This window comes from Streptomyces sp. NPDC088910 (genome assembly GCF_044749865.1).
Taxonomy (GTDB): domain Bacteria; phylum Actinomycetota; class Actinomycetes; order Streptomycetales; family Streptomycetaceae; genus Actinacidiphila.
Genome location: NZ_JBIVIV010000007.1, coordinates 340,213 through 453,650 on the forward strand (window position 1 = coordinate 340,213; position 113,438 = coordinate 453,650).

Here is a 113,438-nt window from a genome sequence, read left to right on the forward strand (position 1 = left end):
GGTTCGCCGCTGCCGTCCCCGCCGGGACCGCGCCCGCGGCCAAGTCCTCAGGGCAGCGGCGGTTTGCCGGTGTCCGGGCGGAGTCGCGCCCCGTGCACGTCCCGTAGGCCGGGGCGGGGGTTGCGGTGTGCGGCCGGGGGGACGCGGGGCGGGACGCGCGGGGGTACGTCGGTGCGTGCGTCCGTTGCCGCGCGCGCCGGGTCGTCGGAGGGGGCGTGGCCCGGGGCGCCGGGGGTATCGGCGCGGTTCTGGCCCGCCTCGCGGGCGTGCCGGGGCGGCACCGGCTCGCTGTGGTCGGGCGCGACCGCCATGGTCACGACGGTGGCCGTCACGATCAGGGCGGTCAGGGCGAAGGCCGCGACCGTACGCCGCCGTACACCGCGCTCGCTCGCGTCCCGTACGGCGGCCGGTTTCCGGGTACGCGCGGGCGCGGCGTCGTCCTGCTCGTCGGCGAGCAGCGCGCCGAGTTCCACGGACAGGGGCTGGCCGTCCTCGGAGAGTTCCGGCAGCGCCGTGGTCAGGGCGGCCCGCGCGTGGGTGATGCGTGCCGCGGTGATGGGCGTACTGGACTCGGTCTCGGCGGCGGTGCCGGGCAGATCGAGGCCGAGGCCGTCGTAGAGGAGCAGGGCGCGGCGGTGCTCGGGCGGCAGCCGCAGCAGGGCCGCCGCCAAGGGGGCGGGGGCGGCCGGGGCGGCGGGTTCGCGGCGGTGGGCCGGGACCCAGCGCTGCCAGGGCGCGAGGGCGAACGCGTAGGCGTTCGCGCGCAGCCAGCCGACCGGATCGGCGTCCCGCGCCACCTCCGGCCACCGCTGCCACGCCTGGTCGAAGGCGCGGGCCACGGCGTCGTCGGCGAGCCGCGGACTGCCGGTCAGGACCAGGACCTGGCGTACGAGCGGGTCCGCGCAGTGCGCGTACAGCGCGTCGAAGGCGGCCTCGGGGCTCGGGCCGGGCAGCACCGGCGGGGCCTGTGCCACGACGGGCACGGCGACGACCGCCACGCGGCCCAGACCGACCGGCTCACGGGTGGGCGCGGGGGAGCGCGGGGGCCTTTTGCGCGCCGGAGCCGTGGGCGGAGGGGTCTTCGCCGCGGGGCTCTTGGACGGCGGGCTCTTCGCGGCCGGCCCCTCGGGCGCCGGGCTCTTGGGCGCGGGACCCGTGGGGTTCTGGGACGGAGCCGGGTCCGCGGCAGGTGCGGGCGCGCCGGACGACGGCGGTTTCTGCCGCTGCCGCGACGTCGGCTTCTGCTTGGCCGGTACGGGCTTGGGCGGTGACTGTGTCCCGCCGGTGCGCCTGCGGGCGCTCACCGCGGCGACCCCGAGCCGTCACGCCGTACCCGTGCTCGTACGGATACCCGTACATGTGACAGTGTGAAAAAAGGACACATAGCGCCCATCATGTGCGACACGACGACCTTTCGCCCGCTGCTGGGGCGAAACGGGTGTTGTTGGCACCATGGGTCGCCGTGACCCATACGACCGATCGCATCGCGGCACTGTCCGCCGAGGCCGCTGCCCGGCGGGTCGCGGCGGCACGCGCCACCGCGTTCGCCGGGGGAGCGGTCGCCGCCGGGCTCGGCCTCGGCGTCCTCGGCGCCGTCGTCCTCCTGCTCTGGATCGCCTCGCCCTTCCCCGACAGCGGCCTCGGCGGCGCCCTGCACGTCGGCGCCGCCCTGTGGCTGCTGGCCCAGGGCGCCGACCTGGTCCGTACGGAGACGCTCTCCGGCGCCGCCGCGCCCATCGGTGTGACCCCGCTGCTGCTCACCGCCCTGCCGGGCTGGCTGCTCTTCCGCGCCGCGGCCTCCGCGGTCCGCACGGCGGCCGGGGGCGAGGACGGCCCGCGGCCCGCGGCCGACGTCCGTACGGTGGCCGCCACCGCGGGCTGGCTGCTCGGCGGATACCTGGCCGCCGCGTCCGGCGCCGTCGCGTACGCCGCGGGCGGGTCCTTCCACATCGACGTCCTCGCCGCGCTGCTCTACGTGCCGCTCTTCGCGACCGCCGTGACCGCCGCCGGGGCGTGGTCGGGGTGCGGGCGGCCGTCACTCGCGCGGGTCGGGCCGTACGGCCGGGAGGCCGTCGTCGCGCTGCGGGGCGCCGGGACGGCGGTGGGCGTCGTCATCGGCGGCGGCGCGCTCATCGGCGCCGCCGCCCTTGCGTGGCACGCCGGGGCCGCCGGGCGGACCTTCGCGCAGCTCAGCGCGCCGCCGGCCGGACAGCTCGCCGTCCTGCTCGTCGCGGTCGCGCTCGTCCCCAACCTCGCCGTCTGGGGGGCCTCGTACGCGCTCGGGCCGGGGTTCGCCGTCGGCGTCGGCAGCGCGGTCGCTCCCGCCGGGGCCTCCGGCTATCCGACGCTGCCCGGATTTCCGCTGCTCGCCGCGTTGCCGGACGAGGGGAGCGGGGGGTTCGTCGGGTGGGCCACCCTCGTCGTGCCCGTTTGCGCGGGGGTTCTTGTCGCCCGGTCCGTGGGGCGCGCCGCCGACGCGTGGAGCCTGCGGCGTACGGCCTCGGTGGCCTCGGTGGCGGCCCTCGTCACCGGGGTCGCCTTCGCGCTGCTCGCCGCCGTGTCGGGCGGGCCCCTCGGCACCGTCACCCTCGCCGCCTTCGGCCCCTCCTGGTGGGCCGCCGGCCTCGCCGCGCTCGCCTGGACGCTGCTGCTCGGTGCGCCCGGGGCCGTGGCGCTGCGCTGGCACCGGGACGGGGCCGCGGTCTTCCGTCCCCGGACCTGGGCCGGTTGGGTCCGGGCCCTGCGGCCCCTCGGCTGGCCTGCCGCCACCGCGCGCGCCGCGCGCGGGCTCTGGGGGCGGTGCGGCCCCGCGGTGCGGCGCCGTGTCGCCGCCTTGCGGCCGACCCGCGCCGTTTCGGCGTCCGCCGAGGTCCCGGTACCTGCGGTTCCACCGCCTCTTCCTGCGGAGCCGCCTCCTCCGGCCGTTCCTCCCATGCCGACGCTGCCGCCTGCTCCGATCGCCGCCCCCGACCCCGTCGTCCCCCGGCCCGAGCCGGACCCCGGGCCCGAGTAGGCCCCCGCCGGGCTTTCAGCCCGAGAACCCACAGCGTCTGCCCCGCCGGGGCCGGTTCTCCCCCGCGCCCCCGGTGGGGGCTCGCCGCGCAGTTCCCCGCGCCCCTGAAAAGCAGGCCCTTCGTCTGCGCCCGGCAGAAGAGGTCGAGCCCCGTAGGGGCGCGGGGAACTGCGCGACCAGCCCCCACCGTGCGGACGCTCGGCGGATACGGGACCGGGGGTCACGCGCCGCCCCCCGGAGGGGGTCAGCGGAGGCCGGGGAAGTCGCGGAGGGGGCTGGGGAGGAGATTCTGGCAGGAGTGCGACGCGGGCGTGGTGAGGGCGTCGCTCTTGCAGGTGAAGTAATCGCGGTAGGCGTACTGCAAGGAGTACGTGGTGACGACCAGCGCGAGCGTCACGGCACTGGTGATGATGCCGCTCCAGGCCGCGGTGACGAAGGAGCGCTGGGCGTCGGGCCCGGGCGCGGGCGGGGCGGGCCGGGGCGTCTGGGTGGCGTCGGCCAGGGCGGAGGCCGCCTCGGCGCGGGCCTTGGCCCGGTCCTGCGGGCTCATGCGGAGCGCGGAGATCCCCCAGTAGAGGGCGAGCGCGCCGAGCAGGAGCCCGACCGGGGTCCAGCCCAGGAGGGCGAAGATCAGTCCCCAGCCGCCGCAGACCAGCGAATAGCGCGACCGCCGCTGTGCGGGGTCGGTGGGGTCGAAGCGCGGGCCGCTGCCCGCGGGCCCGGTGGGACCGCCGCCCTGCTCCGGCCTGCGTCCGAACGGGTCAGGGCGTCCGCCCTGGGGCTGCTGATTGCTCCACCCGTGGCCCCACGCGGTGGGCGCGCCGTGCGGTGGCGGGGGCGGACCCTCCGGCTTGTCCCCGGAGCCGCCTTCCGACGAACCCTCCGACGAGCCCTCCGACGAGCCCTCCGACGAGCCCTCCTTCGACGAACCGTCCGAGGGCTGCTGTCGCGGCTGCCATGGACGGTCGGGCGCGCCCTCCGGCGGCGGCGCGAAGGGATTGTCCTGCTGATCGCCCTCGGGCGCGCGCAGCGCGAGACGAATACGGCCGCTGCTCATGATGTGATGCGCCATCCCCTTGGGCTCGACTCCTTCTTCGGCTTGTACCGACGTGTACTGACGTCTTGCAACGACCGTACGACGATGTGCCATCCCTGTCAGATGCGTCACTTACGCCCGCGTGCGGGGCGCGCGAAGTGCCGCTCTCCCGGCAGACGCTACCGTCCGCGCGCTCCCCCGTCCCGTGGGGGCCGCCGGGAGTGCCGGTATCGTTGCTGACGGTCGGCGGCCTCGTAGGGTTCCCCGTCATCCGATCGGCCTCCGACTCGTACGATCCTCTAAACGAGAGAGCACCGCCAGTGGCCGCGCCCGCACACGCCTCCACCCCCGCCCGTCTCGTCGTCCTGGTCTCCGGTTCGGGGACCAATCTCCAGGCGCTGCTCGACGCCATCGAGGCCGATCCCTCGTACGGGGCCGGGGCCCGTGTGGTCGCCGTCGGCGCCGACCGCGACGGCATCGCGGGCCTGGACCGCGCCGTCCGCGCGGGCCTGCCCACCTTCGTCGTCCGCGTCAAGGACCACGAGGACCGCGCCGCCTGGGACCTCGCGCTCGCCGAGGCCACGGCGCGGTACGCGCCCGACCTCGTCGTCTCCGCGGGCTTCATGAAGATCGTCGGCAAGGAGTTCCTGGCCAGGTTCGGCGGCCGGATCATCAACACCCACCCCGCGCTGCTGCCGAGTTTCCCCGGCGCCCACGGCGTACGCGACGCGCTCGCGTACGGCGCCAAGGTGACCGGGTGCACCGTCCACTTCGTCGACGACGGCGTCGACACCGGCCCGGTCATCGCCCAGGGCGTGGTCGAGGTCCGGCCGGACGACACGGAGGACGCGCTCCACGAGCGCATCAAGGAAGTCGAGCGACGACTGCTCGTCGAGACCGTGGGGCGCCTGGCGCGCCACGGCTACCGCATTGAGGGACGAAAGGTTCATGTCGGTGAATAAGCCCATCCGTCGCGCGCTGATCAGTGTCTACGACAAGACGGGTCTCGAAGACCTGGCCCGCGGTCTGCACGAGGCGGGGGTGGAACTGGTGTCGACCGGGTCGACCGCCGCGAAGATCGCCGCCGCGGGCGTCCCCGTCACCAAGGTCGAGGAGCTGACCGGCTTCCCCGAGTGCCTGGACGGCCGGGTCAAGACGCTGCACCCGCGCGTCCACGCGGGCATCCTCGCCGATCTGCGCCTGCCCGACCACCAGCGGCAGCTCGCCGAACTCGGCGTCCAGCCGTTCGAGCTGGTCGTCGTCAACCTCTACCCGTTCAAGGAGACCGTCGCCTCGGGCGCGAGCCCCGACGAGTGCGTCGAGCAGATCGACATCGGCGGCCCCTCGATGGTCCGCGCCGCCGCCAAGAACCACCCGTCGGTCGCCGTCGTCGTCAGCCCGAACCGGTACGCCGACGTCCTGGCCGCCGTCCGCGACGGCGGCTTCGACCTCGCCGCCCGCAAGCGGCTCGCCGCCGAGGCGTTCCAGCACACCGCCGCGTACGACGTGGCCGTCGCCTCCTGGTTCCTGGACGGCTACGCGTCCAACGAGGAGTTCCCCGAGTTCAGCGGGCAGACGTACGACCTCCAGCAGACGCTGCGCTACGGCGAGAACCCGCACCAGGGCGCCGCGCTCTACAGCGACGGCAGCGGAAAGGGGCTGGCCGGGGCGGAGCAGTTGCACGGCAAGGAGATGTCGTACAACAACTACGTCGACACCGACGCCGCCCGCCGTGCCGCGTACGACCACGAGGGCGTCTGCGTCGCGATCATCAAGCACGCCAACCCGTGCGGGATCGCGGTCGGCACGGACGTCGCCGACGCCCACCGCAAGGCGCACGCCTGCGACCCGGTCTCCGCGTACGGCGGCGTCATCGCCGTCAACCGGCCCGTGTCGGTGGCCATGGCCGAGCAGGTCGCCGAGATCTTCACCGAGGTGATCGTCGCTCCCGGGTACGAGGACGGCGCCGTCGAGATCCTCGCGCGCAAGAAGAACATCCGCGTCCTGCGCTGCGCCGACGGGCCCGAGACCGTCACCGAGTACAAGCCCATCGAGGGCGGCCTCCTCGTCCAGGCCAAGGACCGCTTCCAGGCCGAGGGCGACGACCCCGAGACCTGGACCCTCGCCACCGGGGACGCGCTGACGGCGGCCCAGCTCGCCGAACTGGCCTTCGCCTGGCGCGCCTGCCGCGCCGTCAAGTCCAACGCCATTCTTCTCGCGAAGGGCGGCGCCACGGTCGGCGTCGGCATGGGGCAGGTCAACCGGGTCGACTCCGCCAGGCTCGCCGTCGAGCGCGCCGGGGCCGAGCGCGCCGCCGGCTCCTACGCCGCCTCCGACGCCTTCTTCCCGTTCCCCGACGGGCTCGAGGTCCTCACCGCCGCCGGGGTCGCCGCCGTCGTCCAGCCGGGAGGGTCCATCCGCGACGAAGCCGTCATCGAGGCGGCGGCCAAGGCGGGAGTCACGATGTACCTGACGGGGACGCGGCACTTCTTCCACTAGGACCCTGGCGGTAGGCCGATCCTTCACAGGGCGCGGGGACCGCGCGCCCGGTGGTGACGTGCTCGCACGTCACCACCGGCCCCGGCGGGGCGGACCGGTGGTCTTCGGACCACCGGCCGGTGGGGTCGGCCGCGCGGTTCCCCGCGCACGCGGCCCCGCGGGTCGGCCGATGACCCGTTCGTCATCTACACCGCTCGCGGCCCCGCGCACGCGGCCCCGCGGGGTCGGTCAGGACTGGTCCTTGATGACCACGGTGTGGACCATCTTGTCGGCGAAGGTCTGCTTCTTCGCGTCCCACAGCGGCCAGAGGAACCCGAGGTAGCACGGCAGGCCGTCCAGGACGTGGAGCAGGCGGCGGCCGAAGGCGAGGCCGAAGCCGAGGGTGGAGCCGTCGTGTTCGCGCAGGAGGCGGATGCCGACGATCTTCTTGCCGGGGGTCTGCCCGGTGCTGCCCTCGCGGTAGCAGAGGAAGAGCATGGCGACGAGGCTGAGCAGGCCGCCGATGAGGATCAGCGCGACGGAACCGCCTGAGACGTGCGGGTTGGGGCACGCGTCGCGGGGGATGCCCGCGTCGTCGCAGTCCTGCCAGCGGTCGGCGAGCTTGACGGACATCTGGGTGTAGCCCGCGATGACCAGGCCGCCCGGTACGAGGTTGAACATCAGCGCGTCGAGCAGCGTGGCACCGAGCCGGGCGCCCCAACCGGCCAGCGGGGGCATGCCGGGCGGCAGGTTCCCCTGCGGGTAGCCGTACGGCGCCTGGCCCGGGTAGCCGCCGCCGGGGTAGCCGTAGCCGCCGGGCTGCTGTTGCTGCGGGTATCCGGGGTAGCCGCCGGGCTGCTGCTGGTACGGGCCCGGCTGCTGCGGGACGCCCTGGCCGTACGGGTTCTGCGTGTAGGGCGGCTGCTGCGGGGGCTGGGACGGTCCGCCGTACGGGTTTCCGGGGCCGGGAGGGCCGGGGGGTTGGCTCACGTGCTGCTTCCTTACGCGCGCGGCTGGGACGACAGGGCCGGTCGGGACGGCGGCGGCCGGACCGCATCCGTCGTATATCCGTCGTACTGGCCCAATCGGGGGACGAGGCCACATCGTGGGGCCCCCGTGCCCCGGCGCGCAAGGGACCAGAGGTGTCGGACCGAGGTCGGGACGGTGCCTCCACGGTGCGGCGGTCCGGGGCGGCGGCCGGGGCACCGGTCGAGGCACCCGTCCGGGCGTCGGCGGGCGTCGGCGGGGGCCGGGCACGGCACAGGCGGCGCTCAGGTGGCACCCAGGCGGGGTTCGCGCCGGGGGCGGATTGGTCCGGCGCGGGTCCGATCCGCGAGAATGGCGGGCATGACCGCCCAGATTCTCGATGGCAAGGCCACCGCCGCCGCGATCAAGTCCGAACTCGCCGAACGCGTCAAGGCGCTGAAGGCCCGCGGGATCACCCCCGGCCTCGGCACGCTGCTGGTCGGCGACGACCCGGGCAGCAAGTGGTACGTCGCGGGCAAGCACCGCGACTGCGCGCAGGTGGGCATCGGCTCCATCCAGCGTGAACTCCCGGACACCGCCACGCAGGAGGAGATCGAGGCGGTCGTCCGCGAGCTGAACGCGGACCCGGCCTGCACCGGCTACATCGTGCAGCTCCCGCTCCCCAAGGGCATCGACACCAACCGGGTGCTGGAGCTGATGGACCCGGCCAAGGACGCGGACGGGCTGCACCCGATGAGCCTCGGCCGACTCGTGCTCAACGAGACCGGGCCGCTGCCCTGCACCCCCAACGGCATCGTGGAGCTGCTGCGCCGCCACGGCGTGGAGATCAACGGCGCCGACGTGGTCGTGGTCGGCCGCGGCATCACCGTGGGCCGCTCGATCGGCCTGCTGCTGACCCGTAAGTCGGAGAACGCGACGGTCACCTTGTGCCACACCGGCACTCGTGACCTCTCCGCGCATCTGCGACAGGCCGACATCGTCGTGGCCGCCGCCGGTGTGCCGCACATCATCAAGCCGGAGGACGTGAAGCCGGGCGCGGCCGTCCTGGACGTCGGCGTGAGCCGCGACGAGAACGGCAAGATCGTCGGCGACGTGCATCCGGGCGTGGCCGAGGTGGCCGCCTGGATCTCGCCGAACCCCGGTGGCGTCGGCCCGATGACGCGGGCGCTGCTCCTCCAGAACGTGGTGGAGGCGTCCGAGCGGGCCGCGGGCGATGTCGGCTGATCCGGGTCCCGCGGCAGGGGCCGCGGACTTCGGCGCCGGGGGGCCGGGGACCGGCCGGACGCCGGGGGAGGGCCGTGAGAACGGCTCGGGCCCGGCGTCGGTGCCCGCGCCCTCGTCCTCCGGGCACTCCTCTGGGCACTCCCTCGGACAGGCGGCCGGAATCACCGGGGAGCACGGCAGGCACGAGGCCGGGCCCGGCAGGACCACCGCGCGTCCCGAGGGCGGCGGCCGGGCGGCGGGCAAGGACGCCCCCGCGCCCGCCCGGCAGTGGCCGATCCTGCTGGTCATCTGCGGCGCGGCCATCGGGCTGATCGTCACGGCGGCCGGCGCCTTCCGCGCGGGCACGATCGTGATCGGGGCGTCGCTGCTGGTCGGCGCCGCGCTGCGCTGGGGCGTGACGGCGGTCGGCATGCTCGCGGTCCGCAGCCGGTTCACTGATGTGATCACGTACGGGCTGTTCGGTCTCGCGATCGTGCTGCTGGCGCTGATGGCGCAGCCGGATCCGCTGATCAGGATTCCGTTCCTGGAGGACATCATCCACTTCTCGGTGCGGTAGCCCGGAACGGTGGGCTGACGCGGGGCCAGGTTCTTTGGTGGCGCCGCCGCGTGGGCGCTTCGCGCAGGTCGCCACCGGTCCCGGCGGGGCAGCCCGGTTGTTTCCCGGCCACCGGCCGGTGGTGGGTTGCTCGCGCAGTTCCCCGCGCCCCTGGCGGGGCGGGGCCCTTTTGCCTGGGCGGCGGGCCGGTCTTTTGAGGGGCGCGGGGCTGTGTCTGATCTGCGGCTGCCGCCGCGTGGGCGCTCCGCTTAGGTCACCACCGGCCCCCGTCGGCGCACCCCGGTTGTTTCCCGGTCACCGGCCGGTGGTGGGTTGCTCGCGCAGTTCCCCGCGCCCCTGACGGGGCGCATCCCCCGGGGCGGGCGCTGGGCCGCGACAGCGGTGGCGCGGACGAAGAGCTGGCCTCGGAGGCGGCCGGGGCCCGGCACCCGGCAATAGCAGGTCCGGACGAGTTCGGGGACGCTGTCCGGAAAGTCCACCCGACAAGGGGACACCCGTTCTAGCGTTGCCCCCGGCGGGGGACTCGTTGAGATAGGGGGCACGATGGGGCAGTGGGAGCCGTTGGCGGAGCGGATTCCGGTGGATGTGCGGCGGCTGGCCGTGCAGTTACGCCGGATGAAGGACCGCGGCGGCCTGACGGTCCCGGCGCTGGCGGCGCGCACGGCGCAGTCCGCGGAGTCGTGGGAGAAGTACCTCAACGGCAGGCAACTGCCGCCGCTGGACGCGGTGGAGGTGCTGGCGCAGGCGAGCGGCGCGGACTACGACCGGGTCGGCGCGCTGTGGAAGCTGGCGGAGAAGGCCGCGACCGGCACCGGCGACAGGGGCCGGGGCAAACCCGTACCGCATCCCGATCCGCTGGACCCGCTGGGCGCGGAGGAGGGCCTGCCGGGCAACCGCCGCCGCAGGGCGCTGCTGTTCGGTACGGCGGGGGTGCTGGCGATCGGCGCGGCGGTGACGGTGCTGCTCGCGGCGGGCCCGAGCACCGGGCGTGCCCCGGCGCCCGAGGCGGCGCCGACGGCGACCGACCGGGCGGGCGCGCCGCTGACGCCGGGAGCGAAGGGCGCGGCGCCCCGTACGTCGCCCGGCACGGGCGGCGCGCCGGGAAGAACCGCCCCCACGGCCGAGCCCTCGGTGACGGTGATGACGGGCGACGGCTCCCCGTCCGCCGGTCCGCCGGGAACACCCGGTGCCACGGCCACCCACGGCGCGGGCCCCGGCAGCGCGCCGGGCGGCGGCGCTCCCGGCACCGTACCGACCGATTCCGGGTCCCCTTCGGCGCCCGCCTCCGGAGGAACCGTTTCTCCTACGGATACGCCCACCGGTCCCGCGTCCCCGAGCGCGACCGCCACCGGCCGCGGCGGCCTGTGCCTCGGCCTGCTCGTCGTCAACCTCTGCCTGGGCGGCCAGGGCTGAGACGCGCGGACCCGCGGCGCACCGCGCGGACCCGCGGCGCACCGCGCGGACCCGCGGACGCGGGCCTCGCGCGGCACGGGAACGTCACCTGGCGGCCTTCCCGGTGACCGGGGCCACACGCCCTCGCGTCACCGGCGGCGCCGCCGCGCGATAGCCTGACAGACGGCTCTCTTGACGACGAGAGAGTCACGTTCCGGGGCCGCTCGGGCCACTGCCGGGGCGGCAATGCCAGGTACCCGCAGGAAAAGGCCAGGAGAAGGCAATGACTCGCACCCCCGTCAACGTCACCGTCACCGGAGCGGCAGGCCAGATCGGCTACGCCCTCCTCTTCCGCATCGCCTCGGGCCACCTGCTCGGCGCGGACGTGCCGGTGAGGCTCCGTCTGCTGGAGATCCCCCAGGGCCTGAAGGCCGCGGAGGGGACCGCGATGGAGCTGGACGACGCCGCCTTCCCGCTCCTCCAGGGCATCGACATCACCGACGACCCGAACGTGGCCTTCGACGGCGCGAACGTCGCGCTGCTGGTCGGCGCCCGCCCCCGCACCAAGGGCATGGAGCGCGGCGACCTGCTGGAGGCCAACGGCGGCATCTTCAAGCCGCAGGGCAAGGCCATCAACGACCACGCGGCCGACGACATCAAGGTCCTGGTCGTCGGCAACCCGGCGAACACCAACGCGCTCATCGCGCAGTCCGCCGCCCCCGACGTACCGGCCGAGCGGTTCACCGCGATGACCCGCCTGGACCACAACCGCGCGGTCGCGCAGCTCGCGAAGAAGACCGGCGTGCCGGTCTCGGAGATCAAGCGGCTCACCATCTGGGGCAACCACTCGGCGACCCAGTACCCCGACATTTTCCACGCCGAGGTCGCGGGCAAGAACGCCGCCGAGGTCGTCAACGACGAGCAGTGGCTGGCCGACACCTTCATCCCGACCGTCGCCAAGCGCGGCGCCGCGATCATCGAGGCGCGCGGCGCGTCCTCCGCCGCCTCCGCCGCGTCGGCCGCCCTCGACCACGTCCACACCTGGGTCAACGGCACCGCGGAGGGCAACTGGACCTCCATGGGCATCGTCTCCGACGGCTCCTACGGCGTCCCGGCCGGTCTCATCTCGTCCTTCCCGGTCACCACGAAGAACGGCGCCTTCGAGATCGTCCAGGGCCTGGAGATCAACGAGTTCTCCCGCGCGCGCATCGACGCGTCCGTGAAGGAGCTGGAAGAGGAGCGCGCCGCCGTGCGCGAGCTGGGCCTCATCTGAGTCCCGCCTCTTTTCCGCCGGTAAGGGGTCCCGCCCTGGTGCGGGGCCCCTTACGTTTGCCCCATGGACGTCATCCTGCGCGAGGTACGCGACTCGGACCTGCCCGTCTTCTTCGTTCAGATGCAGGACCCCGAGGCGGTACGGATGGCCGCGTTCACCGCCGAGGACCCGTCGGACAGCGCCCGCTTCCACGCCCACTGGGCCCGCGTCCGCGCCACCCCCGGCGTCGTCAACCGCACGGTCGTCGCCGCCTCCGACGGTACGGTCGTCGGCCACGCCGCCGTCTACGGCCCGCCCGAGGAGCGCGAGGTCACGTACTGGATCGGCCGCGAGTTCTGGGGCCGCGGCGCCGCCACCGCCGCCCTCCGCCAACTCCTCGCCGTCGCCCCCGAACGCCCCCTGCACGCCCGCGCCGCCGCCGACAACCCCGGCTCGATCCGCGTCCTGCGCAAATGCGGCTTCCACCCCACCGGCACCGACCGCGGCTTCGCGAACGCCCGCGGTGAGGACATCGACGAGGTCCTCCTCACCCTCCCCGCCTGACCCCGACTCCCGTCTCCGCCGGCCCACTTACCCGGGCGCCAGGACCTCGCACAGGCGGGAGAGGGCGCCGGAGAAGGCGTGGTCGGGGGGCGTGGCGTAGCCGATGACGAGGGAAGTGGGCGCGTGGGCGGTGGGGGCGCCGTAGACGGGGAGGCCGCTGAGGGCCAGGCCGAGGGCGTGGGCGCGGTCCACGAGGGCTTGCAACGGGCCGGTCTCCGGGGGGAGTTCGAGTACGGCGTGCAGGCCCGCGGCGATGCCGGAGACCCGGACGTGGGGGGTGTGTTCGGCCAGGGCCGCCACCAGGCGGTCGCGGCGGGCGCGGTAGTGCAGGCGCATGCGGCGTACGTGGCGGTCGTACGCGCCCGATCCGATGAATTCGGCGAGGGCCAACTGGTCGAGCACCGGCGAGTGGTGGTCGGCCATCCGCTTCTCGCGCACGACCGCGTCCAGCAGGTGCGGCGGCAGCGCGAGCCACGCCAGCCGCAGGCCAGGCGCGAGGCTCTTGCTGGCCGTGCCCGCGTACACGACGTGTCCGGGCGCGAGGCCCTGGAGGGCGCCGACGGGCTGCCGGTCGTAGCGGAACTCCCCGTCGTAGTCGTCCTCCAGGATCACCGCGCCGGTGCTCCGCGCCCACCCCGTGACGGCCGTCCGGCGCCCGGGGGAGAGCGGCACACCGGTCGGGAACTGGTGCGCGGGGGTCAGCAGCACCGCCTGCGCCGAGCCGTCCAGGCGGTCCACCCGCGCCCCGTCGCCGTCCACGTCCAGCGGCGCCGTCTCAAGTCCCGCCGTGCGCAGCAGCGTTCGCGTGTCCGGGAAGCCCAGCGCCTCGACGGCGATCCGGCGGGCGCCCCGGCCGTACAGTGCGCGGGCCAGCAGACCGACGCCCTGCACGTACCCCGTGCAGATCATCAGGTGCTCCGGGTCGGTCCGCACCCCGCGCACCCGCGCGAGATACGTGCTCAGCGCCGCCCGCAACTCCGGCCGCCCGCGCGGGTCGGTGTACCCGAACGCCTCGTTCGGCGCCGCCGCCAGCGCCCGCCGCGCCGCCGCCGACCACGCGGCGCGCGGAAAGGACGACAGGTCGGGCGAGCCGGGCCACAGGCTGTACGGGAGGCCGGTCGCGTTGTCCGGCACCAGCTCGACCGGGGTGACGGGCGTACGGCGCACGGGGGCGCGCTCCGCCCGGCCGGGGACCGCGGCCGGGCGCGGTGCCACCGTCGTGCCCGAGCCCTGCCGCGCGGTCAGCCACCCCTCGGCGACGAGCTGCGCGTACGCGTCCGCGACCGTGTTGCGCGCGAGGCCCAGATCCCCGGCCAGCACCCGGCTGGACGGCAGGCGGGTACCGGGGGAGAGGCGGCCGTCGCGCACGGCCTCGCGCAGGGCCCGCTCAAGACCGGCCCGCGCGCCGCCGCCCGCCGCGGCCCGCGCGGCGGGGAGGTCGAGCAGCAGGTCGTAGTCGGCGGTGCGCTCACCGCGAGTGGCCCAGTCGTTCATGCTCCAAGTGGACCACGGCATGGAGCCACTTTCCTCCTACGGTGGAGGCATGACGACGACGACCGACGACACCGCTACCGTTCCCGCGCCCGCGCGCCGGATCGACCTCAACGACAAGGCCCCCGACTTCTACGCGGCCATGGCCGCCCTCGACAAGGCCGCCGCCCGCGGCCTCGACCCCGCCGTCCGCGAACTCGTCCGCGTCCGCGTCTCCCAGCTCAACGGCTGCGCCTACTGCGTCGACAAGCACAGCGCCGACGCCCGCGCCCTCGGCCTCACCGAGCAGAAGCTGTACGGCGTCACCGTCTGGCGCGAGACGCCCTTCTTCACCGCCCGTGAGCGCGCCGCCCTCGCCCTGGCCGAGGCCGTCACCCACCTCGGTGACCACGGCGTCCCCGACGCCGTCTTCGACGAGGCGGCCCGGCTCTTCGACGCCGACGAATTCCCCCGCCTCCTGGCCATGTGCGTCACCATGAACGCCTGGAACCGGATCGGCGTCTCCTGCCGGATGTCCCCGGCGGTCCGCGCGTAAGGCGCGGCACGGCCGCCGGTCAGGTCACGCGCCGGGGTGGCGCGCCGCGTCGAGCAGGGAATGGGCGCCCCGCGCGACGAGTTCCGCGGCCAATTCCCTTCCGAGCCTTTCCGGCCGCTGCGCCGGACCGCTGACGGTGGCGGAAATCTGCGTCCTGCCGTCGAGAGACGTGACCTGTCCGAACAGCCGCAGATTTCCGGCCGGGTCCAATTCGGCGTAACCCCCGACCGGAACGCTGCACCCGCCGTGCAATTCGGCGAGGAAGGCGCGTTCGGCGCGGACCCGCGCGTCGACGGAGGCGTCACCCGCGCAGGCGAGCAGGTCGCGTACGGCGGTGTCGTCCGCGCGGATCTGGATGCCGAGGGCGCCCTGGCCCGGACTCGGCGGGAAGAGGTCGAGCGGCAGCACCTCGCTCACAGCGCCGTCGAGACCGAGGCGGCGCAGGCCCGCCAGGGCCAGCACGACCGCGTCCAGCCCCTCGGTCGCCAGCTTCTCCAGGCGCGGCGGTACGTTGCCGCGAATCGGCACGATCCGCACGTCAGGCCGTACGGCGAGGAGCTGGCCGATCCGGCGGGCCGCCCCCGTACCGACCCTGGCCCCCTCCGGCAGCCCGGCGAGCGTCGCCCCGCACAGCGCGTCGGCCACGTCCTCCCGCCCCGGCGGCGGCAACAGGGTCAGGCCCGGCGGATTCGACGTCGGCAGGTCCTTGAGGGAGTGGACGACCACATCCACGTCACCGCGTGCCAGCGCGGCCTCCTGCTCGGTGCTGAACGCCGAACCGCCGCTCACCGCCGACACGTTGGCCAGCGGTGAGCGCCGGTCGCGGTCGCCGCCCTCCACGATCACCCGGTGCGTGAAGGTCACCTCGGGAAACCGCTCCCTCAACGGCGCCAGATATTCACGCACTTGCGCCCTGGCGAGGTCGCTCCCGCGCGATCCGACAATGCAACGGCCCTGCTTCACATTCGCCAATTGGCCATGCCTCCAAGCGTTTCCGCTTCACCCTAAACCCGGCCGCCACCTCCTTTTGCACACACGTTGTCGGCAATACCGCGCGCCAGTGGACCGACAGGGGACCGGCCGTCAACCGGCCGTGGAGCGGCCGTCAACGGGCGGTGCCTCAGAAGCCGATGGGCTCGCGGAGCAGCAGTACGGTGCCGCGCCCCGGCACGTACTCCGCGTTGAGGACCAGGAGCCGGTTCACGGTGCTCGGCCAGCCGTGCACCTCCATGGTCCTGGCGCTCTCCAGCGGCAGGCAGTGCTCCTCCACCCGGCGCAGTGCCGTCTCCAGGTCCGGCACGACCTTCTGCGCGCCCACCACCCAGATCGCGCGCCCCGCCCCGCCCGCGTACCCGGGCAACTGGCTCCCGCTGCCCGACGCGATCACCAGCGACCCCGTCTCGGTGACGGCGGCGACGCTCCCGACGCTGACGTCCGGACCGGCCAGCGCCCGCCGGATCGCGTCCGCCTCGCTCGCCCGGTCCATGGCCAGCACGCGCGGCTTGACCGCCTCGTACCGCCCGCTCCCGTTGATGTCCTCCTCGATCCCGGACAGCCGCAGCGTCTCGCTGGCCCCGGTGAACACGCTCGCGCCCGGCGGGATCAGCTCGCCCACCCGGACCCGCGCGGCGGCCACGTCGTCGAGGATCTCCGCGTCGAAGCCGTGCAGCACGAGAGCCTCCGCCGCCCGCTCCAGCCGCTCCGCCGCCACCGCTTCCGTGAACGCGACGGCCGATGTCCGCGTACCCATGATCACTCCCGGCTTTCTGCCCGACCTGACGAATCAGCGCACCGCCCGTGGGTGGGCGGTGCGCTGATGTGTCGCACGGAAGCGGCCGAATGTGACCGACGGGGCCCGGCTTACGGTCGAAGTACGGCCGAAGCACGGCCGAAGCGCGGCAGGAGTCGCGGCCGGGCCGCCCCCGCAGCGCCGTTACAGCCGCGTCGCGGCCTTGGCGGACTGCTGGTGCGGGACGGCCGAGAGGCCCTCACGGCCGAAGGGGTACTCGCGCATCTTGCGCCAGACGCCGTCCTCGCCCTGCTCGTAGAGGGCGAAGCTGATCGCGGTCCAGGCGGCGGAGAAGGTGGCGAGCTCGGACTGGGCCAGGTCCATGGCGGGGTCGGGGATGCCGTGGGCGACCGTGACGTGCGGGTGGTACGGGAACTGGAGCTCGCGGGAGACGGGTCCCGAGCGGACCTGCTCCTGGAGCTGGGCGCAGGCGTCGCCGCCGTCGGCGAGGCGGACGTAGACCACGGGGGAGAGCGGCCGGAAGGTGTCCGTGCCGTGCAGCCGCATCAGGAAGGGGCGGCCGTCGGCGGCGACCTGCGCGAGGTGGCGGCGCAGCGCCGGAAGCGCGCCGCAGTCGACCTCGGTGGGCGGCAGCAGCGTGACGTGGGTGGGGATCGCGTACGCCGCCGGATCGCCGAAACCGGCGCGCCGCTCCTGGAGCAGGCGCCCGTACGGCTCCGGGACCGCGATGGACACGCCGATCGTGGTGGTCGTGGAGGTCCCCACTGCGCTCACCCCTTTCCCCGTTCAGCCGGCCGCGTGGTCACCCCCGCGCGATGACCCCGCATGGTCATACAGCCATCATGCGGGACAATCATGCGAGAGCAGAAAAATCGTCCTCGGTACCGCCCCGTACCGTACTCAGTGCTTGGCGGGCAGGAACCCGACCCGGTCGTACGCCCCGGCCAGCGTCTCCGCCGCCACGGCGCGCGCCTTCTCGGCACCCTTCGCCAGCACTGCGTCCAACGTCTCCGGGTCCCCCAGATACTCCTGCGTACGCTCACGGAACGGTGTGACCCACTCCACGAAGATCTCCGCGAGGTCGGTCTTCAGCGCACCGTAGCCCTTGCCCTCGTACCGCTCCTCGAGTTCCGGAATTCCGGTACCGGTGAGCGCGGAGTGAATCGTGAGCAGATTGCTGATGCCCGGCTTGTCTTTTTCGTCATATTTGACGACCGTGCCGGTGTCCGTCACCGCGCTGCGGAACTTCTTCGCCGACGTCTTCGGCTCGTCCAGTAGATTGACCAGGCCCTTCGGCGACGCCGCCGACTTGCTCATCTTGGCCGTCGGGTCCTGGAGGTCGTAGATCTTCGCGACCTCCCGCACGATGTGCGGCGCCGGGATGGTGAAGGTCGGGCCGAAGCGCGTGTTGAACCGCTCCGCCAGGTCGCGGGTCAGCTCGATGTGCTGCCGCTGGTCCTCGCCGACCGGCACCGCGTCCGCCTGGTACAGCAGGATGTCCGCGACCTGGAGGATCGGATACGTGAACAGGCCGACCGTCGAGCGGTCCGCGCCCTGCTTGGCCGACTTGTCCTTGAACTGCGTCATCCGGGACGCCTCACCGAAGCCGGTCAGGCAGTTCATCACCCAGCCGAGCTGGGCGTGCTCGGGCACATGGCTCTGGATGAACAGCGTGCAGCGGTCCGGGTCGAGCCCGGCGGCCAGGAGCTGGGCGGCGGCCAGCCGCGTGTTCGCCCGCAGCTCGGCCGGGTCCTGCGGCACGGTGATCGCGTGCAGGTCGACCACCATGTAGAAGGCGTCGTGCGTCTCCTGGAGCGCCACGTACTGGCGGATCGCCCCCAGGTAGTTCCCCAGGTGGAACGAACCGGCGGTGGGCTGGATACCGGAAAGCGCGCGCGGGCGATCTGTTGCCATGTCCATCATTCTCTCAGGTGGTGACCCCGCTCCCATACCCCTGGTGGACACCACTGGCCGCCGTCGGTGAGGTTTCGCCGTGATCGCGGCGAGCGACGATAGAAAGGGGCGTCACCCCGCCCCTTCGCCCTGGCCTCCGACGTACAACGAACGGAGAACGCACGTGACCACCACCACCGCAGGTCCTTCCGGCACCGCAGGTACCACCGGCACCACCGGTGAGCGGATCGCCGCCGCCGAGGCGCACAGCGCGCACAATTACCACCCGCTTCCCGTCGTGGTCGCCACGGCCGAAGGCGCGTGGATGACCGACGTCGAGGGCCGCCGCTACCTCGACATGCTCGCGGGCTACTCGGCGCTGAACTTCGGCCACGCCAACCCCCGGCTGATCGCGGCGGCCAAGGCGCAGCTCGACCGGGTCACGCTGACCTCCCGCGCCTTCCACCACGACCGCTTCGCGGACTTCTGTACGCGGCTCGCCGAGCTGTGCGGCATGGAGATGGTGCTGCCGATGAACACCGGCGCCGAAGCGGTGGAGACCGCCGTGAAAACGGCGCGCAAGTGGGGCTACCGGGTCAAGGGCGTACCGGACGGCCGGGCCAGGATCGTCGTCGCGGCCGGGAACTTCCACGGGCGCACCACCACGATCGTCAGCTTCTCCACCGACCCCGAGGCGCGGGCGGACTTCGGCCCGTACACCCCCGGCTTCGTGACCGTCCCCTACGGCGACCTCGCCGCGCTCGAAGCGGCCGTGGACGACGAGACCGTCGCCGTGCTGCTGGAGCCGATCCAGGGCGAGGCGGGCGTCCTCGTGCCGCCGCCGGGCTATCTCGCCGGGGTGCGCCGGGTCACCGCCGAGCGCGGGGCGCTCTTCATCGCCGACGAGATCCAGTCCGGCCTCGGCAGGACCGGCCGCACCTTCGCCTGCGAGCACGAGGACGTCGTCCCCGACATGTACGTCCTCGGCAAGGCGCTCGGCGGCGGCGTCGTGCCCGTCTCGGCCGTGGTCTCCTCCCGCGACGTCCTCGGCGTCTACCGGCCCGGCGAACACGGGTCCACCTTCGGCGGGAACCCGCTGGCCTGCGCCGTCGGGCTCGAAGTCCTCGCCATGCTGCGCACCGGGGAGTACCAGGAGCGCGCCGCCGAACTCGGTGACCACCTGCACCGCGAGCTCGCCCTCCTCACCGGCTCCGGCAAGGTCACCGAGGTGCGCGGGCGCGGGCTGTGGGCCGGGGTCGACATCGATCCCGCCGTGGGGACCGGCCGCGAGATCTCCGAGCGGCTCATGGCGCTCGGGGTTCTCGCCAAGGACACCCACGGCAGCACCATTCGGCTGGCGCCGCCGCTCACCATCTCCAAGGACGACCTCGACTGGGGCCTCACCCAACTCCGCACGGTCCTCTCCGCCTGACCTTCCCCCTCCCGCCGGCGGGGGCGGTTCCCTCCTCTCCGCACCACCGGCCGGTGGGGGCTGGCCGCGCAGTTCCCCGCGCCCCTGACGGGGTGGGCCGGTTTTTTAGGGGCGCGGGGAACTGCGCGCTCAGCCACATTGCTGCCGCAGGTCACCACCGGCCCCAGAGGGGCAATTCGGTTGGCTTCGGACCACCCGCCCGGTGGGGGCTGGCCGCGCAGTTCCCCGCGCCCCTGACGGGGCGGGTCGTCTCTCGGTCGGGGGGTGGGCCGGTCTTTTGAGGGGCGCGGGGAACTGCGCGCTCAGCCACATTGCTGCCGCAGGTCACCACCGGGCCCGGAGGGGCGATTCGGTTGGCTTCGGACCACCGGCCCGGTGGGGGGCTGGCCGCGCAGTTCCTCGCGTCCCTGGCGGGGTGGGCCGGTTTTTGAGGGGCGCGGGGAACTGCGCGACGCGCCACGACGGGCGTGCGGGGCACCACCGGGCCCGGAGGGGCGATTCGGTGGGCTTGCGGCCACCGGCCGGTGGGAAGGGACGGCTCGCCGTCCGCGGCGGAGGAAGCGCTCGGGGCGGGGCCCGGGGTGCTGGACGCCCTAGAGTCAGTGGCGTGCTTCTGGGAATGGTGTGTGCGCTGGGCGCGGCCGTGTGTTTCGGGGTGGCGTCGGTGCTGCAAGCGGTGGCGGCGCGGGCGGCGGCGGAGCCGGGCGGAGGCTCGGGCTCGGCGGTCGACGCGCGGCTGCTGGGCAGGGCCCTGCGCGAGTGGCGCTACGTGGCGGGCCTGGGCCTCGACGGCGTGGGCTTCGCGCTCGAACTGGTCGCGCTGAGGTCGCTGCCGATCTACGCGGTGGGCGCGGCCCTGGCGGCGAGCCTGGCCGTCACGGCGGTCGCCGCGGCGCGGCTGCTGGACACGCGGCTGTCGCCGCGCGAGTGGGGCGCGGTCGCGGCGGTGTGCGGCGGCCTGGCGCTGCTGGGCATGGCCTCGGGCAGCGAGGGGGCCGGCGCGGACCACGGCGGCACGGCGCTGCGCTGGGGCACGCTGGCCACGGCCCTCGCCGTCCTCGCGGCGGGCACGGCGGCCGGCCGCCTCCCCGAACGCTCCCGCGCGGCGGCGCTGGGCCTCGGCGCGGGCCTCGGCTTCGGCGTGGTCGAGGTCGCCGTCCGCGTCATCGACGGCATGACCCCGGTGGCGCTGCTCACCAACCCGGCCGTGTACGGCCTCCTCGTCGGCGGCGGAGCCGCCTTCCTGCTGCTGACCTCCGCCCTCCAGCGCGGCTCGGTGACGGCCGCCACCGCGGGCATGGTCATCGGCGAGACCGTCGGCCCCGCGCTCGTCGGCGTCCTGGCCCTCGGCGACCGCACCCGCCACGGCTGGGCCCCGGTCGCGGTCGCGGGCTTCGCCCTCGCGGTCGTCGGCGCCCTGGCCCTGGCCCGCTTCGGCGAGGTCGCCCCACCGGGGGAGGACGCGGAGAACACGACGGACGAGGCGACCCCCAGCCGCCTGTGAGCGGGGGTACGGACGCTCAGCCCGCCGCGCGCGGCGTCAGCGGAGCCGTCAGCGTACGGAGATCGATCGCGTTCGCCATCGCGCGGTAACCGGCGTCGTTGGGATGCAGGTGGTCGCCGCTGTCGTAGGCGGGGGACAGGCGGTGCGGCCGGGCGGGGTCGCGCAGCGCGGCGGACAGGTCGAAGACGGCGTCGAAGGCGTGGCCGCCGAGCATCCAGCGGTTGACGGTCTCGCGGGTCCGCTCACCGGCGGGGGTGTAGGGGCGGGAGCCCTGGAAGGGCGGCAGGGTCGCGCCGTAGATCCGTACGCCCGCCGCGTGCGCCTGGCGGACGAGGGTGCGGTAGGCGTCGATGAGGTCGGCCGCGGCGAGGTGCCCGTGCGGGCCGCGGTCGACGCTGATGTCGTTGATGCCCTCCAGCAGGACCACGGCCGTGACGCCGGGCTGGCCGAGGGCGTCGTGGGCGAAGCGGTGCAGGGCGCTGGTGCCGAAGCGGGTGCCGGTGTCGGTGAGCACCCGGTTGCCGCTCAGGCCCGCGTCCACGACGCCGAGGAGCGGGCCGCCCGGCCGGTCGCGCAGCCGCCGGGCGAGGACGTCGGGCCAGCGGGCGTTGGCCGACGTGCTGGAACCCGCGCCGTCCGTGAGGGAGTCGCCGAAGGCGACCAGGGTGCCGCGGGCGGTGGCGGACTCGACGTCGAGGCCGCTGAGGTAGTACCAGACGCCGTTCGAGACGGGGTAGTGCGCGGTGGTGTCGGCGGCGGCGAAGTCGCCGGGCGCCGAGTAGTACGTGGTCTCGGCGGCCAGCCAGTGCCGCCCCGACGCGCCCGCGTCACCGGGGAAGTAGACGCTGACCAGCAGATTCTCGTCCGCGTTGACGGTCATCGCGAGCGGGTCGGTCGCCGCGTCCCGCCCCGCCGGGATCGTCGTGGCGCCCGCCCCGGAGAACGTCGCGGTGTGATGCGTGCCGGGTACGGCGTCGCCGCCGTGCGCCTGTACGGCCACGTCCACGGCCCCGACCGGCAGCGGCCCGGTCCCGTACCGGTTCGACAGCCGCACGCGTACGCCCGTCCCGCCGATCGTCGGGTGCACGACCATGCGGACCGTGCGGTGGCGGACCCGCCGGCCGCCGCCCGCCAGCGCCGCCGTCCACGCGCCGACCCGGGTGAGCACGGGCCGCGGCGGGGCCGCGCTCTGCACGGCCGACCTGGCACCGGTCCCGGACAGGCCCGCGACGGCGAAGACGGAGCTGACGACGACCGCGAAGGCCACGACCGGCGGGGTCAGCCACCGCAGCCGCCGACCCCGAAGTCCTCTCCCGTCAGCGGGAGTCGCCCCCATGGCCCCCTCCTCCGGAACGCGGTGTCACCGTCTGTGGAGCGTACGGCTCCGCCGCCCGCCGCCGACGGCGCGCGCGGCGGAGCCGGTGCCGGGTCAGACCGGCAGGCGGCGGAAGAGCGGCCTCGGGACGTGCCGCAGGGCCGACATGACCACGCGCAGGGTGCCGGGCACCCAGACCGTTTCGCTGCGGCGGCGCAGCCCGGTCTCGATGGCGACCGCGACGGCCTCGGGGGTGGTGGCCAGCGGGGCCTCCTCGCGCCCCGCGGTCATCTTGGTGCGGACGAAGCCGGGGCGGACGATCATGACGTGCACGCCGGCCCCGTGCAGGGCGTCGCCGAGGCCCTGGGCGAAGGCGTCGAGCCCGGCCTTGCTGCTGCCGTAGATGAAGTTGGCGCGGCGGGCGCGCTCGCCGGCCACGGAGGACAGCACGACCAGCGAGCCGTGGCCCTGGGACTGGAGGGCGCCCGCGCAGACCAGGGAGGCGGAGACGGCGCCGGTGTAGTTGACCTGGGCGACGTGGACGGCCGAGAGCGGTTCCTGCTCGTCGCGGGCCTGGTCGCCGAGGACGCCGAAGGCGAGCAGCACCATGTCGATGTCGCCCTCGGTGAAGAGCTTGCCGAGGACCTCCTCGTGCGAGGCGGGGTCGAGGGCGTCGAAGCCGACCGCGTGGACGTCGGCGCCGAGCGCGCGCAACTGCGTCGCGGCGGCGTCCAGCGCCTCGGAGGGGCGGCCCGCGAGATAGACGGTACGGGTGCGGCGGGCGATGAGGCGGCGGGCGGTGGCCAGCGCGATCTCGGAGGTGCCGCCGAGGATCAGCAGGGACTGGGGGGCGCCGAACGCGTCCTTCACGGGAAGCTCCTTCGAGGCTGTGGCGGCGGGCCCTAGAGGGCCAGGCGGCGGGCGAGGTCGGACGTGATCACGCCGCGCGGGTCGTACGTGGCGCGCAGGGTGCGGAAGTCGTCGAGGCGCGGGTACATCCGGGCCAGGAGTTCGGGCCGCAGCCGCGCGTCCTTGGCGAGGTAGACCCGGCCGCCCGCCTCCGCGACCTCCTCGTCCAGCTCGTCGAGGAACGCGCCGAGGCCGGGGAGCGCGGCGGGGATGTCGAGGGCGAGGGTCCAGCCCGCCATCGGGAAGGAGAGCCAGCCGGGGTCGCCCTCGCCGAAGCGCTTGAGCACGGCGAGGAAGGACGGGCAGCCGCGGGCGCCGATCCGTCCGACGATGCGCCGCAGCGACTCCTCCTGTCCGTGGCCGACGACGAACTGGTACTGGACGAAGCCGCTGCGGCCGTAGATCCGGTTCCAGTGCGGCAGCCCGTCCAGCGGGTGGAAGAAGGCGGACAGGCGCTGGAGTTCGCCGCGCCGCTCGCGCGGGGCCCTGCGGTACCAGAACTCGTTGAACAGGCCGACGCTGGTGCGGCCGAGCAGGCCCTCGGGGACGAAGCGCGGGGCGGCGGGCAGCCGTCCGGGGCGGAAGGCGAGCGGGTCGCGGCGGGCGCGGGACGTGGCGGGCAGCGCGTCGAGCGGGGCGTGGTCGCCGCGGGTGAGGACGGCGCGGCCGGTCTTCGCGCCACGCGCGAGCAGGTCGATCCAGGCCACCGAGTAGCGGTACGTGTCGTCGGTCGCGGTCAGCCGCGCCATCAGGTCGTCCAGGTCGGTGGCACGTTCGGTGTCCACGGTCATCAACGACGTCTGGACCGGCAGGAGCTGGAGGGTCGCGGCCAGGATGACGCCGGTCAGGCCCATGCCGCCGGCCGTCGCCCAGAACAGGCCCGGCTCGTCCTCGGGCGTGACCAGCCGGGTCTCGCCGTCACCGGTGAGCAGTTCGATGGCGCGCACATGGCGGGAGAAGGACCCGGAGCCGTGGTGGTTCTTGCCGTGGATGTCCGCGCCGATCGCGCCGCCGACCGTCACATAGCGGGTGCCGGGCGTGACGGGCACGAACCAGCCGAGCGGCAGCAGCACCTCCATCAGGCGGTGCAGCGAGACGCCCGCGTCGCACACGACCAGGCCGTTGACGGCGTCGATCTCGTGGACGCGGTCGAGTCCGGTCATGTCCAGGACGGCGCCGCCCGCGTTCTGCGCCGCGTCCCCGTAGGCCCGGCCCAGGCCCCGCGCGATGGCGCCGCGGCTGTCGCTGCCGGTGACCGCCGCGACGGCCGCCTCGTACGTCAGGGGGCGCAGGACGCGGGCGGTGGTGGGGGCGGTGCGGCCCCAGCCGGTGACCGGGCCGACGCGGCTGGGGAGGTCGGCGGGGCCGGAGCCGCGATCGAGGGGGGCGGCGGTGGGGTCGGTCGAGGCGTCGGTGGGGTCGGCCGAGGCGTCGGCGGCGGTGCGGCCCTCGCCGGTGACGGGGACGGTCGTCGCGGAGGGTACAGGCATGTCCGTGACCGTAGCGCTCTGAGTGGTGCGAAAGATCACGAATAGTGCGTTATGCGGCTTTTCTCACTGAAAAGGGTGAGTGGTGGTGCGTGAGGAGCCGTCGCGCACGGTAAGCACTCGGGGTCCAAGTGTGATGACCCGACAATTCGCCCAGGTGGGGCGGCCGGTCGCCCAGCCGTGGCGGCCCCGGGTCACGAGCCGTCGCTGCGAGGGAGTACCGACCAGTGCGCTACCCCGACTCCGCCGCGGAACGCGCGGACCACCACCTGCTGGCCGCGCTGCGCCGCCGCGGCACCGACCCCCGCGTCGCGGGCGCGGCCCGCGCGCTGTCCTGGGCGGGCGAGCACGGCGCGGTCTGGCTGGCCGCCGGTCTCGCCGGCGCCTGCGCCGACCCCGGCCGCCGCGGCGCCTGGCTGCGCGCCACCACACTGGTCGGCGCGGCCCACGCGGCGAGCATGGGCGTCAAACGGGTCGTCCGCCGCCCGCGCCCGGTGCTGCCGGACGCCGAACCGCTGGTCCGCACCGCCGGACGGCACAGCTTCCCCAGCTCGCACGCCACCTCGGCCGCCGCAGCCGTCGTCGCCTTCGGGGCACTGATGCCCCGTACGCCGTTCGCCGCGCCGCTCCCGCCGCTCGCCGCCGCCATGTGCGTGTCCCGGATGGTCGTCGGCGTCCACTACCCGAGCGACGTGGCCTGCGGCGCGCTGCTCGGCGCCGTCACCGCCCGGCTCGGCCGGAACTGGGCCCTGCGCGGAGGGCGGCCGTCATGACGGAACGCACCGCCGCGCTCATCGACGACGTACCGGCGACCGCCGTCCCCTCGGCCGGACGCTTCCCGCCCCCGGTCTCCGTACGGGGCCTGCCCGCCGGTCTGGTGCGGACCGCCCGGCCCCGGCAGTGGGTCAAGAACGTCCTCGTGCTGGCCGCGCCGCTGGCCGCCGGGCGCCTGCTGTCCGCGCACGCCGTACTCCAGCTCGCCGTCGTCTTCGTGCTCTTCACCGGCTGCTCCGCCGCCGTCTATCTGATCAACGACGCCCGCGACGCCGACGCCGACCGCGCCCACCCCGTCAAGTGCCGCCGCCCGGTGGCCTGCGGACAGGTCCCGGTGCCGGTCGCGTACGCCGCGGGCGGCGCCCTCGCGGTCCTCGCGCCCGCGGCGGCCGGGGTGCTCTGCAACCCGGACACGGCCGGGCTGCTCGCCGGATACGTGGTCATGCAGCTGGCCTACTGCGTGTGGCTCAAGCACATGCTGGTCGTCGACCTCGTCATCGTCACCACCGGCTTCCTGATGCGCGCCATGGCGGGCGGCCTCGCCCTCGGCATCGACCTGTCCCGCTGGTTCCTGATCACCTCGGGCTTCGGCGCGCTGTTCATGGTCGCCGCCAAGCGCTACTCCGAACTCGTCCTGATGTCGCGGCTCGCCGAACGGGCCCCGGCGGCGGCCCCCGCGGCCCCGACGGTCGGACCCCAGCCGGACGCCACCGCCGCGGCGGCCCCCGCGCCGCCCGAGGACTCGGAGGGCTCCGAGGTCGGCGCCTCCCGCGCCCTCCTCGGCGCGTACACCACCGGCTACCTCCGCTTCGTCTGGCAGCTCGCCGCGGGCGGCGCCGTACTCGCCTACTGCCTGTGGTCGATGGAGACCGGCGCCTCGCCCAACGGCTGGCTCCCCTGGCGGCAGCTCTCGATGATCCCCTTCATCCTCTCCGTCCTGCGCTACGCCGTCTTCGCCGACGCGGGCTCCGCGGGCGCCCCCGAGGACGTCGTCCTGCGCGACCGCGCCCTGGTCGTCATCGCCCTGGCCTGGGTCGTCCTCTACGTCCTGGCGGCGGTCAACCGGTGAGGGCGCGCTCCCCTCGGGGCCTCAGCTCGGAAGTGCTCGGCTTCGCCCTCGCGGGCGGCGCCGCGTACGCCGCCGACCTCGGGCTGTTCGTCTGGCTGCGCGGCCCCGGCGGGTTCGGGCCGATCGGGGCGAAGGCGCTGTCGTTCCTCGCCGGGTGCACGGTGGCGTATCTCGGCAACGCGCTGGGGACCTACCGGGGCCGGACCCCCGCGGTCGGCAGGGCGCGGCAGTACGGGGTCTTCTTCGCGGTGAACGTGGCGGGCGCGCTCGTGCAGTTGGGCTGTCTGGGCGTATCGCACTACGTGCTCGGGCTGGCCAGTGCGCGCGCCGATGTCGTGTCGGGCGCGGGGATCGGCATGGCTCTCGCGACCGCGCTGCGCTTCTGGGGAACCCGCACCTTCGTGTTCCGCGGGACTGCGCGGGCCGGGGGAGGGTAGGCCCCCCGTTATGGACTGGTTGACAAGGTTGCCCTGGATCGGCCCGCGCATCGCCGCGGCGATGCGGACACACGGCTGGCGCGCCTTCGCGCACCTCCAGACCGTCCACTGGACGCGGCTGGCCGCCGCGATGACCTTCACCAGCTTCCTCTCGCTCTTCCCGCTGCTCGCGGTCGTCGCGGCGATCGGCGCCGCGCTGCTGTCGCAGCATCAGCTCGACACCCTCCAGCACAAGATCTCCGACCAGATCCCCGGCATCGCCGACCAGCTCGACATCAACGGCCTGGTCGCCAACGCCGGGACCATCGGCGGGATCGCCGGTGCCGCGCTGCTCTTCACCGGTATCGGCTGGGTCGGCTCGCTGCGCGACTGCCTGCGCGCGGTCTGGGACAAGGACGACGAGGAGCGCAACCCCGTCGTCGCCAAACTGGTCGACGGCGGCATCCTGCTCGGCCTCGGCGCGGCGGCCCTGCTCTCGCTCGCCGCCTCCGGCTTCGCGACCGCGGCCGTCGACTGGACCGTCCACAAGGCCGGGCTCGCCGACCACGGCCCCGGCCGCGCGCTGCTGACCGTCCTCGGCTTCTGCATCGCCGTCCTGGCCGACTTCCTGATCCTGACCTACCTGCTGACGCTGCTGCCGGGCGTCGAACCGTCGCGCCGCGCCGTGGTCCAGGCGGCGTTCATCGGCGCGGTCGGCTTCGAGCTGCTGAAGGTGCTGCTCAGCGGCTACCTCCAGGGCGTCGCGGGCAAGAACGTGTACGGCGCCTTCGGTACGCCGGTCGCCCTGCTGCTCTGGATCAACTTCATGGCGAAGCTGCTGCTGTACTGCGCCGCGTGGACGGCGACGCCCAGGCACGCGCCGCCGCCCGAGAAGGACGGCGGGGACGGCGGGGACGGCGGGGACGGTGACGCCGCCGGGGAACCGGGGGAAGCCGTCGAGACCGTGGAGGTCGTCGAGGTGATCGAGGTCCACGGGGCCACGCGGGCCCCGGAGCCCGTCAGCCCTTCCGGCGCCGGGAGCGGCGGTCGGGCCCGGCCGCCGGACCGGACGCCCGATCGGGATCGGGATCAGGGCCAGGATCAGGGTCAGCACCGGGCCGCGGAGCGGGATCAGGACGCGGGGCAGGATGAGGACCACCGCCGGCCGGGGACGGCAGCGGGCGGAGCTTCCGTACCACGATGAACGCCACGGCCAGGACGAGCAGGGAACCGGCGGCGACGCCCAGCGCCGTCCACAGGCCGTCGTGGGAGGAACCGGCCGTCGCGGAGGCGGTGGCCGGTCCCTTGTCGCCCTCGGGCGCCTTCGTCGTGGCGGCCGGCGGCGGCAGTTGGCTCAGCGGCGGGACCAGCGTGCCGACCGGCTTGACCGTAGGGGCGGCCTTGAAGCCCCAGTCCAGCAGCGAGGCGGCCTCGCGGTAGACCAGGTCGTGCTCGGCCTTCGGCGTCATGACGGTGACCAGCAGCGTACGGCCGTCGCGCTGCGCGACCCCGGTGAAGGTGGCGCCCGCGTTGGTGGTGTTGCCGTTCTTGACGCCCGCGATGCCGGGGTAGGGGGACAGGCCGTAGTCGCCGCTGAGCAGCCGGTTGGTGTTCTGGATGCCGAACGACTCGCGCTTCTTGGCGGTCTTGCCGGTCTTCTTGTTCTTGTCGACCTTCCACTCGCCGGGGAACTGCGCGCTCACCGTCGAGCAGTACTCGCGGAAGTCGGCGTTCTGGAGCCCCGAGCGGGCGAAGAGCGTGAGGTCGTACGCGCTGCTGACCTGCCCGCGCTCGTCGTAGCCGTCGGGCGTGACCACATGCGTGTCGGCCGCCTGCAACTCCTTGGCCCGCGCGTTCATGTCCGCGACGGTCCTGGCGACGCCGCCGTTCATGGCGGACAGCACGTGCACCGCGTCGTTGCCCGAGCGCAGGAAGACACCGAGCCACAGGTCGTGGACGGTGTAGGTCAGATTCTCCTTGATGCCGACGAGGCTGCTGCCCTCGCCCATGCCCTGGAGGTCGGACGGCAGCACCTTGCGCACGGTGTTCTTCGGGAACTTCGGCAGCACCGTGTCGGCGAACAGCATCTTCAGGGTGCTGGCCGGGGGGAGCCGCCAGTGCGCGTTGTGCGCGGCGTAGATCTCGCCGGTCTTGGCGTCCGCCACGATCCAGGACTTCGCCGTCAGCTTCGCGGGCAGCGCGGGCGCGCCCTGTCCCGGGTCCACCTGCGTGCCCGGCACGCCCAGCCGGTCGCCGCCCACCGTGGACATGTGCTCGGGCGGTCTCGGCGCGGGCTTGGTGCCGGCGGCCGGAGCCGCGCTCGCGGCCCCCGTCAGGACGGTGCCGCCGAGCAGCGCGGCGACGGCGGACACGGCGAGAACGGCCAGGGCGGAACGGTGCGGCGCGGTGCGGCGCGCGGCGGTCGTAGGCATGGGCACCCGAGGAAACGTACATGCCCTTTCCTGGCCGCCGCGCCCCCGGGTGCGGGCCGTCCGCCGTGACGATCCGCACGTCCCGCGCGGGGAACCGGCCACCCCCGTCGGCCCTCCTACCGGGGGGCCCGCACATACTGGGACGCATGAAGCTCAGTCGGCGCGTGTCCTGGTTCCTGGTCGCTTTCGGTGTGTGGTCGTGGATCGTCTGGGTCACCTTTGTCAAGAATTTGTGGAAGGACACCAGCGGTCTGGCCTTCCACGACGGCGACCACGGATCGCCCACCGCCTACTTCTGGATCCACCTCACGCTCGCGATCGTCTCCTTCCTCCTCGGCACCGCCATCGCGGCCCTCGGCGCGCGGAGCCTGCGGGCGCTGCGCCGCGAGGCGGCGCAGGCCGGTCCGGCCGACCCGGCGGAAGCGACCGCCCCGACTAGCCCGGCTGCCCCGGCTGATCGGGAGTCGGCCGACTCGACGGTGTGACCGCGGTGCGGCCGATCGTCGGGAGGATGAAGTCCTGGATGAGGGACTTGGCGTCGCGGACGACGGGGCGGAAGACCCGGTAGCGGGACAGGCCGATGACGCGGGCCGCCACGGGGGTGGAGCGGTGCACGAACTCGCGGGTCCGCGCGGTGTCGGGGGTGCGGTCGAAGACCCAGTAGAGGACGACGACCATGAGGTGCAGCCAGAGCAGTTCGGGGAGCAGCTCGGCGAGTTCGGAGTCGAGCTTGGGGGCGAGGTCGGAGCCGGACAGCACGTCGCGGAAGAGTTCGACGGCGGTGGCGCGGGCCGGGTGCGACTCGTTCGAGAACGGGCTGAGCGAGCTGTCCGGGTCGGCGGCCGTGCGGAAGAACTGGGCGGCGAATTCGTGGTACTCGGCCGCGGTGTCCAGCCAGGACGCGAGCGTGATCTCCAGGCGCTCCGCGAAGTCGGTCACCCCGCGCATGCGCACCCGGGCGTCGGCCGCGTGGTCGTGCGTCATCCGGTCGTAGAACCCCTGGATCAGGAATTCCTTGGACTGGAAGTAGTAGTAGGCGTTCCCGACCGAGACGCCCGCCTCCTGGGCGATGGCGCGCATCGTGGTCTTGTCGTAGCCGCGCTCGCGGAACAGCCGCATCGCGGTCTCCAGGATCACCGCGCGGGTCTGCTCGCTCTTGCCGGTCTTGGGCCGGGCCCGGCCGCCGGGCAGTTCCTCGCCCAGGCCGGGGCCCGGCTCCGCCGCCGGACCCGTGGCCGCGGGCTCCGGCTGGTCTGTCACGTGCTCCACCCGGGTGAGCCTATCCGTCGCCCGCACAGCCGTCGGCGCAGTCCGCGCCCCGGCCGCGCCGCGGGTCGGCCGGCGGTGCCGACGGGGAGCCCGGGTCGCTCTGCGTCCAGCCGGTCGCCTTGTCGTAGATCCAGCCGGGTACGGACCTGACCGGCGCGGGGCCGGGCGCGCCCGCCGCGTTGCGCCCGGGGAACCAGGTCGGGGCCGCGGCCGAACGCTGCTTGCTCTCGCGGTACTTGGCCGCGGTCAGCACCGCCGCGCGGGCGAGCCTGCGGCCCGCGGGGGTGGCCAGGGTGTGCGAGAAGGCGCGGTGGTCGGCGAGCGCCCACAGGCACACCACCCAGGCGGAGTCGCCCCGGTAGAGCTGGCCCGCGTCGCCGACGACGGTGATCTCGCGCCCGGTCGCCGCGTGGTCGAGGCCGGGGAAGCGGTGCATGGCCTCGGGGGAGCCGACCGGCACCATGTCGAGTCTGACGAGCTGCCGCTGCCGGACGAGCCAGTCCCGTACGAAGGCGCACAGCCGGCAGGCGGGGTCGTACAGCACGGTGAGCCGCCGTACGGGCGGGCGGGGCGTCCGCGCCACGGGCCGCGCCGTCGGCCGGTCGGGCCGCGCGGTCACCGCGCTCTGCGTGAGGCGCGTCATGTCACACCCCGGCCGGGGTCGGGCCGTTCGGCTGCGTCCAGCCGTCGCTGTCCACCGGCGGGTACTGCTCGCGCTCCATCAGCCCGCGCCGCCGGATCTTGTTGAGCACGTAGACGTTGCCGAGGTGCATCACGCCGAGCACCAGCAGCACGACGCCGAGCTTGACCGACAGCGCCTCGAACAGGCCGCGCGCGTTGTCGACGGCGTCGGCCGACTTCAGGTAGAGGGCGACGAAGCCGAGGTTCACCAGATAGAAGCCGACCACCAGGAGGTGGTTGACGGCGTCGGCGAGCTTCTCGTCGCCGTGCAGCACGTCGGCGAGGAAGATCCGGCCGTTGCTGCTGAGGGTACGGGCCACCCAGACGGTCAGGCCGATGCTGACGGCCAGATAGATCACATACGCGAGGACGGTCAGGTCCATAGCGGGTCCACCCCTTGTTTGAACGTGTTCAAACCTACTGACGCGACGACTCTAGACCCAGTTTTGAACATGTTCAAGGCCGGTGCTCCGGGCATACGGAAGGGCCCGGCTCCGAAGGTTCGGAACCGGGCCCTGACGACAGGCGCCGCCGGGGGAGCGGCGGCGCCCGGCCGCGGTCAGTCCTGCGAATAACTCAGCTCCAGATCGACGTCACCGTCCCCCTCGCCGCCGTCGTCCGGGACCCGGACGGTGGCGGGGAACGGCGGATAGCCCATGGTCAGCAGCGTGTATCGGCCGGGGTAGAGATTGCCGAAGGCGTACGAGCCGTCCTTGCCGGTCCGCGTCTCCGCCACCTCGTGGCCGTCCGCGTCGTGCAGCACGACCCGCGCGTCCTCGACCGGCTGGCCGTCCGCGCGCCGCACCGTACCGGTCAGCGCACCCGTCCCCGTGAGGCGCAGATCACACTCCACCGGTCGGTCGGAGGCCAGCACGCTCGCCGTCTGCGGGTGGTGTCCCGGCGCGTTGGCGACCAGGACGTACGAGCCCGCGCGCGGTGTCGGCAGAGCGAAGGCGCCCTCGTCGTCCGCCGCCGCGCGGCCCACCTGGCGGCCGTCCGCCGCGATCAGCGTCAGCTCCGAGCGCGGCACCGGCAGCCCGGCGGCGCCCGTGACCCGGCCGCGTACGGCGGGCCCGGAGACGATGTCCGTACCGGCCCCGGCGGCCATCAGCGTGCCCGTCGGCGCGCCTGCCGCGGGGTCGTCGTCCTCGGCCGGCTCCACCGCCAGGTGCGGCAGCCGCTTGTCCAGCCACGCGGGCAGCCACCAGTTGGAGGTGCCGAACATGTGCATCAGCGACGGCACCAGCACCGTCCGCAGGATGAACGCGTCCAGCGCGACCGCGCCCGCCAGGCCGATGCCGAACATCGCCAGCACCCGCTCGCCGCTGAGCACGAAGGCGCCGAAGACGCAGATCATGATGACCGCCGCCGAGTTGATCACCCGGCTGGTCTCGGCGAGCCCGACCCGTACCGCCCGCGCGTTGTCCTTGGTGTGCACCCACTCCTCGTGCATCCGGCTGACCAGGAAGACCTGGTAGTCCATCGACAGGCCGAAGAGCAGCGAGAGCATGATGACCGGCAGGAAGGCGTCGATCGGCCCCTCGCGCCCGGCCAGCGAACCGCCCCAGCCCCACTGGAAGCAGGCCACCAGCACCCCGAAGGAGGCCGCCGCCGCGATCAGGTTCATCGCGGCGGCCGTCAGCGGCACCACCAGGCTGCGGAAGGCGACCAGCAGGAGCAGGAAGCCCAGCACGATGATCACGCCGATGAACAGCGGCAGCTTGTTGAACAGGACCGTCGCGAAGTCCTCGAAGATCGCCGTCTGGCCGCCGACGTACGCCCGCATCGTGCTGCCCCGCTCGGCGGCCGGGACGACGTCGTCGCGCAGGTGGTCGATCAGGTCGGAGGTCGCCTTGTCCTGCGGCGAGGTGGTCGGCACCGCCTGGATGAACGCCACCTTGTCGCCCGGCTTCATCGGCAGGGCGGCGGCGTACGCGATGCCGTCGGTGTCCTTCAACGTCGTGACCAGGCCGTTCAGCGCGGTCCTGTCCGCGCCGGTCGGCACCTCGGCGAGGATCGTCAACGGCCCGTTGAAACCGGGGCCGAAGCCGTCCGCGAGCATGTCGTACGCCTTGCGGGTGGTGGTCGTCGTCGGGTTGTTGCCCTGGTCGGAGGAGCCCAGGCGCAGGCCGAGCGCCGGGATCGCCAAGGTGGCCATCACGGCCACCGCCGCCACCGCGAGCACCCGCGGGTGCCGCTGGAGGAACGACGACCAGCGCGCCGCCGCGCCCGTCGCGACCTCCGGCTGCGGTCCCTCGGCCGCCAGCGCGCGGCGCTGCCTGCGGCTGAGCACCCGCATGCCCAGCAGGCCGAGCAGCGCGGGCAGCAGCGTCATCGCGGCGGCGACCGTGATGACGACGGTCAGCGCCGCCGCGACGGCCACACCGTCGAGGAAGGTCAGCCGCAGCGTGAACATGCCCAGCAGCGCGATGCAGACCGTGCCGCCCGCGAACAGCACGGCCCGGCCCGAGGTGTTGAGCGCGGTGACCGCCGCGTCCTCGGGGCTCTTCCCGCGCAGGATTCCCCTGCGGTGCCTGGTCACGATGAACAGCGCGTAGTCGATGCCGACGCCCAGACCCACCAGCGTCGCGAGCTGCGGCGAGAAGTCCGCCACGTCCATGCCGTGGCTGAGGATGATGATCGCCGACGACGAGATGCCGATGCCGAACAGCGCCGTCACGATCGGCAGCAGCATCCCGAACAGCGAGCCCAGCGCCAGGAACAGCACCACGGCCGCCGCCGCGATGCCGACGCCCTCGGCGAGGCCCGGCAGCGGCTGCTCCGCCTGCGCGGGCTTGTTGCCGCCGACCTCGACCCTCAGGCCCTTGGCCGCCGCGTGGTGCGCGGTGTCGATCAGCTTCTGCGCCTGGTCGTCGGAGAGGTCACCGCCGAGCTTGGTGTACGTCACCGTCGCGTACGCCGTACGGCCGTCCTTGCTGATCTGCGCCGCGCCCGCCGGGTCGTACGGGCTGACGACCTGCCCGACGTCCTTCTGCCGGGCGATGTCCGCCAGCGCCGGGTCGAGCCGCGCCCGTACCGAAGCGTCGCGCACCGTACCGGAGTCGACGTGCCACACCACCGTGTCGGCCTCGCCGGACCGCTCGGGCACCACCTGGTCCATCAGGTCCAGGACCTTGGTGGACTCGGTGCCCTTGAGCGAGAACGCGTTGGAGTAGCCGCTGCCGAGCGCGTTGCCCACCGCGCCGACGCACAGCAGCGCCGCCAGCCAGAACGACATCACCAGCCATTTGTGCCGAAAACACCATCGAGCCACAACGGCCACGACCACATCCCCCATCAACGAGCGTTCCACGACCGACGAGTTGACCAACGGGACCCGCGCACTGACCGACGGACCCGTGGACTGACCAACGAGCCTCTTCAGCCTCCGTGGCTGTCGCGCCGACCGCCAAGCCGATCCCGCTTCTCTCAAGGAACTCCAAAGTTCCGGCCGGGACGGGGCCCCGGGGGGAGTGCGGATACTGGTGGGCATGGACGCCACCGTGCTCATCGTGGAGGACGAACCGGGGATCGCGGACATCCTGCGCATCACCCTGAAATACAACGGCTTCACGGTGCACAGTGCCGCGACCGGGCGCGAGGCGCTGGCCGCCGCGCGCGAACACCGGCCCGACCTCGTACTGCTCGACGTGATGCTGCCGGACGGCAGCGGCTGGGAGGTCTGCCGCGCGCTGCGCCAGGAACGCGCCGCCGAGACCGACGCCGACGACCTCGCCGTCATCTTCGTCACCGCGCGGGACGCCCCGCGCGACGTGGTCGCCGGGCTCGCGCTCGGCGGCGACGACTACATCACCAAGCCGTTCGGCGTCGACGAGGTGGTGGCCCGCGTGCACGCGGTGCTGCGCCGCACCCGGCGCCGCGAGGGAGCCGACGGGCGCGTCCTGCGCCACGGCGACCTGGAGATGGACGAGGCCACGTACACCGTCCGCAGGTGCGGGCAGCCCGTCGAGCTGACGCCCACCGAGTACAACCTGCTGCGGCACCTGCTGCGCAACGCCGGGCGGATCGTCACCAAGGAGCAACTGCTCCAGCACGTCTGGCAGTACGACACGGCCGTCTCGTCCACGGTCGTCGAGACGTACATCTCGTATCTGCGGCGCAAGCTCGACCGGCTCGGGCCGCCGCTGATCGAGACCCGGCGGGGGATCGGATACGGGCTGCGCGCGGCGGGACCGGGCGCCGCCGCGGCCGGGGGAGCGGTGTGAAGGTGAACAAGTGCGGCCTGTGGCCCCGCCCGCACTCGCTGCGCGGGCGCTTCACGATCGCCAACGTGACCTTCCTCGCGGTCGGCCTGCTGCTCGCGGCCTGCGCGAGCATCGCCGCCACGTACATGGTGCTGGTCGGCGAGATCGACGACTCGCTGAAGGGCTCGCAGTCCTCGCTCGCCAAGACCTCGATCGACGCGGACATGGTGCGGCGGCTCTGCCAGCTCGCCGACCTCCTGCAGAGCGGGCAGGGCGGGCAGAACGGGGGCGGCGGGCCGGGGAGTTCGGCGATCGCGGTGGCGTTCCAGCAGGATCTGTTCGTCATGCTCGACCGGCGCGGCGAGCCCGCCGCCGTCTGCCAGGACGGCACCATTCCGGTCAGCTCCGAGCAGCGGCGGCTCGCCGAGGCGATCCCCGACCCGGCGGGGCTGGTCCGCAGCGGCGGCGCGAAGACCGTGAAGACCGGCTCGATGGAGTACCGGGTGGTCGCGATCCGGCTCTCCGACGGCACCATCGTGGTCAAGGGCATACGGCTCAGCGGCGTCAAGCACGCGATCGGCAATCTGCTGATCGTCGAATCGGTCGTCGGCGTGGTGCTGCTCGCGCTGCTCGCCACCGGCTCGCTGACCGCGGCCAGGCGGCGGCTGAGCCCGCTGGAGGACATGGTGGAGACCGCGTCCGCCATCGCCGGGGGCGACCTCGGGCGGCGGATCGGCACCGCGCGGCACGGCTCCAGCGAGGTCGAACAGCTCAGCGGCGCGCTCAACGCGATGCTCCAGCAGATCGAGACCGCCGTGACCGAAAGCGAGCGCGCCACCACACAGTTGCGTCGATTTCTGGCCGACGCCTCGCACGAGCTGCGCACCCCGCTGGCGTCGGTGCGCGGCTACCTCCAGCTCTACGAGAAGGGCATGCTCGACGCCGACGAGAAGGAGCGGGCGCTGAGCCGGGTCAGCTCCGAGGCGCTGCGGATGAGCCGCCTGGTCGACGAACTCCTCGCGCTGGCCAGGCTCGACGACCGGCCCGCGCTGCCGCACGGCGCCGTCGACCTGTCCCGGCTGGTCCGCGACGCCGCCGCCGACCTGGCCGCGCAGCAGCCGGAACGGCCGCTGACGCTGATGGTGCCCGACTGCCGGGCCGACGGCGGACCGCTGCCCGAAGTCCTCGGCGACGAGGCCGCGTTGCGGCAGGTCGTGGGCAATCTGCTGAGCAATGTGCGGGTGCACACCCCGGCCCGCTCCCCGGCCAGCGTCGAAGTCGCCGCGCGTGGCGAGAAACTGCTCTTGCGGATCACCGATTCGGGTCCCGGTATGAGCGAGCGGGACGCGGCCCGCGTCTTCGACCGGTTCTTCCGCGCCGACGCAGGACGCGCCCGCGACAGCGGCGGCGCGGGCCTCGGCATGGCCATCGTGCAGGCCGTCGTCCAGGCGCACCACGGCACGGTCGCGCTGGAGACGGCACCCGGCCGCGGCCTCACGGTCTGCGTGACGCTGCCGACGGTGGGCGCGGGGACGGCGGTCGGCGAGGACCCGGCGGCGGACGCGGCGAGGGGCCAGGAGACGGTGGTAACCGGTGCGAAGTCCACTGTCCCCGCCGCTACTTGACCAAATCTATAACAAACGGAAACCCGTACAACCCCTGTGCGACATCGGCCGTCCAACTCCCCACAACGAACCACCACTCGAAGTGACGGGGAGACACCATGCGAGGTCGCGCATTCACCGGACGGCTGCGCCCGGCGGCGCTGGCCCTTGGGGCGGCCGGGGTGTTGACGCTCGGCGGCGGAGCCGTGGCCTTCGCAGCCGACGGGCCGCCGGCGGACACCGCGCCGGCCGATTCGATCGACCTGGGCCTGCGCGCCTACGACGTGACCTTCGCGCCCACGGCGGCCGGGGCCGAACCGGTCACCCGCTCGATGGCGGTCACGATGTTCCACCACGACCCGAACGTGGCCGTGCCCGCCCAGCGACTGACCTTCTCCGCGGCGGGCATGAAGAACGTCGCCGAGGTCGTCTGGCCGCAGGGCTGTACGGTGACCGGCGCCGACGCCGTCTGCACCGTGCCCGGCGCGCCGGTCGGGCGGCTCGACCTGCCCGACGTCGCGGTGAAGATCCGGCCGCTGCCGGGCGTGGCCGCCGGGGCCAAGGGGTCGTTCAGCGTCAGCCACCGCAACACCAACGGCAAGACGCAGACCTTCAAGCCGACGGTGACGCTGGCCGACGGCCCGTCCCTCGTCGTCGGCCGGGCGGCGGCCACGACCCTCGCCCCCGGAGCGAACGGCGACGTGCCGGTCACCGTCACCAACGAGGGCAACGCCGACGTCGCCTCGGTCCAACTGGAGCTGCGGTGGTCGCACGGCCTCACCCCGGTCGAGCGCTTCTCCAACTGCGTGTACGACACCTCCCGCGACCCGCGGCAGGGCGTGGACCGTACGGTGGCGCGCTGCGCCATCGACCAGCCGCTCGCCGCCGGCGCCAGCTACGGCGTGCGCGACACCGTCTCGATGAAGGCGAACGCGGACGCCTACGCGGAGAGCGTGGACGTCACGGCGTTCACCCCGAAGGAGGCCACCGCGCACCCCGCGGGCGAGCCGGGCACCGGGCCCGCCCTGCACCTGGTGCCGGTTCCCGGCGGGACCCCGGGGGCGGACGGCCGTAACGACACCTCGTACGGCGGCGCGGACTTCACGGTCACCAACACCGCGGACTTCGGGATCTCCGCGCCCGAGGTCACCGGTGCGAACGGCGCACAGGTCAAGCTCACCGTGCACGTGGACAACCACGGACCCGCCTCGATCGACCCGCTCAAGTACTTCACGCCGGTCACCCGCTTCGACGTCCGCGTGCCCGACGGCACCGCACTCGTGGAGTGGCCCGTGACGTGCGCGCCGCGCGACACCGCGAAGCGGTACCTGCGCTGCGCGTCGGACACGGAGTCCGACGTCGAGCACCCGGTCACCCTCTACAGCGGGAAGTCGTACGACTTCCCGCTCACCCTGCGCGTCACGTCCACCGGCGTGCACCGGGGCGAGGCGGCGCTGCTGACGACCGGTCCGAACCGGATCGAGCTGCCCTTCGACCACAACGCGGCGAACAACACGGTCGCGCTCGTGGTCAAGACGTCGGCCTCGAACGCCTCGGCCACCGCCGGTTCTTCCGGTTCTTCCGGTTCCAACGGGACCACCGGATCGGCCGGGTCCTCCGGCGCGGTGTCCGGCGGCGCGGGCAACGCCTCGCTGCCCGCCACCGGCGCGGGCGCGACCCGGCTGATCGGCGCGATCGCGGTCGGCGCCGTCGCGTTCGGCGGCGCGGTGCTGTTCACCGCGCGCAACCGCCGCCGTACCGCGTAGTCCGCGGGTTCCCGACAGCTCCCCCCACGGGGTGATCAGACGGTGACCGGTGCCCGCTCCCTGGGGGCGTCGGTCACCGTCGTCGCGTGCCGCACACCGGGGACGGCCGCCGTCCCCAGGCACAGGGCGGCGACCAGCGCCGCCGCCACGTACAGCGGCACGGCGGGTCCGAAGGCGTCGCAGGCGAGCGGCGCGAGCGCGTATCCGACCGGCATCGCGCCGAGCGAGAGCAGCCAGTCGTACGAGGTCACGCGGGCCAGCACCCCGGCGGGCACCGAGCTGAACACGTAGGACTCCCAGACCGGGTTGAAGAAGCCGAGCGCGCCGAGCGCGAGGCCGTAGGAGACGATCAAGGGCACGGCGGGGGCGTCGGCGGCGAGCAGGACCAGCGGCAGCGCGTAGCTGGTCAGGGCCAGATTGCCGGTGAGCACGGGGCGGCGCAGCCGAGCGCGGGAGGCGAGCAGCGAGCCGGTCAGCAGGCCGACGGAGCCCGCTTCGAGCATCAGCACCCACATGCCGTCGCCGCCGCGCCGGTGGTGCGCGATCAGCGGGCCGAGGGTGGCCAGGACGGCGGCGGCCCCGTTCCACACCGCGTGGGCGATCAGGCTGGTCCAGTACCAGTCGCGGGCGCGGACCTCGGTCCAGCCCTGGACGAGGTCGGCGCGCATCGAGCGGCGCGGGATGGGGGTGCGGCGCACCCGGACGAGGGTGAGCAGCGCCGCACTCGCCGCGAAGGACGCGGCGTCCAGCAGGAACGCCCAGCCGGGCCCCGCGGTGAAGATCAGCAGTCCGGCGAGCGCGGGGCCGCCGAGCCGGGTCGCGCTCGCGGCGGACGCCATCAGGGAGTTGGCGCCGAGCAGGCCGTCCTCCTCGACGGTGCCCGCGACCAGCGGCGCGGAGGTCGGGATGGCGAAGGCGGAGGCGGCGCCGCCGACGGTCTCGGCGACCGCGAGGACCAGGATGCTCGGGTCGCCGCCGACGAGTTCGAGGCCGACGAAGATCTGCGCGGCGCAGCGGACGAGGTCGGTGGTGAGCGCGACCTTGCGCGCGTCGAACCGGTCGGCGATCACGCCGCCGACCGGCAGCAGCAGGAGGCGCGGCACCATCGCGCAGCCCAGCACGACCGCGAGCGCGGACGCCGAGCCGGTCGCGCGGCTGATGGCGATGGCGAGCGCGGCCGGGACGACGGCGTCGCCGAGGGCGGAGAGCGTCCGGCCGAAGAAGAGCAGGCGGAACGAGCGGTGCCGGAGCGGGTGCCGGGGCTTGGGGGGCGGGGCGACGGGGTCCTGGCGGGAGCCGTCGCGGGGGGCGTCGTGCCGGTCGTCGCGGAGGTCGTCGTGCCGTTCGTCGCGCGGGTCGTCACGCGGGTCGTCGTGCCGGTCTTCGTGCGGGGGCGGGGTGGTCACGGCGAACAAGGTATTTCGGCGCCGAACATTTCGTCAACGAATATTTCGGCACCGACGTATCTCCGGTGGGTAGGCATAGGATCGGCCCATGCCCACCCCGCACGACTGGACCGACGGCCACGTCGCCCGCTGGCAGCCCGTGCTGCCCGACCTCGACCCCGACGTCGAGGGCGCCGCCACCCGCGCCATGCTGTTCACCGACCACATCCGCAGGGTCAAACAGCGCTCGCTCGTCGACCACGGCCTGCACAAGCACGAGTACGAGACGCTGCACACGCTCGCCGGGCGCGGCGGCCGTACCGTTCCCTCCGAACTCGCCGCCGACCTCAAGATGGCCCCCGCCTCCATCACCGGCCGCCTCGACGGCCTGGAGCGGCGCGGGTACGTACGCCGTACGCCGTCGGCCGCCGACCGCCGCCGGGTCGACGTCGAACTCACCGAGGCGGGGCGGCAGGCGTGGCTCGGGGCGCTGGAGTTCCAGGGCCAGGAGGAGCGCCGGCTGCTGGGCGTGCTGACCCCGGCAGAACGGCGCACGCTCTCCGACCTGCTGCGGCGGGTGATGCTGGCGGCCGAGGGGAACGGGGACGGCGGTCGCGACTCCACGGGCTGAGCTGGCGTGGGACTTGCGCTGGAGTCGACTCCAACCCCTAGCGTCGTCGTCATGACCCCCGCAGACGGCTCCGACCCCACCGACCGCGCCGAATCCGCTCCCGCCGACGACCGGTACGCGCGCGGCCTGGCCGCCCTCCGCACGGTCACCGGCGACGAGCGCCCGGCCCTGCTCGACTCGGTCGCGGAGATCGCCCCCGACCTGGCCCGGATGACCATCGAGTTCGGCTACGGCGACCTATGGTCACGCCCCGGCCTCACCCCGCGGCAGCGGCAGCTCGCCACCGTCGCCGCGCTCGCCGCCCTCGGCAACGCCGCCCCGCAGCTCCGCTTCCACATCGCCGGGGCGCTCAACGTCGGCTGCACCCGGCGCGAGATCGTCGAGACCTTCATCCACACCACCGTCTACGCCGGTTTCCCCGCCGCGCTCAACGCCCTCGGCGCCGCCCGCGAGGTCTTCGCGGACCACCCGGCCGACGACGACCCGGTCGTCAAGGAGCCGGTCGACGGCGGCCGTTACGAACGCGGCCTGGACGCCCTGCGCACCGTCGACGGCCCCGACGGCGTCCGCGTCGTGGCCACCCTCGACGACATCGCCCCCGACCTCGGCCGCTACATCGTCGAGCACGTCTTCGGCGACATCTACTGCCGCACCGGCCTCGACCTCGTCACCCGCGAACTCCTCACCATCGCCATCTGCACCGCCCTCGGCACCGCCGCCCCCCAGCTCCGCATCCACATCCGCGCCTTCCTCCGCCTCGGCGGCACCCGCACCGAAGTCGTCGAAACCCTCACCCAAATGGCCGGCTACGCCGGTTTCCCCGCCGCCCTCAACGGCGTCACGGCAGCCCGCGAGATCTTCACCGAGCACGACGCGGCCGGGACCGCGGGCTAGCGCGCGCGAAGGGGACCGCGAAGGGACCCGCGTACGGGAACGCGAAAGGGCCCGCCCGTGGCCGGAGACGGCCGGTCGGGGCGGGCCCTTGGGGACGCAGGGGTCAGAAGCGGCGGGTGATCAGGGCGCGCTTGACCTCCTGGATCGCCTTCGTCACCTCGATGCCGCGCGGGCACGCGTCGGTGCAGTTGAAGGTGGTGCGGCAGCGCCAGACGCCGTCCTTGTCGTTCAGGATCTCCAGGCGCTGCTCACCCGCCTCGTCGCGGGAGTCGAAGATGAAACGGTGGGCGTTGACGATGGCCGCGGGGCCGAAGTACTGGCCGTCGTTCCAGAAGACCGGGCAGGACGACGTGCACGCGGCGCACAGGATGCACTTGGTGGTGTCGTCGAAGCGCTCACGGTCCTCGGCGGACTGAAGGCGCTCACGCGTCGGCTCGTTGCCCTTGGTGATCAGGAAGGGCATCACATCGCGGTACGCCTGGAAGAACGGGTCCATGTCGACCACGAGGTCCTTCAGCACGGTCAGGCCCTTGATCGCCTCGACCGTGATCGGCTTGTCCGGGTTGATGTCCTTGATCAGCGTCTTGCACGCCAGCCGGTTCTTGCCGTTGATCCGCATGGCGTCGGACCCGCAGATGCCGTGCGCGCACGAGCGGCGGAAGGTCAGCGAGCCGTCGATCTCCCACTTGACCTTGTGCAGCGCGTCCAGGACGCGCTCCTTCGGGTCGATGGCCAACTGGTAGTCGACCCACTCCGCGTCCGCCGCGACCTCCGGGTTGAACCGGCGGATCCGCAGCGTGATCGTGATCAGGTGTGCGTCGGTCACCTCGGCGGCGTCGAGGGCCGCCGAGTGCTTGTCGAGCGTCGGGGTGCTCATCAGTACTTACGCTCCATCGGCTGGTAGCGGGTCTGCACGACCGGCTTGTAGTCGAGGCGGATCGACTCGACGCCGGTCGCGTCCACCTCGCGGTAGGCCATCGTGTGCCGCATGAAGTTGACGTCGTCGCGGTTCGGGTAGTCCTCGCGGTAGTGACCGCCGCGCGACTCCTTGCGGGCGAGCGCGGAGACCGCCATGACCTCGGCCAGGTCGAGCAGATTGCCCAGCTCGACGGCCTCCAGCAGGTCGGTGTTGAACCGCTTGCCCTTGTCCTGGATCGCCACGTTCAGATAGCGCTCGCGCAGCTCGCCGATCTTCTCGACGGCCGTCTTGATGGTCTGCTCGGTGCGGAACACCATCACGTTGGCGTCCATGCACTCCTGCAGCTCCGTGCGGATCACCGAGACCCGCTCGGTGCCGGTGGACGCGCGCAGCCGCTCCACCTGCGCCTCGACCAGCGACGCCGGGTCGTCGGGCAGCGGCACGTAGTCGTGCGCGTGCGCGTACTCGGCGGCGGCGATGCCGGAACGGCGGCCGAAGACGTTGATGTCCAGCAGCGAGTTGGTGCCCAGCCGGTTCGCGCCGTGCACCGACACGCACGCGACCTCACCGGCCGCGTAGAGGCCCGGCACGACGGTGCTGTTGTCGCTCAGCACCTCGCCCTGCACGTTGGTCGGGATACCGCCCATCGCGTAGTGCGCGGTCGGCTGGATCGGGATCGGGTCGGTGTACGGCTCGATGCCCAGGTACGTCCGCGCGAACTCGGTGATGTCCGGCAGCTTCGCGTCGAGCTGCTCCGGCGGCAGGTGCGTGAGGTCGAGGTAGACGTGGTCGCCCTCGGGACCGCAGCCGCGGCCCTCACGGATCTCGGTGTAGATCGCGCGGGAGACGACGTCACGCGAGGCGAGGTCCTTCATGACCGGCGCGTACTTCTCCATGAAGCGCTCGCCGTCCTTGTTGCGGAGGATGCCGCCCTCACCGCGGGCGCCCTCCGTCAGCAGGATGCCCATCCGCCAGATGCCCGTCGGGTGGAACTGGAAGAACTCCATGTCCTCCAGCGGCAGCCCGCGCCGGTACACCGCGGCCTGGCCGTCACCGGTCAGGGTGTGCGCGTTCGACGTCACCTTGAAGAACTTGCCGGTGCCGCCCGATGCGTAGATCACGGCCTTCGCCTGGAAGACGTGGATCTCGCCGGTGGCCAGTTCGTACGCGACCACGCCCGCGGAGCGCTTGACGCCGTCGACCTCGACCAGGAGCTGGTCCAGGACGTAGAACTCGTTGAAGAACTCCACGCCCTCCTTGACGCAGTTCTGGTACAGCGTCTGGAGGATCATGTGGCCGGTGCGGTCCGCGGCGTAGCAGGCGCGGCGCACCGCGGCCTCGCCGTGGTTGCGGGTGTGGCCGCCGAAGCGGCGCTGGTCGATCCGGCCCTCGGGCGTCCGGTTGAACGGCAGGCCCATCTTCTCCAGATCGAGGACCGCGTCGATGGCCTCCTTCGCCAGGATCTCGGCGGCGTCCTGGTCGACCAGGTAGTCACCGCCCTTGATCGTGTCGAAGGTGTGCCACTCCCAGTTGTCCTCCTCGACGTTCGCGAGGGCGGCGGCCATGCCGCCCTGGGCGGCGCCGGTGTGGGAGCGGGTCGGGTACAGCTTGGTCAGAACGGCGGTGCGGCTGCGCTTGGTGGCCTCGATGGCCGCGCGCATGCCGGCGCCGCCCGCGCCGACGATGACGGTGTCGTACTTGTGGATCTGCATGGGGGTCGCTTCCCTGTTCCAGCCCTGGCTCAGCGCTTGGCGTCAGCGGCTTCGCGGCTTGGCGGTGATGGCCGTGTCGGCCGCGTTAGCGGATGTTCGGGTCGAAGGTGAAGATCACCAGCGAACCGAGCACGATGGTGAACGCCGTCGCGGTGAACAGCAGCGTCTTCAGCCAGATGCGGGTGTTCGGCCGCTCGGCGTAGTCGTTGATGACGGTCCGCAGGCCGTTGCCGCCGTGCAGCATGGCCAGCCAGAGCATCACCAGGTCCCAGCCCTGCCAGAACGGCGAGGCCCAGCGGCCCGCGACGAACGCGAAGCCGACCTTGGTGACACCGCCGTCGAGCACGAGCTGGATCAGCAGGTGGCCGAGGACCAGGACGACCAGCACCACACCGGACAGCCGCATGAACAGCCAGCCGTACAGCTCGAAGTTGGTGCGGGAGCTGCGCGGGGTCCGCTTGGTGCGGGCGCGCGGCGGCTCGATGACCGGGGCCGGGTTGTCCGGGCTGTACGTGACGCTGGAGCCGGTCAGCTCGACCGCGTCCGCGGGAGTGATTTCGGTGGACATGTGCGGTCAGCTCCCGAACAGGACTCGTGCGGCGTGGCCGAGGACGGGGTAGATCGCGCCGACCATCAGGAGAGCCCACAGGCCGAGCACCGTCCACAGCATCTGCTTCTGGTAACGCGGGCCCTTGGTCCAGTAGTCGACCGCGATGATCCGCAGGCCGTTCAGCGCGTGGAAGAGGATCGCGGCCACGAGGCCGTACTCCAGCAGGCTGACGATGGGGGTCTTGTAGGTCGCGACGACCTTGTCGTAATCCTCGGGGGAGACCCGCACCAGGGCGGTGTCGAGGACATGGACGAACAGGAAGAAGAAGATGAGGACACCGGTGACTCGATGAGCCACCCAGGACCACATGCCTTCCCGGCCGCGGTACAGCGTTCCAGCCGGCACGGAAAAAACCCTCCGGGAGCGGGGCGAGGGGTGCCGGCTTCGGTGTCGGTCACGCCCGGCCGGGTACGGTCCACCGGCCCCGGCCATCGTAGCGACGCGATGTCGGCTCCGGACCGCGGGGTAGGCCAGGTGTGATCGATCCCGCACGGTCGGGTGAACCGGCGGGGGTCTTTCGCGGGCCGGACTCGGCCAGATGCCCACCGGTGTCCGCGAGTCGCAGCAGCCGCGCGCGGCAGATCCGGCGCAGCTGCTCGGCCGTCGCCACCGACTCCTCGTCCTCGTCGTGCCCCAGGCGCTGGCGCAGGCTCGCCAGCGTCAGGTCGAGGGCGGCGGCCGGGTCGCCGGGGTCGTCCAGGTCGGTCAGCGCGATCACGAAGGCGTGGCCGAACTTCGCCTCGTACGCCGCGTTCGCGGCCCGCAGCGCGGTGTGCACGGTCAGGCCGCCGCGGTCGGGCAGCGCGGTGGTGGCCTCGCCCGCCAGCGCCTCGGCGAGATCGCCCGACGTCAGGTCGTACGCCGCCTCGTCGGCCGCGGCGAGCAGCGCCTCGACCGTCGGATACGGCCGGTGCGCGGCCACCCGGCGGGCCCAGCGGTGGCTGCCGCAGCAGGTGCGCAGCGCCGCCTCCGCGACCAGGGAGGGGGCCCGGTTGAGCAGATACAGCCCCTCGGGCGGGGTGTCGCTGGACAGCGCTGGGCTCCTGGATCGGGTGGACCGGGGGTACGGAATCGGCACGGCGGTACGACAGGTGCGGATTCGGTACGGCTTCGGCTAGGGAAGGTACGGCAGGGGGAGTGCTCCCACTTTAGGGGCAGCCGGTTCGAACATGTCCGACGGGACCTTGAACTTCACTCGTACGTGAGGCGGCGCGCCCGCCGTTGACGCGCCCCCTGTTGACACGACCTCCGTTGACGCGACCCCCGTCGGCCCGCCCCCGTTGACGCGCCCCCCGTCGGCCCGCCCCGGCCCGGCGCCGCTCAGTCCCACCAGAACGACCACAGCCGCTCCCCGCGCAGCGCCTCGGCGTAGTCGGGGAACGGAAACGTCCCGTCGTTCAGATTCGACGCCCCGGTCAGCACGTGTTCGAGCGCGACGTGCCCGGCGTGCGCGGAGGCCAGCGGCGGCGAGGCCACCGACACGAAGACCGACGAGCCCTCGAAGCCGATCACCCGCGCCCCGAACCGGTCCTCCCACGTACGCAGCAGCGCCGACAGCTCCAGCGCGGGCGCCTCGGTCTCCCAGCCCGCCAGCGCCGGGATGTCGGCGCTGCGTTCGGCGCGGACCAGCGCGATGTGCGCGATGAAACGGGTCGTGAAGTAGTGCAGCATCTGCCCGACGGCCGCGCGCGCCACCGCGTCGGGCGAAGGGCCGGGATGCGGCGGCGAGGCGCCGGCGAGCCCGGGAAAGGCGGTGAACGGCGGCCCCGGATCGGCCGCCAGCAGCGCCGCCGCGTCGTCCGGCCACACCTCGTCGATCGCCGGGTGCGGCGGAAGCAGCGACCGCGCCTCCTGGTACGTCCCCCACGACTCGCGCAGCGACGCCTCCGCGTCCACCGCGTCGATCTCGGCCGCGCGGTGCCCGAAGCCGTTCGCGCACGGCCACGCCATCAGCACCGGCCGCCAGCCGGTCTCCTCCTGCTGCGCCTGGTAGCGGGCCCACAACCGGCCCGGTGCGACCACGGGTTCGTCGCTCAGCCACAGTCCCGGCGCGGAGCCGGGGACCAGCCGTCCCGGCGGCAGTCCGCCCGGGAGCCCGTCGAGGAGGCGGTCCAATGACATCGGAGGACTCCTCAACGACCGTTCATGAGGGGACTGCGTGGGGGAAGTTGACGACGGCCGGGGGCCGCCTCCCCCCACAGGAGCGTCCCCGGCCGCCGTCTTGTACGGCGTATCCCCGTTCAAAAGTGTCACCGCTCCCATGGTTCAAAAGTGTCAGCGCTCCCACATGAGGCAGGATGGGGCGAGTGTTCGAGGGGGTGGGGCCAGAGGTGGACCTGGAGACCGCGGTAGCCGGGGCGCAGCGCGGGGACGAAGCCGCGTTCCGCGTCGTGTACCGCGCTGTGCAACCGCAGTTGCTGCAATACGTCCGCAGCCTGGTCGGACCGGTGGACGCCGAGGACGTCGCCTCCGAGACCTGGTTGCAGATCGCCCGCGACCTCCCCAACTTCCGCGGTGCGGGCGACTCGGTGCGCGGCTGGGCGGCGCGCATAGCCCGCAACCGCGCGCTCGACCACATCCGTGCCCGCGCCCGGCGGCCCGTCTCCGGCGCGGGGGTCGACGAACTCGTCCAGCTCCCCGACCGGGCCGACACCGCGGGCGAGGCGCTGGACGCCGTCGCCACCGACCGCGCCCTGGCCGCGATAGCCGCCCTGCCGCGCGAGCAGGCCGAGGCCGTCCTGCTCCGCGTCGTCATGGGCCTGGACTCCACCAGCGCCGCCCGCGTCCTCGGCAAGCGCGCCGGGTCCGTCCGGATGGCCACCCACCGCGGCCTGCGCCGCCTGGCCGAACTCCTCGAACACGACGACGACCCGCGCGCCGACGCCGACCACGTCGGCGTGACCTTCTCGACCTCCAAGGCCCTGTGACGCGACCCGCGGGGCTCGGTACGGCGCCGCGCGGGGCGCTTCCGGGGCCCGCGGCCCCGGCCGCCGACCCCTCCGACGAATCATGGGACGGCCGGGGCGGGTGCGGCCAGGTGACACTTCCGCGTGCCGGTGCGCTGTAGGAAGTGGACCGACTGGTCATCGGTCCTGCGGACCCCGGTTCTCCCCGTATCGGGGTCCGTGCAAAGGGCGCGGCCGGGCGCATTCCCCCTGCCCGGCCGCGCCCGTCACCACAAGGATCGACTCTGCCCGCGTCACCAGTAGACGACGACCTTGTCACCCACCTTGACCTGGTCGAACAGCGCGGAGACCGCCGCCTTGTCCCGTACGTTCACACAGCCGTGCGAGGCGCCCGCGTAGCCGCGGGCCGCGAAGTCCGAGGAGTAGTGCACGGCCTGGCCGCCGCTGAAGAACATCGCGTACGGCATCGCCGTGTTGTAGAGCGTCGAGACGTGGTCGCGGCTCTTGAAGGTGACGTGGAAGAGCCCCTCGCGCGTCGGGGTGTACTGCGACCCGAAGCGGACGTCCATGGTGGCCCTGACCTTGCCGTCGACCACCCACGACAGCGTGCGGGTGGTCTTGCTCACACACATGGCGCGGCCGGTCATGCAGCGCGGGTCGAGCTTGCCCGCGGGCTTGGGCGGCGCGACCGGGTACAGCTCCTTGTGGGTCGGGGCGTGGGTCAGCGAGCGCAGCTTCGTCCAGGTGTCCTGGGTGACGCGGCCGGTGATGGCCAGGCCGTGCCGCTCCTGGAAGTCGCTCACCGAGTGCTGGGTGACGGTGCCGTAGTAGCCGGTGGGGGACTGGCTGAAGAGGTGGAGCTGGGCGAGCCTGGCCTGGAGTTCGCGGACCTTGGCGCTGGTCGAGCCGGTGGCGATCACGGCGGGGACGACGGGCGGCGCGGTCGTGGCCGGAGCCGTCGGCGAGGCCGGTGCGGTCGTGGTGGGCGCGGCCGATGTCGTCGGGGGCGCGGTGGTGGCCGGCGGCTCCGACGACGGCTGCGCGGTCGTCGCGGTCGGCGACGGCGCCGCCGAGGTGGCCGGCGGCCTGTCCTTGCCCGAGGCCCCGGTGTCCTGCGGTCCGCAGCCCGCCAGCACGGCCGTCGAGAGCGCCGCCGTCACGACCGCCGCGGCCACCGCCAGCGGCGATCTGCTGCCCGTCCCCGTCATCGTCCTCATCCCCTGCGTCCCCCCGCTCGTACTTCCTGTTCTTCCCTAGACATCGATTCCCGGCCGTGCGGTTGCGCGAACCGCGGGGAAGACTGTGAGGAAGGTCCCAGGCCGCCGCGGTGCACCGCACGCAGGGCCGCCGCTACAGTCCGTTACGCCAGCCACACAGCCATTCAGCAGCACACGGAGGCGTGAAGATGACACGCGAGTCGGAGTCGGGACTGCCGATCGAGCCCGTTTACGGGCCGGGTGTGTTGGAGGGCTGGGATCCCGCGGCCGAGCTGGGGGAGCCGGGCGCGTTCCCGTTCACCCGCGGTGTGTACCCGTCGATGTACACCGGCCGTCCCTGGACGATGCGGCAGTACGCGGGCTTCGGCACGGCGGCGGAGTCCAACACCCGCTACAAGGGCCTGATCGCCAACGGCACGATGGGCCTGTCGGTCGCCTTCGACCTGCCCACCCAGATGGGCCACGACTCCGACGCGGTGATCGCGCACGGTGAGGTCGGCAAGGTCGGTGTGGCGATCGACTCGGTCGAGGACATGAAGGTCCTCTTCGACGGCATCCCGCTGGACCGCGTGTCGACGTCGATGACGATCAACGCGCCCGCCGCGCTCCTGCTGCTGATGTACCAGCTCGTCGCCGAGGAACAGGGCATCGAGGCGTCCGCGCTGACCGGCACGGTGCAGAACGACGTGCTGAAGGAGTACATCGCGCGGGGCACGTACATCTTCCCGCCCAAGCCGTCCCTGCGGCTGATCGCGGACATCTTCGGATACTGCCGGACCGAGATCCCGAAGTGGAACACCATCTCGATCTCCGGCTATCACATGGCGGAGGCCGGTGCCTCGCCCGCGCAGGAGATCGCGTTCACCCTCGCCGACGGCATCGAGTACGTGCGCACCGCCGTCGCCGCCGGGATGGACGTGGACGATTTCGCGCCCCGCCTGTCGTTCTTCTTCGTCGCCCGCACCACGATCCTGGAAGAGGTCGCGAAATTCCGGGCCGCGCGGCGCATCTGGGCGCGGGTGATGCGCGAGGAGTTCGGGGCGAAGAACCCGAAGTCGCTGATGCTGCGCTTCCACACCCAGACCGCCGGTGTGCAGCTCACCGCGCAGCAGCCCGAGGTCAATCTCGTACGGGTGGCCGTCCAGGGCCTGGCGGCGGTGCTGGGCGGCACGCAGTCGCTGCACACCAACTCCTTCGACGAGGCCATCGCGCTGCCCACCGACAAGTCCGCCCGGCTCGCGCTGCGCACCCAGCAGGTGCTGGCGTACGAGACGGACGTGACCGCGACCGTCGACCCCTTCGCCGGGTCGTACGTGGTGGAGAAGCTGACCGACGACGTCGAGGCCGCCGCGCTGGCGCTGATGGCGAAGGTCGAGGACCTCGGCGGCGCGGTCGCGGCGATCGAGAACGGCTTCCAGAAGTCGGAGATCGAGCGCAGCGCGTACCGGATCGCGCTCCAGACGGACTCCGGCGAGCGCGTGGTGGTCGGCGTGAACCGCTACCAGCTCGACGAGGAGGAGCCGTACGAGCCGCTGCGCGTCGACCCGGCCATCGAGGCCCAGCAGGCCGCCCGGCTGGCGGCCCTGCGCGCGGGCCGCGACCAGGACGCCGTGGACGCGGCACTGGCGGCCCTCCAGAAGGCCGCGCAGGGCACCGACAACGTCCTCTACCCGATGAAGGAGGCGCTGCGGGCCCGCGCCACCGTCGGGGAGGTCTGCAACGCGCTGCGGGAGATCTGGGGCACGTACGTCCCCACGGACGCCTTCTGATCCGCGCCCGGGCCCGCCGACACCGTCACGCGGGCCCCGGGAGCGCCGTCAGAGCAGGTGGATCTGCGTGATCAGCATCGCCACCAGCACGGTGAGCGTCCAGCCCAGCACCTGCTCCATGAGGTGCTTGCGGTCCTTGGGCCCGCCCGTGCCGGTGCCGGGCTCGGTGTGCGGGCGGGGTGCGGCGAAGTCGCTCACGGTGTCGGTCCTCATCGTGTGGGTGTACGGCCCCTCAGGCCGGTGCGGCCCCCGGAAGTCCTCCACGATGCGCCGTCCGACGCCGCCGGTAAAGGGGCGAATGCCCCACCGGCGGCGATCGTGAGGGATGTCACCCCATGGTGGCCTTCTTCAGGGCGCGCGCCCTGCGGGCCACCCTGCGGACCGTCCGATTGCGCGGCACGAACGCCAGCCGGGCCGGTACCGCGCCCGGCAGCCCGAGCGAGGTCAGCCGCCGCCGCTTGAAGTACGGCCAGGTCGCCGCGCTCAGATGACCCGTCAGATACGCCTCCGCCCCGGCCCGCAGCTTCGGGTACGCCTTCGGCTGCATGCAGAAGCCCACCGCGTGCAGCAGCGGCGTCAGCTCCGCCGCCACCCGCTCGGGCGACGGCGACGACCAGGACCGTACGGCCGAGGCGTCCGCCAGGTCCGGCAGCAGCGCGTGCACGATCGTCACGGGCACCCGGTTGCTGTTCTGGTACGGCGACAGGCGCTCCAGCAGCAGCTTGGTGCCGGTACGGGCCACCGGGATGCCGTACAGCGCCGACGCGGTCAGCAGCGCGGTGGAGAAGCAGCCGACGACCAGCGCGGGGCGGGCCCGCTGGTAGACCACCTCGGCCAGCACCGGCGTGTTGAGCACCGTCAGCCTCGCGCCCAGCCGCTCGGCCTCGGCGCGCAGCGGCTCCGTCCAGTGCGCGGGGGCCGTGGGGTGCGGCTTGAAGACGATCGCGCGGTGCCCGAGGGCGGCGGCGCCGCGCACCATCGACAGGTGCAGCTCCTCCTCCTCGGCCACGGAGAGGATGCCGAGCGCCGACAGGTACTGGCCCAGCAGCAGCGCCGCGCCCTCCGGCACGTCCGCCAGATGCTCCTCGGCGAGGTCGGCGGAGCCCTCCGCGACCTCGGAGAGCACCTTGGTGAAGCCCTCGGTCGGCACCACCTGCGGCTCCACGCCGTGCTCGGAGAGCAGCAGCGGACGCAGCCCCGGCACCAGGTCCAGGTGGTAGAGCCGGTCGATCCGGGTGTCGACCAGCAGCCCCAGCTTGTTGCGGGTCGGGCCGTACGACATCAGGCCGTCCGCGTACACGCTGATCGGGGCGCCGGTGAAGACCTGCACGAAGGAGAGCGCGGGCGCGACCTGGAGGGACTCGACGATCAGCTCCACCGCGTCGTCGCCCAGGCTCCACAGCATCCGCAGATGCCGTTCCCACAGCGGCACGTCGTCCGGGCGCGGGACCCAGCCGCCCGGGTGCAGCGGGGTGATCGTCTCGTTCCACGACACGATGCGGTCGAAGCGGTCGCGCAGTACCTCGAAGCCGGGCGCCTGGTCGAGCCCCGGATTGGTCTCGGGCACCGACGCGTTGTTGCTGACCACCAGGATGCGGCGGTCGGCGGGCGGGAACGACCCGGAGTCCAGGCCGGCGGCCAGCGTGGCGGCGCCGTACAGCGTGGAGGCCATGAAGAGCTGAGTGGTACGTGCCATCACGCGACCGCCGATCCGTTGTCCGTGGCGTCCGGATCGTCGTCGGCCTCGGCCTCGGCCTCGGGCTTCGCGGCGCCCGCCCCCGCTCCGGCGGCCGGGGAGGCGGAGGCCGCGGTGCGCCGTGCGGCGGGCGACAGCTCCGGGTAAGGATCGGCGTCCAGGCCGTCGGTCCTTACCGGCACCCGCCAGCGCAGGCGGCGGATCTTCACACTGCGCTCCAGGTCCATCGAGTCCAGCGCGTCGGTGAGCACGTCGTGCGGCAGCCGGTTCAGCGCGGCGGCGCTGATCGCCTTGAGCTTGCGGGCCAGCACGGGCTCGAAGCGGTCGATGTTGTCGAGGTGGTGGGCGATGATCGCGCAGTAGGTGCGGACCGCCTTGGGCAGGAACAGCTCCGCGTCCCGGTCCGCGGTGATCTCCGCGATGACCTGGTCGAAGGAGCGGACGAAGTCGAGCTGCCGGATGTCACCGATCTGGGTGAGCGAACTGGCCACGCCGCGCCGGTAGTAGACGCCCAGCAGGCCGAGCACCGCGCAGGACTTCGCCTCGCGGTGCAGCCGCCAGATCCACGGCCGGTCCTCGGCGGTGCGCAGGTGCTCGGGGAAGTGCAGCAGCCCCTCGTCCACGATCCGCCGGTGGTAGGCGCCCGCCCAGGAGTACGGGTAGTCGACCAGCGTCGGGCGGTCGGCGGGCAGGATCGTCGCGCGCGGGTCGAGCCGCTGACCGCGGCGGCCGTACGGCGCCCGGATGATGTTGCGGGTGCTGCCGGTGCACTGCACATGGTCGGTGCGGATGAAGTCGACGTCCAACTCCTCCATCGCCCGCACCAGTTGCGGCAGATAGCCCGGGGCCATCCAGTCGTCGCCGTCGAGGAACGTCAGATACGTCCCCCTGGCCGCGTCGATGCCCGCGTTGCGCAGGCTCGCCACCCCGGTGTGGTCACGCCGGATGATCCGTGCGCCGGGCAGCGAGCCGACCCCTTGCTCCAGAAGCTCCGGAGTCCGGTCGGTCGACCCGTCGTCCATCAGCAGGAACTCGAAATCCGAGCGTGCATTGGCACGGAGACTGCGCAGCGCGTCGGGCACGAATTGCTGCACATTGAAAAAGGGCACGATAACGGTGAGCTTGACCACCCGCCGTACCTTAGGGCGTTTGCCTGTCCTTTTGCTTTGCGTCGAGCGTACATCTGGGTAAACGACAGATGTCGGAGCGATGAAGCAGGCCCCGCACGGGCTCTTCTGCCGGTCGGAGAACTCCTGGCCTATCCACGGCAGACGGCTAAGTGGCGGCTCTATGTTTACCTGCTGTTGGTCGCCAATTAGCACGATGAACTCAACGGCTTCCTAAGGTCTTGCCGTGCCAAAACGTAAGCCCGGCCCATTGCGGGTCACTGTGATCGCCGACTCGGACACCCGGTGGAAGTGGGGTGCGCTGACCGCGCGCCGGATCGACCCCGAGGCCCGACTCGACGCGCGGCTGCTGCGCGGCCGGGCCACCCCCACGCCCCGCCAACTGGCGGAACTCGGTATTCCGGCCGACTCCATGGAGGAGGCGACCGCCGCCGAGATGCTGGCCGACATCGACGAGGAGAGCTGCGACGTGGTCGTCATCTCCTGCGTCGGCGGCACCGTCCAGGCGCTCCTGCACGGCTTCGCGCGCGCCTGGGAAGGCCGCCCGCAGCGACCGCTGGTCGTCACCGGATACGTCGGCGTCGTATACGAGAAGCTCGCCGACGGTCTGCTGCTGCGCGCCGGGGCCGATGTCGTCCTCGCCAACAGCGCCGACGACGCACGGCGGTTCAGGGATGTGTACGAAGGCGTCGGCTACCGCACCACGAGCATCGTCGAGACCGCGCTGCCGTTCCTCGGCGGCGAGCCGTACCGGCCCGACGACCAGCGGCCGTTCACCGTCACCTTCGCCGTGCAGCCGTCCGCGCCCGAGGGCCGGGCCGACCGGACGCACCTGCTGCGCCGCACTGTCGACCACGCGCGGCGGCACACCGAGCGCGAGGTGCTGGTCAAGCTGCGCAGCAAGCCCGGCGAGCACACCACGCACATCGAGGAACACCCGTACCAGAAGCTGGTCGCCGCCCTCGATCCGCCGGACAACCTCCAGTTGGTCTACGGCAACATGGCCGACGTCCTGGACCGTACGGACCTGCTGGTCACGGTCAGTTCGACCGCCGCGCTCGAATCGCTGCACCGGGGCATCCCGACCGCGATCCTCACCGACCTCGGCATCCGCGAATCGCTCGGCAACCACCACTTCCTCGGCTCCGGCTGCTTCGCCTCCTGGGACGAACTGGACGACGGCCACGTGCCGCACGCCCACCCCGACTGGACCGCGGCCCACGGCGTCGCCGCCCTCGCGCCCTTCGCCGCCCTGCGCGCCCGCGTCCAGGCACTGCTCGCCGAACCCGAACTGCCGCGGATCACGCCGTACTACACGCTGCGCACCGCCCCCGGTTACCTCCCCGGCGTCCTCGCCCGCCACGGCCTCGACCCCAAGGGCGAACCCGTCGGCGGCCTCGCCCCGCGCGACCCCGGCCCCGTCCGCCGCGCGGTCCGCGACTTCGTCCGCAACTCCGCCCGCACCGCCTACCGCCAGGGCGTCCAGCGCGTCGCCCCCACCATCCGCCGCTGGGGCCAGCTGTGACGGCCCGCACGCGATTCCCGGCCGAGCGCGCGGTTCCCCGCGCCCCTGGAGCGGCCGTCCTCCGCATACGCGGCGAAAGCACAGAGCCCCTCGCGGGAGCGGGGCGCCGGGGCCGCCGGGCCCGAAAGACGACAGGAGTCACCCGATGAGCGACCGATCCACCACCCCGGCCGGAAGCGTCCTTGCCGTCATCCCCGCGCGCGGGGGGTCCAAGGGGGTGCCCGGCAAGAACCTGGCGCCGGTGGGCGGGGTGCCGCTGGTGGCGCGGGCGGTGGCGGCCTGCGTCGAGGCCGGGCGGGTGACCGCGGTCGTCGTCTCCACCGACGACCCCTCCATCGCCGAGGTCGCGCGCGCCGCGGGCGCCGAAGTCGTCCTGCGCCCGGCGGCGATCGCGGGCGACACCGCGACCAGCGAGGCCGCGGTGCTGCACGCGATGGACGCCCACGAGGCGATGAGCGGCGCGGCCACCGACGTCGTCCTGCTCGTCCAGTGCACCAGCCCGTTCATCACCGCGGAAGAGGTCGACGGCGTCGCCGCCGCGGTGCTGGACGGCGGCGCGGACACCGCCCACACCGTCGCCCCCTTCCACGGCTTCATATGGCGCGAGGCCGGGGACGCGGCGGCGGCCGACACGTCGCACGAGTCCGTGAACGGGACCGCGGAAGCCCCATCGGGCAGGACGGCCGACGTCACCGCACCCGCCTCCGCCGTCACCGCGCCCGCCGCCGGGGGCGCCGTCGGCGTCAACCACGACAAGTCCACCCGGCCGCGCCGCCAGGACCGGCCGCAGGACCTGCTGGAGACCGGCACCGCGTACGCGATGCGCGCCGACGGCTTCCGCGCCGCGAACCACCGCTTCTTCGGCAGGACCGCCCTGGTGCGCACCGACCCGGCCCGCGTGCTGGAGATCGACGAACCCGCCGACCTCGAACGGGCCCGCGCCCTCGCGCCGCTGCTCGACCCGCGCACGACGACCCCCGGCTGGGGCGACGTCGACGCGGTCGTCCTCGACTTCGACGGCACCCAGACCGACGACCGGGTGCTGATCGACGCCGACGGGCACGAGTCGGTCACCGTGCACCGCGGTGACGGCCTCGGCGTCGCGGCCCTGCGCCGCGCCGGAATGCCCGTCCTCATCCTGTCCACCGAGACCAACCCGGTCGTCGCCGCACGGGCCCGCAAGCTCAAGGTCCCCGTGCTGCACGGCATCGACCGCAAGGACCTCGCCCTCAAGCAGTGGTGCGAGGAGAACGGCATCGCGCCCGAGCGGGTGCTCTACGCGGGCAACGACGTCAACGACCTGCCGTGCTTCGGCCTGGTCGGCTGGCCCGTCGCCGTCGCCGGTGCCCACGACGTGGTCCGCGCCTCGGCCCGCGCCATCACCACCGCCCAGGGCGGTCACGGCGCGATCAGAGAGATCGCCGCCTGGCTGCTGGGCCCCACTCTCGCCCGCTGACAAGCAGCCGCCGGCGACCGCCGACCCCGGCCGCGCCGGCGGCACACATCCATCCCCCCGACAGTCCCAACCCGTAAGGAACACCCTCGTGACCACATCCATCCCCGCAAACCTCCGCCGCGTCGGCTCCCGCCACATCGGCAACGGACAGCCCGTCTACGTCACCGGCGAGATCGGCATCAACCACAACGGCGACCTGGAGAACGCGTTCGCACTGATCGACGCGGCCGTCGCCGCGGGCTGCGACGCGGTCAAGTTCCAGAAGCGCACCCCGGAGATCTGCACCCCGCGCGACCAGTGGGAGATCGAGCGCGACACCCCCTGGGGCCGTATGACGTACATCGACTACCGGCACCGCGTCGAGTTCGACGAGGCCGGCTACCGGTCGATCGACGAGTACTGCCGCAAGCGCGGCATCGACTGGTTCGCCTCCCCGTGGGACGTCGAGTCCGTCGCCTTCCTGGAGAAGTTCGACGTGCCCGCCCACAAGGTGGCCTCCGCCTGCCTGACCGACGACGACCTGCTGCGCGCCCTGCGCGGCACCGGCCGCACCGTGATCCTGTCCACCGGCATGTCCACGCCGAAGCAGATCCGGCACGCGGTCGAGGTGCTCGGCAGCGACAACATCGTGCTGTGCCACGCCACGTCGACGTACCCGGCCAAGCACGAAGAGCTGAACCTGCGCATGATCAACACCCTCCAGTCCGAGTACCCGAACGTGCCCGTCGGCTACTCCGGCCACGAGGTCGGCCTCCAGACCACGCTCGCCGCGGTCGCGCTCGGCGCCGTCTTCGTCGAGCGGCACATCACCCTCGACCGCGCCATGTGGGGCTCCGACCAGGCCGCCTCGGTCGAGTCGACCGGCCTGGAGCGCCTGGTGCGCGACATCCGGATCATCGAGACCTCCCTCGGCGACGGCGTCAAGAAGGTCTACGAGGGCGAGCTCGGCCCGATGAAGAAGCTGCGCCGCGTCGCGGGCGTCGTCGCCGAGTCCGAGGCCGCGGGCGTCGAGGCACCCGCCGCCGTCTGACCCCGGAAGGGCGGCGGGGATCACTGACCAGGACCGGCGGGACCGCGGGACCTTCGGGTCTCCCGGTCCCGCGCACAACCGCAGAGGAAAAGGGGAACGGCCATGACCGGTAAGCCCGCAGTCGCGGCCGGGCAGGTGCCCGCACCGGGTATCGGCGCCGTCGCGCTCGTCGAGTCACCCGTCCAGCTCCTCAACGTCCTGGAGTGGGCGCACATCCATCCGCCCACCGTCCCCGCCGCCCGCACCACCGGTGAACCGGCGGTACCCGCCGGACCGGAACCGGTCGCGCGACCGCTCACCGTCGTCGTCCTGTCCCCGGTCGACCCCACCAGCCGCGGCCAACTGCGCCGCATGGCCGAACTCGCCCGCGACGAAGGCGCGGTGGTCCGCTGGTTCGAGGCCCGCGGCAGCCGCGGCGGCCTCCTGCGTACGGCGGTCTCGCTCGCGCCGCTGCTCTTCCGGGTCGAGCACCTCGTGATCGGCGACCCGTTCTCACGGCTCGTCCAGGTGCTGCTCCCGCTGTGCCGCGCCCGTGAGCTGACCGTCGTGGACGACGGCACCGCGACCATGGAGTTCACCGAAATCCTCTCCAGAGGCGGCCGGTTGGTGCGCTGGCACCGCTCGGGGCGGCGCCGTTCGCCCGTCGACGCGGCCTTCGGGATCTTCTCCTCCGCGGCCCGCCGCCGCCTGACGCCCGGCAAGCGGCGCCATGTCGAACTCTTCAGCGCGATGCCCGCGACGCCGCCTCCGGGGATGGCGCTGCGCACCAACCGCTTCGCCTGGACCCGCAGCCGCTTCGGGCCGCCGCGCACGCTGGCGGGCACCGACCTGATCGGCACCTCCCTCGTCGAGACCGGCGTCGTCGACCCCGAGCGGTACCTCGCCGTCGTCCGCTCGCTCGCCGAACGGCACGGCGCCAAGCGGTACTTCGCGCACCGCCGCGAGGCCGTCGACAAGCTCCACCGGCTCGCCGCCGAGACCGGCCTGGAGATCGTCCGGCCCGACCTCCCGCTCGAACTCGTCGCCCGCCGCGGCCCGATCGGCCGTACCGTCCTGTCCTTCCCGTCCACGGTCGTGCACACGCTGCCGCTCGCGCTCGGCGGTACGGGAGTCCGTATCGTCGTCATCGACATCGACCAGGAGTGGCTGACGGCCGCCGCCTCGCCGCGCGCCCACACCTTCCTGACCGGCATCAACCACTCGGCCCGTGACCTGCACGGCCTGAACGGGGCCGAGTCCCCGAGCCCGGCCTGAGTCCCGGGTCCCGCCTAAGTCCCGAGCCCGGCTTGAGCCCCAGGTCCCCGGGTCCCGCCTGAGGCCCAGGGCCCCGGGTCCGGCTCAAGTCCCGCCGTTTCAGGGGACCTTGGTGACTTTGGTGACGGCGGTGTCGTCGGCGTCGAGCCGCCGCCCGTCCGCGGCGTGGACCTCCAGCGTGCGCAGGGGACGTCCCTGGCGGAGGTCGGTTAGCTCCGAGTGCGGCTCGTCGGGGGCGAAGAGATTGCGCTCGCCCCACTGCCGCAGCGCGACGACGACGGGGAACAGGTCCTTGCCCTTCGGCGTCAGTACGTACTCGCGGTAGGCGCTGCCGTCCGAGGCGGGGACGGTGTCGAGCACTCCGGCGGCGACCAGCGAGCGCAGGCGGGCGGTGAGGATGTTCTTCGCGACGCCGAGACCGCGCTGGAACTCCCCGAAGCGGCGGCTGCCGTCGAAGGCGTCCCGCACGATCAGCAGGGACCACCAGTCCCCGATGGTGTCGACCGAGCGCGCGACGGGGCAGTCGCTGTCGTCGAAGCGGGTCCGCTCCACCATCTCGCCCTCCCTCTGTGACGTGTTCCATCCTGGTTGCATCATGCTACCGGATCGGCCTATGGTCCACCTGGTAGCAAGATGAAACCAGCGAGGGAGGGCGTGGCGTGGGACGAGCGTGCGAGGTCGTGGGGGAGGCCGGTCCTGTCGATACGGCGCGGAGCGCGGGGCCCGGCGCGGCGAAACCCGGATTCACGCTGACCCGAGGCGTCACCCTGCTCTTCGCGGTCGCCTGCGGCACCTCCGTGGCCAACGTCTACTTCGCGCAGCCCCTCCTGGTCACCCTGGGCCGCGACTTCTCGATCGGTACGGCGACGGTCGGCGCGATCGTGACCCTGACCCAGGTCGGTTACGGCCTCGGCCTCTTCTTCCTCGTACCGCTCGGCGACCTGCTCGACCGCAGACGCCTCGTCGTGGCACAACTCCTGCTCCTGGCAGGGGCGTTGACGGCGGTCGGCACGGCGGGCGACGCGGCGCTCCTGCTCGTGGGGCTCGCCGCCGTGGGACTGCTCGCGGTGGTCACCCAGACGCTCGTCGCCTTCGCCGCGTCGCTGGCTCCGCCCGGCGAACGCGGGCGCGTCGTCGGCCTGGTGACCAGCGGCGTGGTCACCGGCATCCTGCTCGCCCGTACCGCCTCCGGCGTCCTGGCCGACCTCGCGGGCTGGCGCTCGGTCTACCTCACCTCCGCCGTCCTGACCTGCGCGCTCGCCCTGGCCCTGCACCGCCTGCTGCCGTCCCGTCCCGGCGCTCCGCGAACGTCCGGGGGATACGGGCGGCTGCTGCGCTCCACCGTCACGCTGTTCGCGCGGGAACGCCTGCTCCGGATACGAGCCCTGCTCGCGCTCCTGGTCTTCGCCGCCTTCAGCGTCCTGTGGAGCAGCGTCGCGCTGCCGCTCAGCGAACCCCCGCTCTCCTTGTCCCACACCGCGATCGGCGCCTTCGGCCTGGCCGGGGCCGCCGGCGCCCTGGCCGCCACCGCGGCCGGCCGCCTCAACGACCGCGGCCTGTCCCAGCGCACCACCGGCATCGCCCTGACCCTGCTCACCGCCTCCTGGCTCCCCCTCGCCTTCACCCGCCAGTCCCTCTGGGCCCTCGCCGTCGGCGTCATCGTCCTCGACCTCGCCGTACAGGCCGTCCACGTCACCAACCAGACCCTCGTCCACGCCTTCCGCCCCGAAGCCGGCAGCCGCCTCATCGGCGGGTACATGGTCTTCTACTCCCTCGGCAGCGCCTCCGGCGCCTTCGCCGCCACCACCCTCTACGCCGCCGCGGGCTGGCCCGCCGTCTGCGCCCTCGGCGCCGCCCTGAGCCTGGCCGCCCTCCTCCTCTGGGCGGCCACGACTCCGCGCCGCCGCGAGCCGCGCTGACGCTGTGGGGCGAGCCGATCTTTTTGGGGCGCTGGGGGCACCTCCCAGCGGTAGCCGGGGGAGGAACTGCGCGGGCGGCCGAGACGTGGCTGCACGTCCCCCCCCCGGCCCCAGCGGGGCGATCCGGCTGTTGTCTGACCACCGGCCGGTGGAGCCAACGGGGCGGCGGTTCAGCCTCGTTCGCCTCACGTCAAGGCTGACGTAACCAAATGATCACCCCCGTGAGGTTGGCTTCGGGAATGACGGAGGGTTTAAGGGCCCCGGCCCACGTAGCGATCCTCGCCGGAGGCGACCCCGGTGGATTGGACGGCGACTCGCGTGCCCTGAGGGTGGCGGACGCGGCGCGGGCGGCGGGCTATCGGGTCACGCTGATCGGCAGGGCACCGGCGACGGTGACGCCGAAGGGCGTGGACGTACGGAAGGTCGCCGTGCGCGGCGTACTCGGCGCGCACCGGGTGCGGCGGCCGAGACCCGGGCTGCGCTGGCCGCTGGCGTACCGGAGCGCGGCGGCGTACGACCACCGCACGGCACTGGTGACGGCCGAGCGCGCGGTGCTCGTCACCCGCACCGCCGAACTGGACGTCGTGCACCGGGCGCTGCCGCTGCTCGCGGCGGCCCGCACGGGCCACGCGCTGGCGTGGCTGCGGCACGGACTGCGGGCCGGATGGACACGGCTGCGCGCGGCGCAGTACCTGGCGGCGGTCCGCCGCCGCAAAAGCCCGACGGCCCGGCTGGACAACTTCGTCACCGAGACGCTGCGGCTGCTGCTCGGCCGCCGCGCGTGGCGCCGCCTCGACCCCGGCCTGCTGGACGAGGAGGTCGCGTACGGCCCGGTGCTGGACGCCGTCCGCCCGCATCTGATCCACGCGCTCGGCCACCGGGCGCTCGGCGTCGCCACCCGCGCGGCGCTGCGGGCCGAAGGGGCGGGGCACCGTATCGAGGTCGTGTGGGACGCGCCGCCGCGCACCCCGGCCGCCTCCCGCCGCGCGGCCGTGGCGGGCGAGGCGTACGAACGGACCTTCGCGCCCGAGGCCGACGGCGTCGTCACCGTCGGCGAGGGCCTGGCAAGGGAGTTGCGCGCACGGCACCGGCTGTCGGCCACGCCCGCCGTGGTCCGCAACGCCCCGCCGCTGGCCGCCGCCTCCGTCGCCGCGCACCCCGCGGGCATCAGGGCGCGCTGCCATCTGGCGCCCGACATCCCGCTGTTGGTGCACACAGGACCCGTCACCCCGGACCGCGGCCCGGCCACCGTCGTGGAGGCGCTGCCCAAGCTGTACGACCTGCACGCCGCCTTCGTCGTGCCCGACCCCGGCCACCCGCACCTGCGCGAACTGCGCGAGCGCGCCGCCCAACTCGGCGTCCACGGACGGCTGCACGTCCTCCCGTACGTCCCCGTCGCCGAGATCCCGCGCTTCCTCGCCTCCGCCGACATCGGCGTCCTGCCCGTCCACCAACTCCCGCACCACCAAACGGTGCTGGCCACCCGCTACTTCGAATACGCCCACGCCCGGCTGCCCGTGGTCGTCAGCGACGTCCGCGCCATGGCCGCCGCCACCCTCGAACTCGGCAACGGCGAGGTCTTCCGCGCCCGCGACACCGCCGACTTCGTCCGCGCGGTCGGCGCCGTCCTCACCAACCCGCGCCGCTACCGCAAGGCATACGACCGCACCGACATCCTCCGCCAATGGTCCTGGCAGACCGAGTCCGCCCCCCTCCTCGACCTCTACACCCGCCTCCTGGGCCCCCGCCCCTCCGACACCTGAGCCCCGGCCGAATGCCACGCCGTGGCGGCCGGAGGCCGGCGACCGTCACCGGACCGTGGCCGCGGAGGGCGGGCGGCACACGTTGCCGTAACACGAGGGTCGTAAGGTGAGGGGTCTCACCCGTGAGGCGGGGGTCGTCGGAGACGGTCGCGTTGCCTCGCGTGGGACGGCTCGTTGAGCCAGTATGGGTGTAAGAGACCTAAAAAGTTTTCTTACCCCCGAGGGTGACTGGGTATGCGCCGATCGGGCGACTTCTTCTCCTCCCGCAGGACAAAAACTTTCCCGATCACGTAAGAGGAGCCGGTGATGGGCCCTACGCTGACTGAGGTGAACGATTCACCTACACCGCCGTCCGACGGGCTGACCGCGGCTGTGCTGTCCGGTCTCGCCGAGACCGTCGTGGACGACGCGCTGCGCGCCGAGCTGATCGCCTTCCGCCGTGACCTGCACAGGAACCCCGAATTGGGGCGGCAGGAGTTCCGGACGACCGAGCAGATCAGGGCGCGGCTGGAGCGCGCGGGGCTGAGCCCGCGGGTGCTGCCCGGCGGGACCGGACTGGTGTGCGACATCGGCGACACGGACGACAGCGGCAGCGGCAGCGGCGAAGACACCGGCGCGGCACGCTCCCAGCGCCCCCGCCTCGCCCTGCGCGCCGACCTGGACGCGCTGCCGGTGCCCGACACCAAGACCGTGGAGTACCGCTCGACGGTCGAGGGCCGGGCGCACGCGTGCGGCCACGACGTGCACACCACGATCGTGCTCGGCGCCGGCCTGGTCCTCGCGGAGCTGGACAAGCGGGGCGCGCTCCCGCGCCCGGTGCGGCTGGTGTTCCAGGCGGCCGAGGAGATCATGCCCGGCGGCGCGCTGGACGCGATCAAGGCGAACGTGCTCGACGGCGTCGACCGTATCCTCGCGGTGCACTGCGACCCCAAGGTGGAGGTCGGCAGGATCGGGCTGCGCCAGGGGCCGATCACCTCGGCCGCCGACCGGCTGACCCTGACGCTGGAGGGCCCCGGCGGACACAGCGCCCGCCCGCATCTGACCACCGACCTGGTGATGGCCACCGCGAAGCTCGCCGCCGAACTGCCCGCCGTACTGGCCAGGCGCGTGGACCCCAGGTCCGGGCTGAGCATCGTGTGGGGCCGCATCCAGGCCGGGCACGCGGCCAACGTCATCCCGCAGTACGCGGAGCTGGAGGGCACCGTCCGCTGCCTGGACCTGACGGCCTGGCACGACGCACCCGACCTGGTGCACGAGGTGATCGACCAGATCACGGCGATGTACCGGGCGAAGTGCGAGATCACCTACCAGCGCGGTGTGCCGCCGGTGGTCAACGAGGCGGTCTCGGTGGAGCTGCTGCGGGACGCGATGACCGCGCGCTACGGCCTGCACGCGGTCGAGGACACCGAGCAGAGCCTGGGCGGCGAGGACTTCTCCTGGTATCTGGAGCGGGTGCCGGGCGCGCTGGCCCGGCTCGGCGTGCGGCCGGTCGGCGACACCGCCAAGCGCGATCTGCACCAGGGCGATTTCGACGTGGACGAGGGGGCGATCGCGGTCGGCGTGGAGCTTTTCACGGCGGCTGTCCTGCTGTCCTGACACCGGGTGAACCCCCCGCTACCGGTCCGTCACCTGGCTGAAATGCGTCGATCCGATAACGGGCCGTCATTCGGTCTTTACCTGACATCTACGCGCGTTAAGCTCCCGCTTAGCCAGCGCCGGACGGGGCGCTTCAGACTGAAGGGGACCCTCTTGCGCCGGGTATCCAAGATCATCGTCGCGGGTATGGTGTCCGCGACTCTGGGGCTCACTGCCACCGCGTGCGGCAGCAGCAGCTCCTCGGACAGCGGCAAGGACAAGGGCGTCGGTCTCGCCTTCGACGTCGGCGGCCGTGGCGACCACTCCTTCAACGACTCCGCGGCCCGCGGCATGGACAAGGCCGTCAAGGAGTTCAAGATCGGGTCGAAGGACCAGACCGCCAGCAACGGCGAGACGGAGTCCGACCGCGAGCAGCGCCTCGACCTCCTCGCGGGCGGCGGCTACAACCCCGTCGTGGCGGTCGGCTTCACCTACGGCGACTCGGTCACGAAGATCGCCAAGAAGTACCCCAAGGTGACCTTCGGCATCGTCGACTCGGTCGTGGACCTGCCCAACGTCGACTCCATGGTCTTCGCCACCGAGCAGAGCTCGTACCTCGCCGGTGTGGCCGCGGCCCTGAAGACCAAGACCAACAAGGTCGGCTTCATCGGCGGTGTGCACAACACCCTGATCGGCACCTTCGACGCGGGCTTCGCCCAGGGCGTCAAGGACACCAAGCCGTCGGTCCAGCTCACCCGCCAGTACCTGTACGAGACCGACACCAAGGGCTTCAACGACCCGACGTCGGCGCAGGGCAAGGCGCAGGGCATGCTCGACAGCGGCGTGGACGTGATCTACACCGCCGCCGGTCTGTCCGGTGACGGCGCGATCCAGGCGGTGGCGGGCAAGGCCGGCGCCTGGGCGATCGGCGTGGACTCCGACCAGTACGAGGACCCGGCCCTGGCCAAGTACAAGGACCACATCCTGACCTCGGCGGTCAAGAACGTCGACGTGGCCACGTACGACCTGATCAAGTCGGTGCACGAGGGCAAGGCCAAGACCGGCACCAACACGTACGACCTGGCCAACGACGGTGTGTCGCTGGCGACGTCCGGCGGTTTCATCGCCGACATCCAGTCGCAGCTCGACGCGGCCAAGCAGAAGATCGTCTCGGGCGCGATCAAGGTGAGCTCGAAGCCGTGACGTAAGCCGGGGACCCGGCCACGGGTCCCCGCTGGACCGGCGGTACGACAACCGGTTCGCGAGGCTCGGCGGGGGGATGCTGCGGCGCCCCCCGCCGAGCCTCGATCACTGTGCGGAACCATCCGGGAACACCCGGAAAACCCAGGAACCGTCCTGTCGGAATCCCGTGGTCCCCAGCCTGTGGAATGAACACAACTACGCGCGTAGAGTGCCATTTCCGCGATACGTTCACGCGATACCTTCACCCCACCCGCCCTGCCGCTCCGAGCCTTTCCCCCCAGGAGAGTGCGTCATCAACGCGTCCACGAGTCCACCCGCCGCCCCGGCCCCCGGCCGGTCCGCCGCGCCGCCCGCCGTCGAACTGCGCGGCATCACCAAGCGGTTCCCCGGCGTCGTCGCCAACCACGACATCGACATCACTGTGCGCAGCGGCACCGTGCACGCCCTCGTGGGCGAGAACGGCGCCGGCAAGTCCACCCTGATGAAGATCCTCTACGGCATGCAGAAGCCCGACGAGGGCACCATCGCCATCGACGGCGAGGTGGTGACGCTCGGCGACCCCGGCGACGCCATCGCCCGCGGGATCGGCATGGTGCACCAGCACTTCATGCTCGCCGACAACCTCACCGTGCTGGAGAACACCGTCCTCGGCAGCGAGGGCCTGCACGGCATCGGCGGCAGGGCCCGCGCCCGGATCAAGGAGCTGTCCGACGCCTACGGCCTCGGCGTACGCCCCGACGTCCTGGTCGAGGACCTGGGCGTCGCCGACCGGCAGCGGGTGGAGATCCTCAAGGTCCTCTACCGCGGCGCCCGCACGCTGATCCTGGACGAGCCGACCGCCGTCCTGGTGCCGCAGGAGGTCGACGCGCTCTTCGAGAACCTGCGCGGACTGAAGGCCGAGGGCCTGACCGTCATCTTCATCTCGCACAAGCTCGGCGAGGTGCTGTCGGTCGCCGACGTCATCACCGTCATCCGGCGCGGCACCACCGTCGGCGAGGCGGACCCGGGGACCACCACGGCCAAGCAGCTCGCCGAGCTGATGGTCGGCAGCGAACTGCCCTCGCCCGAGACCCGCGAGTCGACCGTCACCACCGAGCCGATGCTCACCGTGGACGGGCTGCGGCTGGGCACCGTCGACCTCGACGGCATCGAGCGCAAGGTGCTCGACGACATCTCCTTCACCATCCACAAGGGCGAGATCCTCGGCATCGCGGGCGTCGAGGGCAACGGCCAGGCCGAACTGGTCGAGGCCATCATGGGCATGCGGGAGCTGGACTCCGGCGGCCTCGTGCTCGACGGCAGCGACATCGCCCACGTGCCGACCCGCAAGCGGCGCGAGGACGGCATCGGCTACATCCCCGAGGACCGGCACCGGCACGGCCTGCTGCTGGAAGCGCCGCTGTGGGAGAACCGCATCCTCGGCCATGTCACCGAGCGCCCCAACAGCCGCGGCTTCCTGATCGACTCCGGCGCCGCCCGCCGCGACACCGAGCGGATCGTCGAGGAGTACGACGTCCGTACCCCCGGCATCGAGGTCACCGCGGCCTCGCTGTCCGGCGGCAACCAGCAGAAGCTGATCGTCGGCCGCGAGATGAGCCACCTGCCCAAGCTGCTGATCGCCGCGCACCCCACCCGGGGCGTGGACGTCGGCGCGCAGGCGCAGATCTGGGACCAGATCCGTGAGGCTCGCCGCGAGGGTCTGGCGGTGCTGCTGATCTCCGCCGACCTCGACGAGCTGATCGGCCTGTCCGACACTCTGCGCGTCATGTACCGGGGACGGCTCGTCGCCGACGCCGACCCCGCCACCATCACCCCGGAAGAGCTGGGATCCGCGATGACCGGTGCCGCCAGCGGCCATCTCGAACACGGGGCCGGGACCGACACCTCGGCCGTTTCAGAGGACCGGCCCAAGAAGCTCGGGGGAGAGGACCGATGAAGAAGTTCGACAAGGACCGGCTGGCCCTGGGCGTCGCCGCCCCTGTGCTCGCCGTCGTCGGCGCGCTGGTGGTCACCGCCCTGGTGCTGCTGGCCACCGGCAAGGAGCCGTTCCACGCGTTCGACGTGATGGTGAACTACGGCAGCAAGACCGACAGCCAGGTCTACATCCTCAACAAGGCGACCACGTACTACCTCGCGGGTCTCGCGGTGGCGGTCGGCTTCCGGATGAACCTGTTCAACATCGGTGTGGACGGCCAGTACCGGCTCGCGGCCTTCTTCGCCGCCGCCGCGGGCGGCGCGATGTCGATCCCCGGCATCATCCAGATCCCGGTCATCATCCTCACCGCCATGGTCGTCGGCGCGCTGTGGGCGGCCATCGCGGGTGTCCTCAAGGTGACCCGGGGGGTCAGCGAGGTCATCTCCACGATCATGCTGAACTCCCTCGCGGGCATCGTGATCGGCTACTTCCTGCGCGACGGACGGCTCGGCGTCACCGACAAAGCGGCGAACATGATCTCCACCAAGCCGCTGCCGTCCTCCAGCCACCTGTTCAACTTCACCACCTCCACCGACCCGGTCTTCGGCTTCATCGTCTTCGCGGTGCTGGCCGGTGTCATCTACTGGTTCGTGCTCTCGCGCACCCGCTTCGGCTTCGACCTGCGCGCGGTCGGCCGCTCGGAGTCCGCCGCCGAGGCCAGCGGCGTCAGCGTCAAGAAGATGGTCGTCACCAGCATGCTGATCTCCGGCGCGATGGCCGGACTCGTCGGCATGCCGACCCTGCTCAACCAGTCGTACGAGTACGGCACGGACTTCCCGACCGGTATCGGCTTCACCGGTATCGCGGTCGCCCTGCTCGGCCGCAACAACCCGATCGGCATCGGCATCGGCGCCCTGCTCTGGGCCTTCCTTGAGCGGGCCTCCAACGGCCTGGAGTTCGAGGGGTACGACAAGGAGATCGTCGGCGTCATCCAGGGCGTCATCGTCCTGGCCGTCGTCATCGCCTACGAACTGGTCCGCCGCTACGGCATCACCCGCCAGCAGCGCCAGGTGGGCGCGGAACTCGCCGCGGCGTCCGGTCCGGGCAACGGAACAGGCCCCGGCACCGGCAACGGTTCAGGTAACGGCACCGGCAACGGCACCGGCAATGGCCCCGACTCCGGCCCCGACGACAAGCAGGAGGTGACGGCGTGACTGCCACCGCTACCCAGACCCCGCCGCCGGCCGCGCCGCGCGTGACCAACGGCGGCAAGGCGCCCCGGCTCAAGATCACCTTCCCGGTGATCCTGCTGATGATCGCCGCCGCGCTGATCGTCGTCTCCCTGGTCCGGATCATCACCGGCGCGAACGACATCACCTCCGACGGCCAGATCGCCGGAGCGCTCGCCGGCGCCGTACCGATCGGCCTGGCAGGACTCGCCGGCCTGTGGTCCGAGCGGGCCGGTGTGGTCAACATCGGCCTCGAGGGCATGATGATCCTCGGCGCCTTCTTCGGCGCGGCGGTGGGCTGGCAGACCGACCCGTGGCTCGCCGTCCTGGCCGGTGTGCTCGGCGGCGCGGCGGGCGGCCTCGTGCACGCGATCGTCACCGTCACCTTCGGCGTCGACCACATCATCGCCGGTGTCGCCATGAACATCCTCGCCACCGGCGTCACCGCGTACCTCGCCAAGCGCTGGTTCACCGTCGGCGAGGCGGCCTCCAAGGGCGGCAGCCCCAAGCAGTCCCCGCCGATGGACTCCATCAAGTCCTTCACCGTGCCCGGACTCTCGCACTGGCTGGCCACCGTCGAGAACCACCACTGGTTCCTGATCTCCGACGTGGCGGGCATCCTCGGCGGCCTGGTCACGCACATCTCGTCGCTGACCATCCTCACGCTGGTGCTCTTCGTCGCCACCTTCTTCGTACTGTGGCGCACCGCCTTCGGCCTGCGGCTGCGGTCCTGCGGCGAGAACCCGGTCGCCGCCGAATCCCTCGGCGTCAACGTGTACTTCTACAAGTACATGGCCGTCATCGTCTCCGGCGGCCTCGCCGGACTCGGCGGCGTCTTCCTCGCCATCGGCACGCACTTCTACCTCGCGGGCCAGACCGGCGGACGCGGCTACATCGGTCTCGCCGCCATGATCTTCGGCAACTGGCGCCCCGGCGGACTCGCCATGGGCGCGGGCCTGTTCGGATACGCCGACAGCCTCCAGCTCCGCAACGGCAGCTCCTCCGTGCACGCCCTGCTGCTCCTGCTCGCGCTGCTGCTGCTGGCCATGGCCGCCTGGAAGTTCTTCCGCAAGTCCTACGTGCCCGCCGCCGTCGCCCTGGGCTTCGCCGTGCTGCTGGCCGTCTGGTACGCGCTGACCGACTCCGTCCCCGACGAGGTCGTCCAGGCCACGCCGTACGTCGCCACGCTGCTCGTCATGGGCCTGTCCGCACAGCGGCTGCGCATGCCGAAGGCGGACGGGGTCCCGTACCGGAAGGGGGAGGGCGGATGACGCCTCCCGTCACCGACCCGGCCGCCGTCGACTGGGACCGCCTGCGGTCCGCCGCCCGGGAGATCATGGAGAAGGCGTACGCGCCCTACTCCGGTTTCCCGGTCGGCGCCGCGGCGCTGGCCGTCGCCGACGACGGCACGGTCCGTACGGTCGTCGGCTGCAACGTCGAGAACGCCGCGTACGGGGTCGCGCTGTGCGCCGAGTGCGGGCTGGTCTCGGCGCTGCACGCCTCGGGCGGCGGCAGACTGACCGCCTTCACCTGCTCCGACCTGCGCGGCAACCTGTTGATGCCGTGCGGGCGGTGCCGCCAACTGCTGTGGGAGAACGGCGGGCCCGGCCTGCTGGTCGACACCGCGGGCGGCATCCGGCCGATGAGTGAGATCCTGCCGGACGCGTTCGGCCCGGAAGACCTGAACCGCTGACGCGGTTGAACCGCTACACCGCTAGGACTATTCGTGGACGTCATTTCCGTCATCCGTACCAAGCGGGACCGCCAGAGGCTGAGCGACGACCAGATCGACTGGGTCATCGACGCCTACACGCGCGGTGCCGTCGCCGACGAGCAGATGTCGGCGCTCGCCATGGCCATCCTGCTCAACGGCATGGACCGCGCCGAGATCGCCCGCTGGACCGCCGCGATGATCAACTCCGGTGAGCGGATGGACTTCTCGGCGCTCACCCGCCCCACCGCGGACAAGCACTCCACCGGCGGCGTCGGCGACAAGATCACGCTGCCGCTGGCCCCGCTGGTCGCCGCGTGCGGCGCCGCCGTCCCGCAGCTCTCCGGGCGCGGCCTCGGCCACACCGGGGGCACCCTCGACAAGCTCGAATCCATCCCCGGCTGGCGCGCCTCGATCTCCAACGAGGAGATGCTGGCCGTCCTGGACGACGTCGGCGCCGTCATCTGCGCCGCCGGGGACGGGCTCGCGCCCGCCGACAAGAAGCTGTACGCGCTGCGCGACGTGACCGGGACGGTCGAGGCCATCCCGCTGATCGCCTCCTCGATCATGTCCAAGAAGATCGCCGAGGGCACCGGGTCGCTCGTGCTCGACGTCAAGGTCGGCTCCGGCGCCTTCATGAAGTCCCTTGAGGACGCACGGGAGTTGGCGTCCACCATGGTCGGGCTCGGCACCGACCACGGCGTCCGCACGGTCGCCCTGCTCACCGACATGTCCGTACCCCTCGGGCTCACCGCGGGCAACGCGCTCGAAGTCCGCGAATCCGTCGAGGTGCTGGCCGGTGGCGGCCCCGCCGATGTCGTCGAGCTGACCCTGGCGCTCGCCCGGGAGATGCTGGCCGCCGCCGGGCTTCCCGACGCCGACCCCGCCAAGGCGCTCGCCGACGGCTCCGCCATGGACGTCTGGCGCCGCATGATCCGCGCCCAGGGCGGTGACCCTTCCGCTCCGCTCCCGGTGGCCCGCGAAACCCTCGTCGTCCCCGCGCCCGCCTCCGGCGTCCTCACCTCCCTCGACGCCTACGCCGTCGGTGTCGCCGCCTGGCGGCTCGGCGCCGGCCGCGCCCGCAAGGAGGACTCCGTCCAGGCGGGGGCCGGGGTCGAGCTGCACGCCAAACCGGGCGACTCCGTCGTAGCGGGCCAGCCCCTCCTGACCCTCCACACCGACACGCCGGAAAAGTTCCCGTACGCGGAGGAAGCCCTCGACGGCTCCTTCTCCGTTGCCCCGGAGGGTGCCTCCTTCTCCCCCCGCCCGATCATCCTCGACCGCATCGTCTAGGCCCCCGCGCCGAGCCCGCTGCCTTTGCGCAGGGCCTGGTTTTTAGGGGCGCGGGGAGGCGCGGTGCCTCTGCGCAGGGCCTGGCCTTTAGGGGCGCCGGTGGCGCGGTGCCTTTGCGCAGGGCCTGGCCTTTAGGGGCGCGGGGAACTGCGCGACAAGCCACGACGTGCGTGCACGTCACCACCGGCCCCAGAGGGGCAGTTCGGTTGTCTCCGGACCACCGGCCCGGTGGGGGCTGGCCGCGCAGTTCCCCGCGCCCCTTAAAGGATCGACCCACCGCCCCGGGTGGAAGGGGCGTCCGGGGCCGCGCCCCGTAGAAGATCGGCTCACCGCCCCGGAGGGGCTCCCCGGGGATGTGTCAGGATCGGCGGATGGTGGGGATGAGGACGTGGGCGGTGGCGGCGGCGGCCGCAACGGTGTTGGCGGTGGGCGGGTGCGGGACGGACGGGGGGTCCGAGGCGGCCGTGGGGCTGCCGACGGACTCGGCACCCCCCGCGTCGGCGCCGGTGGTGACGGAACCGCCGTGTCCGGAGGGCGGCCTGGCCGTCACCGGTGAGGAACCGGACGCCGCGATGGGCCTGCGGGCGATGGCCGTCTACGTGACGAACTGCGGGAAGTCGCCGCGCACGGTGGAGGGTTACCCGCGGACGTATGTCCTGGACAAGGCACGCGAGCGCCTGAAGGTGACGGTCCATCAGGGCTTGTCGATCACGACCGGCATCGACGACCCGGCCCCGACACGTATCGAACTGCGGCCGGGACAGCGGGCGTTGACAGTGCTGGTGTGGCGCAACACGGTGACGGACAGCACGGTGGCGGCGAGCACGGGCGAATACCTGGAGATCACGCCGGTCAAGGACGCCCCTCCCCAACGCGTCACGATGATGGTCGACTTGGGCACCACCGGAAAGCTGGACGTCACGGCGTGGCGGCGCCCGGCCGCCTGAGCGCGAGGCCCGCGACGAGCCCGACGGCGCCGACGGTCGCCAGCGCGAGCGACACCGTCGCGCCCCACCCCCCGGCGTGGAACGCGCCGGCGCCGAGCGTGCCGCCGAGGCTGTTGCCGATGTAGTACGCGGTCAGGTAGAGCGCGGACGCCTGCGCGCGGCCCGTGAGGGCCGTCCGGCTGACCGCGCCGGAGGCGGCCGAGTGGCCGGTGAAGAAACCGGCCGTGACCAGGACGAGCCCGAGCAGGATCAGGGCCAGGGACCCGGACAGGGTGAGCAGCAGCCCGGCGGCGCACAGTACGGCGGCGACGGTGAAGGCGCCGCGCAGGCCCGTACGGGCGAGGAGCGCGCCGGACGCGGCGGAGGCGGCCGTACCGACGAGGTAGACGAGGAAGATCGCGCCGACGGCGGTCTGGGAGAGGCCGAAGGGCACGGCGGTCAGCCGGTAGCCGAGGACGGTGTAGACGGCGCCGAAGACCGCCATGAAGAGCAGGCCGATCGCGTAGAGGCCGCGCAGCAGCGGGTCGCGGAGGTGCCCGGTGACCGTGCGCCACAGCGCGGCCGGACGCACGGGTCCCGGCGTGAAGTGCCGGGCGGGCGGCACGAGCAGCCGGAAGGCGACCGCGCAGGCCAGCGCCGACAGGCCGACGGCGAAGAGCGCGGCGCGCCAGCCGAACGCCTCGGAGAGGACCCCGCCGACGACGCGCGAGCTCATGCCGCCGATGGAGTTGCCCGCCACGTACAGGCCGATCGCGGAGGGGACGGCGGCCGGGTGGACCTCCTCGGCGAGATACGCCATCGCGGTCGCGGGCAGCCCGGCGAGCGCCACGCCCTGCACGGCGCGCAGCGCGACGAGGACGGCCAGGTTGGGCGCGAAGGGCACGGCGAGGGCGAGCAGCGAGGCGGCGAAGACGGAGGCCGTCATCACCGGCGTACGGCCGTACTTCTCGCTGAGGGCGCTGACCGGCAGGAGTGCGACGGCCAGCGCGGCCGTCGTCGCCGAGACGGTGAGGCTGGCCCGCGCGGGGCTCAGCGACAGGCCGGAGGACAGGGCGGGCAGCAGCGCCTGCGTGGAGTAGAGCAGGGCGAAGGTGGCCAGTCCCGCGGCGAACAACGCGAGGTTGGCGCGGCGGTAGCCGGGGGAGCCGGGGCGGAGCCGGTCATCGGCCGTGGTGGCGGCCTGCGTTCGGGCTCGGGCGTTCGCGCGGGTCGCGGCGACCGCCCCGGTATCGGCGCGTGACATGTCATGACCGTAGGGGCGTCCACATTTATGCGTCCAATGCACAGATCGTGCATGATTGATGCACTGGTGCATGAGCGCAGGTGGAGGGGGCATATACGGTGGCCGACACAGCCGGTACCGGGCCGGACCCGGAGTCCGGGGGCGCGCTGCTGGCACCGCGCCTCGCGCAGTTCGCGGCCGTGGCGCGGCATGAGCATGTGACGCGCGCGGCCCAGGAGTTGGGCATGCCGCAGTCGACGCTCAGCCGCGCGCTGGCCCGCCTCGAAGCCGATCTCGGTGTCGCCCTCTTCGCCCGCCACGGCCGCGCCGTCCGCCTCACCCGCGCCGGGGTCACCTTCCGCGCCGCCGCCGAGCGGGCGCTCGCCGAGGTGGAACGGTCCGCCGAGTCCGTACGCCTCGACGCCGATCCCGACAGCGGGCGGGTCGCCTTCGGGTTCCTCCACACGCTCGGGCCCGAGACCGTCCCCTCCCTCCTGCGCGCCTTCCGCGCCGAGTATCCGCGCGTCCGCTTCCAGCTCGTGCAGACGTACGGCGAGGCCATGCTGGAACGCCTGCGGCTGGGCGAACTCGACCTCTGCCTGACGTCCCCGCCGCCGGACGAGGCGGGTCTCGTCGTCCGCAAACTCGACGAGCAGCGGCTGCGGCTCGTCGTCCCGGCCGGGCACCGGCTGGCCGGCCGCAAGCGCGTGCGGCTCGCCGAGGCCGCCGCCGAGGCGTTCGTCACGCTCGAACCGGGCTACGGGCTGCGGCGCATCACCGACGCCTTGTGCGCCGAGGCCGGGTTCACGCCGAGGGTCGCCTTCGAGGGCGAGGAGGCCGAGACGCTTCGGGGGCTGGTCGCCGCCGGGCTCGGCGTCGCCGTCCTTCCCCCGCCGGCCGTGCCCCGGCCCGGCGTCGTCGAACTCGACCTCACCGGGCGACGTGCCGTCCGCGAGATCGGTCTCGCCTGGCTCGACGGCGCCCCGGCCCCGCCCCCGGTCGCCGCTTTCCGTGCTTTCCTGCTCGCCCAGACGGGCACCCTTCTGCCGGCCTGAGCCGGTCTCCTGCGGAGGGCGAAGCCCGACGTCTTTGGGGCGCGGCCCCTGTACGGTTCCTTGGCGTGGGACGCCAGCCCATGTTTTTAGGGGCGCGGGGAACTGCGCGCTCAGCCACGACGTCGGCGCGGGTAAAAAACCGCCCCAGTGGGGCGGACGCTGTGTGTTTCGCGACCACCGGCCGGTGGTGGGCTGGCCGCGCAGTTCCCCGCGCCCCTACGGGGCACGTACCTCCGCCAGGCGCGGGAATAGGGGCCTCGCCCCTGACGGGGCCGTAAGGGGTCGGGTCAGACGCGGAGGGACTTGCCGAAGCCGGAGGCCAGGGGCATGCGGAGGCCGAGGGGCGGCGGAGCCGCGAGGGCGTCGGCGATGGGCCGGGCGTGGGGCCGGTCGAGAAGCGAGCCGAGGACGAAATCGGAGGTGAGGGCGAAGACCTCGCTGCGGTGCTGGTGGAGGCCGTGGCCGTCGGAGTGCACCTCGAAGCGGCAGGTGTCGCGGTTGACCTTCTTGAGGCGTTCGGCGAAGCCGTAGGAGATGTCGGGCGCGGTGGACTCGTCCTCGGTGCCGTGGACGAGCAGCACGCGCCGCCCGATGAGCTGCTTGACCGGCTCGGGCTCGGCACCGCGCGGCAGCCACGGAGAGAGCGCGACGACGGAGGTCACGGCGGGGTGACCGGCGGCGTGGAGGGCGGCCCGCGCGCCCATGTCCATGCCGACGAGGCAGACGGGCACGTCACCGTAGCGCCGTACGGCCTCGCCGACCGCCCACTCGGCGTCCTCGGCCGGATGCGCGTGACCGCCGTTCCAGCCGCGGAAGCGGTAGTGCACGACGTGCGCGGCCACCCCGTCGGCGGCCCCCTCGCGGACGAGATGGCGGGCCAGCGGCCACATGACGGCCGCCGCCACCGGGGAGCGGCGCCGGGTGCTCAGCGCGTCACCGCCGGGCAGGGCGAGCACGACGGCGCGCACCGTGGCGCCGGTATCGTGTTCGCGCTGCCTCGGCGCGGGCACCAGCCCGGACGGCACCGGGCGGCCCAGTCGTGCGCCACGCGCCGGTAATGCTTGGGAAGCCATGGCGCAACGATGGCAGACGCAGGGGTGTGCACTGTATGGCCGGGCGGAAAATTGTTGGGCGCAGCGCGATATCTACGCGCGTAGGGGCTATCGTTTGAGCATGCAGAACCCCAAACCGAGCACTCCCACCCCGGAACAGATCCGCCGCGCCCCCAAGGCGCTGCTCCACGACCACCTCGACGGCGGCCTGCGCCCCGGCACGATCGTGGACATCGCGCGCGCGACCGGTTACGACGCGCTGCCCGAGACCGATCCGGACAAGCTCGGCGCGTGGTTCCGCGAGGCCGCCGACTCCGGTTCGCTGGAGCGGTATCTGGAGACGTTCGCGCACACCTGCGCCGTGATGCAGACGCGGGACGCGCTGGTGCGGGTCGCCGCCGAGTGCGCGCAGGACCTGGCGGCCGACGGCGTGGTCTACGCCGAGATCCGGTACGCGCCCGAGCAGCACCTGGAGCGCGGCCTGACCCTCGAAGAGGTCGTCGAGGCGGTCAACGAGGGCTTCAGGGAAGGCGAGCGCCGGGCGCGCGAGGACGGCCACCGCATTCGCGTCGGCGCGCTGCTGACCGCGATGCGGCACGCCGCCCGCTCCCAGGAGATCGCCGAACTGGCCAACCGCTACCGGGACCTGGGCGTCGTCGGCTTCGACATCGCGGGCGCCGAGGCCGGTTACCCGCCCACCCGGCACCTGGACGCCTTCGAGTACCTGAAGCGCGAGAACAACCACTTCACGATCCACGCGGGCGAGGCGTTCGGCCTGCCGTCCATCTGGCAGGCGCTCCAGTGGTGCGGCGCCGACCGGCTCGGGCACGGCGTGCGGATCATCGACGACATCTCCTCCGACGGGCGCGGCGACCAGGTCAAGCTCGGCCGCCTGGCGTCGTACGTGCGCGACAAGCGCGTGCCGCTGGAGATGTGCCCCACCTCCAACCTCCAGACCGGCGCGGCCAGCTCGTACGCCGAGCACCCGATCGGTCTGCTGCGGCGGCTGCACTTCCGGGTCACCGTGAACACCGACAACCGGCTGATGTCCGGCACCAGCATGAGTCAGGAGTTCGAGCACCTCGTGGAGGCGTTCGACTACACCCTCGATGACATGCAGTGGTTTACCGTCAATGCGATGAAATCAGCGTTCATCCCTTTCGATGAACGTCTGGCCATGATCAATGAGGTGATCAAGCCGGGGTACGCGGAGCTGAAGGCCGAGTGGCTGTTCCGGCAGTCGGCCGCCGCACCGACCCTGGCCAGCGATTCCGTGCCCGACGAGGGCTGACGGAACACCTTCACGGCGCGGCCGGCCCGAGGGGTGACGGCCGCGCCACGCCGTTTGCACGGCCGGTCAACATCTGACTACGTTCCGAAGTCATGCAGACCCGTACCCAGAAGACCCTCGCCACCACCGTGCTCGGCCTCGCCTTCGCCGCCGCCGCGGCGGGCACCGCCTCCGCGGCCTCCCTCCCGGCCCTGCCGATCACCGACCAGGCCGGTTCGCTGCTCGGCCACGCCGGTTCGCCCACCGTGCTCGACGGGACTCCGGTCGGCACCGCCGCCAAGCTCCTGCCCGGCGCCGCCGACAGCGCCAACGGCGCGCAGCAGGCGCTGACCAACGGCACCTCCGCGCTCCCCGGCAACCCGGGCAAGCTGCTGCCCTCCGGCAACCAGGTCAGCCCGGCGAACGGCCTCCTCGGCGGCCTCCCGGTCGGCGGCCTCACCGGCAAGTAGGCCGCGGACACGTCGGCGCGTCTCCACGTCGGCACGGAGCAAGCAGGCAGGCACCCGGCCGGAGTACGTACCGCCTCGGCGCGTACCGCCTCGGCGCGTACCGCCTCGGTACGTCGGCCGACCGGTCAGACCCCCACGGGCCGCGCCCCCGCCGAGCGATCCTCGGCAGGGGGCGCGGCCCGCTTGCGTGCCTCGCGCCTGCGCAGCGCGCGCCGCGCGGGCGGCACCACCAGGAGGTGCGCCAGCGCCACGCCCGCCGTGTTGAGCAGCAGCGCGTCCACGTCGAAGAGCTGGCCCGGCACCATCGTCTGAAGGAATTCCAGGGTCAGCGACACCATCAGCGAGGCGAAGACCGTCCGCGCGAAGGACGCGAAGCCCGAGGTGCGGACCCGGCCGCCCGCCATCGGCAGCAGCACGCCCAGCGGCGCGAGCAGACCCAGGCCCTCGGCGATCCGCCGGGCCGCCTCGCCCGCGCTCATCGCCAGGTCGGCGCGGATCGTGCCGAACGGCCGCAGATTCGGCGCGGGCACCCACGTCACGTAATGCGGACGCAGCAGCAGCCAGGCGACGAAAGCGAGGTACGCGGCGGTGAGCAGCAGCCCGGCCGCGCGCACCCTGAAACTGGAGCCTTCGTGCCGCACGCCCTCCAAGACGCGGCTTCACCCCACCGCGGTTCCCGCGCTGTCGGCGGCGTCCGGGCGGGTCCGCAGGTCGGGCGTGCAGGCGTAGCGGCGCGGCTTGCTGTCGGGGTCGTCGCCGCCGAGCACCACACCGCCGTCGCCGGTGACCGACGGGTCGTCGACGAGCGTGCAGACGATCTGCGCGAGCGCGAACGACGGCAGCTCGTCCACCGGCTGGTTCAGCCGCAGCGCGTTCTCGGGATCGCCCTTGAACGGCCCCAGGATCTCCAGGCTGCCCGGCACCTCGGTGGAGAAACCGGCCTGCGCCTCGGCCGACAGCGGGCTGCGCTGCAACTGCGCGACCAGCTCCCTGACCTGCGTCAGCCGGTCGATCCTGCCCGGCCGCAGCGTCACGTTCCGCTTGACCGGCGTGGTCTGCATGCTGCACACCAGATACACCTGGCGTACGACGGTGTCCGTCTCCGGCGCCTTGCCGTCGCGCGGCACCGCGCACGACACCCGCGACGGCGCGGGCCCCGCGTCCACCGGGACCGTGGTCGACCGGATGCCGCAGCCGCCGATCAGCGGCAGCGCGGCGAGCAGGACGACGGCCAGCACCTTGCGTGGCGCATGTCTCATCCGGCCGAGGCTCATCGGGCGGCGTCTCATCGAGCGCTGGTTCATCAGGCCGTATCTCGTCGGGCGGTGTCTCGTCGGGCGGTGTCTCGTCGGGCGGTATTTCGTCGGGCGGTATTTCGTCGGGCGGTGTCTCATCGCGCGTCACCGCCGGGCCCCTGCGACGTGCCCGTGGCGCCCGAGCCGTTCGCGCCTCCGTCGCCGTCCGCGTCGTCCTCGTCCTCGTCGGTGCGCGGCCTGACCGGCAGCCGCAGCGTGAAGACCGCGCCGCCGTCCGGGGAGTTGGCCGCCGTGATGTCGCCGCCGTGGATGTGCGCGTTCTCCATCGCGATCGACAGGCCGAGACCGCTGCCTTCGGAGCGGGCGCGCGAGGCGTCGGCCTTGTAGAAGCGGTCGAAGACATGCGGGAGTACGTCCTCGGGGATGCCGGGGCCGTGGTCGGAGACCGCGATGACGACGTCGCCGTCCGCGCCCCCCTCCCTGCGCAGGCTGACCCGGACCGGGGAACCGCCGTGCTTGAGCGCGTTCCCGATCAGATTCGCCATGATCACATCCAGCCGTCGCGGGTCCAGGGTGGCCAGCAGGCCGCGCGGCGCGTCCAGTTCGACCGAGTCGACCCACGCCCTGGCGTCCATGCAGGCCATCACCATGTCCGCGACGTCGACCTCGTCGACCCGCAGCTTCGCGGTGCCCGCGTCGAAGCGGGTGACCTCCATCAACGTTTCCACCAACTCGTTCAGCCGCCGCGTCTCGCTGACCACCAGCCGTACCGCCGGGGCGATCATCGGGTCCAGCGCCTCCGCCTCGTCCTCCAGCACATCGGTGACCGCCGTGATGGCCGTCAGCGGGGTGCGCAACTCGTGCGACATGTCGGCCACGAAGCGGCGGCTGGCCGCCTCCCGCGCGCTCAACTCCTCGACGCGGCTCTCCAGCGCCTCGGCCGCGCTGTTGAACGTCCGTGACATCTCGGCGAGTTCGTCGGTGCCCGACACCTTCAGCCGGGTGTCCAGGTGGCCTTCGCCGAGCCGCTGCGCCGCCTCACCGAGCCGCCGCACCGGACGCAGGACGGTCGAGCCCGCCGCCTGGGCGAGCAGCGCGGCGCCCACCAGAGCGAGCAGGGTCGCGATCCCCAGCGACCAGGCGAGGGAGTTGAGGTCCTTGCGCTCCGCGTCCAGCGACTTGAGCATGTAGCCGGTCGCGCCGTCGTCGTTGATCCGCGCGCCCGCCACCAGGTACGGGCGGCCCTGCAACGAGATCCGCATCCACCGCAGGTGGTAGCGGTTGTGGTCCTTGGCGTCCGGGGTGTTGACCGCCCGCTGCAACTGCGCGGGCACGTCGTCCAGCGTGAACACGTCCCGGTTGGAGGGCGCGGCGCACGGCGCGTTGTCCCGCGTCGTGTCGATCAGCACCACCTGGTACGTGTCGGGTCCGCCGATCCGGCCCGCCGCGGTGTTCAGCGACTCGCAGGTCGGCGAGACCGGCAGCGAGGCCGCGTTGCGCTGCAAGGAGTCACGGAAGTCGTTCAGCGCGCTGTTCTGCGCGCGGGTCAGCACCGCGTCGCGGTTGAGCCAGTACGCGATGCCGGAGACGGAGACGGCGGCCGTGAGCGCGACGGCCGCGAAGACCGCGACCAGGCGCAGCCGCAGACTCGTCCAACGCACCATGCCGGGCGACCAGTTCCAGCCCCGGTCGCGTTCCTGGCCGGTGGCGGAGCCGGTACCGGTGCCGGTGCCGGAGCCGTCGGAACCGCCGTCGTCCGAAGGGCCGTTGTCGGTCGGGCCGCTCTCGGAGGGGTCGTCGTGCCGATCCTGCCGGTCGTGCCGTTCCTGCCCGCCGTGCCCGCCGTTCCCGTCGCCGAACCGCGATGTCACTGGGGCGTGTCCAGGCGGTATCCCACGCCTCTGACCGTACGGATCAGGGTCGGTGACGACGGCACGTCCTCGATCTTGGCGCGCAGCCGCTGCACACACGCGTCGACGAGACGCGAGTCACCGAGGTAGTCGTGCTCCCACACCAGACGCAGCAACTGCTGCCGGGACAGCGCCTGTCCCGGCCTGCGGCTCAGTTCGAGCAGCAGGCGCAGCTCGGTCGGTGTGAGCTGAAGGTCCTCGCCGTCCTTCGTCACCGTCATGGCACTGCGGTCGATGACGATCGCGCCGAAGGCCGCGGAGTCGGTGCTGTCCCGCTCGCCGCGCCGCAGCACCGCCCGGATGCGGGCGTCGAGCACCCGCGGCTGCACCGGCTTGATCACGTAGTCGTCGGCCCCGGACTCCAGCCCCACCACCACGTCGATGTCGTCGCTGCGCGCGGTGAGCAGGATGATCGGGAGCTGGTCGGTACGGCGGATGCGCCGGCACACCTCGAACCCGTCGATCCCCGGCAGCATCACGTCCAGCACGATCAGGTCGGGGCGCTGCTCCTTGAGCAGCTTCAGGCCGTCCTCGCCCGTCGCAGCGGCCACCACGCGGTGACCCTGACGGGACAGGCCGAGTTCGAGGCCCGTACGGATGGCGTCGTCATCCTCGATAAGCAACAGGAAAGGCACGCCGGTCATTGTTGCCTAACGACGGCGTCCGCATGAAGTGCGGGGACCTTCCGTCCTGACATGACCCTGTCCGCGTGACCTGCTCGTGACCTGCTGACCGGCGGTGCCGCACCCGGGCCGACCGGTCGGTCACGCGGCGCGCGGCCTCTGTGACGGGCCTGTGACACTCGGCGGACAGCGTCATGAAACTGGCCCGGCAGTCTGTTGTCACATCGGAAGAGCGCACGCCGTACCGGATGCGACGCCGAAGACCACGCATCAGGTTCCAACGACGGGGGCGGGACATGAACACACTGCACATCACCACCGACACCGCGGTTCATGCGACGCACACGCACTCGGCGCACTCCACGGGGACCTGCGCCGTCCGCACCACGGAGAAGTCCGGCGCCGCGAACGGACGGGGGTACGTCCGCGGCGCCGTACGCGGCACCTCGTACCCGACGAGCGCCCGGCACCGCCCGCCGTTCATGGCAGCGGTCGACAGCGGCGCCGAGCACCAGGCGAAGCCCGTACCGTCCGCGACCACCGCCGACCAGCCGTCCGGCACCTTCGACGGCGCCGCCGCCCGCACCCCGGCGCGGGCCGAGGCCGAAGCGGCCTTCACCGCCTACGTCCAGGAGCGCCGCGCGTCGCTCTACGCGACCGCGTACCACCTCACCGGGGACCGCTTCGCGGCCGAGGACCTGCTCCAGAGCGCCCTGTTCTCCACCTACCGGGCCTGGGACCGGATCAGCGACAAGGCGGCCGTCGGCGGCTACCTGCGGCGCACCATGACCAATCTGCACATCAGCGCCTGGCGGCGGCGCAAGCTCAGCGAGTACCCGACGGAGGAGCTGCCCGAGACGGTCGGCGACACCGACGAGATGGGCGGCACCGAACTGCGCGCCGTCCTGTGGCAGGCGCTCGCCCGGCTGCCCGAGCAGCAGCGCACCATGCTCGTGCTCCGCTACTACGAGGGCCGCACCGACCCCGAGATCGCCGACATCCTCGGGATCAGCGTCGGCACCGTCAAGAGCAGCATCTGGCGCTCCCTGCGCCGCATGCGCGACGACGAGGCCCTGAGCTTCGGCCGCGACGAGGAGGACGCCTTCGGCGAACTGGTCGCCTGAGGGCCGTCCGAGGCCCAGCTCAAGGCCAAGGATTTCCACACGCCGGTACGGGGGCCGGTCGGGGGGACACGGGGGAGCAGGGGGGAAACGGGGGGGTACCGGGGGGTACGGGGGAGCAGGGTCGGACGGCCAGGGGAATGCCGTCCGGCCCTGTCGTACGTCCACTGCCGTACAGCTCTACGGCTCTACGGCTCTACAGCTCTACGGCTTTGCGGCTCTACAGCTTTGCGGCTTTATAGCTCTACGGCGTCACGCCTCGGCCGGGACGCGGGGCAGCGGGGGCGCGGGGGTGACGGCCGCGGCGATACGTTCCAGCGCCTCGTCACGGCCGCAGGGGTGGCAGCCGAGAGCGGTCTGACGGGCCACGATCGCGCGTTCCGCGCGCATGAGGTTCCAGCCCCTGCGGACCAGGAACGGCACCGACTTCCGCGCCTCGCGCAGATCCCGTACGAAACGCCGGCGCGCCGTCGTCGTCGGGCGTCCGCGCAGGCACAGCGCGTCCGCGAGCAGCCCCAGCTCCCGGCAGCGCCCGGCGATCTCGGCGGCGAAGATGCCTTCGGCGACGAAGACGGGTGCTCCGCCGAGGTCGAGGCGGGTACGGCCGGTGACCGAACTCGTCGCGATGTCGTAGACCGGGGTGTCGGCGGCGCCGTCCGCGCAGAGCGCGGCCACGGCCGCGAGCGCCGCGTCCGCGTTCCACGAACCCGGGGCGTCCCAGTCGGTGCCCGCGCCGCTGGGCAGGGCGGGCAGAGTCGGGTCGTCGCACGCCTTGTAGAAGTCGTCGAGGGCCAGCACCGGCAGTCCGGCACGGGTGGCGAGGGACGATTTGCCGGACCCCGAGGGGCCGGTCAGCAGGATCACACGGGAGCGAAGCGACACCGGGGATGAACTCACGGAGAACAATTGTCCCGTATCCCCGGCCGGGGGACGACCCGCCGTAGGACAACTACCCTGCGCGGTCATTGCGTTACGCTGCGCCAGGAAGACTCCCGTCGACAGGAACCGGTCCATGCCCTCGCTCCGTACCGCCCTCGCCCTGACCCTCACCGCCGCCGCGGCCGCCGTCGTCGTACCGGCCGGTGTCGCCGCCGCCGATCCCCTCGCGGCGGCCCAGAGCGCCACCGACGCCCTCCCGACGTCCGACGTCACCTCCGCGCTCCCCACCCAGTACGTCACCGGCGCACTCGGCGCGGGCGTCGCCCCCGTCCGCGACCTCACGATCGATCCGTTGAGCAACACCGGTGTCGACCCGCTCGACAACGCCGTCGGCTCCCAGGTCGCCGATTTCCACCCCGTCTCCACCTCCGCCGTGACCGCTCCGATCACCAACGGGGGCTCCCTCGGCACGCTTCCCCTGGTGGGACCTGTCACCGGGCTTCTTCCGCACTGAGCGGTTCCTTTGCCGGGGACGGCAGGCCGATTTTTCAGGGGCGCGGGGAGCTGCGCGGCCCGCCCCCACCGGCCGGTGGTCCGGAGACCACCGATCTGCCCCTCTGGGGCGGGTGGTGACGTGCACGCACGTCGTGGCTTGTCGCGCAGTTCCTCGCGCCCCTACGGGGACCCGTCAGGCGCCGATGGGGTGCCAGACGGTTTTGGTCTCGAGCCACGCGGTGAGGCGGGAGAGGCCGGGGTCCGTCCCCCAGTCCTCCGGCGCCGGACGGCGCACCCGCTTCAAGTTGTCGGCCGCGCCCCGCTCCAACTCGGCGGCGAGGTCCGCGTCGGCGCCGGTGAGGTCGAGGCCGTTGACGTCCTGGTGGGCGGCGAGGGGCGCGGCGATCTCGGAGGTGCGGCCGGAGAGGATGTTGACGACGCCGCCCGGCACGTCGGAGGTGGCGAGGACTTCGCCGAGGGAGAGCGCGGGCAGCGGCGAGCGCTCGGAGGCGACGACCACCGCGGTGTTCCCCGTGGCGATCACCGGGGCGAGGACCGAGACCAGGCCGAGGAAGGACGAGTCCTGGGGAGCCAGGACGGCGACCACACCGGTCGGCTCGGGCGTCGAGAGGTTGAAGTAAGGACCGGCCACCTGGTTGGCGCCCCCTACCGCCTGGGCGATCTTGTCGGTCCAGCCCGCGTACCAGACCCAGCGGTCGACGGCGGCGTCGACGGCGGCCCCGGCCTTCGTCTTGGAGAGCCCCTCGGCCTCCGCGACCTCGCGGACGAACTGCTCGCGCCGCCCCTCCAGCATCTCCGCGACGCGGTACAGCACCTGCCCGCGGTTGTACGCGGTCGCGCCCGACCAGCCGGACACGGCCTTGCGGGCGGCGACCACCGCGTCCCGCGCGTCCTTGCGGGACGCCTGCGGCGCGTTGGCCAGCCAGGCGCCGCCCTTGGAGTCCGTCACCTCGTACACCCGACCGCTCTCACTGCGGGGGAACTTGCCCCCGACGTACAGCTTGTAGGTCTTGAACACGCTCAGCCGAGCGTCGCGGACGTCAGACATCGAGGTACCCCTCCAGGCCGTGCCGACCGCCCTCGCGGCCGTAACCGGACTCCTTGTAGCCGCCGAAGGGGGAGGCCGGATCGAACTTGTTGAACGTGTTCGCCCACACCACACCGGCCCGGAGCTTGTTCGCCATCGACAGGATGCGCGAGCCCTTCTCGGTCCAGATGCCCGCGGACAGGCCGTACGGGGTGTTGTTGGCCTTCTCGACCGCCTCGGCCGGGGTGCGGAAGGTCAGCACCGACAGGACCGGGCCGAAGATCTCCTCGCGGGCGATGCGGTGCGCCTGGGTGACGCCGGTGAACAGCGTCGGCGCGAACCAGTAACCGGCGTCGGGCAGTTCGCACGCCGGGGCCCAGCGCTCGGCGCCCTCCTCCTCACCGGCCTGCGCCAGCGCGGTGATCCGGGCCAACTGCTCGGCCGAGTTGATCGCGCCGATGTCGGTGTTCTTGTCCAGCGGGTCGCCGACCCGCAGCGTCGCCATCCGCCGCTTGAGCGCGTCGAGCACCTCGTCCTGCACCGATTCCTGGACCAGCAGCCGGGAGCCCGCGCAGCAGACATGGCCCTGGTTGAAGAAGATGCCGTTGACGATGCCCTCGACGGCCTGGTCGACCGGGGCGTCGTCGAAGACGATGTTCGCCGCCTTGCCGCCCAACTCCAGCGTGACCTTCTTGTCCGTGCCCGCGACCGTACGGGCGATGGCCTTGCCGACCCCGGTGGAGCCGGTGAAGGCGACCTTGTCCACGCCCTCGTGCGCGACCAGGGCCGCGCCCGCGTCCCCGTACCCCGTCAGGATGTTGACGACACCGCGCGGGAGGCCCGCCTGGCGGCAGACGTCGGCGAAGAACAGCGCGGACAGCGGGGTGGTCTCGGCGGGCTTGAGCACCACCGTGTTGCCCGCGGCGAGCGCCGGGGCGATCTTCCAGGCCAGCATCAGCAGCGGGAAGTTCCACGGGATGACCTGGCCGGCCACGCCGAGCGGGCGCGGGTCGGGGCCGTAGCCCGCGTACGCCAGCTTGTCGGCCCAGCCCGCGTAGTAGAAGAAGTGCGCGGCGACCAGCGGGAGGTCGACGTCGCGGGTCTCGCGGATCGGCTTGCCGTTGTCCAGTGACTCCAGCACCGCCAGTTCGCGGGAGCGCTCCTGGATGATGCGGGCGATCCTGAAGAGGTACTTGCCGCGCTCGGCGCCCGGCAGCGCGGACCACTTCTCGAACGCCTTGCGGGCCGCCTTCACCGCGCGGTCCACGTCCGCCTCGCCCGCGCGCGCGACCTCGGCGAGGACTTCCTCGCTGGACGGCGAGACGGACTTGAAGACGGTGCCGTCGGCGGCGGCGGTGAACTCGCCGTCGATGAACAGGCCGTAGGAAGGCGCGATGTCGACGACGGACCGCGACTCGGGCGCGGGCGCGTACGCGAATTTCTGGCCGGGTCGCTGGCCGGGATTCCGGCCGGGCCGCACGCCGGGCTGGCCGGTGCTCTGGCCGGTGCTCTGGTCGGTGCTCTGGTCGGTCATGGTTTTCAGTCCACCGTCACGTAATCGGGACCGGAGTACCGGCCGGTGCTGAGCTTTTGACGCTGCATCAGCAGATCGTTGAGCAGGCTGGAGGCGCCGAAGCGGAACCAGTCGGGGGACAGCCAGTCGTCGCCGAGCGTCTCGTTGACCATCACCAGGTACTTCACGGCGTCCTTGGAGGTCCGGATGCCGCCCGCGGGCTTCACTCCGACCTGTACGCCGACGGCCGCGCGGAAGTCGCGGACCGCTTCCAGCATGAGCAGGGTGTTCGCGGGGGTCGCGTTGACCGCGACCTTGCCGGTCGAGGTCTTGATGAAGTCCGCGCCCGCCAGCATCGCCAGCCAGGAGCAGCGGCGGATGTTGTCGTACGTCGCCAGCTCGCCGTTCTCGAAGATCACCTTCAGGTGGGCGGCGCTCTCGCCGTCGGGGCGGGCGCACGCCTCCTTGACGGCGCGGATCTCCTCGAAGACGTCCATGTAGCGGCCGGACAGGAACGCGCCGCGGTCGATCACCATGTCGATCTCGTCCGCGCCGGCCGCGACCGCGTCGGCGGTGTCGGCCAGCTTCACGTCGCGCGCGACCCGGCCGGCCGGGAAGGCCGTCGCCACCGAGGCGACGTGCACGCCGGAGTCGCCCAGGGCCTCTTTGGCCGTCGCCACCATGTCGGGGTACACGCAGATCGCCGCGACCTTCGGGGTCGTGCGGTCGGTCGGGTCAGGACGCACGCCCTTCGCGCACAGCGCCCGGACCTTGCCGTGCGTGTCCGCGCCCTCCAGCGTCGTCAGGTCGATCATCGAGATCGCCAGGTCGATGGCGTACGCCTTCGCCGTCGTCTTGATCGACCGTGTGCCGAGCGACGCCGCCCGTCCTTCCAGGCCCACCGCGTCCACCCCCGGCAGTCCGTGCAGGAAGCGGCGCAGGGCGCTGTCCGAAGCGGTCACATCCGACATCGTCGCCGTACGGCGCGCGGCATCGGGATCATAGGCGGGGACTACCGGCGTAGGCGGCGGCGAAGACATGGTCACCACCTCAGCATATCTACGCGCGTAGCAACCCGCCACCCCCCTCCGGGCGAGGGTTCCCCCACCCTCGACGGCCCCCGATCTCCCGGGGCTCCCCTCTGAACCCTTCTCCGCCTTGGGCGGCGGGCCGATCTTTTTGGGGGCGCGGGAACTGCGCGGTCAGCCACGGCGCTCCCGCAGGTCGCCACCGGCCCCGGCGGGGCAGCACGGTTGTTTCCCGGCCAACGGCCGGTGGTGGGTTGCTCGCGCGGTTCCTCGCGCCCCTGACGGGGCGGGCCCCTTTCGCATGGGGGGCGGGCCGGTCTTTTGAGGGGCGCGGGGAACTGCGCGGCCAGCCATGGCGCTTCGCGCAGGTCGCCACCGGCCCCGGCTGGGCAGCCCGGTTGTTTCCCGGCCAACGGCCGGTGGTGGGTTGCGCGCGCAGTTCCTCGCGCGCCTGGCGGGGCGGCGGGCCGGTCTTTTGAGGGGCGCGGGGAACTGCGCGGTCAGTTGGAGCGCTCCCGCAGGTCACCACCGGCCCCGGCGGGGCAGCACGGTTGTTTCCCGGCCAGCGGCCAGTGGTGGGTTGCTCGCGCGGTTCCTCGCGCGCCTGGCGGGAAGTGCGGGTTTGGGGGAAAGATGCGGGAACGCAACAGGGCTGGGGCCGAGGGCGGCGGCTCGGTGGGGCAGAATCGGGGATTATGACGAGCCACCACAACCGCCCGGCCGCGCAGGCCACCACGCCCGACCCGGCAGGCGGGACACCGCAGTACCCCGACCGGGTCTACCGCTCGGTGGCCGGACTGTGCGCCGGTGTGCTGCTGCTGGTGCTCGCGCTGTGGCTGGGCGGCGACGCCGTGGTGCACGGCAAGGGACACGCGCCGTGGCTGGCGCTGGCCTCACTGCTGCTGGCGATCCCGTTGATCGTGGCGTTCACCTTGCGGCCCGCCGTCTACGCGGGCGAGCAGCGGCTCAAGGTCCGCAACCCGTTCAGGACGATCTCGGTGGCGTGGGCCGGCGTCGAGTCGCTGCGCGCGTCGTTCTCGAACGAGCTGTTCGCGGGCGGCAAGAAGTACCAGATCTGGGCGATCCCGGTCTCGCTGCGCGCGCGCAAGCGCGCGACCAAGCAGCAGATGCGCGCCAAGGCGGCGGGCGACGACCCCTTCGGCGCGCCCCCGCGCCGCAAGCCGCGCCCCGGCCTCCCGGTCGACGACGACGGCGCCTACCGTTCGCCCTCCGACCAGGCCATCCACGAGCTGCGCGAGCTCAAGGAGCGGCACGGCGCCGACGACGGCTCCGAGCCCCCGAAGCCCGAGATCCGCTGGGCCTACGAGGTCATCGCCCCGGCCGTCGCCGGATTCGTCGTCCTCGTCGTCCTCCTCGCCATCGGCGGCTGACCCTCCCCCCGAGGCCCCCCTGAGCCCTGCGGAGGCCCCCCGAGGCCCCCGCGCCGCCCGGCGCACCCTGCGCACGTCACCCCTAGCGACCATCCGTGAACAAGGGGCAACTTCGCGGTGAAGGATGCCGTGGGCAACCTGTGAGACAACCCTCAATTATCTGAGGACACATACATTGCCCGTGCCGCACGATCTACCGCGCGTGCGGCCTTCCTCGACGTGGGGCGACAAAGAGGTCATCAGGGGTGGGGTTGCGGCAGATGGCAGGAGAGATCGGTGGGGCCAGTGTGGTGGGGACACGGTGTCAGATCGACATCGACGAGAACGGGTGGCACTCGTGGCGACTGACGGCGAACAACGGCCGGGTGATCGCTCTCGGGGCGAACGCGTATCCGGACGACGCCGCGTGCAGGGCGTCCTTCGAGGGGCTGTGCGAGAGCGCGGAGGGACTGGCGGGCGGAGTACAGCACGCCGCCGAGTCCAATGGATGGATCTGGCGGTTACGGGACAGTGAGGGTCGTGTGCAGGCCGTATCGGCGCGGGCGTACGAGCGGCACTCGACGTGCCAGGCCGCGTACGACCGGTTCCGTCTGACGCTGCTCGGGCTCGGCGCCGCCGAATCCGTGCCCTGGGACGACGCGAGCTGATCGAAGAACCTCAACGGCCACGTTCCGTGCCGCGCCGACGCGCGGCGGGACGTGGCCGCCGTGTTTCCCCGCCCGGCCGGCCCCCGCGCCCGCCCGCGCCCCGCGCCCCGCCCGCCGCCCCCCGGCCCGTACGGCTGTACGGCCCACGTGATTCCGTACGGAAACCGAAGTTGCCCCTACGGGTGCTGTCGTTCACATCGGCTTGCGAATGCGGCCATCGCGGACCATGAGCGTCAATGCGTGACGATGCGAACACTGGCGAGAACCGGCGAGCCGGACCAGGGTGACGGGCCCGGAGCCGACAGCGCCCGGCGGCTGCACGCCGACTCGGGGCTGCCCGACCGGGTGTTCAGGGCAGTGGCGCGCGGCGGCGGCAGCCTGGTGCTCGTCGTGATGCTGCTGGTCGGCGGATTCCTGCTGTACCGGGCGTGGCAGGCGCTGCGCAAGGTGGGCGTTCCGGCGTTCCTGACCACCGCCGAATGGGACCCGGACGCCGGGCACTTCGGCATCGCGGCGGTCATCATCGGCACGGTGCTGATCGCGGCGGTCGCCATCGTCATCGCGGTGCCGATGGCGATCGGCACGGCGCTGTACATCTCGGAGTACGCCCCCGCCAGGCTGCGCCGCACGCTGGTCAGCACCGTGGACCTGATGGCCGCCGTGCCGTCGGTGGTCTACGGCCTGTGGGGGCTGTTCTTCCTCCAGGGCACGGTGATCGGCCTGGCCCGCTGGCTGTCGACGTACTTCGGCTGGATCCCGCTCTTCCACGTGGACGGCGCCGACCCGCACGACCCGCTCGCCACCGCGACCGTCTACACCGCGTCCACCTTCGTCGCCGGGATCGTCGTGGCCATGATGGTCACCCCGATCATCTGCTCGATCATCCGCGAGGTGTTCTCGCAGGCCCCGGTGGGGGAGCGGGAGGGCGCGTACGCGCTGGGCGCGACCCGCTGGGGCATGATCCGCTCGGTCGTCCTGCCGTACGGCATGGGCGGCATGATCGGCGGCACCATGCTCGGCCTGGGCCGCGCGCTCGGCGAGACCATCGGCGTCTACCTGGTCATCTCGCCGATCTTCGTCATCCAGCCGCACATCCTCCAGAGCGGCACCAGCTCCGTCTCGTCGCTGATCGCGCTGCGGTACGGCGAGGCCAGCCCGCTGGGCATGTCCGCGCTGATGGCCGCGGGTCTGGCCCTCTTCCTCATGACGCTGGTGGTCAACTTCGCCGCTTCGTCGATCGTCGCCCGCAGCCGGTCCGGCGCCACCGCCGAGTAGCCGCCCAGTAGCCGAGCCGCTGAGCCGCCGCCCCACCGTCAGCCCGCAGCCGTCAGCCCGCATCCGTCAGCCGCACGCACGCCGTAGGCCGAGCGATCGGCGGAACCAGGAGACCCCCTCGTATGACCACGGACGCACCGGACTCCGTCACCACGGCGCCGGAATCCGCCGGGACCGCCACCGTCCCGGCGCACCCGGCCCCGGCGCACCCGGCCCCGGCGCACCCGGCCCCGGCGCACTCGGCCACGAAGGCCCCCGGCACCGGCACCGTCATCCCCGGCCCGCCCCCCGCGGCAGCGGAACGCCGGCGCTCCACCTCCACCGTCCGCCAGACCGACCTGCTCGGACTGCTCGGCTCGGCAGCCGCCTCCCTCTCCCTCACCTGGCTGTTCTTCGCCAGGATCGCCCCCTTCAGCGGGGCCCTCGGCTTCGTCGTCTTCTGGTACGCGCTGTTCATCGCGCTGTACGCGCTGCTGGTCTCCTTCGACGAGGACGGCCCGGTGGTGCGCGACAAGATCGCCTCCGCCGTGGTCCACAGCATCGCGGTGCTGCTGCTGGTCGCGCTGCTGTTCGTCGTCGTCTACACGCTGTGGTCCGGCCGTAGGGCGATACCGCACCTGAACTTCTTCACCCGGGACATGTCCGTCACCGGGCCGCTCGACCCGCTGAGCGCGGGCGGCATCAAGCACGCCGTGGTCGGCACGCTGATCGAGATCGGCATCGCCCTGGTCCTCACCGTCCCGGCGGGACTGCTGTGCGCGGTGTTCCTCAACGAGGTGCCCGGACGCTACGCGCGTTTCGTCCGTACGGTCGTCGAGGCGATGACCGCGCTGCCGTCGATCGTGGCCGGTCTGTTCATCTACGCCACCGTGATCCTCGCGCTGAACGTCCCCAAGTCGGGCTTCGCGGCGTCGCTGGCCATCTCCGTGATGATGCTGCCGATCATCATCCGCGCCTCCGACGTGGTGATCCGGCTGGTGCCCGGCACCCTGCGCGAGGCGTCGTACGCGCTGGGGTCGCCGCGCTGGCGGACGGTATGGCATGTGGTGCTGCCCACCGCCCGGTCGGGGCTGACCACCGCGGTCATCCTCGGCACCGCCCGCGGCATCGGCGAGACCTCTCCCGTCCTGCTGACGGCGGGCTTCGGCGCGAGCACCAACTACGACCCCTCGCAGAACCCGATGGTGTCGCTGCCGCTCGCGACCTTCGAGTTCGTGAAGTCCCCCCAACCCACCATGATCGCGCGCGGGTTCGGCGCGGCGTCGGTGCTGCTGGTGCTCGTCCTGGTGCTTTTCGCGCTCGCCCGGGTCCTCGGCGGGCGCGACGCGGGCCAGTTGAGCAGGCGCGGCACTCACCGCAGGGTCGTCGCCTCCCGCCGGGACACACGCCGCTTCACCGAGCGCGCCGCGGCGCGCGACGGCTACTCGTCGGCGTCGGCCGCCCCGGCCTTCCGCACGACAACAATCCAACCTGCACAGGGAGTTGACGGATCGTGAAGAGGATCGGCTGGACGGGCCTCAGGGCGGTGAGGGCGGCGAGGGCGGCAGCGGGGGCGATGGCCGCGCTGCTGATCTCGCTGCTGTTCCTCGGCCAGGCACCGCCGGCCAAGGCCGACTCGTACGCGAGGATCAGCGGCGCCGGCTCGACCTGGAGCCAGAACGCCGTCGACCAGTGGCGGGCGAGCGTCAAGAAGTACGGGATGACCGTCGACTACACGGGCAGCGGCTCGTCCGACGGCCGCCAGCAGTTCACCAACGGCACCGTCGACTTCGCCGTGTCCGAAATCCCCTACGGCATGACCGAGTTCGGGGTGCGCGAACCTCCGCCCAAGCGCGGCTACGCGTACATGCCGATTGTCGCGGGCGGCACGGCCTTCATGTACAACCTGAAGATCGGCGGCAAGCGGGTCACCAATCTGCGGCTGAGCGGCGGCACGGTCGCCAAGATCTTCACCGGCCGGATCACCAACTGGTCCGACCGGCAGATCGCCGCCGACAACCCCGGCCTCACCCTCCCGGCCCGCAAGATCATCCCGGTGGTGCGCTCCGACGGCTCGGGCACCACCGCCCAGTTCACGCTGTGGATGTCCAAGCAGCAGGGCGCGGTGTGGAACGACTACTGCAAGCGCGCCAACAAGCCCACCCCGTGCGGCCTGACGTCGTACTACCCGGTGATCCCCGGCTCCGGCTTCATCGCCCAGTCCGGCTCGCTCGGCGTGTCCGGCTACACCCGGCAGAACTACGCCGAGGGCGCCATCACCTACGTCGAGTACTCCTACGCGGTCACCACCGGCTTCCCGGTCGCCAAGGTGCTCAACGCCAAGGGCTACTACACCGAGCCCACCGCCTCCAACGTCGCCGTGGCGCTGACCCAGGCGCAGATCAACCAGGACGAGAACTCCTCGCAGTATCTGACGCAGATCCTCGACAAGGTCTACGCGTACCAGGACGCGCGGACGTATCCGCTGTCCAGCTACAGCTACATGATCCTGCCGACCTCGCTGGACTCGCCGCTGACCGAGGACAAGGGCAGAACGCTCGGCGCGTTCGGCTACTACTTCCTGTGCCAAGGCCAGTCGCAGGCACAGCCGTTGGGCTTCTCGCCGCTGCCGAAGAACCTCGTGCAGGCCGGATTCGACCAGCTCAAACGCGTCCCCGGTGTGCAGGCCCAGACCATCAATCTGGCGGGCTGCCACAATCCGACCTTCTCCAGCGACGGCACCAACACCCTGGCCAAGAACGCGCCGTTCCCCAAGGCGTGCGACCGGCAGGGCACGCAGCAGTGCTCCGACGGCACGGGCGGCGCGTCCAGGCAGCCCACCTCGGTCAAGCCGCAGGCCAACGCCGCCTCCGGCGGCGGCTCCAACGGCGGCAACTCCGGTGGGAGCAAGGGCGGTTCCGGCGGTACGGGCGGCGGCTCGTCCGGCACTACGGCGGGCGCGAGCGGCGGTACGGGCACCACGTCCGGCGGCACGACGGCCGGTACGAGCGGCGCCGCCACCGGCGGTACGACCGCCACGGGCGGCACCGGCCAGAGCGTCGACCCCGACACCGGACTGCCCGCGGGCGACTCCGGCGGCACCGGCGGCAACCAGGACATCGTCGCCTCCAGCGTCGGCGTCGGCAACGAGACCTTCTGGGGCATGCGGACCTGGCTCATGGGGCTCTCCGCCCTGGCGCTGCTGCTGGTCGTCCTCGCCCCGCCCACCCTCGCCAGGCGGCTGACCAGGAACGGGAGGCGTGATGGCCGCGCGTAACCACCCCGGAGCCGCCCGAGGCCGCGTCCTGTCGGTCCGCCTCGGCGCGCTTCTCACCTCGCTGCTCGCCGCCGTCGGCCTGACCCTGCTGCCACCGTCGGCGGGCGGCGGACAGGCCCACGCGGACACCGGCACGGACACCGGCTCCGCCGTCACCAAGCCCGGCACCAAGGGTCCCTACGACGACTTCTCGCACCTGAGGGTGACGGTCGAGCAGACAAGGAATCTGCGGACGCAGGGACTGAAGGTCTCATGGGCGGGCGGGGTGAAGAGCTCGCCCAACAACGCGGGCAACTACCTCCAGCTCATGCAGTGCTGGGGTGACGCGGCGACCGGCCCGACCCCGGAGCAGTGCGAGTACGGGAACCCGCCGCCGAACACGGGCGTGCTCAACGTCGGGCGGAGCGTGGGCAATCTGGACCCGCTGGAGCCGGCGCAGCACACCGTGCCCTTCACCACGGTGAAGGGCGCCAGCTCGACCGACGTCAACCAGTTCTTCACGCAGTACGCGACCAATGAGCAGGACCTCGCCACGACCGGCGTCGACGGCAGCGGCCAGACGATCTTCCAGGCGGAGGACGCGGACACCTCGCCGATCCTGGGGTGCGGCACGGTGGCGAGGACCGGTCAGGCGCCCGAGCCGTGCTGGCTCGTGGTCGTGCCCCGTGGCACCCACGAACCCGACGGCTCCGAAGCGCCGCCGCCCAACGGACTGATCAGCTCCCCGCTGTCCGCGGGGAACTGGGCCCAACGCATCGTGTTCCGCCTCGACTTCGCCCCGACCGACTCGCCCTGCCCGATCGGCCAGGACGAACAGCCCACCATCGGCTCCGAGATGATCTTCGAGGCGATGAGCTCCTGGGCGCCGACCCTGTGCACCTCGCAGAAGGTCACCTACGGATACGTTCCGCAGCTCGAGGACTTCTCCCGTACGCAGGTCACCAGCCCCGGCACGGGCTCGGCCGGACTCGCCTTCATCGAGAACCCGGTGCTGCCCCAGCCGGACGTGGCACCGGTCGTCCACGCGCCGGTCGCGGTCTCCGGGCTCGTCATCGGCTACAGCGTCCAGGTGGCCGGATCGTCCCAACAGGTGCCCCGGATACGGCTGAACGCGCGGCTCGTGGCGAAGATGCTCACCGAGTCCTACCAGTGCGACCTGCCGGGCAACGACTTCCCGCGCGGCAGACTTCCGGCGAAGAACCCGTTCGGTATCGAGCGCGACCCCGAATTCGCGCGGCTCAACGCCGGTGTGCCCTACCCCGTGGGCAGTTCCTGCGGATTCGGTATCGGGGTCCCGCAGGGCGCGAGCGATTCGGCGGGGCAGCTGTGGAAATGGCTGCTCTCCGACCCCGACGCGCGCAGCTTCCTTTCCGGAAAACCCGACCCGTGGGGCACGGTCATCAATCCGTATTTCCTGGAACTGGCACCGGTCAGCACCCCGCCGTCCGGCTTCGACAAGCCGGACCCGACGGTGTGGGCGCCCGACAGCCGCTTCCCCGACATCCGGCTGACGGCCGTCGGCGTGAACCCGTACGGCAGCGGTCTGAGCGACGACGCCAGGACGGTCCGCAAGGCCAACAACGGCGGCATCACCGGCTTCAACCCCACGTCCACGCCCCCGGCGCTGACGAAGGCCGAGACGCAGCCCGCGGGTTCGAACTTCATCATGGGCCTGACGGACGCGGCCAGCGCCGCCCGCTACCGGCTCGGCACCGCCGAACTCCTCAACGCCGACGGCCAGTTCGTCGCCCCGACGGTCGACTCGATGACCAGGGCGGTGAACGGGATGAAGGCGGGCAAGGCCCCGGGCGTCCTCGACGCGGACCCCTCCGCGAAGACACCGGGCGCCTACCCGCTCACCACCGTCACCTACGCCGCCGCCTCCACCTCGCTGGACGCCGCCGACCGCAAGACCTACGCCGCGCTGATCCGGTACGCGGCGGGCTCCGGCCAGCGACAGGGCATCGGCTTCGGCCTGCTGCCGCTCGGCTACGCACCCCTGACCGCCACCCTGCGCGAACAGGCCCTCACGGCCGCGTCCGCGCTGATCGCCGGTGTGCCCCCGGCCACGGGACCGGGTGACACGTCCTCCAACGGCGGTTCCGGCTCCGGCCCCGGCGGTACGGGAACGACCGGCGGCGGTACGGGCGGCGACGCCGGCCACGGGGCGACCGGCGGGGGACCGGGGCCGGGCGGCGCACCGCCCGCCTCCCCGTCGTCGTCGGCCCCCGCGGCCGGTACGACCAAGGGCTCCACCGGCGGACCCGCCGCCTCGCCCCCCGTCAGCAACGTCGCGCAGACCGGCGGCACCACCCCCCAGGCGATTCTCGGCGCCGTCCGCTGGGTGCTGCTGATCGTCCTCATCGCGGGCATCGCGGGCTCCCTGGCCGGACCCCTCCTGATGCGCGCGGGCGTCGTCCGCGGCAGGAAACCGGTGTGACGGGTACTTGGGCGCCCCTTGGAAGGAAAATAAAAGAGAATTTGGAATACCCGTTGTTCACTTTTGCGGGGCGGTAATTTTGGTTGCCACTTCTTGAGGGGATCGGCAGGATCATTCATGGCCGGACCGACAGGTCAGGTCTTTTGGGGGGAATTATCAATTCTCCTTGCGTGTCACACGTCTGGAAATTCCATCCGCATCGACTCGGAGGAAATACAGTGAACGTGAAATTCGCCAAGCGGGCGGCGATCGTGGTCGGTACCGCGACCCTCGGTGTCACCATCGTGGCCGGTACGGCTCAGGCCGACCCGGCGGCCGGTGTCCACCGCACGCTCGTCGCGGTCGGCTCCGACACCACGCAGGACGTGCTCAACGGTCTCGGCAACAAGATCGCCGACCCGAACCCGACCGGTTCCTCGGACGGCAACCTGATCGCGTCCTACGACGCCACCGGTTCCTCCACGATCTCGACGCGGGACACCACCTGTGCGTCGGTCACCCGCCCCGACGGCTCGGGCGCCGGTGTCAACGCGCTGCGCGCCGACATCGCGGCCGGCAGCCACTGCATCGACTTCGCCCGGTCCTCCTCCACCCCCAACGCCACGGGCCAGTTCACCTTCATCCCGTTCGCCGTGGACGCGGTGACGGCGGCGACGGCGACCACCACCAACCTGCCCGCCAACTTCACGTACCTGGCCGGTGGTTCCTCCCTGACGAACGCCCAGAAGGCCACCTCCGACCTGACCCGGGTCTACAACTGCCTGGACACGGCGGGCAACCCGCTGCCGGCCGGCACGTACCCGACCATCGGCGGCGTCACCGTCCACCCGCTGGTGCCGCAGGCCGGTTCCGGCACCCGCAAGTTCTGGGCCTCGACGCTGGGCTTCAACGCCACCACCCTGCCGTCCTGCGTCAAGGACACCGCCGCGAACGGCGCCGCCGTCCAGGAGCACAACGGCAGCGCCCTCCAGGGCCCGAACGACCTCATGCCGTTCTCGATCGCGCAGCACATCGCGCAGGGCCGCTCCCTGCCGGGCGTGACCGACCGCCGCAACGGCGCGGTGCTCAAGACCGTCAACTCCACCGCGCCGCTGAACGCGAGCGGGAACCTCAACACCGCGTTCCCGGTCACGCGTGAGGTCTACAACGTCATCCCGGACAGCCGGGTGACCGGCGAGACGCTCATCAAGAACACCTTCGTCGGCAGCGCCTCCAAGGTGTGCACCGCCAAGTACGACTCCACCACCACGGTGATCAACAAGTACGGCTTCGGCACCGACACCAACTGCGGCAACGCGACCACCCTGGTCAGCCGCGACCTCGTCTGACCCGTCGTCTGACCCGTCACAGCGGCGGACCACCGTCCGCCGGGCCGGGCGTCCCTCGGGGGCACCCGGCCGCTCCCGGCACCGCGACGCGGTGCCACGTACACACCGGACTCCTTCAGGGGGAGAGAAGACAATGACGAGACGAAGACTGCGCGGCGTTCTGGTCGGCGCGCTCGCACTGGCCATGGGCACGGGCGCGCTGCTCGCGGGGGCGGCCACCGCAGACGCCACCACCGGTACCCCGACGGCGACTTCGGGCACGGTCACCCTCACCGCCCGCGGCACCGGCATCGACGACGACTCGCCGTTCGCGCGGGTGTCGGTCGACAAGGCGTGCCCGGCGAACTACCAGGACGCCCTCACGGTGTCGCTCGTGGTGCCGGACGGCCGGGAGTCGCTCCTGGCCTCCCACCTGACCGGCGGCGCGCCGTACGCCAAGGCCCCGGTCACGGCGCAGGTCCCGGAGGCGTCGGGCAACGGCACCATCGTCCGGTCGATCGCCACCGCCTTCGACGTCGCCAGTGTCCCGGTGGCGGACGGCACCTACCCGATCCACGTGACCTGCGCGAACGCCGACCGGGCGAACTCCCCCGAACACCCGACGTTCACCGGCTTCATCGACGTGATCGGTGACACCTGGCAGGTCTCCGGCCACGCCGCCCCGGTCGCCACCAGCGTCAGGCTCAGCGCCGACCCGGCCCACCACGTCCAGGTCGGCAAGCCCTTCACGCTCACCGCGAAGGTCGCGGGCGGCGTGCCCGGAGCCGTCCAGTTCGAGGCGGACAACGGCGTCACCGTGTACGACACCCCGGTGCCGGTCGTGAACGGCGTGGCCACCTTCCAGCCGCCGGCCAACACCGCGCCGAACGTCCGCAGTTACATCGCGGTCTTCATCCCGGCCGACCAACTCGCCTACGCGCAGGACTACTCGGTCCTCAGCTACTCGTTCGTCAACGCGCCGTCCGTCACGGTGACCGACGCGGACGGCAACGCCCTCGGGGACAGCCCGCAGTTGACCCCCGGACAGCACATCAAGGTCTCCGCGCAGGGCTTCCTGCCGCAGAGCCAGGAGCAGGTGCTGCCGTTCGTGTCCAACGCCCTCGCGCTCTTCGCCCCGGTGGCGACCGACGCGCGGGGCTCGGTCACCGGCTACGACCTGACGGTGCCGAAGCTGATCGCCCGCGGCTCCCACACCCTGACCCTCACCGGTCTGTGCAGCTTCGTCCAGGTCTCCTTCACCTTCACCACGAAGTGACCGCGAAACAGCGCTGACCAGCACAGACGTACCACCGGCCGGGCATCGTCCAGATGCCCGGCTGCCGCCGTGACACGGCGGGAACGGCACCGCCACCGCACGACCCGCACGTGATCACCGCACGACCCGCACGACCCGCACGACTCGTACGACCGACGCATATCCCCGAGGGGACGAGGAGACATGAAACGAAGAATGCACGCGGCGCTGCTGAGCGTGCTCGCACTGGTCATGGGCACCGGGGCCCTGGTCCTCACCACCGCGGGGACCGCGAACGCGGATCTGGCCGGGAACGTGACGCTGTCGCCCGCCGCCGGCACCGTCGACGACTCCCCGGCCTTCGCATCGGTCTCGGTCGACCAGGCATGCCCCGCGAACTACCAGGACGCCGTGAGCGTGTACATCGTCCTCGACGGCGCGGAGTCGCTCCTGGCGACCCACTTGACCAACGGCGCCCCGTTCTCGACCGCCCCCATCACCGCGCGGCTCCCGGCCTCGGGGGGCAACGGCACGATCCTCCGGTCGATCAGCTCCGCGTTCGACGCGTCAAGCGTGGAACTCGCCGACGGCACGTATCCGATCGACGTGGTCTGCAAGTCCGCCGACCCGTCCGCCGGGGACCTGCCGACCTTCACCACGTTCATCGAGATCACCGGCTCCGACTGGGCGGTGAAGACGGTCACCCCGCCGACGTCGACCTCCGTCGTTCTCACCGTCGACCCGGCGGGCCGGGCCGTGGCGGACAAGAAGATCACCCTCAAGGCCACCGTCACGCCGGACACCGCCGAAGGCACCGTGACCTTCAAGCAGGGCGCCGTGCCCGTCACCGGCGGGAACATGATTCCGCTGGTCAACGGCGTGGCGACGGCGAGCATTCCAGGGATCGGCAACCCCGGCGTCATCACGCTCTCGGCGCAGTTCACGCCCAGCGACCCGCTCAAGTTCGCCGCCAGCCAGAACGGGGTGTCGTATCCCGTGGTGGCCGAGCCCGACCTGACCGTGCTCGACGACTCCGGGACCGAACTGCACGACACCCCGGCGCTCACCAAGGGTCAGAAGATCAAGGTCACCGCGGAGGGGTTCCTGCCGGGCCCCACGGGCGGGAACGGCGAGAAGATCACCTTCGCGCTGGACGGGTCCCCGGCCGCCGACGACGCGACCGCCGACAACAGCGGCAAGATCGCCAACTACGCGGTGACCCTGCCCGCCGACCTCGCCGACGGCAGCCACTCCCTGGTGCTGACCGGCGCGACCAGCGGCATCAAGCAGACGTTCGCGTTCACGGCGGGCGCGGGCACCTCGCCGACCGACGACCCGACCGGCACGCCGACCGACGAGCCCACGGACACCCCGACCGACACCCCCACGGACACGCCCACCGACACCGGCGGCGCGGACGGCGGAGGCACGTCGACCGACGGCGGCGCGTCCAACGGCGGTCTGTCCAGCCGCGGTTCGTCGGGAACGTCGGGCGGCTCCGGCGGCGGCAACGGCCCGCTGGCGGCCACCGGAGCCACCGGTGTCGTCCCGCTGAGCGTGCTGGCGTTCCTGATGGTGACCGGTGGCGGCTATGCCGCCTACCGGGTGCGCAGGGACGGCAAGTTGCTCACCTTCGGTCCCACGCCGCGCGACTGACCGTACGCGGCACGCGGCACGCGGTACGCCGGGCGGCGGGCGGTTCCGACCGTCCGCCGCCCGGCGACCGGCCGTACTGCCGCCGTACGACCGGCCGTTACGACCGACCGCTACGACCGGTCCGTACGACCGCTGTCGGGGCCGCGTACGAGACCGCGGCGCCGACCCCCGTCCGAGCACGTCAGCGAAACGCACGCACGCGAAGGAGCGCCACCCGTGGCCGTACTGTCACCGTCCCGCGAGGCCGCCGGGCCGCCGCCGGAACCGGCCGAGCCACAGCAAGGTCGGGCGGCCGAACAGCCGCCCGCCGCCTGGTTCGTCATCCCGGGCGCGGCGCTGACCCTGCTGGCCGCGCTGCTGCTCGGATTCGTCGTCAATCTCACGCTGCTCGGCCACGTCGAGCACGCCCGCGCCCAGCAGACCGGTTACGCCGACCTGCGCGCCCAACTCGCCAAGGGCACGGCCCCGGTGGGCCGCCTGGACGACAAGGGCGAGCCCGTGCCGCTGGGTTCGCCGGTCGCGGTGCTGCACATCAAGGCGATCGGCCTCAAGGAGGTCGTCTTCCAGGGCACGACGTCCGGTGTGCTCAGGTCGGGTCCTGGGCACCGCAGGGACACCCCGCTGCCGGGCCAGCCGGGCACCAGCATCGTGATGGGCCGTCAGTGGGGCTACGGCAGCCCGTTCAACCACATCGACGAGCTGAAGGCCGGGGACCCGATCACCGTCACGACGGGCCAGGGCCAGCAGCGATACCAGGTGACCGGAGTGCGGCACGCGGGCGACCCGGCGCCCGCGCTGCCCGGCACCGGACAGGGCCGGCTGATCCTGATGACCGCGACCGGCGGCCTCTACACCCCGCACGGTGTGTTGCGGGTGGACGCGGAACTGGTCAGCGACGTCCAGCCGGGCCCGGCGGCGGGCGGCGGCATCTCGGCGGCCGAGCAGCCGCTGGCCGGTGACCCGGCCGCCTGGCTGCCGATCCTGCTGTGGACGCAGGGGCTGCTGCTCGTCGCGGTCGCCGTCACCTGGACCTACCGGCGCTGGGGGCGCTGGCAGACGTGGATCTGCGCGGTCCCGGTGCTCGCCGCCGTCGTGGTCGCCCTGTCCGGTGAGGCCACCCGCCTGCTGCCCAACCTGCTGTGAGACCGGCGTACTTGGGACCGGTGTGCTGGACCGGCGTGCTGGAGGCCGGACCGCCTGGTCCCGGACCGCCTGGGACCTGACCGCTTGAGCCGCTTTTGGACCGAGCCCGCCGCGAACCGCCCCGACGCATACCCGACGCATATGAGGAACACGATGTCAGCGACTGACGAGACCGTCGTACTGCCGCCCGTCCCCGGCGACCCGCCGACCGGCGGCGACCCCCGCTCCGACCCCCGTTCCGCCTCCCGTTCCGCGACCCTCGACGCCCGTGAGGTGTCGGCCTGGTTCGGCGACCACAAGGTGCTCGACCGGGTGTCGCTCACCATGCCCGCGCAGCGCGTCACCGCGCTGATCGGCCCCTCCGGCTGCGGCAAGTCCACCTTCCTGCGCATCCTCAACCGCATGCACGAACTGATCGGCACCGCCTCGCTCGCCGGGCAGGTCCTGCTCGACGGCGAGGACATCTACGACCGGGGCCGCCGGATCACCCACGCCCGCCGCGAGATCGGCATGGTCTTCCAGAAGCCGAACCCGTTCCCCGCGATGTCGATCTACGACAACGTGCTGGCCGGACTGAAGATGAACGGCGTCAAGGCCGGGCGCGGCGAGCGCGACGACCTGGTCGAGGAGTGCCTGACCAAGGCCGGGCTGTGGAAGGAAGTACGCGACCGGCTGCGGCAGCCCGGCGGCGCGCTCTCCGGCGGCCAGCAGCAACGCCTGTGCATCGCACGGTCGTTGGCGGTACGGCCGCGCGTGCTGCTGATGGACGAGCCGTGCTCCGCGCTCGACCCGACCTCCACGCGGCGCATCGAGCAGACCATCGGGGAGCTGTCCGACGACGTGACCATCGTGATCGTCACCCACAACATGCAGCAGGCCGCCCGTGTCTCGGACTCCTGCGCCTTCTTCCTCGCCGAACAGGGCACGCCCGGCGTGATCGTGGAGCACGGCCCGACCGACGACATGTTCAACCGCCCGCAGGACCCACGCACGTCGGACTACGTCAACGGCCGGTTCGGCTGAGCGGCGGCGCCCCGTGCGACCTCCGCGCAGCCCACGGTGCCGCCCGCACGCACCCGCGTTGCTGACCGCGTCGGTGGCCACCGCGCTGGCCGCGGCCCTGACCTCGTGCGCCCACCCGTCGGCGCACACCCCACCGGCCGCCGCGGACCGTACGCGCGTCCCCGTACAGCGGCCGTCCGCGCCCACCGCGCCCGCCGTGCCCAGCGCGCCTACTGTGCCCGACCCGTCCGCCGCGTCACCGGCCGGAGACGCCAACCGGCCGCATCCGTACGCCGATCCGGCCGCGAGCACCCCACCGGCCTTCCCGCCGCCGACCGGGAAGGCCGAGGCCGCGAAGGGCACGAAGGGAGCCGGGGCATCCGCCGCCCCCTCCCGGACGAGCGCGCCGCCGCCCGCCACGACGGCCGCCCGGCCGGGGCCGAACCCGTCCCGCGGCGCACCCGCCACGCCGAAGAAGTCCGCCGCCGAGCGTCAATACCCGCCCGGCACCACGGTGTTGCGGATCGGCGACTGGTCACGGCCCGTCGTGCGCGGCGACCAGGCCACCATCGACGCGTGCGGGGCGGCCGTGCTGTTCGCGGGACCCGATCCGGCGCTCTCCGACGGCTACGAGATGCGGACCTCCGTCATCGTCGGCCACGACTACTGCGGCTACGACAAGCTCGCCCCGCTGCCGGTCGGCACCCGCGTCACCCTGGACACCCCGAGGGGCACGCTGTCCTTCCACGTCTACGCCACCTACATCAACCCCGGCAGGGGCGGCCCCGACAACGGCCTCTACTGGGGCGACCTCACCCTCCAGACCTGCGTGGGCCCGGACACCGGCTTCAGCTATCTGACCCGCGACTGAACGGGCCCGACCCGCACGCGATGTGACGCGCCGTCAAATACCCGCCGCCGACGCCACATCCGCCTTCAGCGCGGCCATCACCTCGTCGGCCGTACGCCGCGCCGCGCCCAGATCGGCGGCCGATGCGACCGGCACCACGACCTCCAGGTAGCACTTCAGCTTCGGCTCGGTACCGCTCGGCCGGACGACCACCCGCGCCGACTCGACGGTCCCGGCGCCCGCCAGGTGGTAGCGCAGCCCGTCCGTCGGCGGCAACTGCTCGCTGCCCTCGGCCAGATCGTCGGCCGACGTCACCGCGAGGCCCGCGAGCGCGGCCGGCGGCCGATCGCGCAGCCGGGCCATCGCGTCCGCGATCAGCGAGAGGTCGGCGACCCGCGCCGAGAGCTGGTCGGTGGCGTGCAGACCGTGGTCGAGCGCGATGTCGTCCAGCAGGTCGGTGAGCGTGCGCGAGTGCTGCTTGAGGGTCGCGGCCAGCTCGGCGATCAGCAGCGCCGCCGTGATGCCGTCCTTGTCGCGTACGCCCTCCGGGTCGACGCAGTAGCCCAGCGCCTCCTCGTACCCGTACCGCAGGCCCTCGACGCGGGCGATCCACTTGAAGCCGGTCAGCGTGTCCCGGTACGCCAGGCCCGCGCCCGCCGCGATCCTCGACAGCAGCGACGACGAGACGATGCTCGCCGCGAACGTGTCGCGCCCGGCCACCGCCGCGCCCGTACGCACCAGGTGCACCGCGAGCAGCGCGCCCAACTCGTCGCCGCGCAGCGTCCGCCAGCCAACGGGGGAGTCACGGTCGGGTACGGCGACGGCGCAGCGGTCGGCGTCCGGGTCGTTGGCGATCACGACGTCGGGGCCGACGGACTGGGCGCACTTGAACGCCAGGTCCATCGCCCCCGGCTCCTCCGGGTTCGGGAAGGCCACGGTGGGGAAGTCCGGGTCGGGCTCGGCCTGTTCGGACACGGGCGTCGGCGCGGGGAAACCGGCGCGGGAGAAGGCCGCCATCAGCGTCCGCAGGCCCACCCCGTGCATCGGCGTGTAGACCACCGACACATCGCGCGCGCCGCCCTCGGCGACCACGCCCGCCGCGCGGGCCAGATACGCCTCCACCACGTCGGGGCCGAGCACCCGCCAACCGCCCGCCGCCAGCGGCACATCGGCCAGCGCGCCCACCGCGGCGATCCGTTCGGCGATCTCCGCGTCGGCCGGGGGCACGATCTGCGAGCCGTCGCCCAGATAGACCTTGTAGCCGTTGTCCTGCGGCGGATTGTGGCTCGCGGTCACCATCACCCCGGCCGCGGCGCCCAAGTGCCTGATGGCGTAGGCCAGTACGGGCGTCGGCAGCGGCGAGGGCAGCAGCGCGGCGCGCAGCCCGGCGCCGACCATCACGGCCACGGTGTCGCGCGCGAAGTCGTACGACTTGTGCCGGGCGTCGTAGCCGACCACGACCAGGGCGTCCTCGGCGCGCTCCCCGAGATACGCGGCCAGGCCCGCGGCGGCCCTGATCACCACCGCGCGGTTCATCCGCATCGGCCCGGCGCCCAGCTCGCCGCGCAGGCCCGCGGTGCCGAACTGGAGCGTGCCGCTGAAACGGTCCGCCAGATCCGCGAGCGCCTGCGCGCCGCCCGGGTCGTCCGGGCCCGCCTGCGCGGCCTCCAGGACGCCCGCCAGCTCCGCGCGGGTGTCCGGGTCCGGGTCCTCCGCCAGCCACTGGCGCGCGCGCTCCACCAGCTCACGCCCGCCGTTTCCGCCCGCCATGCCGCTCTCCGTTCCACGTGGGTCGGGCCGCCAGGGCCCGCCCCTCCAGCCGATGCCGCCGCGCGGGGCGGCAGGGCCGGTTTCCACCGGCAGGGTCAGTTTTACGTACTACCCCGCCCGTCCACCCGGCTTTACGCGCCCGCGGGCTCCACGTGCCTACAGACGTCCGAGGACGCGCCCGAGCAGCGAACCCATCCGGGTCGCGGACTCGCGGCCCGCCTCCAGCACTTCCTCGTGGTTGAGCGGCGCGCCCGTCATGCCCGCGGCCAGGTTCGTGACCAGCGAGATGCCCAGCACCTCGGCGCCGGCCTCGCGGGCCGCGATGGCCTCCAGCGTGGTCGACATCCCGACCAGGTCGCCGCCGATCGCCCGCACCATCCCGATCTCGGCCGGGGTCTCGTAGTGCGGCCCGGGAAGCTGGACGTAGACGCCCTCCTCCAGGGTCGGGTCGATCTCGCGGCACAGCGTCCGCAGCCGCGGCGAGTACAGGTCGGTGAGGTCGACGAAGTTCGCGCCCACTATCGGCGAGGTCGCCGTCATGTTGATGTGGTCGCTGATCAGCACCGGCTGGCCCGGCAGGTAACCGGGGCGCAGGCCGCCGCAGCCGTTGGTGAGCACCACCGTCTTGCAGCCGGCCGCCACCGCCGTGCGCACTCCGTGCACGACGCTGGAGACGCCCCGGCCCTCGTACAGGTGCGTACGGCCCAGGAAGATCAGGGCGCGCACTCCGCCGATCCGCACGGAGCGGAGTTTGCCCGAGTGGCCCTCCACCGCCGGGGCCGGGAAGCCCGGCAGGTCGGTGATCGACAGCTCATAGTCCGCCACGCCCAGCTCGTCGGCCGCGGGCACCCAGCCCGAGCCCATCACCAGGGCGACGTCGTGGGTCTCGGCGCCGGTCAGCTCGCGCAGGCGGGCGGCGGCGGCGTCGGCCGCGGCGTAGGGGTCGGCATTCACAGAAGCGTTCACGCGCATGAGGGTAACCTGTCTCGGCCTACGCGCGTAGACGGTGCCCTGGGCTTACGAAGTGCGGCTCCTCCGGCAGGGCCCCGTTTTTGCCCGCCCGCCCACCCGTGCGGGTGCTTTGTCGTCTGCGGGTGCCGCTTGTGCCTGGTCGGTGCCGGGCCGGGGCACCTCCTCGAAATCCGTATCACCTGGCCTTCGCGAATCCGGCACCCGGCCGTCAACGTATTTCTGCGGGGGCACCCCGCCCCGTCCCCTCCTCGCTCGTCGGCGTCCGCCTGCCGGTGGGGGTTGCCGGGGGGTGGGGTGGGTGGGGGCTCGGCCCCTGCGCCCCCCGACCCGCCCGCGGCGGCGGGAGGGGGATGGATGGGCTCGGGCACGTCGGCGTCTGACGGTCGGCTGTGGTGACGGACGGGGGTGGGGTGCGGGTCCTGCGCCGCCGTCGACCTGCCGGGGTGGGCGTGAGGGCTCCAGTACGCCGGCGTGTGCCTGTGCGCTGTGGCTGAGGGAGGTGTCAAAGACCGGTGGGGGCGCCCGGCTGTTCCTCCACCGTGGGAAATCGGCGGAGACTGCCTGTCTCTGACACCTGTCCGCCTGCGGACCGTGTGAGGGGCCGTGCAGCCCCTTGGGTGGAGGACGCTCGGGGTTCCCTCACGGTCTTGGACACCCACCCCGGCAACCCCCACCGGACAGGCGGACGCCGACGTACCGGGAGGGGACGGGCCGGGGTGCCCCCGCAGAAATGCGGTGACAGGGAGGTGCCGGATACACGGGACCAGGTAGCCGCATTTCGAGGAGGTGCCCCGGACCGGCACCGACCCAGGCACAAGCGGCACCCGCAGACGAAGAAAGCACCCGCACGGGTGGGCGGGCGGGAAAAAAAGACACGGGCGGGAAAGGCCCAGGCGCTAGCAGGGCCTCTTGCGGAGGGACATGACGTAGTCATGCGGGGCCCCGGCAGACTCGGCGGCGTCAGCCAACTCACCGAGGTAGCGGGCAGAGGGCAGCCCGCCCTCGTAGTCGTTGAGCACGTAGAGCCACGAGGCGACCTCCCCGTCGAGCGTGTGAACGCGGACGGTGGCGCGCCGGTAGAGACCGAGCGGCACACCCTCCCAGCGATCGAGCGACTCCTCGTCGACGGGCGCGATGTCGTACAGCCCGACGAAGACCTGGCTGTCCTCGTCCTCCACGAGCGTGGCGAGCGCCCCCTCCCACCCCATCTGCTCGCCGCCGAAGGTGAGCCGCCAGCCGTCGAGCCAGCCGGTGCCGCGCAGGGGGGAGTGCGGGGCGCGGCGGGTCATCAGCCGCGCGTCGAGGTTGCTGGCGTAGGCGGCGTAGAGCGACATGACCACGAGAGTACGGGAGCACGCGCGGCGGACGGCCGCACGCCGTTTCGGGGTGTCCGGACGGCGGGCGGCGGCGCCCGGATCGGACAAGCGTGCCCCCTGGCGGAGAACACTTGGCGCGTGCGGGACAATGGGGTACGTGACAAGGATCGTGATCATCGGAGGCGGACCCGGCGGCTACGAAGCTGCCCTGGTGGCGGCGCAGCTCGGCGCGGAGGTGACCGTCGTGGACTGCGACGGCCTGGGCGGGGCGTCGGTGCTGACCGACTGCGTACCGTCCAAGACCCTCATCGCCACCGCCGAGGTGATGACGACGTTCGATTCGTCGTACGAGGAACTCGGCATCATCGTCGCCGACGACACCCCGCCGCTGGAGCGCGCGGCGCGCGTCGTCGGGGTGGATCTGGGCAAGGTCAACCGACGCGTGAAGCGCCTGGCGCTCGCGCAGTCGCACGACATCACCGCGTCCGTGACGCGGGCCGGCGCCCGGGTGATGCGCGGGCGGGGGCGGCTCGACGGCTGTCAGACCGCCGCCGACGGCAGCCGCTGCGTGGTGGTCGAGGCCGCGGACGGCACGACCGAGCGGCTGACCGCAGACGCGGTGCTCGTGGCGACCGGCGCGCGCCCGCGCGAACTGGAGGACGCGCTCCCGGACGGCGAGCGCATCCTCAACTGGATGCAGGTCTACGACCTGGACGAGCTGCCCGAGGAACTGATCGTGGTCGGCTCCGGCGTGACCGGCGCGGAGTTCGCGGGCGCGTACCAGGCGCTCGGCTCCACGGTGACGCTCGTGTCGTCCCGCGACCGGGTGCTGCCCGGCGAGGACCCGGACGCCGCCGCCGTACTGGAGGACGTCTTCCGGCGCCGCGGCATGAACGTGATGGCCCGCTCCCGCGCCCAGTCCGTCAAGCGGATCGGCGACCGGGTCGAGGTCGCGCTGGCCGACGGCCGGGTGATCACGGGCACGCACTGCCTGATGGCGGTCGGCGCGATCCCGAACACCTCGGGCATGGGGCTGGAGGAGTCGGGCGTGAAGCTGACCGACTCCGGTCACATCTGGACCGACAAGGTGTCGCGGACGAGCGCGCCCGGCGTGTACGCGGCCGGTGACGTGACCGGGATCTTCGCGCTCGCGTCGGTCGCGGCCATGCAGGGCCGGATCGCGATGTACCACTTCCTCGGCGACGCGGTGGCCCCGCTCAACCTCAAGACGGTCTCCTCGAACGTCTTCACCGACCCGGAGATCGCCACCGTCGGCTACACGCAGGCCGACGTGGACAACAAGCGGATCGTGGCCAATGTCGTCAAGCTGCCGCTGCTGCGCAATCCGCGGGCCAAGATGCAGGGCATCAGGGACGGCTTCGTGAAGCTGTTCTGCCGTCCCGGCACGGGCATCGTGGTCGGGGGAGTGGTGGTCGCGCCCAAGGCCAGCGAGCTGATCCACCCCATCTCGATCGCCGTCGACAACAATCTGACGGTCGAGCAGATCGCCAGCGCCTTCACCGTGTACCCGTCGCTGTCCGGCTCGGTGGCCGAGGTGGCACGGCAGTTGCACACCCGCAAGGCGGCCGAGGCGGATCTGGGCTGACGGCCCCTCGCGTCATCCGGAAAGGCGCCGTTTGCGAACGCACGGTCGGCTTATAGCACTCGCCGGTCTCTTTTGTGCACGACTTCCGTCATCTGGTGCAAAGTGCTGAAAGCCGACGGACGTTGGCGTTACTGTCGGTTCCGTGTTCGCTGCAGAACGTCGCCAATTGATCCTCGAAATGGTGCGGGCGAACGGGGCGGTCTCGCTCCGTGAACTCGCCCGTGTCGTCCAGACCTCAGAAGTGACCGTGCGCCGGGACGTGCGGGCGTTGGAGGCCGAAGGACTGCTGGACCGCCGGCACGGCGGTGCGGTCCTGCCCGGTGGCTTCACCAGGGAGTCCGGTTTCCCGCAGAAATCCCATCTAGCGACCGCGGAGAAGTCGGCCATCGCCGAACTCGCCGCCGATCTCGTGGACGAGGGCGAGGCCATCGTCGTCGGCGCGGGGACCACCACGCAGGAGCTGGCCCGTCGGCTCGCGCGGGTGCCGGGACTGACGGTGGTCACCAACTCCCTGCTGGTGGCACAGGCGTTGGCGCACGCCAACCGGGTCGAGGTGGTGATGACCGGCGGCACGCTGCGCGGGTCGAACTACGGCCTGGTAGGCAGCGGCGCCGAGCAGTCCCTCCAGGGGCTGCGGGTCTCCCGCGCCTTCCTGTCCGGCGCGGGCCTGACCGCCGAACGCGGCCTGTCCACGTCCAACATGCTCTCCGCGAGCGTGGACCGGGCGCTGGTGCAGTCCGCCGCCGAGGTCGTCGTCCTCGCCGACCACACCAAGCTCGGCACCGACACGATGTTCCAGACCGTGCCCACCGACCTCATCACCCACCTGGTCACCGACGAGCCGCCCGGCGGCGACGAGCGGGCCGGTACCGAACTCCAGGCGCTCGCCGACCGCGGCGTGCAGATCACCGTGGCGCCGCTGACCGGCGCGGACGCCATCGCCGCCGGACGTCCGCGCCACGACCAGCCTTTGCCAGGACCCCGGCGGCCCCAGCCCCTGCGCAGCGCCCAGCCGCTGCCCGGTGGCGGCCCGTCGCTGGCCGGAGGCGGCGGCACCGAGCCCACCCCGCGGCTGGCGGACGTCCGCCGCCGCTAGGGCACCCCGCCCACCGGAGCTCCCCGCCCACCGGAGAGCTCTCCACTCACCGGAGCACCCGCTACCGGAGTGTCCGCCACGGGGAGATCGGCGCGACTGGAGACCTCCGCCACCAGAGCTCCCCGCTGCCCGAGCTTCCTAGACCGGCTCCGCGGCCGTCTCCCTCACGGCCCTGCGGCCGGTGTCCTCCACGGCCCCGCGGCCGGTGTCCTGCCGGGTCCGCAGGCCGTCCAGGGTCAGCGTCATCAGGCGAACGAACAGCCCCGTGTCCTCCCGGTTGTTCTCCGCGGTCAGCACGATCGCGTTGATCAGCTTGAGCAGGTCGGACATGGTGGCGTCCGGCCTGATCTCGCCCGCGTCCTGCGCGCGCCGCAGCAACGCCTCGCCCGACGAGCGCAGCAGCGCCTTGCACGCGGGCATCTTCGCGTCCGGCGCGGACATGATGGCCTTGGCGAGGCCGCGGTACGCGGTGGAGTGCACGGCGACCGCGTAGAGCCACTTGGTGAGCGCGTCGACCGGGTCCGGCTCCTCCAGCAGTTCTTGCGCGCGCGCGTTGAGCTTGACCAGCTCCCGCTCGAAGACGGCGTTCATCAGGGTGTAGCGGTCGGGGAAGTGGCGGTACAGCGTGCCGATGCCCACCCCGGCCTGCCGCGCGATGTCCTCCAGGGCGACGTCGGTGCCGTGCACGAAGAAGGCCTGGGCGGCCTCTTCCAGCAGCCGGTCGTAATTGCGCTGCGCGTCTGCCCGCATGGCGTCATGCCTCCTGAAGTGCCGGTCCTCACGGCTCGCCCGTACCCGCGGCGCGCCCACGTCCACGGCTGACCACGCCCACGCCACCCGTGCCCGCGGCTCGCCCGAACCCATCGTTCGTCAAAGTCCGCCCAAAAGCGATTGTAGAACCGGAGGCTGTCTCCGTATAGTTAACGGAGGAACCCTCCGTTTATTGCTCTCCGCTGGAGGCTTACTCAGCATGTCCACACCCGCAGTGCGCGCGCTCTCCACCGCATCCCGCACTCCGTCCCCCGCCCGTGGGCGTCCGTTCATCGCCCTCGTGGCCATCGTCGGCACGCAGCTCATGCTGCTGCTCGACGCCACCGTGGTGAATGTCGCCCTGCCGGGCATCGGCACCCATCTCGGCTTCTCGCCCACCGGCATGTCCTGGGTGCTGAACGTCTACACGCTCGCCTTCGGCGGCCTGCTGCTGCTCGGCAGCCGGATAGGCGACCTGATCGGCCGCCGCAGGGCGCTGATGTGGGGCGTCGGCGCCTTCACCCTCGCCTCCGTGGCCGGCGGCGTCGCCAACGACTCCACCACCCTGCTCATCGCCCGCGGCCTGCAAGGCGCCGCCGCCGCGCTGGCCGCGCCCAGCACCCTGGCGCTGATCGCCACCTCGTTCTCCGAGGGCTCGGAACGCAACCGCGCGCTGAGCGTCTTCTCCGCGATCTCCGGCGCCGGTTCCGCGATCGGCCTCACCGTCGGCGGCATGCTCACCGACTGGGGCTCCTGGCGCTGGGTCTTCTTCGTCAACGTCCCCGTGGGCCTGGCCATCGTGCTGCTCGCCCCGCGCTACATCAAGGAGACCGAGCGGCACCCCGGCGGCCGGTTCGACATCGCGGGCGCCCTGACCGGCACCCTCGGCATGGCCTCGCTGGTCTACGCCTTCATCCGCGTCGGCGAGAGCCACTGGACCGATTCCCGCGCCCTGACCAGCTTCGTCATCGCCGCCGCCCTGCTCGTGTCGTTCCTGATCAACGAGACCCGCGTCGAGCGCCCGCTGGTCGTGCTGCGGCTCTTCCTCAACCGCAACCGCGCGCTGGCGTACGGGATCATGCTGCTCGTCCCCGCCGGGATGTTCGGCGTGTTCTACTTCTCCACCCAGTACCTTCAGACGTATCTGCACTACAGCCCGCTGCGGACCGGCTTCGCCTTCCTGCCGCTGGCAGGACCGCTGTTCGTCGCCGCCCGCCTCGCCCCGCGCGCCCTCGCCCGCTTCGGCGCCAAGCGCGTCGCCGCCACCGGCGGTCTGTTCAACGTCGGCGGCACGGTCTGGCTCTCCACGCTCAACGCGTCCGACGGGTACGCGGGCGGCATCCTCGGCCCGCTGATCCTGATCGGTGTCGGCGTCGGCTTCACGATGATGCCGCTCAACACCTTCATCCTCTCCGGCGTCGAGCCGAAGGAGGCGGGCTCCGCGTCCGGGCTGCTCCAGACGATGCAGCAGGTCGGCGGCAGCCTCGGACTGTCCATCCTGGTCACGGTGTTCGGCACCGTCTCGCGCCACGCGCACAGCGAGCCGTTCATCCACGGCGCCACCGCCGCCTTCACCGCCGCCGCGGTCTTCACCGCCCTGTCCGTCGCCCTGGTCCTGGCGCTGCGCAGTCCGAAACCGGTGTCCCTGCGCTGACGGTGACCCGTTGACGGGGCTCTGTTGACCGCGTTGACGGTACGGAGCCGCGCGCGTGGACCGGCGCGCGAACGCCGGTGGGGCCGGTCGTCGTGACCGGCCCCACCGGCGTTTCGTACGTACGGCCGCTGCCGTACCGCCTTCGTGCGTGCTGTGGCGTCAGTCCTTGATTTCGCAGATGACGGCGCCGGAGGAGACGGAGGTGCCGACTTCGGCCTTGAGGCCGATGACGGTGCCCGACCGGTGGGCGTTCAGGGGCTGTTCCATCTTCATGGCCTCCAGGACCACGATCAGATCACCCGCGGTGACCTGCTGGCCCTCCTCGACCGCGACCTTCACGATGGTGCCCTGCATCGGCGAGGGCAGCGCGTCACCCGAGACCGCCGCACC

100 protein-coding genes and 1 pseudogene are annotated in these 113,438 nt (G+C 72.6%); 58 read left to right on the plus strand and 43 right to left on the minus strand.

Features of this window, described 5'->3' with window-relative positions:
* Positions 1 to 47: 47 nt before the first annotated feature.
* Positions 48 to 1,304, minus strand: a complete 1,257-nt coding sequence (locus ACIP4Z_RS18890; RefSeq protein ID WP_401309353.1) for a hypothetical protein — start codon at positions 1,302 to 1,304, stop codon at positions 48 to 50.
* 158 nt (positions 1,305 to 1,462) lie between these two features.
* On the opposite strand from ACIP4Z_RS18890, the gene ACIP4Z_RS18895 reads away from it, so the two are divergent.
* Positions 1,463 to 3,013, plus strand: coding sequence for a DUF6350 family protein (locus tag ACIP4Z_RS18895; RefSeq protein ID WP_401309355.1), 1,551 nt, complete (start codon positions 1,463 to 1,465; stop codon positions 3,011 to 3,013).
* A 244-nt stretch (positions 3,014 to 3,257) separates the two neighbouring features.
* On the opposite strand, the gene ACIP4Z_RS18900 is transcribed toward ACIP4Z_RS18895, so the two are convergent.
* Complete coding sequence (locus tag ACIP4Z_RS18900) at positions 3,258 to 4,085, minus strand: hypothetical protein (RefSeq protein WP_401309358.1); 828 nt, start codon at positions 4,083 to 4,085, stop codon at positions 3,258 to 3,260.
* A gap of 284 nt (positions 4,086 to 4,369) precedes the next feature.
* Between ACIP4Z_RS18900 and purN the strand changes: the two genes are divergently transcribed.
* On the plus strand, positions 4,370 to 5,011 hold the full coding sequence (gene purN, locus ACIP4Z_RS18905; RefSeq protein WP_355336844.1) for a phosphoribosylglycinamide formyltransferase: 642 nt from the start codon (positions 4,370 to 4,372) through the stop codon (positions 5,009 to 5,011).
* Positions 4,998 to 6,548, plus strand: a complete 1,551-nt coding sequence (purH, locus tag ACIP4Z_RS18910; RefSeq protein ID WP_401309361.1) for a bifunctional phosphoribosylaminoimidazolecarboxamide formyltransferase/IMP cyclohydrolase — start codon at positions 4,998 to 5,000, stop codon at positions 6,546 to 6,548. Before purN ends, purH begins: the two co-directional genes overlap by 14 nt.
* A 228-nt stretch (positions 6,549 to 6,776) precedes the next feature.
* Here purH and ACIP4Z_RS18915 read toward each other — a convergent pair whose 3' ends face one another.
* Positions 6,777 to 7,517: an RDD family protein gene (locus ACIP4Z_RS18915; protein WP_401309364.1), complete on the minus strand. Its 741-nt coding sequence runs from the start codon at positions 7,515 to 7,517 to the stop codon at positions 6,777 to 6,779.
* 357 nt (positions 7,518 to 7,874) lie between these two features.
* Here ACIP4Z_RS18915 and ACIP4Z_RS18920 point away from each other — a divergent pair, with 357 nt between their 5' ends.
* From ACIP4Z_RS18920 to ACIP4Z_RS18940, 5 genes are all read left to right on the plus strand, one after another.
* Positions 7,875 to 8,738, plus strand: a complete 864-nt coding sequence (locus ACIP4Z_RS18920) for a bifunctional methylenetetrahydrofolate dehydrogenase/methenyltetrahydrofolate cyclohydrolase (protein WP_188283507.1) — start codon at positions 7,875 to 7,877, stop codon at positions 8,736 to 8,738.
* Entirely contained in the window at positions 8,728 to 9,294 is a 567-nt protein-coding gene (locus ACIP4Z_RS18925; RefSeq protein ID WP_401309368.1) for a DUF3017 domain-containing protein, read from the plus strand. The genes ACIP4Z_RS18920 and ACIP4Z_RS18925 overlap by 11 nt, the downstream gene beginning before the upstream one ends.
* 543 nt (positions 9,295 to 9,837) lie before the next feature.
* Complete coding sequence (locus ACIP4Z_RS18930; RefSeq protein ID WP_401309371.1) at positions 9,838 to 10,707, plus strand: helix-turn-helix domain-containing protein; 870 nt, start codon at positions 9,838 to 9,840, stop codon at positions 10,705 to 10,707.
* A 262-nt stretch (positions 10,708 to 10,969) separates the two neighbouring features.
* Entirely contained in the window at positions 10,970 to 11,959 is a 990-nt protein-coding gene (locus ACIP4Z_RS18935) for a malate dehydrogenase (RefSeq protein WP_355336849.1), read from the plus strand.
* A 63-nt stretch (positions 11,960 to 12,022) separates the two neighbouring features.
* The gene (locus tag ACIP4Z_RS18940; RefSeq protein WP_391050479.1) at positions 12,023 to 12,502 is read left to right on the plus strand and encodes a GNAT family N-acetyltransferase; all 480 of its coding nucleotides are present in this window, start codon (positions 12,023 to 12,025) and stop codon (positions 12,500 to 12,502) included.
* A 27-nt stretch (positions 12,503 to 12,529) separates the two neighbouring features.
* On the opposite strand, the gene ACIP4Z_RS18945 is transcribed toward ACIP4Z_RS18940, so the two are convergent.
* The gene (locus ACIP4Z_RS18945) at positions 12,530 to 14,017 is read right to left on the minus strand and encodes a PLP-dependent aminotransferase family protein (protein ID WP_401309375.1); all 1,488 of its coding nucleotides are present in this window, start codon (positions 14,015 to 14,017) and stop codon (positions 12,530 to 12,532) included.
* Between the two features lie 28 nt (positions 14,018 to 14,045).
* Here ACIP4Z_RS18945 and ACIP4Z_RS18950 point away from each other — a divergent pair, with 28 nt between their 5' ends.
* Entirely contained in the window at positions 14,046 to 14,528 is a 483-nt protein-coding gene (locus tag ACIP4Z_RS18950) for a carboxymuconolactone decarboxylase family protein (protein WP_391050481.1), read from the plus strand.
* A gap of 24 nt (positions 14,529 to 14,552) precedes the next feature.
* Here the strand turns inward: ACIP4Z_RS18950 and hemC are convergent, their stop codons facing one another.
* The 4 genes from hemC to trpS all read right to left on the minus strand — a co-directional run bounded on the left by hemC (position 14,553) and on the right by trpS (position 18,192).
* On the minus strand, positions 14,553 to 15,491 hold the full coding sequence (hemC, locus tag ACIP4Z_RS18955; protein ID WP_401309518.1) for a hydroxymethylbilane synthase: 939 nt from the start codon (positions 15,489 to 15,491) through the stop codon (positions 14,553 to 14,555).
* 157 nt (positions 15,492 to 15,648) lie between these two features.
* The gene (locus ACIP4Z_RS18960) at positions 15,649 to 16,278 is read right to left on the minus strand and encodes an LUD domain-containing protein (RefSeq protein WP_401309378.1); all 630 of its coding nucleotides are present in this window, start codon (positions 16,276 to 16,278) and stop codon (positions 15,649 to 15,651) included.
* A gap of 183 nt (positions 16,279 to 16,461) precedes the next feature.
* On the minus strand, positions 16,462 to 17,043 hold the full coding sequence (locus tag ACIP4Z_RS18965; protein ID WP_355336854.1) for a 2'-5' RNA ligase family protein: 582 nt from the start codon (positions 17,041 to 17,043) through the stop codon (positions 16,462 to 16,464).
* A 135-nt stretch (positions 17,044 to 17,178) separates the two neighbouring features.
* The gene (gene trpS / locus ACIP4Z_RS18970) at positions 17,179 to 18,192 is read right to left on the minus strand and encodes a tryptophan--tRNA ligase (RefSeq protein WP_391050482.1); all 1,014 of its coding nucleotides are present in this window, start codon (positions 18,190 to 18,192) and stop codon (positions 17,179 to 17,181) included.
* A gap of 226 nt (positions 18,193 to 18,418) precedes the next feature.
* Between trpS and rocD the strand changes: the two genes are divergently transcribed.
* Positions 18,419 to 19,603: an ornithine--oxo-acid transaminase gene (rocD, locus tag ACIP4Z_RS18975; RefSeq protein WP_355337199.1), complete on the plus strand. Its 1,185-nt coding sequence runs from the start codon at positions 18,419 to 18,421 to the stop codon at positions 19,601 to 19,603.
* A 619-nt stretch (positions 19,604 to 20,222) separates the two neighbouring features.
* A complete protein-coding gene (locus ACIP4Z_RS18980) occupies positions 20,223 to 21,107 on the plus strand; it encodes a hypothetical protein (protein ID WP_355337201.1) in 885 nt (294 codons plus the stop codon).
* 16 nt (positions 21,108 to 21,123) lie between these two features.
* Here the strand turns inward: ACIP4Z_RS18980 and ACIP4Z_RS18985 are convergent, their stop codons facing one another.
* The 3 genes from ACIP4Z_RS18985 to ACIP4Z_RS18995 form a co-directional block, all read right to left on the minus strand.
* Positions 21,124 to 22,443: an SGNH/GDSL hydrolase family protein gene (locus ACIP4Z_RS18985; RefSeq protein WP_401309382.1), complete on the minus strand. Its 1,320-nt coding sequence runs from the start codon at positions 22,441 to 22,443 to the stop codon at positions 21,124 to 21,126.
* Between the two features lie 93 nt (positions 22,444 to 22,536).
* Positions 22,537 to 23,292 carry a decaprenylphospho-beta-D-erythro-pentofuranosid-2-ulose 2-reductase gene (locus ACIP4Z_RS18990; protein ID WP_355336857.1) on the minus strand — a complete coding sequence of 252 codons (756 nt, stop codon included), beginning with the start codon at positions 23,290 to 23,292 and terminating at the stop codon, positions 22,537 to 22,539.
* A gap of 32 nt (positions 23,293 to 23,324) precedes the next feature.
* Complete coding sequence (locus ACIP4Z_RS18995) at positions 23,325 to 24,821, minus strand: FAD-binding protein (protein ID WP_401309385.1); 1,497 nt, start codon at positions 24,819 to 24,821, stop codon at positions 23,325 to 23,327.
* A 224-nt stretch (positions 24,822 to 25,045) separates the two neighbouring features.
* On the opposite strand from ACIP4Z_RS18995, the gene ACIP4Z_RS19000 reads away from it, so the two are divergent.
* The 4 genes and pseudogenes from ACIP4Z_RS19000 to ACIP4Z_RS19015 all read left to right on the plus strand — a co-directional run.
* Positions 25,046 to 25,591, plus strand: coding sequence for a phosphatase PAP2 family protein (locus ACIP4Z_RS19000; protein WP_355336859.1), 546 nt, complete (start codon positions 25,046 to 25,048; stop codon positions 25,589 to 25,591).
* A complete protein-coding gene (locus tag ACIP4Z_RS19005) occupies positions 25,588 to 26,661 on the plus strand; it encodes a decaprenyl-phosphate phosphoribosyltransferase (RefSeq protein WP_401309388.1) in 1,074 nt (357 codons plus the stop codon). The genes ACIP4Z_RS19000 and ACIP4Z_RS19005 overlap by 4 nt, the downstream gene beginning before the upstream one ends.
* Positions 26,658 to 27,098 (plus strand): GtrA family protein, encoded by a 441-nt coding sequence (locus ACIP4Z_RS19010; RefSeq protein WP_355336861.1) that lies wholly within the window; start codon positions 26,658 to 26,660, stop codon positions 27,096 to 27,098. Before ACIP4Z_RS19005 ends, ACIP4Z_RS19010 begins: the two co-directional genes overlap by 4 nt.
* A gap of 10 nt (positions 27,099 to 27,108) precedes the next feature.
* A pseudogene (locus ACIP4Z_RS19015) lies at positions 27,109 to 28,017 on the plus strand (YihY/virulence factor BrkB family protein); the annotation flags it as partial.
* A gap of 79 nt (positions 28,018 to 28,096) precedes the next feature.
* Here ACIP4Z_RS19015 and ACIP4Z_RS19020 read toward each other — a convergent pair.
* The gene (locus ACIP4Z_RS19020; protein ID WP_401309391.1) at positions 28,097 to 29,509 is read right to left on the minus strand and encodes a D-alanyl-D-alanine carboxypeptidase family protein; all 1,413 of its coding nucleotides are present in this window, start codon (positions 29,507 to 29,509) and stop codon (positions 28,097 to 28,099) included.
* 146 nt (positions 29,510 to 29,655) lie between these two features.
* Here ACIP4Z_RS19020 and ACIP4Z_RS19025 point away from each other — a divergent pair, with 146 nt between their 5' ends.
* Positions 29,656 to 29,994: an SCO4848 family membrane protein gene (locus ACIP4Z_RS19025; RefSeq protein WP_391050487.1), complete on the plus strand. Its 339-nt coding sequence runs from the start codon at positions 29,656 to 29,658 to the stop codon at positions 29,992 to 29,994.
* Here ACIP4Z_RS19025 and ACIP4Z_RS19030 read toward each other — a convergent pair.
* The 4 genes from ACIP4Z_RS19030 to ACIP4Z_RS19045 form a co-directional block, all read right to left on the minus strand.
* Entirely contained in the window at positions 29,945 to 30,778 is an 834-nt protein-coding gene (locus tag ACIP4Z_RS19030) for a TetR family transcriptional regulator (RefSeq protein WP_401309394.1), read from the minus strand. The two genes, ACIP4Z_RS19025 and ACIP4Z_RS19030, sit on opposite strands and share 50 nt — an antisense overlap.
* A 10-nt stretch (positions 30,779 to 30,788) precedes the next feature.
* Positions 30,789 to 31,421, minus strand: coding sequence for a thiol-disulfide oxidoreductase DCC family protein (locus ACIP4Z_RS19035; RefSeq protein ID WP_401309397.1), 633 nt, complete (start codon positions 31,419 to 31,421; stop codon positions 30,789 to 30,791).
* Position 31,422: 1 nt separating this feature from the next.
* Entirely contained in the window at positions 31,423 to 31,842 is a 420-nt protein-coding gene (locus tag ACIP4Z_RS19040) for a hypothetical protein (RefSeq protein ID WP_355336866.1), read from the minus strand.
* Between the two features lie 176 nt (positions 31,843 to 32,018).
* On the minus strand, positions 32,019 to 34,697 hold the full coding sequence (locus ACIP4Z_RS19045; RefSeq protein WP_401309522.1) for an MMPL family transporter: 2,679 nt from the start codon (positions 34,695 to 34,697) through the stop codon (positions 32,019 to 32,021).
* 253 nt (positions 34,698 to 34,950) lie between these two features.
* Here ACIP4Z_RS19045 and ACIP4Z_RS19050 point away from each other — a divergent pair, with 253 nt between their 5' ends.
* The 3 genes from ACIP4Z_RS19050 to ACIP4Z_RS19060 all read left to right on the plus strand — a co-directional run bounded on the left by ACIP4Z_RS19050 (position 34,951) and on the right by ACIP4Z_RS19060 (position 39,034).
* Positions 34,951 to 35,685 (plus strand): response regulator, encoded by a 735-nt coding sequence (locus ACIP4Z_RS19050; RefSeq protein ID WP_391163328.1) that lies wholly within the window; start codon positions 34,951 to 34,953, stop codon positions 35,683 to 35,685.
* The gene (locus ACIP4Z_RS19055; RefSeq protein WP_401309401.1) at positions 35,682 to 37,289 is read left to right on the plus strand and encodes an ATP-binding protein; all 1,608 of its coding nucleotides are present in this window, start codon (positions 35,682 to 35,684) and stop codon (positions 37,287 to 37,289) included. The genes ACIP4Z_RS19050 and ACIP4Z_RS19055 overlap by 4 nt, the downstream gene beginning before the upstream one ends.
* 98 nt (positions 37,290 to 37,387) lie before the next feature.
* Complete coding sequence (locus ACIP4Z_RS19060; protein WP_401309404.1) at positions 37,388 to 39,034, plus strand: hypothetical protein; 1,647 nt, start codon at positions 37,388 to 37,390, stop codon at positions 39,032 to 39,034.
* A gap of 35 nt (positions 39,035 to 39,069) precedes the next feature.
* Here the strand turns inward: ACIP4Z_RS19060 and ACIP4Z_RS19065 are convergent, their stop codons facing one another.
* Positions 39,070 to 40,440 (minus strand): MFS transporter, encoded by a 1,371-nt coding sequence (locus tag ACIP4Z_RS19065; RefSeq protein ID WP_401309407.1) that lies wholly within the window; start codon positions 40,438 to 40,440, stop codon positions 39,070 to 39,072.
* Between the two features lie 88 nt (positions 40,441 to 40,528).
* Here ACIP4Z_RS19065 and ACIP4Z_RS19070 point away from each other — a divergent pair, with 88 nt between their 5' ends.
* Both ACIP4Z_RS19070 and ACIP4Z_RS19075 read left to right on the plus strand, forming a co-directional pair.
* On the plus strand, positions 40,529 to 41,050 hold the full coding sequence (locus ACIP4Z_RS19070; RefSeq protein WP_391163321.1) for a MarR family transcriptional regulator: 522 nt from the start codon (positions 40,529 to 40,531) through the stop codon (positions 41,048 to 41,050).
* 51 nt (positions 41,051 to 41,101) lie between these two features.
* Positions 41,102 to 41,944, plus strand: a complete 843-nt coding sequence (locus ACIP4Z_RS19075; protein ID WP_355336871.1) for a carboxymuconolactone decarboxylase family protein — start codon at positions 41,102 to 41,104, stop codon at positions 41,942 to 41,944.
* A 103-nt stretch (positions 41,945 to 42,047) separates the two neighbouring features.
* Here ACIP4Z_RS19075 and ACIP4Z_RS19080 read toward each other — a convergent pair whose 3' ends face one another.
* The 6 genes from ACIP4Z_RS19080 to ACIP4Z_RS19105 form a co-directional block, all read right to left on the minus strand.
* Entirely contained in the window at positions 42,048 to 42,821 is a 774-nt protein-coding gene (locus ACIP4Z_RS19080) for a succinate dehydrogenase iron-sulfur subunit (protein WP_355336872.1), read from the minus strand.
* A complete protein-coding gene (gene sdhA / locus ACIP4Z_RS19085; protein WP_391050500.1) occupies positions 42,821 to 44,575 on the minus strand; it encodes a succinate dehydrogenase flavoprotein subunit in 1,755 nt (584 codons plus the stop codon). Before sdhA ends, ACIP4Z_RS19080 begins: the two co-directional genes overlap by 1 nt.
* An 85-nt stretch (positions 44,576 to 44,660) precedes the next feature.
* Complete coding sequence (locus tag ACIP4Z_RS19090; protein ID WP_355336874.1) at positions 44,661 to 45,143, minus strand: succinate dehydrogenase hydrophobic membrane anchor subunit; 483 nt, start codon at positions 45,141 to 45,143, stop codon at positions 44,661 to 44,663.
* Positions 45,144 to 45,149: 6 nt separating this feature from the next.
* On the minus strand, positions 45,150 to 45,530 hold the full coding sequence (gene sdhC, locus ACIP4Z_RS19095) for a succinate dehydrogenase, cytochrome b556 subunit (protein ID WP_188279402.1): 381 nt from the start codon (positions 45,528 to 45,530) through the stop codon (positions 45,150 to 45,152).
* 49 nt (positions 45,531 to 45,579) lie between these two features.
* Positions 45,580 to 46,263, minus strand: coding sequence for a 2-oxo-4-hydroxy-4-carboxy-5-ureidoimidazoline decarboxylase (locus tag ACIP4Z_RS19100; protein ID WP_401309413.1), 684 nt, complete (start codon positions 46,261 to 46,263; stop codon positions 45,580 to 45,582).
* 242 nt (positions 46,264 to 46,505) lie between these two features.
* Complete coding sequence (locus tag ACIP4Z_RS19105) at positions 46,506 to 47,306, minus strand: DUF4253 domain-containing protein (RefSeq protein ID WP_401309416.1); 801 nt, start codon at positions 47,304 to 47,306, stop codon at positions 46,506 to 46,508.
* Between the two features lie 185 nt (positions 47,307 to 47,491).
* Here ACIP4Z_RS19105 and ACIP4Z_RS19110 point away from each other — a divergent pair, with 185 nt between their 5' ends.
* The gene (locus ACIP4Z_RS19110; protein WP_317452472.1) at positions 47,492 to 48,112 is read left to right on the plus strand and encodes an RNA polymerase sigma factor; all 621 of its coding nucleotides are present in this window, start codon (positions 47,492 to 47,494) and stop codon (positions 48,110 to 48,112) included.
* Positions 48,113 to 48,384: 272 nt separating this feature from the next.
* On the opposite strand, the gene ACIP4Z_RS19115 is transcribed toward ACIP4Z_RS19110, so the two are convergent.
* Positions 48,385 to 49,011 (minus strand): L,D-transpeptidase family protein, encoded by a 627-nt coding sequence (locus ACIP4Z_RS19115; protein WP_355336877.1) that lies wholly within the window; start codon positions 49,009 to 49,011, stop codon positions 48,385 to 48,387.
* Here ACIP4Z_RS19115 and ACIP4Z_RS19120 point away from each other — a divergent pair.
* A complete protein-coding gene (locus tag ACIP4Z_RS19120) occupies positions 48,983 to 49,348 on the plus strand; it encodes a hypothetical protein (protein ID WP_355336878.1) in 366 nt (121 codons plus the stop codon). The genes ACIP4Z_RS19115 and ACIP4Z_RS19120 overlap by 29 nt on opposite strands.
* Before the next feature lie 148 nt (positions 49,349 to 49,496).
* Positions 49,497 to 51,077 (plus strand): methylmalonyl-CoA mutase family protein, encoded by a 1,581-nt coding sequence (locus tag ACIP4Z_RS19125; protein ID WP_355336879.1) that lies wholly within the window; start codon positions 49,497 to 49,499, stop codon positions 51,075 to 51,077.
* A gap of 48 nt (positions 51,078 to 51,125) precedes the next feature.
* Here the strand turns inward: ACIP4Z_RS19125 and ACIP4Z_RS19130 are convergent, their stop codons facing one another.
* From ACIP4Z_RS19130 to ACIP4Z_RS19140, 3 genes are all read right to left on the minus strand, one after another.
* Entirely contained in the window at positions 51,126 to 51,290 is a 165-nt protein-coding gene (locus ACIP4Z_RS19130) for an SCO1431 family membrane protein (RefSeq protein ID WP_355336880.1), read from the minus strand.
* Between the two features lie 115 nt (positions 51,291 to 51,405).
* On the minus strand, positions 51,406 to 52,773 hold the full coding sequence (locus tag ACIP4Z_RS19135) for an alpha-2,8-polysialyltransferase family protein (protein WP_355336881.1): 1,368 nt from the start codon (positions 52,771 to 52,773) through the stop codon (positions 51,406 to 51,408).
* A complete protein-coding gene (locus ACIP4Z_RS19140) occupies positions 52,773 to 53,903 on the minus strand; it encodes a glycosyltransferase family 2 protein (RefSeq protein WP_401309423.1) in 1,131 nt (376 codons plus the stop codon). Before ACIP4Z_RS19140 ends, ACIP4Z_RS19135 begins: the two co-directional genes overlap by 1 nt.
* 223 nt (positions 53,904 to 54,126) lie before the next feature.
* Between ACIP4Z_RS19140 and ACIP4Z_RS19145 the strand changes: the two genes are divergently transcribed.
* The 4 genes from ACIP4Z_RS19145 to ACIP4Z_RS19160 all read left to right on the plus strand — a co-directional run bounded on the left by ACIP4Z_RS19145 (position 54,127) and on the right by ACIP4Z_RS19160 (position 59,165).
* Positions 54,127 to 55,425 carry a DUF6716 putative glycosyltransferase gene (locus tag ACIP4Z_RS19145; RefSeq protein WP_391163316.1) on the plus strand — a complete coding sequence of 433 codons (1,299 nt, stop codon included), beginning with the start codon at positions 54,127 to 54,129 and terminating at the stop codon, positions 55,423 to 55,425.
* A 145-nt stretch (positions 55,426 to 55,570) separates the two neighbouring features.
* A complete protein-coding gene (locus tag ACIP4Z_RS19150) occupies positions 55,571 to 56,881 on the plus strand; it encodes a cytidylyltransferase domain-containing protein (RefSeq protein WP_391163315.1) in 1,311 nt (436 codons plus the stop codon).
* Between the two features lie 88 nt (positions 56,882 to 56,969).
* The gene (locus ACIP4Z_RS19155) at positions 56,970 to 57,911 is read left to right on the plus strand and encodes an N-acetylneuraminate synthase family protein (RefSeq protein WP_355336885.1); all 942 of its coding nucleotides are present in this window, start codon (positions 56,970 to 56,972) and stop codon (positions 57,909 to 57,911) included.
* Between the two features lie 102 nt (positions 57,912 to 58,013).
* Positions 58,014 to 59,165 carry a hypothetical protein gene (locus ACIP4Z_RS19160; RefSeq protein WP_355336886.1) on the plus strand — a complete coding sequence of 384 codons (1,152 nt, stop codon included), beginning with the start codon at positions 58,014 to 58,016 and terminating at the stop codon, positions 59,163 to 59,165.
* A gap of 99 nt (positions 59,166 to 59,264) precedes the next feature.
* Here the strand turns inward: ACIP4Z_RS19160 and ACIP4Z_RS19165 are convergent, their stop codons facing one another.
* Positions 59,265 to 59,720, minus strand: coding sequence for a helix-turn-helix domain-containing protein (locus ACIP4Z_RS19165; RefSeq protein ID WP_355336887.1), 456 nt, complete (start codon positions 59,718 to 59,720; stop codon positions 59,265 to 59,267).
* Between the two features lie 194 nt (positions 59,721 to 59,914).
* Here ACIP4Z_RS19165 and ACIP4Z_RS19170 point away from each other — a divergent pair, with 194 nt between their 5' ends.
* From ACIP4Z_RS19170 to ACIP4Z_RS19215, 10 genes are all read left to right on the plus strand, one after another.
* Positions 59,915 to 61,084: an MFS transporter gene (locus tag ACIP4Z_RS19170; RefSeq protein WP_401309525.1), complete on the plus strand. Its 1,170-nt coding sequence runs from the start codon at positions 59,915 to 59,917 to the stop codon at positions 61,082 to 61,084.
* 302 nt (positions 61,085 to 61,386) lie between these two features.
* Complete coding sequence (locus tag ACIP4Z_RS19175; protein ID WP_366823745.1) at positions 61,387 to 62,847, plus strand: glycosyltransferase; 1,461 nt, start codon at positions 61,387 to 61,389, stop codon at positions 62,845 to 62,847.
* Positions 62,848 to 63,153: 306 nt separating this feature from the next.
* Positions 63,154 to 64,443, plus strand: a complete 1,290-nt coding sequence (locus ACIP4Z_RS19180; RefSeq protein WP_391163312.1) for an amidohydrolase — start codon at positions 63,154 to 63,156, stop codon at positions 64,441 to 64,443.
* Between the two features lie 153 nt (positions 64,444 to 64,596).
* Complete coding sequence (locus ACIP4Z_RS19185; RefSeq protein WP_391050520.1) at positions 64,597 to 65,625, plus strand: BMP family ABC transporter substrate-binding protein; 1,029 nt, start codon at positions 64,597 to 64,599, stop codon at positions 65,623 to 65,625.
* A 235-nt stretch (positions 65,626 to 65,860) separates the two neighbouring features.
* Positions 65,861 to 67,561, plus strand: coding sequence for an ABC transporter ATP-binding protein (locus tag ACIP4Z_RS19190; protein ID WP_401309528.1), 1,701 nt, complete (start codon positions 65,861 to 65,863; stop codon positions 67,559 to 67,561).
* Positions 67,558 to 68,754 (plus strand): ABC transporter permease, encoded by a 1,197-nt coding sequence (locus tag ACIP4Z_RS19195; RefSeq protein WP_401309431.1) that lies wholly within the window; start codon positions 67,558 to 67,560, stop codon positions 68,752 to 68,754. Before ACIP4Z_RS19190 ends, ACIP4Z_RS19195 begins: the two co-directional genes overlap by 4 nt.
* On the plus strand, positions 68,751 to 70,040 hold the full coding sequence (locus tag ACIP4Z_RS19200; RefSeq protein ID WP_401309434.1) for an ABC transporter permease: 1,290 nt from the start codon (positions 68,751 to 68,753) through the stop codon (positions 70,038 to 70,040). The genes ACIP4Z_RS19195 and ACIP4Z_RS19200 overlap by 4 nt, the downstream gene beginning before the upstream one ends.
* Positions 70,037 to 70,462, plus strand: a complete 426-nt coding sequence (locus ACIP4Z_RS19205) for a cytidine deaminase (protein ID WP_355336894.1) — start codon at positions 70,037 to 70,039, stop codon at positions 70,460 to 70,462. Before ACIP4Z_RS19200 ends, ACIP4Z_RS19205 begins: the two co-directional genes overlap by 4 nt.
* 33 nt (positions 70,463 to 70,495) lie before the next feature.
* Entirely contained in the window at positions 70,496 to 71,773 is a 1,278-nt protein-coding gene (locus ACIP4Z_RS19210) for a thymidine phosphorylase (RefSeq protein WP_355336895.1), read from the plus strand.
* Positions 71,774 to 72,282: 509 nt separating this feature from the next.
* The gene (locus ACIP4Z_RS19215) at positions 72,283 to 72,720 is read left to right on the plus strand and encodes a DUF4232 domain-containing protein (RefSeq protein ID WP_355336896.1); all 438 of its coding nucleotides are present in this window, start codon (positions 72,283 to 72,285) and stop codon (positions 72,718 to 72,720) included.
* On the opposite strand, the gene ACIP4Z_RS19220 is transcribed toward ACIP4Z_RS19215, so the two are convergent.
* Positions 72,692 to 73,963, minus strand: coding sequence for an MFS transporter (locus ACIP4Z_RS19220; RefSeq protein ID WP_401309438.1), 1,272 nt, complete (start codon positions 73,961 to 73,963; stop codon positions 72,692 to 72,694). The two genes, ACIP4Z_RS19215 and ACIP4Z_RS19220, sit on opposite strands and share 29 nt — an antisense overlap.
* 98 nt (positions 73,964 to 74,061) lie before the next feature.
* On the opposite strand from ACIP4Z_RS19220, the gene ACIP4Z_RS19225 reads away from it, so the two are divergent.
* Positions 74,062 to 74,997 (plus strand): LysR family transcriptional regulator, encoded by a 936-nt coding sequence (locus tag ACIP4Z_RS19225; RefSeq protein WP_401309441.1) that lies wholly within the window; start codon positions 74,062 to 74,064, stop codon positions 74,995 to 74,997.
* Between the two features lie 287 nt (positions 74,998 to 75,284).
* Here the strand turns inward: ACIP4Z_RS19225 and ACIP4Z_RS19230 are convergent, their stop codons facing one another.
* Positions 75,285 to 76,070 carry an alpha/beta hydrolase gene (locus ACIP4Z_RS19230; RefSeq protein WP_391050530.1) on the minus strand — a complete coding sequence of 262 codons (786 nt, stop codon included), beginning with the start codon at positions 76,068 to 76,070 and terminating at the stop codon, positions 75,285 to 75,287.
* A 100-nt stretch (positions 76,071 to 76,170) separates the two neighbouring features.
* On the opposite strand from ACIP4Z_RS19230, the gene ACIP4Z_RS19235 reads away from it, so the two are divergent.
* Entirely contained in the window at positions 76,171 to 77,340 is a 1,170-nt protein-coding gene (locus ACIP4Z_RS19235) for an adenosine deaminase (protein WP_355336900.1), read from the plus strand.
* Positions 77,341 to 77,432: 92 nt separating this feature from the next.
* Positions 77,433 to 77,789, plus strand: a complete 357-nt coding sequence (locus tag ACIP4Z_RS19240; protein WP_355336901.1) for an ATP-binding protein — start codon at positions 77,433 to 77,435, stop codon at positions 77,787 to 77,789.
* A gap of 125 nt (positions 77,790 to 77,914) precedes the next feature.
* Here ACIP4Z_RS19240 and ACIP4Z_RS19245 read toward each other — a convergent pair whose 3' ends face one another.
* From ACIP4Z_RS19245 to ACIP4Z_RS19260, 4 genes are all read right to left on the minus strand, one after another.
* Positions 77,915 to 78,403: a VanZ family protein gene (locus tag ACIP4Z_RS19245; protein WP_401309446.1), complete on the minus strand. Its 489-nt coding sequence runs from the start codon at positions 78,401 to 78,403 to the stop codon at positions 77,915 to 77,917.
* A gap of 45 nt (positions 78,404 to 78,448) precedes the next feature.
* Positions 78,449 to 79,048: a hypothetical protein gene (locus ACIP4Z_RS19250; protein WP_391050533.1), complete on the minus strand. Its 600-nt coding sequence runs from the start codon at positions 79,046 to 79,048 to the stop codon at positions 78,449 to 78,451.
* 131 nt (positions 79,049 to 79,179) lie between these two features.
* Entirely contained in the window at positions 79,180 to 80,916 is a 1,737-nt protein-coding gene (locus ACIP4Z_RS19255) for an ATP-binding protein (protein ID WP_401309448.1), read from the minus strand.
* Complete coding sequence (locus ACIP4Z_RS19260; RefSeq protein ID WP_188279231.1) at positions 80,913 to 81,590, minus strand: response regulator; 678 nt, start codon at positions 81,588 to 81,590, stop codon at positions 80,913 to 80,915. The genes ACIP4Z_RS19255 and ACIP4Z_RS19260 overlap by 4 nt, the downstream gene beginning before the upstream one ends.
* A gap of 284 nt (positions 81,591 to 81,874) precedes the next feature.
* Between ACIP4Z_RS19260 and ACIP4Z_RS19265 the strand changes: the two genes are divergently transcribed.
* Positions 81,875 to 82,702 (plus strand): SigE family RNA polymerase sigma factor, encoded by an 828-nt coding sequence (locus tag ACIP4Z_RS19265; RefSeq protein ID WP_391163304.1) that lies wholly within the window; start codon positions 81,875 to 81,877, stop codon positions 82,700 to 82,702.
* Positions 82,703 to 82,951: 249 nt separating this feature from the next.
* Here the strand turns inward: ACIP4Z_RS19265 and ACIP4Z_RS19270 are convergent, their stop codons facing one another.
* On the minus strand, positions 82,952 to 83,596 hold the full coding sequence (locus ACIP4Z_RS19270; protein WP_391050535.1) for an ATP-binding protein: 645 nt from the start codon (positions 83,594 to 83,596) through the stop codon (positions 82,952 to 82,954).
* 115 nt (positions 83,597 to 83,711) lie between these two features.
* On the opposite strand from ACIP4Z_RS19270, the gene ACIP4Z_RS19275 reads away from it, so the two are divergent.
* A complete protein-coding gene (locus ACIP4Z_RS19275; RefSeq protein ID WP_355336906.1) occupies positions 83,712 to 84,092 on the plus strand; it encodes a hypothetical protein in 381 nt (126 codons plus the stop codon).
* A gap of 174 nt (positions 84,093 to 84,266) precedes the next feature.
* Here ACIP4Z_RS19275 and ACIP4Z_RS19280 read toward each other — a convergent pair whose 3' ends face one another.
* The 3 genes from ACIP4Z_RS19280 to deoC are packed head-to-tail and all read right to left on the minus strand — an operon-like array spanning position 84,267 to position 87,605.
* The gene (locus ACIP4Z_RS19280; protein WP_401309453.1) at positions 84,267 to 85,142 is read right to left on the minus strand and encodes an aldehyde dehydrogenase family protein; all 876 of its coding nucleotides are present in this window, start codon (positions 85,140 to 85,142) and stop codon (positions 84,267 to 84,269) included.
* Complete coding sequence (locus tag ACIP4Z_RS19285) at positions 85,135 to 86,655, minus strand: aldehyde dehydrogenase family protein (RefSeq protein WP_355336908.1); 1,521 nt, start codon at positions 86,653 to 86,655, stop codon at positions 85,135 to 85,137. The genes ACIP4Z_RS19280 and ACIP4Z_RS19285 overlap by 8 nt, the downstream gene beginning before the upstream one ends.
* A gap of 5 nt (positions 86,656 to 86,660) precedes the next feature.
* The gene (gene deoC / locus ACIP4Z_RS19290; RefSeq protein WP_355336909.1) at positions 86,661 to 87,605 is read right to left on the minus strand and encodes a deoxyribose-phosphate aldolase; all 945 of its coding nucleotides are present in this window, start codon (positions 87,603 to 87,605) and stop codon (positions 86,661 to 86,663) included.
* A gap of 752 nt (positions 87,606 to 88,357) precedes the next feature.
* Here deoC and ACIP4Z_RS19295 point away from each other — a divergent pair.
* From ACIP4Z_RS19295 to ACIP4Z_RS19350, 12 genes are all read left to right on the plus strand, one after another.
* Positions 88,358 to 89,053 (plus strand): PH domain-containing protein, encoded by a 696-nt coding sequence (locus ACIP4Z_RS19295; RefSeq protein WP_355336910.1) that lies wholly within the window; start codon positions 88,358 to 88,360, stop codon positions 89,051 to 89,053.
* Positions 89,054 to 89,313: 260 nt separating this feature from the next.
* Positions 89,314 to 89,700, plus strand: coding sequence for a hypothetical protein (locus tag ACIP4Z_RS19300; protein ID WP_355336911.1), 387 nt, complete (start codon positions 89,314 to 89,316; stop codon positions 89,698 to 89,700).
* Between the two features lie 246 nt (positions 89,701 to 89,946).
* On the plus strand, positions 89,947 to 90,975 hold the full coding sequence (pstC, locus tag ACIP4Z_RS19305; protein ID WP_401309531.1) for a phosphate ABC transporter permease subunit PstC: 1,029 nt from the start codon (positions 89,947 to 89,949) through the stop codon (positions 90,973 to 90,975).
* A gap of 122 nt (positions 90,976 to 91,097) precedes the next feature.
* Positions 91,098 to 92,471: a phosphate ABC transporter permease PstA gene (pstA, locus tag ACIP4Z_RS19310; RefSeq protein WP_401309458.1), complete on the plus strand. Its 1,374-nt coding sequence runs from the start codon at positions 91,098 to 91,100 to the stop codon at positions 92,469 to 92,471.
* Positions 92,468 to 94,231 carry a phosphate ABC transporter substrate-binding protein PstS gene (locus tag ACIP4Z_RS19315; RefSeq protein WP_401309461.1) on the plus strand — a complete coding sequence of 588 codons (1,764 nt, stop codon included), beginning with the start codon at positions 92,468 to 92,470 and terminating at the stop codon, positions 94,229 to 94,231. Before pstA ends, ACIP4Z_RS19315 begins: the two co-directional genes overlap by 4 nt.
* Positions 94,218 to 96,671, plus strand: a complete 2,454-nt coding sequence (locus tag ACIP4Z_RS19320) for a hypothetical protein (protein WP_401309464.1) — start codon at positions 94,218 to 94,220, stop codon at positions 96,669 to 96,671. The genes ACIP4Z_RS19315 and ACIP4Z_RS19320 overlap by 14 nt, the downstream gene beginning before the upstream one ends.
* A gap of 218 nt (positions 96,672 to 96,889) precedes the next feature.
* On the plus strand, positions 96,890 to 97,999 hold the full coding sequence (locus ACIP4Z_RS19325) for a hypothetical protein (RefSeq protein ID WP_355336915.1): 1,110 nt from the start codon (positions 96,890 to 96,892) through the stop codon (positions 97,997 to 97,999).
* Positions 98,000 to 98,132: 133 nt separating this feature from the next.
* Positions 98,133 to 99,254, plus strand: coding sequence for a hypothetical protein (locus ACIP4Z_RS19330; RefSeq protein WP_401309467.1), 1,122 nt, complete (start codon positions 98,133 to 98,135; stop codon positions 99,252 to 99,254).
* Positions 99,255 to 99,437: 183 nt separating this feature from the next.
* Positions 99,438 to 100,889, plus strand: coding sequence for a hypothetical protein (locus ACIP4Z_RS19335; RefSeq protein ID WP_401309469.1), 1,452 nt, complete (start codon positions 99,438 to 99,440; stop codon positions 100,887 to 100,889).
* A 216-nt stretch (positions 100,890 to 101,105) separates the two neighbouring features.
* Positions 101,106 to 102,032, plus strand: a complete 927-nt coding sequence (locus tag ACIP4Z_RS19340) for a sortase (protein ID WP_401309472.1) — start codon at positions 101,106 to 101,108, stop codon at positions 102,030 to 102,032.
* A gap of 153 nt (positions 102,033 to 102,185) precedes the next feature.
* A complete protein-coding gene (locus ACIP4Z_RS19345) occupies positions 102,186 to 103,055 on the plus strand; it encodes a phosphate ABC transporter ATP-binding protein (RefSeq protein WP_355336919.1) in 870 nt (289 codons plus the stop codon).
* Positions 103,056 to 103,113: 58 nt separating this feature from the next.
* Positions 103,114 to 103,905 carry a hypothetical protein gene (locus ACIP4Z_RS19350; RefSeq protein ID WP_401309476.1) on the plus strand — a complete coding sequence of 264 codons (792 nt, stop codon included), beginning with the start codon at positions 103,114 to 103,116 and terminating at the stop codon, positions 103,903 to 103,905.
* A gap of 33 nt (positions 103,906 to 103,938) precedes the next feature.
* Here ACIP4Z_RS19350 and ACIP4Z_RS19355 read toward each other — a convergent pair whose 3' ends face one another.
* From ACIP4Z_RS19355 to ACIP4Z_RS19365, 3 genes are all read right to left on the minus strand, one after another.
* Positions 103,939 to 105,654, minus strand: a complete 1,716-nt coding sequence (locus ACIP4Z_RS19355) for a phospho-sugar mutase (RefSeq protein ID WP_401309479.1) — start codon at positions 105,652 to 105,654, stop codon at positions 103,939 to 103,941.
* 156 nt (positions 105,655 to 105,810) lie between these two features.
* Positions 105,811 to 106,626, minus strand: coding sequence for a purine-nucleoside phosphorylase (locus ACIP4Z_RS19360; protein WP_391050561.1), 816 nt, complete (start codon positions 106,624 to 106,626; stop codon positions 105,811 to 105,813).
* Positions 106,627 to 107,522: 896 nt separating this feature from the next.
* On the minus strand, positions 107,523 to 107,960 hold the full coding sequence (locus tag ACIP4Z_RS19365) for a gamma-glutamylcyclotransferase (protein ID WP_355350335.1): 438 nt from the start codon (positions 107,958 to 107,960) through the stop codon (positions 107,523 to 107,525).
* Positions 107,961 to 108,090: 130 nt separating this feature from the next.
* Here ACIP4Z_RS19365 and ACIP4Z_RS19370 point away from each other — a divergent pair, with 130 nt between their 5' ends.
* Together ACIP4Z_RS19370 and ACIP4Z_RS19375 are read left to right on the plus strand one after the other, a co-directional pair.
* The gene (locus ACIP4Z_RS19370; protein WP_401309484.1) at positions 108,091 to 109,548 is read left to right on the plus strand and encodes an NAD(P)H-quinone dehydrogenase; all 1,458 of its coding nucleotides are present in this window, start codon (positions 108,091 to 108,093) and stop codon (positions 109,546 to 109,548) included.
* A 142-nt stretch (positions 109,549 to 109,690) separates the two neighbouring features.
* On the plus strand, positions 109,691 to 110,644 hold the full coding sequence (locus ACIP4Z_RS19375) for a DeoR family transcriptional regulator (RefSeq protein WP_391050564.1): 954 nt from the start codon (positions 109,691 to 109,693) through the stop codon (positions 110,642 to 110,644).
* 138 nt (positions 110,645 to 110,782) lie between these two features.
* Here ACIP4Z_RS19375 and ACIP4Z_RS19380 read toward each other — a convergent pair whose 3' ends face one another.
* Positions 110,783 to 111,394 carry a helix-turn-helix domain-containing protein gene (locus ACIP4Z_RS19380; RefSeq protein WP_355350344.1) on the minus strand — a complete coding sequence of 204 codons (612 nt, stop codon included), beginning with the start codon at positions 111,392 to 111,394 and terminating at the stop codon, positions 110,783 to 110,785.
* Positions 111,395 to 111,614: 220 nt separating this feature from the next.
* On the opposite strand from ACIP4Z_RS19380, the gene ACIP4Z_RS19385 reads away from it, so the two are divergent.
* Positions 111,615 to 113,048 (plus strand): DHA2 family efflux MFS transporter permease subunit, encoded by a 1,434-nt coding sequence (locus tag ACIP4Z_RS19385; protein WP_391163285.1) that lies wholly within the window; start codon positions 111,615 to 111,617, stop codon positions 113,046 to 113,048.
* 159 nt (positions 113,049 to 113,207) lie between these two features.
* Here ACIP4Z_RS19385 and ACIP4Z_RS19390 read toward each other — a convergent pair.
* The coding region (locus ACIP4Z_RS19390) for an acetyl-CoA carboxylase biotin carboxyl carrier protein subunit (protein ID WP_401309489.1) at positions 113,208 to 113,438 on the minus strand (231 nt) is incomplete at its 5' end.

Coding starts and splice junctions, on each gene's coding strand:
- ACIP4Z_RS19370 (WP_401309484.1), top strand. CDS start 108,091: ATGGGGTACGTGACAAGGATCGTGATCATCGGAGGCGGACCCGGCGGC.
- ACIP4Z_RS18945 (WP_401309375.1), bottom strand. CDS start 14,017: ATGCCGTGGTCCACTTGGAGCATGAACGACTGGGCCACTCGCGGTGAG.
- ACIP4Z_RS19250 (WP_391050533.1), bottom strand. CDS start 79,048: ATGAGACATGCGCCACGCAAGGTGCTGGCCGTCGTCCTGCTCGCCGCG.
- ACIP4Z_RS19165 (WP_355336887.1), bottom strand. CDS start 59,720: ATGGTGGAGCGGACCCGCTTCGACGACAGCGACTGCCCCGTCGCGCGC.
- ACIP4Z_RS19090 (WP_355336874.1), bottom strand. CDS start 45,143: ATGTCCACCGAAATCACTCCCGCGGACGCGGTCGAGCTGACCGGCTCC.
- ACIP4Z_RS19220 (WP_401309438.1), bottom strand. CDS start 73,963: ATGTCACGCGCCGATACCGGGGCGGTCGCCGCGACCCGCGCGAACGCC.
- ACIP4Z_RS19125 (WP_355336879.1), top strand. CDS start 49,497: ATGACACGCGAGTCGGAGTCGGGACTGCCGATCGAGCCCGTTTACGGG.
- ACIP4Z_RS19060 (WP_401309404.1), top strand. CDS start 37,388: ATGCGAGGTCGCGCATTCACCGGACGGCTGCGCCCGGCGGCGCTGGCC.
- ACIP4Z_RS19330 (WP_401309467.1), top strand. CDS start 98,133: ATGACGAGACGAAGACTGCGCGGCGTTCTGGTCGGCGCGCTCGCACTG.
- ACIP4Z_RS18930 (WP_401309371.1), top strand. CDS start 9,838: ATGGGGCAGTGGGAGCCGTTGGCGGAGCGGATTCCGGTGGATGTGCGG.
- ACIP4Z_RS19345 (WP_355336919.1), top strand. CDS start 102,186: ATGTCAGCGACTGACGAGACCGTCGTACTGCCGCCCGTCCCCGGCGAC.
- ACIP4Z_RS19135 (WP_355336881.1), bottom strand. CDS start 52,773: ATGGCACGTACCACTCAGCTCTTCATGGCCTCCACGCTGTACGGCGCC.
- ACIP4Z_RS18900 (WP_401309358.1), bottom strand. CDS start 4,085: ATGGCGCATCACATCATGAGCAGCGGCCGTATTCGTCTCGCGCTGCGC.
- ACIP4Z_RS18920 (WP_188283507.1), top strand. CDS start 7,875: ATGACCGCCCAGATTCTCGATGGCAAGGCCACCGCCGCCGCGATCAAG.
- ACIP4Z_RS19160 (WP_355336886.1), top strand. CDS start 58,014: ATGACCGGTAAGCCCGCAGTCGCGGCCGGGCAGGTGCCCGCACCGGGT.
- ACIP4Z_RS19235 (WP_355336900.1), top strand. CDS start 76,171: ATGCAGAACCCCAAACCGAGCACTCCCACCCCGGAACAGATCCGCCGC.
- ACIP4Z_RS19265 (WP_391163304.1), top strand. CDS start 81,875: ATGAACACACTGCACATCACCACCGACACCGCGGTTCATGCGACGCAC.
- ACIP4Z_RS19205 (WP_355336894.1), top strand. CDS start 70,037: ATGACGCCTCCCGTCACCGACCCGGCCGCCGTCGACTGGGACCGCCTG.
- ACIP4Z_RS19295 (WP_355336910.1), top strand. CDS start 88,358: ATGACGAGCCACCACAACCGCCCGGCCGCGCAGGCCACCACGCCCGAC.
- ACIP4Z_RS19355 (WP_401309479.1), bottom strand. CDS start 105,654: ATGGCGGGCGGAAACGGCGGGCGTGAGCTGGTGGAGCGCGCGCGCCAG.
- ACIP4Z_RS19150 (WP_391163315.1), top strand. CDS start 55,571: ATGAGCGACCGATCCACCACCCCGGCCGGAAGCGTCCTTGCCGTCATC.
- deoC (WP_355336909.1), bottom strand. CDS start 87,605: ATGTCGGATGTGACCGCTTCGGACAGCGCCCTGCGCCGCTTCCTGCAC.
- pstA (WP_401309458.1), top strand. CDS start 91,098: ATGACCACGGACGCACCGGACTCCGTCACCACGGCGCCGGAATCCGCC.
- ACIP4Z_RS19075 (WP_355336871.1), top strand. CDS start 41,102: ATGACCCCCGCAGACGGCTCCGACCCCACCGACCGCGCCGAATCCGCT.
- ACIP4Z_RS18985 (WP_401309382.1), bottom strand. CDS start 22,443: ATGGGGGCGACTCCCGCTGACGGGAGAGGACTTCGGGGTCGGCGGCTG.
- ACIP4Z_RS19360 (WP_391050561.1), bottom strand. CDS start 106,626: ATGCGCGTGAACGCTTCTGTGAATGCCGACCCCTACGCCGCGGCCGAC.
- purH (WP_401309361.1), top strand. CDS start 4,998: ATGTCGGTGAATAAGCCCATCCGTCGCGCGCTGATCAGTGTCTACGAC.
- ACIP4Z_RS19105 (WP_401309416.1), bottom strand. CDS start 47,306: ATGTCATTGGACCGCCTCCTCGACGGGCTCCCGGGCGGACTGCCGCCG.
- ACIP4Z_RS19180 (WP_391163312.1), top strand. CDS start 63,154: ATGGGCCCTACGCTGACTGAGGTGAACGATTCACCTACACCGCCGTCC.
- sdhA (WP_391050500.1), bottom strand. CDS start 44,575: ATGCAGATCCACAAGTACGACACCGTCATCGTCGGCGCGGGCGGCGCC.
- ACIP4Z_RS19230 (WP_391050530.1), bottom strand. CDS start 76,070: ATGGCTTCCCAAGCATTACCGGCGCGTGGCGCACGACTGGGCCGCCCG.
- ACIP4Z_RS19080 (WP_355336872.1), bottom strand. CDS start 42,821: ATGAGCACCCCGACGCTCGACAAGCACTCGGCGGCCCTCGACGCCGCC.
- pstC (WP_401309531.1), top strand. CDS start 89,947: ATGCGAACACTGGCGAGAACCGGCGAGCCGGACCAGGGTGACGGGCCC.
- ACIP4Z_RS18995 (WP_401309385.1), bottom strand. CDS start 24,821: ATGCCTGTACCCTCCGCGACGACCGTCCCCGTCACCGGCGAGGGCCGC.
- ACIP4Z_RS19240 (WP_355336901.1), top strand. CDS start 77,433: ATGCAGACCCGTACCCAGAAGACCCTCGCCACCACCGTGCTCGGCCTC.
- ACIP4Z_RS19300 (WP_355336911.1), top strand. CDS start 89,314: ATGGCAGGAGAGATCGGTGGGGCCAGTGTGGTGGGGACACGGTGTCAG.
- ACIP4Z_RS19040 (WP_355336866.1), bottom strand. CDS start 31,842: ATGGACCTGACCGTCCTCGCGTATGTGATCTATCTGGCCGTCAGCATC.
- ACIP4Z_RS18940 (WP_391050479.1), top strand. CDS start 12,023: ATGGACGTCATCCTGCGCGAGGTACGCGACTCGGACCTGCCCGTCTTC.
- ACIP4Z_RS18960 (WP_401309378.1), bottom strand. CDS start 16,278: ATGGGTACGCGGACATCGGCCGTCGCGTTCACGGAAGCGGTGGCGGCG.
- ACIP4Z_RS19195 (WP_401309431.1), top strand. CDS start 67,558: ATGAAGAAGTTCGACAAGGACCGGCTGGCCCTGGGCGTCGCCGCCCCT.
- ACIP4Z_RS19020 (WP_401309391.1), bottom strand. CDS start 29,509: ATGCCTACGACCGCCGCGCGCCGCACCGCGCCGCACCGTTCCGCCCTG.
- ACIP4Z_RS19335 (WP_401309469.1), top strand. CDS start 99,438: ATGAAACGAAGAATGCACGCGGCGCTGCTGAGCGTGCTCGCACTGGTC.
- ACIP4Z_RS19380 (WP_355350344.1), bottom strand. CDS start 111,394: ATGCGGGCAGACGCGCAGCGCAATTACGACCGGCTGCTGGAAGAGGCC.
- ACIP4Z_RS19365 (WP_355350335.1), bottom strand. CDS start 107,960: ATGTCGCTCTACGCCGCCTACGCCAGCAACCTCGACGCGCGGCTGATG.
- trpS (WP_391050482.1), bottom strand. CDS start 18,192: ATGGCAACAGATCGCCCGCGCGCGCTTTCCGGTATCCAGCCCACCGCC.
- ACIP4Z_RS18980 (WP_355337201.1), top strand. CDS start 20,223: ATGGTGTGTGCGCTGGGCGCGGCCGTGTGTTTCGGGGTGGCGTCGGTG.
- ACIP4Z_RS19130 (WP_355336880.1), bottom strand. CDS start 51,290: ATGAGGACCGACACCGTGAGCGACTTCGCCGCACCCCGCCCGCACACC.
- ACIP4Z_RS18935 (WP_355336849.1), top strand. CDS start 10,970: ATGACTCGCACCCCCGTCAACGTCACCGTCACCGGAGCGGCAGGCCAG.
- ACIP4Z_RS19275 (WP_355336906.1), top strand. CDS start 83,712: ATGCCCTCGCTCCGTACCGCCCTCGCCCTGACCCTCACCGCCGCCGCG.
- ACIP4Z_RS19005 (WP_401309388.1), top strand. CDS start 25,588: ATGACGGAACGCACCGCCGCGCTCATCGACGACGTACCGGCGACCGCC.
- ACIP4Z_RS19050 (WP_391163328.1), top strand. CDS start 34,951: ATGGACGCCACCGTGCTCATCGTGGAGGACGAACCGGGGATCGCGGAC.
- ACIP4Z_RS18925 (WP_401309368.1), top strand. CDS start 8,728: ATGTCGGCTGATCCGGGTCCCGCGGCAGGGGCCGCGGACTTCGGCGCC.
- ACIP4Z_RS19385 (WP_391163285.1), top strand. CDS start 111,615: ATGTCCACACCCGCAGTGCGCGCGCTCTCCACCGCATCCCGCACTCCG.
- ACIP4Z_RS19035 (WP_401309397.1), bottom strand. CDS start 31,421: ATGACGCGCCTCACGCAGAGCGCGGTGACCGCGCGGCCCGACCGGCCG.
- ACIP4Z_RS19025 (WP_391050487.1), top strand. CDS start 29,656: ATGAAGCTCAGTCGGCGCGTGTCCTGGTTCCTGGTCGCTTTCGGTGTG.
- ACIP4Z_RS19320 (WP_401309464.1), top strand. CDS start 94,218: ATGGCCGCGCGTAACCACCCCGGAGCCGCCCGAGGCCGCGTCCTGTCG.
- ACIP4Z_RS19285 (WP_355336908.1), bottom strand. CDS start 86,655: ATGACCGACCAGAGCACCGACCAGAGCACCGGCCAGAGCACCGGCCAG.
- ACIP4Z_RS19280 (WP_401309453.1), bottom strand. CDS start 85,142: ATGTCTGACGTCCGCGACGCTCGGCTGAGCGTGTTCAAGACCTACAAG.
- ACIP4Z_RS19045 (WP_401309522.1), bottom strand. CDS start 34,697: ATGTCGTTCTGGCTGGCGGCGCTGCTGTGCGTCGGCGCGGTGGGCAAC.
- ACIP4Z_RS18950 (WP_391050481.1), top strand. CDS start 14,046: ATGACGACGACGACCGACGACACCGCTACCGTTCCCGCGCCCGCGCGC.
- ACIP4Z_RS19070 (WP_391163321.1), top strand. CDS start 40,529: ATGCCCACCCCGCACGACTGGACCGACGGCCACGTCGCCCGCTGGCAG.